Annotated in this window: 103 protein-coding genes, 4 pseudogenes and 1 riboswitch (2 of these 108 only partly in view); of the genes and pseudogenes, 56 read left to right on the forward strand and 51 right to left on the reverse strand. The window is 74.0% G+C overall.

The annotated features are described in order from the left end of the window. The 3 genes from AC230_RS24190 to AC230_RS24200 all read left to right on the forward strand — a co-directional run. Positions 1-202 carry the 3' end of a MarR family winged helix-turn-helix transcriptional regulator gene (locus AC230_RS24190; RefSeq protein WP_049718438.1) on the forward strand. 254 nt of this gene lie to the left of the window's left edge, so 202 of the gene's 456 nt are visible here — the last part of the coding sequence; the start codon falls outside the window, past its left edge; it ends in the stop codon at positions 200-202. Between the two features lie 195 nt (positions 203-397). Further along, a complete protein-coding gene (locus tag AC230_RS24195) occupies positions 398-1,198 on the forward strand; it encodes a carbon-nitrogen hydrolase family protein (protein ID WP_049718439.1) in 801 nt (266 codons plus the stop codon). Positions 1,199-1,267: 69 nt separating this feature from the next. Then, positions 1,268-2,965: a flavin monoamine oxidase family protein gene (locus tag AC230_RS24200; RefSeq protein ID WP_049718440.1), complete on the forward strand. Its 1,698-nt coding sequence runs from the start codon at positions 1,268-1,270 to the stop codon at positions 2,963-2,965. A 68-nt stretch (positions 2,966-3,033) separates the two neighbouring features. Here the strand turns inward: AC230_RS24200 and AC230_RS24205 are convergent, their stop codons facing one another. Together AC230_RS24205 and AC230_RS24210 are read right to left on the reverse strand one after the other, a co-directional pair. Beyond that, a complete protein-coding gene (locus tag AC230_RS24205) occupies positions 3,034-3,726 on the reverse strand; it encodes a DUF5995 family protein (protein ID WP_078871534.1) in 693 nt (230 codons plus the stop codon). 86 nt (positions 3,727-3,812) lie between these two features. After that, positions 3,813-5,237: a uracil-xanthine permease family protein gene (locus tag AC230_RS24210; RefSeq protein ID WP_049718441.1), complete on the reverse strand. Its 1,425-nt coding sequence runs from the start codon at positions 5,235-5,237 to the stop codon at positions 3,813-3,815. Positions 5,238-5,466: 229 nt separating this feature from the next. On the opposite strand from AC230_RS24210, the gene AC230_RS33185 reads away from it, so the two are divergent. Beyond that, positions 5,467-6,162, forward strand: coding sequence for a hypothetical protein (locus tag AC230_RS33185; protein WP_198535598.1), 696 nt, complete (start codon positions 5,467-5,469; stop codon positions 6,160-6,162). Between the two features lie 102 nt (positions 6,163-6,264). Here AC230_RS33185 and AC230_RS24220 read toward each other — a convergent pair whose 3' ends face one another. Continuing rightward, entirely contained in the window at positions 6,265-7,467 is a 1,203-nt protein-coding gene (locus tag AC230_RS24220; RefSeq protein ID WP_049718442.1) for an MFS transporter, read from the reverse strand. A gap of 203 nt (positions 7,468-7,670) precedes the next feature. Then, positions 7,671-7,801: riboswitch (FMN riboswitch) on the forward strand. 154 nt (positions 7,802-7,955) lie between these two features. Between AC230_RS24220 and ribD the strand changes: the two genes are divergently transcribed. The 10 genes from ribD (at position 7,956) to AC230_RS24270 (ending at position 16,622) form a co-directional block, all read left to right on the forward strand. Further along, positions 7,956-9,161, forward strand: a complete 1,206-nt coding sequence (gene ribD / locus AC230_RS24225; protein WP_078871535.1) for a bifunctional diaminohydroxyphosphoribosylaminopyrimidine deaminase/5-amino-6-(5-phosphoribosylamino)uracil reductase RibD — start codon at positions 7,956-7,958, stop codon at positions 9,159-9,161. Between the two features lie 3 nt (positions 9,162-9,164). Beyond that, on the forward strand, positions 9,165-9,776 hold the full coding sequence (locus AC230_RS24230; protein WP_049718443.1) for a riboflavin synthase: 612 nt from the start codon (positions 9,165-9,167) through the stop codon (positions 9,774-9,776). Then, the gene (locus tag AC230_RS24235) at positions 9,773-10,441 is read left to right on the forward strand and encodes a nicotinamide mononucleotide transporter family protein (protein ID WP_049718444.1); all 669 of its coding nucleotides are present in this window, start codon (positions 9,773-9,775) and stop codon (positions 10,439-10,441) included. Before AC230_RS24230 ends, AC230_RS24235 begins: the two co-directional genes overlap by 4 nt. A 41-nt stretch (positions 10,442-10,482) precedes the next feature. Further along, complete coding sequence (locus AC230_RS24240) at positions 10,483-11,763, forward strand: bifunctional 3,4-dihydroxy-2-butanone-4-phosphate synthase/GTP cyclohydrolase II (RefSeq protein ID WP_049718445.1); 1,281 nt, start codon at positions 10,483-10,485, stop codon at positions 11,761-11,763. 31 nt (positions 11,764-11,794) lie between these two features. Then, complete coding sequence (ribH, locus tag AC230_RS24245) at positions 11,795-12,280, forward strand: 6,7-dimethyl-8-ribityllumazine synthase (RefSeq protein ID WP_049718446.1); 486 nt, start codon at positions 11,795-11,797, stop codon at positions 12,278-12,280. Between the two features lie 54 nt (positions 12,281-12,334). Next, on the forward strand, positions 12,335-12,604 hold the full coding sequence (locus tag AC230_RS24250) for a phosphoribosyl-ATP diphosphatase (RefSeq protein ID WP_049718447.1): 270 nt from the start codon (positions 12,335-12,337) through the stop codon (positions 12,602-12,604). A gap of 65 nt (positions 12,605-12,669) precedes the next feature. Beyond that, on the forward strand, positions 12,670-13,518 hold the full coding sequence (gene hisG / locus AC230_RS24255; RefSeq protein WP_049718448.1) for an ATP phosphoribosyltransferase: 849 nt from the start codon (positions 12,670-12,672) through the stop codon (positions 13,516-13,518). A 6-nt stretch (positions 13,519-13,524) separates the two neighbouring features. After that, entirely contained in the window at positions 13,525-13,974 is a 450-nt protein-coding gene (locus AC230_RS24260) for a PH domain-containing protein (RefSeq protein ID WP_049718449.1), read from the forward strand. Positions 13,975-14,175: 201 nt separating this feature from the next. Further along, complete coding sequence (locus AC230_RS24265; protein WP_049718869.1) at positions 14,176-15,510, forward strand: hemolysin family protein; 1,335 nt, start codon at positions 14,176-14,178, stop codon at positions 15,508-15,510. Beyond that, positions 15,507-16,622: a hemolysin family protein gene (locus AC230_RS24270; RefSeq protein WP_049718450.1), complete on the forward strand. Its 1,116-nt coding sequence runs from the start codon at positions 15,507-15,509 to the stop codon at positions 16,620-16,622. The genes AC230_RS24265 and AC230_RS24270 overlap by 4 nt, the downstream gene beginning before the upstream one ends. A 219-nt stretch (positions 16,623-16,841) precedes the next feature. On the opposite strand, the gene AC230_RS24275 is transcribed toward AC230_RS24270, so the two are convergent. Next, on the reverse strand, positions 16,842-18,701 hold the full coding sequence (locus AC230_RS24275) for an AAA family ATPase (protein ID WP_198535599.1): 1,860 nt from the start codon (positions 18,699-18,701) through the stop codon (positions 16,842-16,844). Positions 18,702-19,219: 518 nt separating this feature from the next. After that, on the reverse strand, positions 19,220-19,804 hold the full coding sequence (locus AC230_RS24280; protein ID WP_049718452.1) for a uridine kinase family protein: 585 nt from the start codon (positions 19,802-19,804) through the stop codon (positions 19,220-19,222). Between the two features lie 936 nt (positions 19,805-20,740). Here AC230_RS24280 and AC230_RS24285 point away from each other — a divergent pair. From AC230_RS24285 to AC230_RS24300, 4 genes are all read left to right on the forward strand, one after another. Beyond that, positions 20,741-22,087 (forward strand): peptidase C39 family protein, encoded by a 1,347-nt coding sequence (locus tag AC230_RS24285; protein WP_049718453.1) that lies wholly within the window; start codon positions 20,741-20,743, stop codon positions 22,085-22,087. 53 nt (positions 22,088-22,140) lie between these two features. Continuing rightward, positions 22,141-23,700, forward strand: coding sequence for an amino acid permease (locus tag AC230_RS24290; protein ID WP_422125627.1), 1,560 nt, complete (start codon positions 22,141-22,143; stop codon positions 23,698-23,700). Between the two features lie 504 nt (positions 23,701-24,204). Then, positions 24,205-25,053: an SAM-dependent methyltransferase gene (locus AC230_RS24295; protein WP_049718454.1), complete on the forward strand. Its 849-nt coding sequence runs from the start codon at positions 24,205-24,207 to the stop codon at positions 25,051-25,053. A gap of 44 nt (positions 25,054-25,097) precedes the next feature. Next, positions 25,098-27,272: a putative bifunctional diguanylate cyclase/phosphodiesterase gene (locus AC230_RS24300; RefSeq protein WP_049718871.1), complete on the forward strand. Its 2,175-nt coding sequence runs from the start codon at positions 25,098-25,100 to the stop codon at positions 27,270-27,272. Positions 27,273-27,279: 7 nt separating this feature from the next. Here the strand turns inward: AC230_RS24300 and AC230_RS24305 are convergent, their stop codons facing one another. Next, positions 27,280-27,690, reverse strand: coding sequence for a DUF779 domain-containing protein (locus AC230_RS24305; protein ID WP_049718455.1), 411 nt, complete (start codon positions 27,688-27,690; stop codon positions 27,280-27,282). 319 nt (positions 27,691-28,009) lie between these two features. On the opposite strand from AC230_RS24305, the gene AC230_RS32200 reads away from it, so the two are divergent. From AC230_RS32200 to AC230_RS24320, 3 genes are read left to right on the forward strand one after another with little or no spacing between them, the layout of a single operon-like run. Beyond that, on the forward strand, positions 28,010-28,648 hold the full coding sequence (locus tag AC230_RS32200; protein WP_053161365.1) for a DUF4956 domain-containing protein: 639 nt from the start codon (positions 28,010-28,012) through the stop codon (positions 28,646-28,648). Further along, on the forward strand, positions 28,645-29,481 hold the full coding sequence (locus tag AC230_RS32205; protein ID WP_049718456.1) for a polyphosphate polymerase domain-containing protein: 837 nt from the start codon (positions 28,645-28,647) through the stop codon (positions 29,479-29,481). The genes AC230_RS32200 and AC230_RS32205 overlap by 4 nt, the downstream gene beginning before the upstream one ends. Continuing rightward, positions 29,478-30,335, forward strand: a complete 858-nt coding sequence (locus AC230_RS24320; RefSeq protein ID WP_049718457.1) for a class I SAM-dependent methyltransferase — start codon at positions 29,478-29,480, stop codon at positions 30,333-30,335. Before AC230_RS32205 ends, AC230_RS24320 begins: the two co-directional genes overlap by 4 nt. Here the strand turns inward: AC230_RS24320 and AC230_RS24325 are convergent. The 3 genes from AC230_RS24325 to AC230_RS24335 all read right to left on the reverse strand — a co-directional run bounded on the left by AC230_RS24325 (position 30,330) and on the right by AC230_RS24335 (position 32,769). Beyond that, a complete protein-coding gene (locus AC230_RS24325) occupies positions 30,330-31,220 on the reverse strand; it encodes a class F sortase (protein WP_107082227.1) in 891 nt (296 codons plus the stop codon). The genes AC230_RS24320 and AC230_RS24325 overlap by 6 nt on opposite strands. A gap of 30 nt (positions 31,221-31,250) precedes the next feature. Next, entirely contained in the window at positions 31,251-31,844 is a 594-nt protein-coding gene (locus AC230_RS32745) for a hypothetical protein (RefSeq protein ID WP_049718458.1), read from the reverse strand. Between the two features lie 181 nt (positions 31,845-32,025). Continuing rightward, positions 32,026-32,769: a LysR family transcriptional regulator substrate-binding protein gene (locus AC230_RS24335; protein WP_049718459.1), complete on the reverse strand. Its 744-nt coding sequence runs from the start codon at positions 32,767-32,769 to the stop codon at positions 32,026-32,028. 139 nt (positions 32,770-32,908) lie between these two features. On the opposite strand from AC230_RS24335, the gene AC230_RS24340 reads away from it, so the two are divergent. Then, positions 32,909-33,322 carry a DUF5997 family protein gene (locus tag AC230_RS24340; RefSeq protein WP_049718874.1) on the forward strand — a complete coding sequence of 138 codons (414 nt, stop codon included), beginning with the start codon at positions 32,909-32,911 and terminating at the stop codon, positions 33,320-33,322. Positions 33,323-33,337: 15 nt separating this feature from the next. Here the strand turns inward: AC230_RS24340 and AC230_RS24345 are convergent, their stop codons facing one another. The 3 genes from AC230_RS24345 to asnB all read right to left on the reverse strand — a co-directional run bounded on the left by AC230_RS24345 (position 33,338) and on the right by asnB (position 38,077). Next, on the reverse strand, positions 33,338-34,894 hold the full coding sequence (locus AC230_RS24345; RefSeq protein ID WP_049718460.1) for a right-handed parallel beta-helix repeat-containing protein: 1,557 nt from the start codon (positions 34,892-34,894) through the stop codon (positions 33,338-33,340). Positions 34,895-34,960: 66 nt separating this feature from the next. Next, complete coding sequence (locus AC230_RS24350; RefSeq protein ID WP_049718461.1) at positions 34,961-36,169, reverse strand: cytochrome P450; 1,209 nt, start codon at positions 36,167-36,169, stop codon at positions 34,961-34,963. Between the two features lie 45 nt (positions 36,170-36,214). Continuing rightward, on the reverse strand, positions 36,215-38,077 hold the full coding sequence (gene asnB / locus AC230_RS24355) for an asparagine synthase (glutamine-hydrolyzing) (protein WP_049718462.1): 1,863 nt from the start codon (positions 38,075-38,077) through the stop codon (positions 36,215-36,217). 231 nt (positions 38,078-38,308) lie between these two features. Here asnB and AC230_RS24360 point away from each other — a divergent pair, with 231 nt between their 5' ends. Continuing rightward, entirely contained in the window at positions 38,309-39,418 is a 1,110-nt protein-coding gene (locus tag AC230_RS24360; protein WP_107082228.1) for a methyltransferase, read from the forward strand. 32 nt (positions 39,419-39,450) lie between these two features. Here the strand turns inward: AC230_RS24360 and AC230_RS24365 are convergent, their stop codons facing one another. Beyond that, complete coding sequence (locus AC230_RS24365) at positions 39,451-40,608, reverse strand: nucleotide disphospho-sugar-binding domain-containing protein (RefSeq protein ID WP_049718463.1); 1,158 nt, start codon at positions 40,606-40,608, stop codon at positions 39,451-39,453. A 124-nt stretch (positions 40,609-40,732) separates the two neighbouring features. On the opposite strand from AC230_RS24365, the gene AC230_RS24370 reads away from it, so the two are divergent. From AC230_RS24370 to AC230_RS24420, 11 genes are all read left to right on the forward strand, one after another. After that, entirely contained in the window at positions 40,733-41,413 is a 681-nt protein-coding gene (locus tag AC230_RS24370; protein WP_049718464.1) for an SDR family NAD(P)-dependent oxidoreductase, read from the forward strand. Positions 41,414-41,514: 101 nt separating this feature from the next. Beyond that, positions 41,515-41,850, forward strand: coding sequence for a TcmI family type II polyketide cyclase (locus tag AC230_RS24375; protein ID WP_049718465.1), 336 nt, complete (start codon positions 41,515-41,517; stop codon positions 41,848-41,850). Continuing rightward, on the forward strand, positions 41,847-42,293 hold the full coding sequence (locus AC230_RS24380; protein WP_049718466.1) for a cupin domain-containing protein: 447 nt from the start codon (positions 41,847-41,849) through the stop codon (positions 42,291-42,293). Before AC230_RS24375 ends, AC230_RS24380 begins: the two co-directional genes overlap by 4 nt. Further along, positions 42,290-43,564, forward strand: a complete 1,275-nt coding sequence (locus AC230_RS24385) for a beta-ketoacyl-[acyl-carrier-protein] synthase family protein (RefSeq protein WP_049718467.1) — start codon at positions 42,290-42,292, stop codon at positions 43,562-43,564. The genes AC230_RS24380 and AC230_RS24385 overlap by 4 nt, the downstream gene beginning before the upstream one ends. Next, positions 43,561-44,865 (forward strand): ketosynthase chain-length factor, encoded by a 1,305-nt coding sequence (locus tag AC230_RS24390; RefSeq protein ID WP_078871539.1) that lies wholly within the window; start codon positions 43,561-43,563, stop codon positions 44,863-44,865. The genes AC230_RS24385 and AC230_RS24390 overlap by 4 nt, the downstream gene beginning before the upstream one ends. Further along, positions 44,862-45,122: an acyl carrier protein gene (locus AC230_RS24395; RefSeq protein WP_049718468.1), complete on the forward strand. Its 261-nt coding sequence runs from the start codon at positions 44,862-44,864 to the stop codon at positions 45,120-45,122. The genes AC230_RS24390 and AC230_RS24395 overlap by 4 nt, the downstream gene beginning before the upstream one ends. A 1-nt stretch (position 45,123) precedes the next feature. Next, positions 45,124-45,588, forward strand: a complete 465-nt coding sequence (locus tag AC230_RS24400) for an SRPBCC family protein (RefSeq protein ID WP_049718469.1) — start codon at positions 45,124-45,126, stop codon at positions 45,586-45,588. Next, positions 45,581-46,042: an anthrone oxygenase family protein gene (locus AC230_RS24405; RefSeq protein ID WP_049718470.1), complete on the forward strand. Its 462-nt coding sequence runs from the start codon at positions 45,581-45,583 to the stop codon at positions 46,040-46,042. Before AC230_RS24400 ends, AC230_RS24405 begins: the two co-directional genes overlap by 8 nt. Before the next feature lie 46 nt (positions 46,043-46,088). Then, complete coding sequence (locus AC230_RS24410; protein ID WP_049718471.1) at positions 46,089-46,841, forward strand: SDR family NAD(P)-dependent oxidoreductase; 753 nt, start codon at positions 46,089-46,091, stop codon at positions 46,839-46,841. After that, entirely contained in the window at positions 46,838-47,191 is a 354-nt protein-coding gene (locus tag AC230_RS24415) for an antibiotic biosynthesis monooxygenase family protein (protein ID WP_277816930.1), read from the forward strand. Before AC230_RS24410 ends, AC230_RS24415 begins: the two co-directional genes overlap by 4 nt. Further along, on the forward strand, positions 47,188-47,505 hold the full coding sequence (locus AC230_RS24420) for an antibiotic biosynthesis monooxygenase family protein (protein ID WP_049718878.1): 318 nt from the start codon (positions 47,188-47,190) through the stop codon (positions 47,503-47,505). The genes AC230_RS24415 and AC230_RS24420 overlap by 4 nt, the downstream gene beginning before the upstream one ends. 199 nt (positions 47,506-47,704) lie before the next feature. On the opposite strand, the gene AC230_RS24425 is transcribed toward AC230_RS24420, so the two are convergent. The 4 genes and pseudogenes from AC230_RS24425 to AC230_RS24435 all read right to left on the reverse strand — a co-directional run bounded on the left by AC230_RS24425 (position 47,705) and on the right by AC230_RS24435 (position 52,994). After that, a complete protein-coding gene (locus AC230_RS24425; RefSeq protein ID WP_078871540.1) occupies positions 47,705-49,645 on the reverse strand; it encodes an AfsR/SARP family transcriptional regulator in 1,941 nt (646 codons plus the stop codon). A gap of 305 nt (positions 49,646-49,950) precedes the next feature. After that, positions 49,951-50,457, reverse strand: a complete 507-nt coding sequence (locus AC230_RS34750; protein WP_422125639.1) for an aromatic-ring hydroxylase C-terminal domain-containing protein — start codon at positions 50,455-50,457, stop codon at positions 49,951-49,953. An 18-nt stretch (positions 50,458-50,475) separates the two neighbouring features. Continuing rightward, positions 50,476-51,561, reverse strand: a pseudogene (locus AC230_RS24430) (FAD-dependent oxidoreductase); the annotation flags it as partial. Next, positions 51,558-52,994, reverse strand: a complete 1,437-nt coding sequence (locus AC230_RS24435; protein WP_157868649.1) for an MFS transporter — start codon at positions 52,992-52,994, stop codon at positions 51,558-51,560. The gene AC230_RS24435 and the pseudogene AC230_RS24430, both read right to left, overlap by 4 nt. Positions 52,995-53,134: 140 nt before the next feature. Here AC230_RS24435 and AC230_RS24440 point away from each other — a divergent pair, with 140 nt between their 5' ends. Continuing rightward, on the forward strand, positions 53,135-53,839 hold the full coding sequence (locus AC230_RS24440; RefSeq protein ID WP_078871541.1) for a TetR/AcrR family transcriptional regulator: 705 nt from the start codon (positions 53,135-53,137) through the stop codon (positions 53,837-53,839). A 48-nt stretch (positions 53,840-53,887) separates the two neighbouring features. Here the strand turns inward: AC230_RS24440 and AC230_RS24445 are convergent, their stop codons facing one another. From AC230_RS24445 to AC230_RS24480, 8 genes are all read right to left on the reverse strand, one after another. Further along, positions 53,888-54,334 carry an anthrone oxygenase family protein gene (locus AC230_RS24445; RefSeq protein WP_049718474.1) on the reverse strand — a complete coding sequence of 149 codons (447 nt, stop codon included), beginning with the start codon at positions 54,332-54,334 and terminating at the stop codon, positions 53,888-53,890. Between the two features lie 10 nt (positions 54,335-54,344). After that, entirely contained in the window at positions 54,345-55,223 is an 879-nt protein-coding gene (locus AC230_RS24450; protein ID WP_049718475.1) for an NAD(P)-dependent oxidoreductase, read from the reverse strand. 4 nt (positions 55,224-55,227) lie between these two features. Further along, positions 55,228-55,617: a SchA/CurD-like domain-containing protein gene (locus tag AC230_RS24455; RefSeq protein ID WP_049718476.1), complete on the reverse strand. Its 390-nt coding sequence runs from the start codon at positions 55,615-55,617 to the stop codon at positions 55,228-55,230. A gap of 72 nt (positions 55,618-55,689) precedes the next feature. After that, positions 55,690-57,177: a peptide MFS transporter gene (locus tag AC230_RS24460; protein WP_049718477.1), complete on the reverse strand. Its 1,488-nt coding sequence runs from the start codon at positions 57,175-57,177 to the stop codon at positions 55,690-55,692. Further along, on the reverse strand, positions 57,174-58,796 hold the full coding sequence (locus AC230_RS24465) for an FAD-dependent monooxygenase (RefSeq protein WP_049718478.1): 1,623 nt from the start codon (positions 58,794-58,796) through the stop codon (positions 57,174-57,176). The genes AC230_RS24460 and AC230_RS24465 overlap by 4 nt, the downstream gene beginning before the upstream one ends. Next, positions 58,789-59,667, reverse strand: coding sequence for an LLM class flavin-dependent oxidoreductase (locus tag AC230_RS24470; protein WP_049718479.1), 879 nt, complete (start codon positions 59,665-59,667; stop codon positions 58,789-58,791). The genes AC230_RS24465 and AC230_RS24470 overlap by 8 nt, the downstream gene beginning before the upstream one ends. Beyond that, positions 59,667-60,971 (reverse strand): FAD-dependent oxidoreductase, encoded by a 1,305-nt coding sequence (locus AC230_RS24475; protein WP_198535600.1) that lies wholly within the window; start codon positions 60,969-60,971, stop codon positions 59,667-59,669. Before AC230_RS24475 ends, AC230_RS24470 begins: the two co-directional genes overlap by 1 nt. A gap of 4 nt (positions 60,972-60,975) precedes the next feature. Beyond that, entirely contained in the window at positions 60,976-61,758 is a 783-nt protein-coding gene (locus tag AC230_RS24480; RefSeq protein ID WP_049718480.1) for an SDR family NAD(P)-dependent oxidoreductase, read from the reverse strand. A 245-nt stretch (positions 61,759-62,003) separates the two neighbouring features. Between AC230_RS24480 and AC230_RS24485 the strand changes: the two genes are divergently transcribed. Then, a complete protein-coding gene (locus tag AC230_RS24485; RefSeq protein WP_049718481.1) occupies positions 62,004-63,014 on the forward strand; it encodes a methyltransferase in 1,011 nt (336 codons plus the stop codon). A 73-nt stretch (positions 63,015-63,087) separates the two neighbouring features. On the opposite strand, the gene AC230_RS24490 is transcribed toward AC230_RS24485, so the two are convergent. The 8 genes from AC230_RS24490 to exaC form a co-directional block, all read right to left on the reverse strand. Next, a complete protein-coding gene (locus tag AC230_RS24490) occupies positions 63,088-63,456 on the reverse strand; it encodes a SchA/CurD-like domain-containing protein (RefSeq protein WP_049718482.1) in 369 nt (122 codons plus the stop codon). Between the two features lie 17 nt (positions 63,457-63,473). Further along, positions 63,474-64,523, reverse strand: a complete 1,050-nt coding sequence (locus AC230_RS24495; RefSeq protein WP_049718483.1) for a methyltransferase — start codon at positions 64,521-64,523, stop codon at positions 63,474-63,476. Positions 64,524-64,600: 77 nt separating this feature from the next. Then, entirely contained in the window at positions 64,601-65,800 is a 1,200-nt protein-coding gene (locus tag AC230_RS24500) for a cytochrome P450 (protein WP_049718484.1), read from the reverse strand. Positions 65,801-65,908: 108 nt separating this feature from the next. Next, a complete protein-coding gene (locus tag AC230_RS24505) occupies positions 65,909-66,079 on the reverse strand; it encodes a hypothetical protein (protein WP_157868650.1) in 171 nt (56 codons plus the stop codon). A gap of 237 nt (positions 66,080-66,316) precedes the next feature. Continuing rightward, complete coding sequence (locus AC230_RS24510; protein ID WP_157868651.1) at positions 66,317-66,718, reverse strand: hypothetical protein; 402 nt, start codon at positions 66,716-66,718, stop codon at positions 66,317-66,319. A 450-nt stretch (positions 66,719-67,168) separates the two neighbouring features. Then, positions 67,169-68,437, reverse strand: coding sequence for a protein-glutamine gamma-glutamyltransferase (locus AC230_RS24515; protein ID WP_049718487.1), 1,269 nt, complete (start codon positions 68,435-68,437; stop codon positions 67,169-67,171). A gap of 174 nt (positions 68,438-68,611) precedes the next feature. Then, positions 68,612-69,109 (reverse strand): hypothetical protein, encoded by a 498-nt coding sequence (locus AC230_RS24520; RefSeq protein WP_157868652.1) that lies wholly within the window; start codon positions 69,107-69,109, stop codon positions 68,612-68,614. 467 nt (positions 69,110-69,576) lie between these two features. After that, positions 69,577-71,100: an acetaldehyde dehydrogenase ExaC gene (gene exaC, locus AC230_RS24525; protein ID WP_049718489.1), complete on the reverse strand. Its 1,524-nt coding sequence runs from the start codon at positions 71,098-71,100 to the stop codon at positions 69,577-69,579. 138 nt (positions 71,101-71,238) lie between these two features. On the opposite strand from exaC, the gene AC230_RS24530 reads away from it, so the two are divergent. Then, positions 71,239-71,502 carry a holin gene (locus AC230_RS24530; protein ID WP_049718882.1) on the forward strand — a complete coding sequence of 88 codons (264 nt, stop codon included), beginning with the start codon at positions 71,239-71,241 and terminating at the stop codon, positions 71,500-71,502. Here the strand turns inward: AC230_RS24530 and aceE are convergent. Continuing rightward, a pseudogene (aceE, locus tag AC230_RS24535) lies at positions 71,484-74,140 on the reverse strand (pyruvate dehydrogenase (acetyl-transferring), homodimeric type). The gene AC230_RS24530 and the pseudogene aceE sit on opposite strands and share 19 nt — an antisense overlap. Before the next feature lie 1,069 nt (positions 74,141-75,209). Between aceE and AC230_RS24540 the strand changes: the two are divergent. Further along, on the forward strand, positions 75,210-75,584 hold the full coding sequence (locus tag AC230_RS24540) for a hypothetical protein (protein ID WP_157868653.1): 375 nt from the start codon (positions 75,210-75,212) through the stop codon (positions 75,582-75,584). On the opposite strand, the gene AC230_RS24545 is transcribed toward AC230_RS24540, so the two are convergent. The 5 genes from AC230_RS24545 to AC230_RS24565 form a co-directional block, all read right to left on the reverse strand. Then, positions 75,539-76,228: a hypothetical protein gene (locus AC230_RS24545; protein ID WP_049718491.1), complete on the reverse strand. Its 690-nt coding sequence runs from the start codon at positions 76,226-76,228 to the stop codon at positions 75,539-75,541. The genes AC230_RS24540 and AC230_RS24545 overlap by 46 nt on opposite strands. A gap of 47 nt (positions 76,229-76,275) precedes the next feature. Further along, entirely contained in the window at positions 76,276-76,734 is a 459-nt protein-coding gene (locus AC230_RS24550; RefSeq protein ID WP_049718492.1) for a hypothetical protein, read from the reverse strand. 43 nt (positions 76,735-76,777) lie between these two features. Beyond that, positions 76,778-79,018 (reverse strand): glycoside hydrolase domain-containing protein, encoded by a 2,241-nt coding sequence (locus AC230_RS24555; RefSeq protein ID WP_049718883.1) that lies wholly within the window; start codon positions 79,016-79,018, stop codon positions 76,778-76,780. Positions 79,019-79,098: 80 nt separating this feature from the next. After that, on the reverse strand, positions 79,099-80,070 hold the full coding sequence (locus AC230_RS24560; protein WP_049718493.1) for a hypothetical protein: 972 nt from the start codon (positions 80,068-80,070) through the stop codon (positions 79,099-79,101). 3 nt (positions 80,071-80,073) lie between these two features. Continuing rightward, positions 80,074-80,619 (reverse strand): hypothetical protein, encoded by a 546-nt coding sequence (locus AC230_RS24565; protein ID WP_157868654.1) that lies wholly within the window; start codon positions 80,617-80,619, stop codon positions 80,074-80,076. 1,339 nt (positions 80,620-81,958) lie between these two features. Between AC230_RS24565 and AC230_RS24570 the strand changes: the two genes are divergently transcribed. Further along, complete coding sequence (locus AC230_RS24570) at positions 81,959-83,050, forward strand: hypothetical protein (protein ID WP_049718495.1); 1,092 nt, start codon at positions 81,959-81,961, stop codon at positions 83,048-83,050. Positions 83,051-83,161: 111 nt separating this feature from the next. Here AC230_RS24570 and AC230_RS34755 read toward each other — a convergent pair whose 3' ends face one another. Next, entirely contained in the window at positions 83,162-84,403 is a 1,242-nt protein-coding gene (locus AC230_RS34755) for a hypothetical protein (protein WP_053161369.1), read from the reverse strand. 801 nt (positions 84,404-85,204) lie between these two features. Between AC230_RS34755 and AC230_RS24580 the strand changes: the two genes are divergently transcribed. Further along, the gene (locus AC230_RS24580; RefSeq protein ID WP_107082229.1) at positions 85,205-85,942 is read left to right on the forward strand and encodes a hypothetical protein; all 738 of its coding nucleotides are present in this window, start codon (positions 85,205-85,207) and stop codon (positions 85,940-85,942) included. A 227-nt stretch (positions 85,943-86,169) separates the two neighbouring features. Here AC230_RS24580 and AC230_RS31475 read toward each other — a convergent pair whose 3' ends face one another. After that, positions 86,170-86,319, reverse strand: coding sequence for a zf-HC2 domain-containing protein (locus tag AC230_RS31475; protein WP_241833358.1), 150 nt, complete (start codon positions 86,317-86,319; stop codon positions 86,170-86,172). A gap of 103 nt (positions 86,320-86,422) precedes the next feature. Between AC230_RS31475 and AC230_RS24585 the strand changes: the two genes are divergently transcribed. Further along, the gene (locus AC230_RS24585; RefSeq protein ID WP_107082230.1) at positions 86,423-87,010 is read left to right on the forward strand and encodes a sigma-70 family RNA polymerase sigma factor; all 588 of its coding nucleotides are present in this window, start codon (positions 86,423-86,425) and stop codon (positions 87,008-87,010) included. A gap of 63 nt (positions 87,011-87,073) precedes the next feature. Here the strand turns inward: AC230_RS24585 and AC230_RS24590 are convergent, their stop codons facing one another. Genes AC230_RS24590 through AC230_RS24600 form a run of 3 tightly spaced genes read right to left on the reverse strand, consistent with a single transcriptional unit; the run spans position 87,074 to position 90,104 of the window. Continuing rightward, entirely contained in the window at positions 87,074-87,568 is a 495-nt protein-coding gene (locus AC230_RS24590; RefSeq protein WP_049718498.1) for a copper chaperone PCu(A)C, read from the reverse strand. Beyond that, entirely contained in the window at positions 87,565-89,904 is a 2,340-nt protein-coding gene (locus AC230_RS24595; RefSeq protein WP_049718499.1) for a heavy metal translocating P-type ATPase, read from the reverse strand. Before AC230_RS24595 ends, AC230_RS24590 begins: the two co-directional genes overlap by 4 nt. Then, a complete protein-coding gene (locus AC230_RS24600) occupies positions 89,904-90,104 on the reverse strand; it encodes a hypothetical protein (RefSeq protein ID WP_049718500.1) in 201 nt (66 codons plus the stop codon). Before AC230_RS24600 ends, AC230_RS24595 begins: the two co-directional genes overlap by 1 nt. A gap of 234 nt (positions 90,105-90,338) precedes the next feature. Here AC230_RS24600 and AC230_RS24605 point away from each other — a divergent pair, with 234 nt between their 5' ends. From AC230_RS24605 to AC230_RS34065, 4 genes and pseudogenes are all read left to right on the forward strand, one after another. Further along, entirely contained in the window at positions 90,339-91,604 is a 1,266-nt protein-coding gene (locus tag AC230_RS24605) for a cytochrome P450 family protein (RefSeq protein WP_422125640.1), read from the forward strand. Continuing rightward, on the forward strand, positions 91,601-92,512 hold the full coding sequence (locus AC230_RS24610) for an L-tyrosine/L-tryptophan isonitrile synthase family protein (protein WP_049718885.1): 912 nt from the start codon (positions 91,601-91,603) through the stop codon (positions 92,510-92,512). Before AC230_RS24605 ends, AC230_RS24610 begins: the two co-directional genes overlap by 4 nt. A 159-nt stretch (positions 92,513-92,671) precedes the next feature. Further along, positions 92,672-93,313: pseudogene (gene dhaL, locus AC230_RS34060) on the forward strand (dihydroxyacetone kinase subunit DhaL); the annotation flags it as partial. 6 nt (positions 93,314-93,319) lie between these two features. Further along, the gene (locus tag AC230_RS34065; protein ID WP_277816933.1) at positions 93,320-93,769 is read left to right on the forward strand and encodes a PTS-dependent dihydroxyacetone kinase phosphotransferase subunit DhaM; all 450 of its coding nucleotides are present in this window, start codon (positions 93,320-93,322) and stop codon (positions 93,767-93,769) included. Here AC230_RS34065 and AC230_RS24620 read toward each other — a convergent pair. Further along, positions 93,759-94,493, reverse strand: coding sequence for a PIG-L deacetylase family protein (locus tag AC230_RS24620; protein WP_049718501.1), 735 nt, complete (start codon positions 94,491-94,493; stop codon positions 93,759-93,761). The two genes, AC230_RS34065 and AC230_RS24620, sit on opposite strands and share 11 nt — an antisense overlap. Before the next feature lie 146 nt (positions 94,494-94,639). Here AC230_RS24620 and AC230_RS24625 point away from each other — a divergent pair, with 146 nt between their 5' ends. Genes AC230_RS24625 through AC230_RS24635 form a run of 3 tightly spaced genes read left to right on the forward strand, consistent with a single transcriptional unit; the run spans position 94,640 to position 97,520 of the window. Continuing rightward, positions 94,640-95,695, forward strand: a complete 1,056-nt coding sequence (locus AC230_RS24625) for an ABC transporter substrate-binding protein (protein WP_049718502.1) — start codon at positions 94,640-94,642, stop codon at positions 95,693-95,695. Beyond that, complete coding sequence (locus AC230_RS24630) at positions 95,695-96,750, forward strand: FecCD family ABC transporter permease (protein WP_049718887.1); 1,056 nt, start codon at positions 95,695-95,697, stop codon at positions 96,748-96,750. Before AC230_RS24625 ends, AC230_RS24630 begins: the two co-directional genes overlap by 1 nt. Before the next feature lie 2 nt (positions 96,751-96,752). Continuing rightward, complete coding sequence (locus AC230_RS24635; protein WP_049718503.1) at positions 96,753-97,520, forward strand: ABC transporter ATP-binding protein; 768 nt, start codon at positions 96,753-96,755, stop codon at positions 97,518-97,520. Between the two features lie 11 nt (positions 97,521-97,531). On the opposite strand, the gene AC230_RS24640 is transcribed toward AC230_RS24635, so the two are convergent. Both AC230_RS24640 and AC230_RS24645 read right to left on the reverse strand, forming a co-directional pair. After that, positions 97,532-98,419 (reverse strand): DUF6114 domain-containing protein, encoded by an 888-nt coding sequence (locus AC230_RS24640; RefSeq protein WP_049718504.1) that lies wholly within the window; start codon positions 98,417-98,419, stop codon positions 97,532-97,534. Beyond that, positions 98,410-99,024, reverse strand: a complete 615-nt coding sequence (locus AC230_RS24645) for a DUF6230 family protein (protein ID WP_049718505.1) — start codon at positions 99,022-99,024, stop codon at positions 98,410-98,412. Before AC230_RS24645 ends, AC230_RS24640 begins: the two co-directional genes overlap by 10 nt. A gap of 87 nt (positions 99,025-99,111) precedes the next feature. Between AC230_RS24645 and AC230_RS24650 the strand changes: the two genes are divergently transcribed. Beyond that, entirely contained in the window at positions 99,112-99,741 is a 630-nt protein-coding gene (locus AC230_RS24650) for a TetR/AcrR family transcriptional regulator (RefSeq protein ID WP_049718506.1), read from the forward strand. A gap of 322 nt (positions 99,742-100,063) precedes the next feature. After that, positions 100,064-101,236 (forward strand): acyl-CoA dehydrogenase family protein, encoded by a 1,173-nt coding sequence (locus AC230_RS24655; protein ID WP_049718507.1) that lies wholly within the window; start codon positions 100,064-100,066, stop codon positions 101,234-101,236. Positions 101,237-101,282: 46 nt separating this feature from the next. Here AC230_RS24655 and AC230_RS24660 read toward each other — a convergent pair whose 3' ends face one another. Next, positions 101,283-101,675, reverse strand: coding sequence for a hypothetical protein (locus AC230_RS24660; protein ID WP_049718508.1), 393 nt, complete (start codon positions 101,673-101,675; stop codon positions 101,283-101,285). A 197-nt stretch (positions 101,676-101,872) separates the two neighbouring features. Here AC230_RS24660 and AC230_RS24665 point away from each other — a divergent pair, with 197 nt between their 5' ends. From AC230_RS24665 to fxsA, 5 genes are all read left to right on the forward strand, one after another. After that, the gene (locus tag AC230_RS24665; RefSeq protein WP_030365423.1) at positions 101,873-102,316 is read left to right on the forward strand and encodes an Lrp/AsnC family transcriptional regulator; all 444 of its coding nucleotides are present in this window, start codon (positions 101,873-101,875) and stop codon (positions 102,314-102,316) included. A 616-nt stretch (positions 102,317-102,932) separates the two neighbouring features. Beyond that, a complete protein-coding gene (locus AC230_RS24670; RefSeq protein WP_049718509.1) occupies positions 102,933-104,564 on the forward strand; it encodes an amidohydrolase in 1,632 nt (543 codons plus the stop codon). 495 nt (positions 104,565-105,059) lie between these two features. Then, a complete protein-coding gene (gene lnt / locus AC230_RS24675; protein WP_049718510.1) occupies positions 105,060-106,718 on the forward strand; it encodes an apolipoprotein N-acyltransferase in 1,659 nt (552 codons plus the stop codon). Then, positions 106,715-107,479, forward strand: coding sequence for a polyprenol monophosphomannose synthase (locus AC230_RS24680; RefSeq protein WP_049718511.1), 765 nt, complete (start codon positions 106,715-106,717; stop codon positions 107,477-107,479). Before lnt ends, AC230_RS24680 begins: the two co-directional genes overlap by 4 nt. Positions 107,480-107,564: 85 nt before the next feature. Then, positions 107,565-108,119 carry an FxsA family membrane protein gene (fxsA, locus tag AC230_RS24685; RefSeq protein WP_049718512.1) on the forward strand — a complete coding sequence of 185 codons (555 nt, stop codon included), beginning with the start codon at positions 107,565-107,567 and terminating at the stop codon, positions 108,117-108,119. A gap of 77 nt (positions 108,120-108,196) precedes the next feature. Here the strand turns inward: fxsA and AC230_RS24690 are convergent, their stop codons facing one another. Both AC230_RS24690 and yczE read right to left on the reverse strand, forming a co-directional pair. After that, positions 108,197-108,571: an RNA polymerase-binding protein RbpA gene (locus AC230_RS24690; RefSeq protein ID WP_004948858.1), complete on the reverse strand. Its 375-nt coding sequence runs from the start codon at positions 108,569-108,571 to the stop codon at positions 108,197-108,199. A gap of 234 nt (positions 108,572-108,805) precedes the next feature. Next, on the reverse strand, positions 108,806-109,504 hold the full coding sequence (yczE, locus tag AC230_RS24695; protein WP_078871547.1) for a membrane protein YczE: 699 nt from the start codon (positions 109,502-109,504) through the stop codon (positions 108,806-108,808). A 121-nt stretch (positions 109,505-109,625) separates the two neighbouring features. On the opposite strand from yczE, the gene AC230_RS24700 reads away from it, so the two are divergent. Continuing rightward, positions 109,626-111,140 (forward strand): SCO1417 family PLP biosynthesis transcription factor, encoded by a 1,515-nt coding sequence (locus tag AC230_RS24700; RefSeq protein ID WP_049718513.1) that lies wholly within the window; start codon positions 109,626-109,628, stop codon positions 111,138-111,140. Positions 111,141-111,323: 183 nt separating this feature from the next. Here AC230_RS24700 and AC230_RS34070 read toward each other — a convergent pair. Continuing rightward, a pseudogene (locus tag AC230_RS34070) lies at positions 111,324-112,563 on the reverse strand (hypothetical protein) (its annotated part continues 455 nt past the right edge of the window); the annotation flags it as partial.

Consider the following 112,563-nt stretch of genomic DNA (forward strand, 5'->3'; position numbering starts at 1 on the left):
CCGCGTCACCCCCGCCGGGCGCGGACGGACGGCCGCCCTCCATGTGACCGACGAGGGCCACCGGATGCTGGCCGAGATGCGGCAGGCCCTGGCCGGACTGGAGGAGCCGCTGACCGCCGGGCTCACCGCCGACGAGCGCGCCGTGCTGACCGCCGCCCTGCTGCGCCTGGCGGGCAACGCCAAGGTCGTTTCCGCAGGCTGAGCGGCCCGGACCACGGCGCGCAACGAATCGCCGTTCCGCCGGGAAAAGGCGCAACGAATCCCTCGGAAGCGCGCAACATTCGTCCCTTGTCGCGTGGAGTTACCGGGCCGTACCGTCAAGGCGTTTAACGAAACCTTGTCCGAAAGCTCCTTGAACTTCCCCCACTCCTGCCCCACTCCGACCTCAAGAGGACGCATGAACCCGCTCCGCATCGCCCTGTACCAAGGACCCTGCGGCGTTCCCTCCTCCACGGCGGAGTCCCTCGGCGCGCTGGAGGCGGCGGCCCGGCGGGCCGCGGACGCCGGTGCCCGGCTGCTGCTCACCAATGAGCTGTATCTGACCGGATACGCGCTGGGCCCCTCCGTCGTGGACCTGGCCGAGCCCGCCGACGGCCCCGGCGCCGAGGCCGTGGCCCGGATCGCCGCGGCGCACGGACTGGCCGTCGGCTACGGCTACCCCGAGCGCGACGGCGCCCGGATCTTCAACTCCCTCCAGCTGATGGGCCCGCAGGGCACCCCGCTCGCCCACTACCGCAAGACGCACCTCTTCGGGGAGTACGAGACCACCTCCTTCACGCCGGGCGACGAGGCCGTCGTCCAGGCCGAGTTCGACGGCGTCCGGCTGGGCCTGCTGGTCTGCTACGACGTCGAGTTCCCGGAGACCGTGCGGGCGCACGCCCTCGCCGGCACCGAGCTGCTCCTCGCGCCGACCGCCCTGATGCGCCCCTATGAGATCGTCCCGCAGACGATCGTCCCGGCGCGGGCCTGGGAGAGCCAGCTCTACATCGCCTATGTCAACCGGTGCGGCACCGAAGGGGAGTTCGCCTTCGCCGGGCTGTCGTGCCTCGCCGCCCCGGACGGGACCGTACGGGCCCGGGCCGGCGCGGCGGAGGACCTGCTGGTCACCGAGGCCGACCCCGCCCTGCTCCGGCGCTCGCGCGCCGAGAACACCTATCTCACGGACCGCCGCCCCGAGCTCTACACCCGGCTCGTCTGAGCCCGCACCGCCCTTCTTCTTCTTCACCTTCTTCACCGCCAGCCCCCCGCGACCAGGAGAGTCCCGCCGATGACGTCCACGGTGCCCACCGCCGTCCACGACGAGCAGGTCCCCCAGAACGAGCCGCCGATCACCATGTTCGGCCCGGACTTCCCGTTCGCCTACGACGACTTCCTCGCGCACCCCGCGGGCCTGGGCCAGATACCGGCCACCGAGCACGGCACCGAGGTCGCGGTCATCGGCGGCGGCCTCTCCGGCATCATCGCCGCGTACGAGCTGATGAAGATGGGCCTCAAGCCCGTCGTCTACGAGGCCGACCGGATCGGCGGCCGGCTGCGGACGGTCGGATTCGAGGGCTGCGACGGCGAGTTGACCGCCGAGATGGGCGCGATGCGCTTCCCGCCGTCCTCCACCGCCTTCCAGCACTACATCGACCTGGTGGGCCTGGAGACCAAGCCGTTCCCCAACCCGCTGGCGCCCAGCACCCCGTCCACCGTCGTGGACCTCAAGGGCGAGTCCCACTACGCGGAGACGATCGAGGACCTGCCGCAGGTCTACCGCGACGTCGCCGACGCGTGGAACGCCTGCCTGGAGGAGGGCGCCGACTTCTCCGACATGAACCGCGCCATCCGAGAGCGCGACGTGCCGCGCATCCGCGCGATCTGGGCGAGGCTCGTCGAGAAGCTCGACAACCAGACCTTCTACGGCTTCCTCTGCGAGTCGGAGGCCTTCAAGTCCTTCCGACACCGGGAGATCTTCGGCCAGGTCGGCTTCGGCACCGGCGGCTGGGACACCGACTTCCCCAACTCCATCCTGGAGATCCTGCGCGTCGTCTACACCGAGGCCGACGACCACCACCGCGGCATCGTCGGCGGCAGCCAGCAGCTGCCGCTGCGCCTGTGGGAGCGCGAGCCGGAGAAGCTCGTCCACTGGGCGCCGGGCACCTCGCTGTCCTCCCTGCACGACGGCGCGCCCCGGCCGGCCGTCACCCGGCTGCACCGCACGGCGGGCAACCGGATCACGGTCACCGACGCGAGCGGCGACATCCGCACCTATGCGGCGGCCGTCTTCACGGCGCAGTCGTGGATGCTGCTGTCGAAGATCGAGTGCGACGACGCGCTCTTCCCCATCGACCACTGGACGGCGGTCGAGCGCACCCACTACATGGAGTCGTCCAAGCTCTTCGTCCCGGTGGACCGGCCGTTCTGGCTGGACAAGGACGAGAACGGCCGCGACGTGATGTCGATGACGCTCACCGACCGGATGACGCGCGGGACGTACCTCCTGGACGACGGCCCGGACAAGCCCGCCGTGATCTGCCTCTCCTACACCTGGTGCGACGACAGCCTCAAGTGGCTTCCGCTGTCGGCCAACGAGCGCATGGAGGTCATGCTCAAGTCCCTCGGCGAGATCTACCCGGGCGTCGACATCCGGAAGCACATCATCGGCAACCCGGTGACCGTCTCCTGGGAGAACGAGCCCTACTTCATGGGCGCGTTCAAGGCGAACCTGCCGGGCCACTACCGTTACCAGCGGCGGCTGTTCACCCACTTCATGCAGGACCGTCTGCCCGAGGACAAGCGCGGCATCTTCCTCGCGGGCGACGACATCTCCTGGACGGCGGGCTGGGCCGAGGGCGCCGTGCAGACGGCGCTCAACGCGGTGTGGGGCGTGATGCACCACTTCGGCGGGGCGACCGACCCGTCCAACCCGGGCCCGGGCGACGTCTACGACGAGATCGCCCCCGTCGAGCTGCCGGAGGACTGAGCCCCGGGGGACCGGGCGCGGGCGTGCCGCCCCGCGCCACCGTGCCCGCGCCGGTGTCCCCGTCCGTTTCATCCCAGCGGCGTGAGCAGACATCGCCCCACCATTCCCACGCTCGCGTCGATCCGGTCCTCGAACTCCGCCTCCACGTCCGGCCGTTCGCGCAGGGCCCAGAGGGCGCGGAAGGCGGCCCAGGCGGCGGCGCGGGCCGCCTCCAGCGTCCACGAGCCCAGGAGGTGGGTGAGCGGATCGGCGACGTCCAGCAGGTCCGGGCCGGGCATGAGGGTCTCGCGGATCCGCTCCTCCAGGGAGACGAGCAGCTCACCGATCCGGTGGAAGTCCGCTTCCAGCTCGTGGGGTTCGGCGCCCAGGTCCCGGCAGGTGTCGGCGAGGGCGAGCGGAAGGTCGTGCCCGATGTGGGCGTTGATGCCGGCGAGGGCGAACTGCACGGGGCGGACGGCCGGATGGCCGCGGAGCTGGAACAGCGGCCGCCAGCAGGCCGGCGGTCTTCGCCCGGCCGCCGCCTCGTCCACCGCGGTCAGATAGCGGCCGGCGAACAGTACGTCGAGCGCGGTGGTGGCCGTGCGGTCGCGGAAGGCGCCGGCGGCCACCCGGCGCCCGACCTCCTCGGTGACCGTCAGATACACGCGGTTGAAGACCGCCACCCCGTCCCGCGGCGGAAGGTGGGCCGCCAGACCGCGCATCCGGTCGAGCACCCCGTCGATGCCGGCGGGAGCCGCCGGCCGTACCCCAGTCGTCGTCATGCACGCAGAGTGACACATGAATACGGAGCGTAGGGGGAATCCCGGTCGAGTTAACCGGAACGGGTGACGGAGCGTGACGGCCGCGCTCAGCTCCGGGGCGTCCGGCCCTCCCCGGCCGCCTCGGCGTCCCCTCGCTCCGCCAGGCTGTCGTAGCCGCTCGTCCCCTCGTCCAGCAGCGGTTCCTGCTCCTTCAGATGGGCGGGCGCCAGGAACCGCAGGGCGTGATAGCCGGTCAGGACCACGATCGTGCCCAGGGCGATGCCGTTCAGCTCGAAGTTCTTGCTGATCTTGAGGCTGACGCCGCCGATGCCGATGACGATGCCCGCCGCGACCGGCACCAGGTTGAGCGGATTGCGCAGGTCCACCTTGTTGTGCACCCAGATCTGCGCGCCGAGCAGGCCGATCATCCCGTAGAGGATGACGGTGATGCCGCCCAGCACACCGCCCGGGATGGCCGCGACGACCGCGCCGAACTTGGGGCACACGCCGAAGAGCAGGGCGAAGCAGGCCGCCGCCCAGTACGCGGCGGTGGAGTAGACCCGGGTGGCCGCCATCACGCCGATGTTCTCCGAGTAGGTGGTGTTGGCCGGGCCGCCCACCGCCGTGGAGAGCATGGTCGCCGCGCCGTCGGCGGAGATCGCGGTGCCCAGCCGGTCGTCCAGCGGGTCGCCGGTCATCTCGCCGACCGCCTTGACGTGCCCGGCGTTCTCCGCGATCAGCGCGATGACCACCGGCAGCGCCACGAGCGCGGCCGACCAGCCGAACGACGGGGCGTGCAGCGAGGGCAGGCCGATCCAGTCCGCCTCGCCGACGGCGGAGAAGTCCAGCCGCCAGTGGTCGACCGCCCCGGGCCCGCCGTTCACCGAGTGGATCTTCCCGAAGACCCGGTCGAGGACCCAGGAGAGGGCGTAGCCGAAGACCAGCCCGAGGAAGATGGCCACGCGCGACCAGAAGCCGCGCAGGCAGACCACCGCGAGGCCGGTGAACAGCATGGTCAGCAGCGCCGTCCACTGGTCCTGCGGCCAGTACGTGGACGCCGTCACCGGGGCCAGGTTGAAGCCGATGAGCATGACGACCGCGCCCGTCACCACCGGCGGCATCGCCGCGTGGATGATCCGCGCGCCGAACCGGCGCACCGCCAGCCCGCTGAGGAACAGCGCCCCGCCGACGACGAAGATCGCCCCGGTGACGGCCGCGCTGTCGCCGCCCTGGGCCCGGATGACCGCGGCCACCCCGACGAAGGAGAGGCTGCACCCCAGATAGCTGGGGATCCGGCCGCGGGTGGCCAGCAGGAAGAGGATGGTCGCGACGCCCGACATCATGATCGCGAGATTGGGGTCGAGGCCCATCAGCACCGGCGAGACGAACGACGCGCCGAACATGGCCACCACGTGCTGGGCGCCGAGGCCCGCGGTGCGGGGCCAGGAAAGCCGTTCGTCGGGTCTGACGACCGCCCCGGGTGCGGGGGTGCGCCCGTCGCCGTGCAGGGTCCAGCGCACGCCGAGGCCCATGACTGCTCCAAATGTGCTCGTTGTGGTGATCCGGATGAGATCCGGAACATGGTAAGCGGGCGTGCGGGACGGGCCGTGCGCCGTCCAGGGCCCGGCGTGCTGCGGAACGGCTGCTGCGATCGGCGCAATTAACACCTCGTAAGGCTGTATGACCGGGCACCCCCGCGGATCCCCGGCCGGTGGGAGGTAAGCGTGAGTTGTCCGATTTCCTGCAAACCAGGAGACATACATGCGTAAGCTCGTCGGCCGCTCTGCGGTCGCCGCGGTTCTCGCCGCGGGCGTCATCGTTCCGGCTGCCGGGGCGGCCATGGCCGCGCCCCAGTCCCCGTCCGTGCCCAAGGCGGTGAGCTGGGACGACGACCACGACGGCCGCGACCACGGCCGTGACCGTGACCGGGACCGCGACAGGGACAAGGGCCGTGACAAGGGCCGTGACAGAGACAGGGGCCGCGACCGCGACCGTGACCGGGACTGCGACCGGGGCCGCCACCACCGCGACCGTGACTGCGACCGCGACCGCGGGCGTGACCGGGACTGCGACCACCACTGGCGCGACCGGGACTGCGACCGCTGGCGCGACCGTGGTGACTGCGACCGCGGCGGCTGGGGCCACGGCGGTTGGGGCTGGGGCCACGTGAACATCTGGTCCGGCGGCTGGGGCGGTTGGGGCCACGGTGGCCACCACCGCTGGGGCGGCTGGGGCCACGGTGACGACTGCGACGGTGGCTGGGGCCACGGCGGTGGTCACCACGGCGGCTGGGGCCGCGGTGACGACTGCGACGGCGGCGGCTGGAAGCACCGCGGTCGCGACTGCGACGGCGGCTGGAACGAGGGCTGGGGCCATGGCGGTTGGGGCCACCGTGGTGGCTGGGGTCACGGCGGGCACTGCCGTAACTCCATCAACATCCTGGGCATCAGCCTCTGATTCCGCGCTCGCCCTCTGACGTCCCCCCTTCCACCGCGGGCCGCGCGACCGGAACGTCCGGTCCCGCGGCCCGCGGTGGCGTGTGCGCCCGGCCCCGGCCGCTCAGCCCCGCGCCACCGGGACGGACCGGGACCGGCCGGCGGAAGCGGCCGGTACGCGCAGGGCGCCCGCCGCGGCCGCCAGCACCGCGGCCAGCACGGTCACCAGCCCGAACGACACCGTCAGCGACGTGGCGTCGGCGACCTGCCCGATGGCCGACGGGGCGATCAGCCCGGACGTATAGGTGATCGTCGCGACCCCGGCGATGGCCCGGGCGGGCTCGGGGCCGCTGCGGGCCGCCGCCGCGAAGGCCAGCGGGACGACCACCGCGATCCCCAGCCCCAGCAGCGCGAAGCCGGCGATCGCCAAGGCCGCGTGCGGGGCCGTGACCACCGCCAGACCGCCGCCGGCCGCCAGCACGCCGCCCGCCCGGACCGTCCGCACCGGGCCGAACCGGCGCACCGCCGCGTCCCCGGCGAACCGCGCCACCGCCATCGCGCACGAGAACGCCGTGGTGCAGGCGGCCGCCAGCCCCGCGCCCGAGCCGAGGACGTCCCGCAGGTAGACCGCCGACCACTCCAGGCTCGCGCCCTCGGCGAACACCGCGCAGAACCCGACGGCCCCGATGACCAGCGCGGCGCGCGGCGGCCGGGCGAAGCGCGGCGGCGGGTGCTCCTCCGGCCGGGGACGCAGGTCCAGCACCCCGCCGCAGACGAGGAGGCCCAGGACGGTCAGGACGGCCGCCGCGGCCCCCAGATGCAGCCGCGCGTCGGTGCCGGCGTGCGCCGGGAGCGTGCCCGCCGCCGAGCCGGCCAGCGCCCCGGCGCTCCACATCCCGTGCAGCCCGGACATGATCGGCCGGCCCATCCGCTCCTCGGTCTCCACGCCCAGCGCGTTCATCGCGACGTCCGCCACCCCCGACGCCGCCCCGTACGCCAGCAGCGCCGCGCAGAGCACGGGCAGCCCGGGGGAGAGGGGCGGCAGGGCCAGCGACGCGCACCACAGCGCGAGCAGCAGGCGCAGCGCCGCCCGGGAGCCGAGGCGGTGGGCGACGCGGCCGGCGAGCGGCATGGCCAGCGCGGCGCCGACGGCCGGGAAGGCCAGGGCGAGCCCCAACTCGCCCGCCTCCAGGGAGAGATGGTCCCGGATCCAGGGGATGCGGGTGGCGAAGTTCCCGGTGACCGCGCCGTGCACGGCGAACACCGCGGCGACGGCCCGCCGGGCCCGGCGCGGAGCCGCCTCCGCCGTTCCCCCGGTGCCGCCCATCCCCTCGCCCCCCTGCTCCGCCCCCGCCGTCACGCTCCCCGCAGCACCGTACGCGGCGCCCACGTGACCTGCCACACGCTGTGTCAAGTCCCGTGGACAGCGCGCCGCGCTCCGTCGTACGCTCGGAGCCGTCGAGCTGTGAAGGTTCAACCACTCCAAGGTTCAACCGGTCGCGGCCCGCACCCAGACAAGATCACATCACGCAGCGCACTCCGGGGTCGGTGAAAGTCCGAACCGGCGGTTACAGTCCGCGACCCGGCCGCCTCCAGCGGCCGGTTGACCAGGTGAAATTCCTGGACCGACGGTTAAAGTCCGGATGGGAGGCAGTGCGCGGCGGACAGGCGACGGCGTCCTCGCCGTGGCTGCGCGGAGGTCCCCCGGAGGGGCGGCCCCCGCCGCGGGCAGGAGGATCCGGCGGCCCTCGTCCGCTCTTCGTCGTCCCCTGACGACCGCCCCGGAGTCCACGCCCAAGAGGCAGGAGGACCCCGGTGGCCACCGCGACCGAAGCAGACGCGATGCGACGCGCCGTGGCGCTCGCCGCGCGCGCCCTCGGTTCCACGAGCCCCAACCCCGTCGTCGGCTGTGTCCTGCTGGACGCCGCCGGCCGGGTCGCCGGCGAGGGCTGGCACCGGCGCGCCGGCGCGGCGCACGCCGAGGTCGAGGCGCTCCGCGCGGCCGCCGCCGCCGGCCACGACGTCCGGGGCGGCACCGCCGTCGTCACCCTCGAACCCTGCAACCACACCGGCCGCACCGGCCCGTGCGCCCAGGCCCTCATCGCCGCCGGCATCGCCCGCGTCGTCTACGCGGTCGCCGACCCCGACCCCGTCGCCACCGGCGGCGCGGCCACCCTCGCGGCGGCCGGCGTCGAGACCGAGGGCGGGCTGCTGGCCGACGAGGCCGCGGCCGGCAACGCCGCCTGGCTCACCTCCGTGCTGCGCGGCCGCCCGTTCGTGCAGTGGAAGTACGCCGCCACCCTCGACGGCCGCAGCGCCGCCGCCGACGGCACCAGCCGCTGGATCACCTCCGCCGAGTCCCGCGCCGACGTCCACCGGCTGCGCGCCGAGGCCGACGCCGTCGTGGTGGGCTCCGGCACCCTGCGCGCCGACGACCCGCACCTGGCCGTCCGCGGCCGCGCCGGGGTCACCCAGCCGCTGCGCGTCGTCATGGACACCCGGGCCACCGTCCGGCCGACCGCCCGCGTCCTCGACGACGCGGCCCCCACCCTGATCGCCGTCGGCGAGGACGCCGACACCGGGCACCTGCCCGGCACCGACGTCGTCCGGCTGCCCGCCGGGCCCGCCGGCCTCGACGTCGCCGCCCTGCTCGCCGAGCTGCACCGCCGCGGCGTGCGCTCCGTCCTGCTGGAGGGCGGCCCCAGGCTCGCCGGCGCCTTCCTCGCGGCCGGCGCCGTCGACCGCGTCGTCGGCTACCTCGCCCCCGCCCTGCTCGGCTCCGGGCCGGCCGCCCTCGGCGACGCCGGCGTCGGCACCATCGCGCAGGCGCTGCGCCTGGACGTCACCGACGTCGCCCGGCTCGGCCCCGACCTGCGCGTCACCGCCGTGCCCGTGCGCCCCGCCGCAGGCGCCGCGCCGGAGCGCCGGCCGGCCGCCGCGCCGTCGCGGAGCCGCCCGGGTGACAGCCCCGCGCCCCTCGGGGGCGCCGCCGCCCCCGCCCACGCCCCAGAGGAGAACTGAGAAGTGTTCACCGGAATCGTCGAAGAGCTCGGTGAGGTCGTCGCCGTCGAACGCCGCGGCGACTCGGCCCGGTTGCGGCTGCGCGGGCCCCTGGTCACCGAGGACGCCGGGCACGGCGACTCGATCGCGGTCAACGGAGTGTGCCTGACCGTGGTCACCACCGCCGACGGCGAGTTCACCGCCGACGTCATGGCCGAGACCCTCGACCGCTCCGCCCTCGGCGCCCTCGTCCCCGGCTCCCGCGTCAACCTGGAGCGGCCCATGGCGCTGGGCGGGCGGCTCGGCGGCCACCTCGTCCAGGGGCACGTGGACGGCACCGGCACCATCACCGAACGGGTGCCCGGCCAGCACTGGGAGACCGTACGGATCTCGCTGCCGGACGGCCTCGCCCGCTACGTCGTCGACAAGGGCTCCATCACCGTGGACGGCATCAGCCTCACCGTCGTGGAGGCCGGCGACGACTGGTTCACCGTCAGCCTCATCCCCACCACGCTCGCCCTCACCACCCTGGGCGTCAAGAAGACCGGCGACCCCGTCAACCTCGAGGTCGACGTCCTGGCGAAGTACACCGAGCGGCTGCTGGGCCACCGGGCCCGGACGGAGGAGCCGGCATGAGCGCGCTCTCCTGGCTGGGCGACGAGGCGTTCACCGCCCTCGGCCAGCACGTCATCTGGTCCGACATGATCGGCAACACCATCGGCCTGGGCGCCCTCGCCCTCGGCTGGCGCCGCTCGATCTGGACCTGGCCCGCCCAGTTCCTCGCGGGCCTGGTCCTCGTCACCGCCTACGCCTCGGCCCACCTCAGCGGCGGCGTCGGCAAGCAGCTGCTCGTCATCGGCGTCGCCCTGTGGGGCTGGCGGCAGTGGCAGGCGGGCGGCCGGGACACCGGCGACGGCCACCCCGGCGTCCGCTTCGCCACCTGGCGCGAGCGGGCCGTGCTGCTCGCCGGCACCGCCGCGGGCACCCTCGCCGTCGGCGGCCTCTTCAGCGCCGTGCCCCAACTGTCCTGGAACCCCTGGCCGGACGCGTACATCTTCGTCGGCACCCTCACCGCGATGGTCGCCCAGGCCCGCGGGCTCGTGGAGTTCTGGTTCGCCTGGCTGCTCGTCGACGCCGTCGGCGTCCCGCTCGCCTTCTCCAGCGGCCTGGCCTTCTCCGGCCTGGTCTACGTCGTCTACCTCGTCATCGTCCTGTGGGGCATGCGCGACTGGTGGCTGCGCTCCCGTGCCGCCGACCGCGCCGCCGCGGCCCGCGGGCCGGCCCTCTCCCGGGCCGCCTGAGCCACCGGCACCTTCCCCACCGATCACCAAGGAGTGACAGCATGACCGCCCCCCAGCGCCGGTCCACGACCGAGGACCTCGCCCTCGACCCGGTGGAGCGCGCCATCGCCGACATCGCGGCCGGCCGGCCCGTCGTGGTGGTGGACGACGAGAGCCGGGAGAACGAGGGCGACCTCGTCGTCGCCGCCGAGGCGGCCACCCCCGAGACCGTCGCCTTCATGATGAGCGAGTGCCGCGGCCTGATCTGCATGCCCATGGAGGCGGAGGACATCGACCGCCTCGACCTGCCGCAGATGGTCGAGCACAACACCGAGGCCATGCGCACCGCCTTCACCGTCAGCGTCGACGCGACCTCAGCGCACGGCGTCGGCACCGGCATCTCCGCCGCCGACCGCGCCACCACCATCCGGCTGCTGGCCTCGCCCGACAGCGTGCCCGCCGACTTCACCCGCCCCGGCCACGTCTTCCCGCTGCGCGCCCGCCCCGGCGGCGTCCTCGTCCGCCCCGGGCACACCGAGGCCGGCTGCGACCTGGCACGGCTCGCCGGCTTCCGCCCCGCCGCTGCCATCGTGGAGATCGCCGGCGAGGACGGCCGGATGCTGCGCCTGCCCGAACTCGTCCCCTTCGCCCGCCGCCACGGCCTCACGATCATCTCCATCGAGGACCTCATCAGCCACCTGCGGTCCGCCGAGCCCACCGTCAAGCGCGAGGCCACCACCCGACTGCCCACCGCCGCCGGGGAGTTCACCGCCCACGGCTACCGCTCCGTCCGCGACGGCGTCGAACACGTCGCCCTGGTCGCCGGCGACCTCGGAGAGGGCGAGGACGTCCTGGTGCGCGTCCACTCCGAGTGCCTGACCGGCGACGTCTTCGGCTCGCTGCGCTGCGACTGCGGACCCCAGCTGGAGGCGTCCCTGGAGCGGATCGCCGAGGAGGGCCGCGGCGTGGTCGTCTACCTCCGCGGCCACGAGGGCCGCGGCATCGGGCTGCTGTCCAAGCTGCGGGCCTACGAGCTCCAGGAGGCCGGCCACGACACGCTCGACGCCAACCTCGAACTCGGCCTCCCCGCCGACGCCCGCGACTACGCCGCCGGCGCGCAGATGCTCGCCGACCTCGGCGTCCGCTCGGTGCGGCTGATGACCAACAACCCCGACAAGTCCATCGCCCTGGAACGGCACGGCATCAAGATTTCCGGCCGCGAGCCGATGCCCGTGGCGGCGGGCGAGCACAATCTGCGGTACCTGCGGACCAAGCGGGACCGGATGGGACACGACCTGCCCTGGCTGGACGACGGCCAGGTGTCCCCCTGCGGCAACCAGTGACCCACCAGAGAGACCCCGAGGAGCGAGCGACGTGAGCGGCAAGGGCGCCCCCCAGCTGAGTGTGAAGAACTGTCAGGATCTCCGGGTGGCCGTGGTCGCCGCCCAGTGGCACGAGAAGGTCATGGACGGCCTCGTCGACGGGGCCCTGCGCGCCCTGCACGAGATCGGCATCGACGAGCCGACGCTGCTGCGCGTGCCCGGCAGCTGGGAGCTGCCCGTGGCCGCCAAGGTCCTCGCCGGCCGCGGCTACGACGCCGTCGTCGCCCTCGGCGTGGTCATCCGCGGCGGCACCCCCCACTTCGACTACGTCTGCCAGGGCGTCACCCAGGGCCTGGCCCAGGTGGCCGCCGACACCGGAGTGCCCATCGGCTTCGGCGTGCTCACCTGCGACGACGAGGCACAGGCCCTCGACCGGGCGGGCCTCGACGGCTCCGCCGAGGACAAGGGCCACGAGGCCGTCACCGCGGCCGTCTCCACCGCCGTCGTCCTGCGCTCGCTCTCCGAGCCCTGGCACTGAGCGTCCGAGCCCTGGCACCGAGCGGGGGAGCGGACACCGTAGGGTAGGACCACCATGGACAGGAAGACGTTCGAGGAGCTCTTCGCCGAGCTCCAGCAGAAGGCCACCGGCGACCCCGCCACCTCCCGCACCGCGGAACTGGTGGGCAAGGGGGTCCACGCCATCGGCAAGAAGGTCGTCGAGGAGGCGGCCGAGGTGTGGATGGCCGCCGAGTACGAGGGCGCCGACGCCACGGCCGAGGAGATCTCCCAGCTCCTCTACCACCTTCAGGTGATGATGATCGCCCGCGGCATCTCGCTGGACGACGTCTACTCCCACCTCTGATCCCCCTCCGGTCCGCGCCCTCCCTCCCCACCGCACCATCCCGACGTTCTAAGGAAACCGACCTCATGCTGCGCATCGCCGTCCCCAACAAGGGTTCTCTCTCCGAGCCTGCGTCGGAGATGCTCCATGAGGCCGGCTACCGGCAGCGCAAGGACCGCAGGGAACTCGTCCTCGTCGACTCCGCCAACGAGGTCGAGTTCTTCTTCCTGCGCCCCCGCGACATCGCCGTCTACGTCGGCTCCGGCAAGCTCGACATCGGCATCACCGGCCGCGACCTGCTGCTCGACTCCGGCTCCCGGGCCGAGGAGATCATGCAGCTCGGCTTCGCCGGCTCGACGTTCCGCTACGCCACCCGCCCGGGCACGGCCAAGGACGTCTCGGAGTTCGGCGGCATGACCATCGCCACCTCCTTCGCCGGGCTGGTCACCAAGCACCTCGCCGACCACGGCGTGGACGCGGACGTCGTCCACCTCGACGGCGCCGTCGAGACCGCCATCCAGCTCGGCGTCGCCCAGGTCATCGCCGACGTCGTCGAGACCGGCACCACCCTGCGCAACGCCGGCCTGGAGATCATCGGCGAGCCGATCCTGGAGTCCGAGGCCGTCGTCATCCGCCGCGCCGGCGCCCCCGCCGACGACCCGAAGGTCCAGCAGTTCCTCCGCCGCATGCAGGGCGTCCTGGTCGCCCGCCGCTACGTGATGATGGACTACGACATCCGCGTCGAGCACGTCGAGCGCGCCGTCGCCCTCACCCCCGGCCTGGAGTCGCCCACCGTCTCCCCGCTGCACCACGAGGGCTGGGTCGCCGTCCGCTCCATGGTCCCGGCCAAGGACGCCCAGCGGATCATGGACGAGCTCTACGAGCTCGGCGCCCGCGCCATCCTGACCACCGGCATCCACGCCTGCCGCCTCTGAGGAACCGTGACCGCCACCGTGACCCCCCTCCCCGTCACCTTCCGCCCCACCCTCACCCGGGTGGTGCTGCTGGGCATCGGCTTCGCCCTCGTCGCCGTGCTCACGGTGATGTCGTTCCTGCTGGAGTCCTTCACCGCCGGGGACCGTGCCACCTTCATCGGCACGGGGCTGCTGGGCCTGGGCGTCCTCGCCCTGCTCAGCCGGCCCAAGGTGGTCGCCACGCCCGAGGGCGTCACGGTGGTGAACCTCACCACCGTACGGAGGCTGGCCTGGGCGCAGATCGTCCGGGTCAACCTCCGCCCCGGCGACTCCTGGGTCCACCTCGACCTCGCCGACGGAACGTCCCTGCCCGCCATGGGCATTCAGACCGGCATCGCCAAGGAGAAGGCCATCGCCGACGCGCGCGCCCTGAACGCGCTCGTCGCCGAGCACGGCACCGGCCGGGTGGCGAACTGAGGACGGTCGGCCGCCCCCGAGCCGGATTCCTTGATTACTCTGGTGCCACGGGCACATCCCTGCCCCGCCCCGCACGAGCCGCCGTGCCCACCGCACGGCCCGCGGGACACCTGCGAACCGAGGAGTGATCCCCTCCGGGATGGACGGACCGTCCTGTAGTACCCGCGCCGCTGCCCCCCTGGGCGAGGCGGCGCGATGAGCATCACCGTTTCGCTGCTGCTCCTGGCGGCGGCCCTGCTCCTGATCCTCGCCAACGGCTTCTTCGTCGCCGCCGAGTTCGGCCTGGTGACCGTCGAGAAGCCGGAGGCCGAGCGGGCCGCGGCGAGCGGCGACCACCGCGCCCGGACCGTCGTCGCGGCCCTGCGCGAACTCTCCTTCCAGCTCTCCGGCACCCAACTGGGCATCACCATCACCTCGTTGGTGGTCGGCATGCTCGCCGAACCCGCCCTCGGCCGGCTGCTCAGCGGCCCCCTGGGCGCGGCCGGGCTGCCCCCCGGCGCCGCGGCGGGCGCCGCCGTCGTGACCGGCATGCTGGCGGCCTCCGCCGTGCAGATGGTCATCGGCGAGCTCGTGCCCAAGAACTGGGCGGTCTCGCGGCCGTTGCAGGTCGCGCGCTTCGTCGCCCGCCCGCAGAGCCTCTTCTCCCACTTCTTCCGACCCGTCATCACCCTGCTGAACGCGGTCGCCAACCGGCTCGTACGGGCCCTGGGCGTCGAGCCCGCCGAGGAGCTGGCCTCCGCCCGCACCCCCGGCGAACTCGTCTCGCTCGCCCGGCACTCGGCCCGCGCCGGCGCGCTGGAGCAGGACACCGCGGACCTCTTCGTCCGCACCCTCTCGCTGGGCGACCTCACCGCCCAGCAGGTGATGACCCCGCGCGTGAAGGTCAGCGCCCTCCAGGCCGGCGCCACCGCCGAGGACGTCCTCAACCTCACCCGCGCCACGGGCCTCTCCCGCTTCCCCGTCTACCGGGAGCGGCTGGACGAGGTCGTCGGCATGGTCCACCTCAAGGACGCGCTGGCCGTCCCGGGCGAGGAGCGGCTGCGCACCCCGGTCACCCGGATCGCCGTGGCCCCCATGCTCGTCCCGCAGAGCCTGCCCGTGCAGCCGCTGCTGGAACAGCTGCGCAGCGAGCAGCCGATAGCCGTCGTCGTGGACGAGTACGGCGGCACCGCCGGGGTGGTCACCCTGGAGGACATCGTCGAGGAGCTCGTCGGCGAGGTCCGCGACGAGCACGACCACGCCGACGCCGCCCGCCCCGACCTCGTCCCGCTGCCCTGCGAGGACGGCCGCACGGTCTGGGAGGCGGACGGCGCCTGCCGCGTCGACGCCCTGCGCCGCATAGGACTCGACGCGCCGGACGGTCCCTACGAGACCGTCGCCGGCCTCGTCGCCGACCTGCTGGGACGCATCCCCGTCCCCGGCGACCGGGCCGAACTGCCCGGCGGCTGGCGGCTGTCGGTGCGCCGGGTGGGACACCACCGGGCCGAGCGCGTCCGGTTCTCCCGGACCGGTGCCGTGGCGGGTGAGGCGCGATGAGCGTGCTGCAACTCGTCTTCGCCGTGCTGCTGGTGCTCGCCAACGGGTTCTTCGTGGGCGCCGAGTTCGCGCTCGTCTCCGTGCGGCGCAGCCAGATCGAGCCGCGGGCCGCCGAGGGCTCGGGCCGGGCCCGCACCGTGCTGACCGGGCTGGAGAACCTGCCGCAGATGATGGCGGCCGCCCAGTTCGGCATCACCGTCTGCTCGCTGACGCTCGGCGCGGTCGCCGAACCGACCGTCGCGGAGCTGCTGGAGCCCGTCTTCCACGCGGCCGGGCTGCCCGCCGGGCTCATCCATCCGCTCGGCTACGTCATCGCGCTGGCCCTGGTGGTCTTCCTGCACCTGGTCATCGGCGAGATGGTGCCGAAGAACCTCGCCATGTCCGCCCCCGACCGGGCGGCGCTGTGGCTGGGCCCCGGCCTGGTCGCCTTCGCCCGGCTGTGCCGGCCGGTGACGCGGCTGCTGGGCGCCTGCGCGCACGGGGTGCTGCGGCTCTTCCGGGTCGAGCCCAAGGACGAGGTCGAGGCCGTCTTCACCAGTGAGCAGCTCACCCACCTCGTCGAGGACTCCCGCCAGGCCGGGCTCCTCGAACCGGCCGAGCAGGAGCGGCTGGAGGACGCGCTGGAGCTGGGCAGCCGGCCGGTCACGGACGTGCTGCTCGACCCCTCGTCGCTGGTCACGGTCACGACGTCGGTCACGCCGCGGGAGATCGAGGAGCTGACCGTGCGCACGGGCTACTCCCGGTTCCCGGTCTGCGCGCCCGGCGGCGCCGTCATGGGCTACGTCCACGTCAAGGACGTCCTCGACCTGGAGGAGCGGGAGCGGCCGGTGCCGCAGCACGTCTGGCGCCGGATCGAGACCCTGCGGGCCGAGCTGCCGCTCGACGACGCGCTGACCGTGATGCGGAGGGCCGCCGCGCATCTGGCGGCGGTGGCCGACGCGGGGGGGAAGGTGGTGGGGCTGGTGGCCCTGGAGGACGTGCTGGAGATGTTGGTGGGGGAGGTGCGGGATCCTTCCCACCGGGTGGGGGTCGCGTCGTCGGCGCCCGTGTCCGGCGCCGGCGACGCGGCGGTGGTTCCGGTGCCTCGGGAGCGGGAGGTGGTGTCGGGGTAGGGATTTGCCCCTGGCCCGCCCTTTCACCGTTTCTCACCGCGCTCCGCGCGGGGCAACGCGGCTGCGCCGCGTTCGTCCTCAAACGCCGGACGGGCTGAATCAGCCCGTCCGGCGTTTGAGGACATCGCCCGCAGGGCGATGCGGGTCGAGGGGCGGAGCCCCGGGAGAAATTGGGGGCACCCCCTCTGGGGGAGAAAGGGCGGGTCCGGGGCACATTCCCTACCCGGGCCCCCGCCCGGACAGCACCTCCCCGTACGCCTGCATCAGGTCCGGCAGGCGCAGGGTCGCGAGGTCGTCGCGGGACGGGGTGCCGGGATACCCGGACAGACGCAAGTCCCGGTACGCGCAGCTCTTCTCGTAAAGGGTGCGCAGAAAGCGGCCGTTGCCGAGCTCGTCGATCCAGCCCTGGGCGACGACATGGGCGCTGATCGAGCGGAGCTCGTCCAGGGCCTCCTCGTCCCAGGAATCGCCGTTGTCCCCGGCCAGCACCTCACCGATCGCCGTGAGTTCGGACGGGCGGTAGCTCGGGAAGTCGACGCGGGTCGTGAAGCGGGAGCTCAGGCCGGGGTTGGCGGCCAGGAGGCGGTCCATGCCCTCCGGGTAGCCGGCGAGGATCACGACCAGCCGGTCGCGGTTGTCCTCGGCCCGCTTCAGGAGGACCTGGAGCGCCTCGTCCCCGTACGCGTCGCCCTTGCTGTAGCCGGAGTTGGAGAGGCTGTACGCCTCGTCCACGAAGAGCACCCCGCCCAGCGCCGAGTCGATCAGCTCGTTCGCCTTGACCGCGGTCTGGCCGAGGAACTCGCCGACCAGGTCGGCCCGCTGGGCCTCGACCAGATGGTCACCGCCGAGCAGGCCGAGGGCGTAGAAGACCCGGCCGAGGATGCGGGCCACCGTGGTCTTGCCGGTGCCGGAGGGGCCGGAGAAGACGAAGTGGCGCTTGGGCGGCTGGACGGGCAGGCCCTGGCCCGCCCGCAGCCGGGCCATGCGCAACTGCGCCGACAGCGCCCGCACCTGGCGCTTGACCGGGTCGAGTCCGACCATCCGCTCCAGCTCGGCCAGGGCCTTCGCGAGGAGCGCCGGATCGGACGGGCCGGGCACCGGGGGAGCCGAGGGCTGGGCGGGGACGCGGGACTTCTCCCGCGGCCCGTCGGCCACGGCGGGCGGCGGCGGAACGACCGGGGCCGGGCCCGTACCGGTCAGGACGTCGCCCGTGCGCTCCTCCGGATCGGCCACGGCGTCCGTCGCCTCCCCGGCCTCCGGGCCGCCGCCGGTCAGGGGCAGCGGCCCGGAGGCCGGGTCGGTGTGCTCGTCCAGCCCGTCGCCGGCGGAGATGGCCGTGAGCCGGGCGGAGGTGTCCATGAAGGTGGGATCCACCCGGTGCACGGCGCGGTAGAGGGGGAGCGCGGCGGCGCTGCGGCCGGTGCCCTCGTGCGCCCGGGCCAGCCAGTAGCGCAGCTCCTTGCGCTGCGGCTGCTCGCTGCGGCAGCGCATGAGCGCGGTGGCGAGCAGGGGTTCGGCCTGCCCGTACATCTCCAGGCGCACGCGCGCCATGCCGCCGAACAGTCCGGCCTCGATGCCGAGCAGGGAATCGTCGAGTAAGGGTTCGGTGTGCCGGACGAGTTGCTCCCAGTCCTTGACGAGGTAGGCGCGGCACGCGTGCAGGAAGCGGACCTGCGGGTCCGCGTCGACGGGCGGGCACTCGGCGAGCGCCCGGTCCAGCTCGGGGACGTGGCGGCCGTCGAGCCAGTGGGAGGCGTGCGCGAGCAGCAGGTCGCGGCGGGTCTCCAGGACGGGCTGGACCCACCAGCCCAGCCAGTACCAGGAGTTGAGGGCGCGCCGGTGGCGGGAGCGCTGCTGGCCGAACCGCTCGCGGTGGCGGTACATGCGCAGCAGCGCCGTGGAGGTCTCGGCGCGCAGCGCGTGCAGGCCCAGCCAGGCGTCGGCCATGCCGGGATCGACGCGCACCGCCGTCCGGAACTCCTCCTCGGCCCGGTCGTAGGCGCCCACCGTGCAGGCGTCGACGCCGCGCAGCCAGGCGAGATCTGCCGGGGCGGGCGGGCCCTGTGTGCCGAAGTCCATCGCATCCCCCACGAACCCTGCCCCCGTGCGGTGCCGCCGCCGGGCGGGTACCCGGCCGCTTCATTCGAACCACTGTTCTGTGGGCGGGAGTTGACCAGTGTTGCCGACGCCCGCCGACGACGGGTGCGCCGACTCGCATCGTACCGGCGCGATCGGCGTCGGCCGTAGGGTGCCGTGCCGTCGTTCACGGGGGTGGGGGAGGCTCCGGGCGGCCGGGGCGCGCTCCGCGGTCCCGTCACGGTGGGTGATGCGCGCCGGGGCGGGCGGCGGGGAGGGCAGGGGGCAAAACGCCCGGAACGGGCGTCGGCGGGTAGTACGAAGCCCCCGGTCACGGGGGAACAACCGGGGGCTTCGTGTCCACAAGCGGCCTTGCCGGACCGCTCCTTCAGAACGTAAGTCCTGTACGGCCCCGGGGTCAAGCCGAGTTGGGGGCGGGGGCGGGTATCGGACACACGTCGGCTTCCGGGGTCCGGGAATCCGCCGGGAATCCGGCTACGCAGCGTAGGGGTGACGGGGGTTCAGTCGGTCCCGTGGGGTCCCGGGAGCCACTCGTATCCCATGTCTCCCTGGTGCACCAGGAGTTCGGCGTATGGGCGCGTGGGATCCGCCGCGAAATGCGCGTGCTCCGCCCGCATCCATCCGGCCCAGAATTCGGCCTGGTCCGGACCGTCGCGGAGTTGACCCCTGTCCCAGGAGTCCTCGCGGGGCAACTCCATCCACAGGAGGCACGCGAGGTGGGGGCGCAGGGCGCGGCGGCCCGCGCCCACGCCTTCCATCAGGACGACGGGGGCCGGGGGGAGCGTCCTCGGGGCGCCGAAGCGGCGGGTCTGCCAGTCGTAGGGGCGGTAGCGGGCGGGCTCGCCGCGGGAGAGCGGGTCCAGGACCTGGCGGGTGAGGCGGTCCGTCCATGCGAACAGCTCGTCGTGGGTCGCGAGGTCGTCCAGGTGGAGGACGGGGGTGCCGGGGCCGAGGGCTTGGGCGAGGCGGGCGGCGAAGGTGGTCTTGCCGGAGCCGGCGTGGCCGTCGATGGCGACGAGGCGGGTGGGGCCGAGGGAGGGGGGGTGGGTTTGGAGGTGGTGGGCGAGGGGGGTGAGGTCGTGCACGGCTTCACCCTAGGGGGGTGGTGGGGGGCTCCTCCCCGCCCCGCCCTTTCACCGTTTCCCAGGGGCTGCGCCCCTCCCCCCGCTCGGCACCGCGCTCCGCGCGGTGGGCGGGGCTTCGCCCCTGCACCCCGCCGGGGGCTCCGCCCCCTGGGCCCCGGGACTCCGGGATCGCGCTCCGCGCGGGGGCTTTGTCTCTTGGGTCTCCGGGGCCGCGCTCGGTGCGGTGGGCGGGGCTTCGCCCCTGCACCCCGCCGGGGCTTCGCCCCCTGGGCCCCGGGACTCCGGGGTCGCGCTCCGCGCGGGGGCTCTGTCCCCTGGTCTCCGGGGCTGTGTTCCGCGCGGTGGGCGGGGCTTCGCCCTCGCGCCCCATCGGGGCTCCGTCCCCTGGATCCCGGAACAGCACTCCGCGCGGGGGGCTTCGCCCCCTGGGCCCCGGGACTCCGGGATCGCGCTCCGCGCGAAGGGCCGGGGCTTCGCCCCTCACCCCCTTCGAGCGCGGCCCCGCCGCTCGCCGCCCGCGCCAAGCGCGGTTGTGGGGTCCGGGGCAGGGGCGGAGCCCCCGCCCACGGCCCCGGCCCCGCCGACGGCCCCGGCCCCCGCCCCGCCGACGGCCCCGGCCCCGCCCACGGCCCCCGCCCCGCCGACGGCCCCGGCCTCCGCCCACGGCCCCCGCCCACCGCCCCCGCGCGGAGCGCGGTGCCGGGTCCGGTGCCGGGGGCGATACCGGGGTCCGGTGCCGGGGCGATACCGGGGTTCGGTGCCGGGGGCGGCGGGCAGGGGCCGTGCCGGGGGAGCCGGGGTGGTGTCCCGTCTTGGGGGGTGAGAGGGCGGGGTGGGGCGACACTTGTCGGGGCGCTGGCCGGGGGGTGGGGGGAGCCGGGATAGTGGGCGGGCCGGGTCGTTGTCCGGGCTCGGGTCGTTGTCTCGGGAGCCGCCATGTCCAGCAGACGCACCGTTCTCACCGCCGCCCTCGCCGTCACCGCGGCCGCCGCCTTCGCCGACGGCGGGACGGGGTCCGCCCTCGCCGCCTCCGGGGGAGAGATGGTCGACCACCACGGGTGGAGCGGCACGGCCGGCTGGAGGGCCGGGAGCCGGGACGGGACGGCCGTGCGCGAGGGGCACCGGCCGGGGATCGTGGTCGGGGGGCGCCCGGCCGGGACGCTGGAGTACGCCGACCCGCACGCGGGCGGGGCCACCTCCCGCTGGGAGTACGGGACATGGGTCTCGCCGGCCCGCGAGCTGCCCGCCCCCGCCCGCGAGCTCGTCGTCTCGTGGAACGCCCGCACCCCGGCGGGCACCTGGATCCAGGCCGAGGTGCGCGCCGTCTACACGGACGGCGGCAGCAGCCCGTGGTACGTGATGGGGCGCTGGACGTCCGGCGACGCGAAGGGCGACATCCGGCGGACGTCCGTGGACGGGCAGAAGGACGGCAGGAGTTCGGTGTCGACGGACACCGTCGTCGTCGATCCCGCCGCCGGGGTGCGCATCGCCGCGTACCGCCTGAGGCTGACGCTCTGCCGGCGGCCCGGCACGTCGCTCACCCCCGTCGTGTGGCGCGTGGGCGCGATGGCGTCCGACATCCCGGACCGCTTCACCGTGCCCGCCTCGCGGCCGGGGGAGGGGGCGGGGCACCGGCTGGCCGTGCCGCGCTACTCGCAGGAGATCCACAAGGGGCAGTACCCGGAGTACGACAACGGCGGGGAGGCGTGGTGCAGCCCGACCTCGTCCCAGATGGTGGTCGAGTACTGGGGCCGCCGGCCGGGCCCGGCCGACCTCGCCTGGGTGAACCCCGACTACGCCGACCCGCAGGTCTGCCAGGCGGCCCGGATGACGTACGACCACCAGTACAAGGGGTGCGGCAACTGGCCGTTCAACGCGGCGTACGCGGCCACGTACCGGGACATGCAGGGCGTGGTGACCCGGCTGCGTTCGCTCACCGACGCGGAGCGGCTGATCCGCGCCGGAATCCCGGTGATCACCTCGCAGTCGTTCCTCGCCTCCGAGCTCGACGGCGCCGGTTACGGCACGGCGGGGCACCTGATGTGCGTCGTCGGCTTCACCCGCGCCGGCGACGTGATCGCCAACGACCCCGCGTCCCCGTCCGACGACGCCGTCCAACGCGTCTACAAGCGGCGGCAGTTCGAGAACATCTGGCTGCGGACGAAGCGGCACGACGCGCAGGGGCGGGTCAAGAGCGGTTCCGGCGGCGTGTGTTACCTCTACTTCCCGCTCGCCCTCCGGGCGGAGCAGCGGCAGGCGCTCCGGCGGCTCGGGATCGTGTAGGAGGGGAAGCCAGGGGCAGTTGTCATGCCTCTGGCGAATTTTTGGATGGAGTGGTGCCCGTGCCGCCCGACGCCCCTTCCGGCAAGATCCCTTCCGGCAAGATCCCTTCGGACGAAGAGCGTCTCGCCCAGCTCGGCTACCGGCAGACGCTGGCCCGTGGCCTGAGCGGGTTCGGCAACTTCGCCGTGTCGTTCACCATCGTCTCGGTGCTGTCCGGCTGCATGACCATGTACGGCTACGGGCTCACCACCGGGGGGCCGGTGATGATCTCGTGGGGGTGGGTCGGGGTCGGCCTGATGACCCTGTTCGTGGGGATGGCGATGGCCGAGGTCTGCTCGACCTATCCGACCAGCGGCGGGCTGTACTTCTGGGCGCACCGGATGGCGCCGGAGGGCAGCCGGGCGGCGTGGGCCTGGTTCACCGGCTGGTTCAACGTCCTCGGGCAGATCGGGGTGACCGCCGGGGTGGACTTCGGGGCGGCGTCCTTTCTCAACGCCTACCTCGACCTGGAGTTCGGGCTGGCGGCCACCCCCGGCCACACCATCGCCCTGTTCGGCGCGATCCTGCTGCTGCACGCCGTGCTGAACACCTTCGGGGTGCGGATCGTGGCCGTGCTCAACGGCGTCAGCGTGTGGTGGCACGTCGTCGGCGTGCTGGTCATCGCCGGCGCGCTGGCCCTCGTGCCCGGCCACCACCGCCCGGCGTCGTTCGTCTTCGGACGGTTCGTCAACGAGACGGGCTGGGACTCGGGGCTGTACGTGGGGCTGTTGTCGCTGCTGATGGCCCAGTACACGTTCACCGGGTACGACGCCTCCGCGCACATGACCGAGGAGACGCGGAACGCCGCCGTCGCCGGGCCGCGCGGCATCGTGCGCTCGATCTGGACGTCGTGGATCGCGGGGTTCGTGCTGCTGCTCGCGGTGACGTCCGCCATCGGCAGCTATCCGGGCGCGCTGGCGTCGCCGACGGGCGTGCCGCCGGCGCAGATCCTGCTGGACGCGCTGGGGGCGGGGCTCGGCAAGGCGCTGCTGCTGGTGGTCATCGGGGCGCAGCTGTTCTGCGGGATGGCGTCGGTCACCGCCAACTCCCGCATGATCTACGCCTTCTCGCGGGACGGGGCGCTGCCGTTCTCCCGGGTGTGGCACCGGCTCGACCCGGTCACCCGCACCCCGGCCAACGCGGTGTGGCTCGCGGCCGGGGCGGCGTTCGTGCTGGGGCTGCCGTACCTGGTCAACACCACCGCCTATGCGGCGGTGACCAGCATCGCGACGATCGGGCTGTCGATCGCGTATGTGATCCCGACCTTTCTGCGGCTGCGGCTGGGCGGGCGGTTCGAGCGCGGGCCGTGGCACCTGGGGCGCTGGTCGCGGCCGGTGGGGTGGGTGGCGGTCGGCTGGGTGGCCGTCATCACCGTGCTGTTCATGCTGCCGCAGGTGCACCCGGTGACCCTGGAGACCTTCAACTACGCGCCCGTGGCGGTGGCCGTGGTGCTGGGCTCGGCGGGGCTGTGGTGGGTGGTCTCGGCCCGGCACTGGTTCCTGGACCGGCGCCGCCCGGGGGCGCCGGCCGGCGGGGCGGCACCGGCGCCGGAGCCCGGGGCGCCCGTCGGCTGACGGCCTCCTGACCCGCCGTCGGGGCGGGCAAACCTCCCTTCCGCATCACAGGTGGCGACAGGGGCCGCACTCCCGGCGGCAGACGCCCCGGGCGGTCCCCGCCGCGCGTCCGCGCGCCCTCGTGAACCGGGACGCGCCCCTTGCGCAGGGGGGTGGCGCTCCATGATCATTTGCTGTAGTCGGCAATGATGTGATCAATAATGCGAGACATGGCCCCGTTCGGCTGGGGCCCGGCGGACGGAGGGGTGCGCGCCGACGCGCCGACGCGAGCGGCCGGGGTGCGAGCGCGACAACGACAACACCTGCTACGGCAAACAGAGACGCATCTCACGCGAACGAGTGGTTTTGAACGACGCCGAACCGCAGACCTGCTGGAGTCGAAGGGGAAACGGCGGTCACATGCGGACCGTCCATTTCCGCTTGCTTCTACCATTCGAACGAACGATCAGTAGCCTCTGCTCAGACCCCTCTACACCCCCTGCGATGAGCTGGAGAGACAGAGTGATGGAGCGTCCCGGCTGGGCCCCTCAGGGCATCGACCTGTCCGTGCCGAGCGTGTCCCGCATCTACGACTACTACCTGGGCGGCTCGCACAACTTCGAGGTCGACCGCGAGGCCGGGCGGCGGGCCATCCGGGCGTTCCCGGGCATGCCGAGGATCATGCAGGCCAACCGGGCGTTCATGCGCCGCGCGGTGCGGTACGCGGCCGGCCGCGGCGTGACCCAGTTCCTCGACATCGGCTCCGGCATCCCCACCTTCGGCAGCGTGCACGAGGTCGCCCAGGAGGCCGACCCCGAGTGCCGGGTGGTCTACGTGGACCACGACCCCGTCGCCGTCGCCCACAGCCGGGCCGTGCTGGAGGGCAACGAACGGGCCGGCGTGCTCTCCGCCGACCTGCGCAAGCCGGCGGAGATCCTGCGCAGCGCCGAGGTCGGCGGCCTCCTCGACCTGGAGCGGCCCGTCGCCCTGCTCCTCGTCGCCGTCCTGCACTTCGTGCCGGACGAGGACGACCCCTGGGCGCTCGTGGCCGAGCTGCGCGACGCCCTCGCCCCCGGCAGCCTCCTCGTCCTCACCCACGCAGCGACCGCCGCCGGGCAGGCGAAACCCGAGGAAGGGGAGAAGGTGAAGGAGGTGCAGCACGTGTACCGCACCATCGGATCGCCGCTGTGCACCCGTGACCACGCCGACGTGGCACGGTTCTTCGACGGCTTCACCATGGTCGAGCCGGGTCTGGTGCCCATCCCGCTGTGGCGGCCCGGTCCGGGCGACGCCGCGGGGGAGGGGCCGGCCGCCGACGACCCCGTCCTGGCGGCGGGATTCGCCGGGGTGGCCGGCGTGGGGCGCAGGCCGTGACGGGCACGCGGCACGGCCGCACCCTGCGCGGCCGGGCGGAGCCGCTGCCGTTCGCCGTCCCGCGGAGCGACGACGCGGCGGTCCAGGAGGAGCGGCTGCGGCGCTTCGCGGCGCTGTGGAGCCGCGCGGTGCACCCCGCCACCTCGGCGCCGCTGAGCCGCACCGAGTTCGAGCAGTACCTGCTCCCGCTGGCCGCCCGGCTGCGCGACGCGCTGCACGCCCGGCCCTTCGACCCCGCGCCCGGCGCCGAGGTGGGCGCCGAGCTGGTGCGCGGCCACTGCACCGACCCCGAGGCCCTGCCGCTGATCCTCGGTGCCGTCGACGCCTATCTGGTGCTCTACTGCCCGCCGGACGACGGCGTGCCCGCCGACGAGTCCCGCGCCCGCTGCACCCGCCTCCAGCACTCCCTGGCCGCCGGCTTCGCCCGCGAGCTGCGCGAACGCACCCTCGCCGAGCAGGAGGCCATCTCCCGCGCCGCGCTGGCCGCCCAGGCCGAGACCGAACAGGCCCTGCACACCAGCGAGGCCCGCTTCCGGGCCGTCTTCGAGGGTGCGGCCATCGGCGTGGGCATCGCGGACGTCCAGGGCAACATCACGGACGTCAACGACGCCCTCGTCCGGATGTTCGGCAGTCTGGACGCGCCGGTCGCCGGGCGGAACGTCGGCGAGCTCGTCCACCCCGACGACGCGCCCGAGGTCTGGGGCCTGTACGCCGAGCTCGTCCGCGGCGACCGCGACCACTACCGCGTCGAGAAGCCCTACTACCGCGGCGACGGCAGCGTCCTGTGGACCGACCTCACGGTCTCCCTGCTGCGCGACGCCGCCGGCCGCCCCCAGTACCAGCTCGCGATGATGGAGGACATCACCGAGCGCCGCCTGCTGCACGAGCGGCTGCGCCACCAGGCCACCCACGACGACCTCACCGGCCTGCCCAACCGCACCCTCTTCTTCGAACGCCTCGGCAGCACCCTCGAACCCGGCAGCCCCCACGGCCACTTCGGCCTCTGCTACCTCGACCTCGACGGTTTCAAGGCCGTCAACGACAGCCTCGGCCACGCCGTCGGCGACCAGCTCCTCGTCGCCGTCGCCGAGCGGCTGCGCGGCTGTGCCACCGCCCCGCACGAGCTCGTGGCCCGCCTGGGCGGCGACGAGTTCGTCGCGCTCACCACCGGGCCGCGCGCCCAGCGGGACGTCACCGCGCTCGCCCACCGGATGCTCACCGCCCTCGCCGACCCCGTCCGCCTCGACGGGCGCGACCTGTCCGTCCGGGCCAGCATCGGCATCGTCGCCGGCCGGGCCGGCGAGGCGGACGCCGCCGAGGTGCTGCGCAGCGCCGACATCACCATGTACCGGGCCAAGGCCGCCGGCGGCAACCGCTACGAGGTGGCCGACGCCGACTCCGACGCCCGCGCCATCGCCCGCCACGACCTCACCAACTGCCTGCCCGGCGCCCTGGAGAACGGCGAGTTCTTCATCGAGTACCAGCCGCTGGTCCGCCTCGCCGACGGCACCGTGCGCGGCGCCGAGGCGCTCGTCCGCTGGCTGCACCCGGTCCACGGGGTGCTCGGCCCCGACCAGTTCATCCCGCTCGCCGAGAGCACGGGCCTGATCGTCCCGCTCGGCCGCTGGGTGCTGGAGGAGGCCGCCCGCCAGGCCCGCGCCTGGCGCAGCGACGGCCGCTGCCGGGTGCCGCTGCGCGTCAACGTCAACCTCTCGCCGTCCCAGCTGCGTTACCCCGCGCTGGTCGCCGAGACCGTCGCCGTCCTCGACAACGCCGGGCTCGACCCCTCGGCGCTCTGTCTGGAGGTCACCGAGAGCGCCCTCATCGGCGCCGACGAGGACCAGCTCCGCCCGCTGCGCCAACTCGCCGACCTCGGCGTGGACATCGCCCTCGACGACTTCGGCACCGGCTACTCCAACCTCGCCTATCTGCGCCGCCTGCCGGTCAGCACGCTCAAGCTCGACCGTTCCTTCACCCGCGGCATGCAGTGCGTGCCCGCCGACCCCGTCGACGTGAAGATCGTCGAGGGCATCGTCTCCCTCGCCCACACCCTCGACCTGTCGGTGACGGTGGAGGGCGTGGAGACCGGGACGCAGGCCGACAGGCTGCGGATACTGGGCTGCGAGACCGGCCAGGGCTGGTACTACGCCCGTCCCGGCCCGCCCGAGCGGCTGCACACGCTCTCGCTGGCCGACGCCGCATCCTGCCCGCGCCACTGACGGGGCGTCACCCCGGCACCACGGCGGTCCGCGCCTCCTCGTCCGTCAGCAGCCGGGAACGGATCAGGAAGCGCACGCCCTCGGGCGCCTCCAGGGAGAAGCCGCCGCCACGGCCCGGCACCACATCCACCGTCAGGTGGGTGTGGCGCCAGTAGGCGAACTGGTCCGCCGCCATCCAGAAGCCGACCGGCTCCTCCAGGCCCTCCACGGCCAGCTCCGCCAGGAGCACGTCCGAGGAGCCCGTGCGGAACTCGCCGCGCGGGAAGCACATCGGTGAACTGCCGTCGCAGCAGCCCCCGGACTGGTGGAACATCAGCGGCCCGTGCTCCTCGCCCAGCCGCCGGACCAGCCGGGCCGCCGCCGGGGTCAGCGCCACCCGCGAGGGGGCGCCGCCGGGCCGCGCCCGCGTCGCCGCCATGCCCGCACCCCTCCCTCCGGCCGTCCGTCGCGTCTCCCCTCCAGGCTGCCCCCGCGCGGCCCCCGGCACCAGAGGGTCACCGGACGTCCTGCGACAGGAACCGGACGCCGTGCGCCGCCCGCGGCCGCCCCTCCCCCACGCAGCACACCCGCCGCACCCCGCGCAAGGCCGCCGATCACGACGGACAGCCACGGGATCCGGACAGCTCCTCCACAACTCCGTCAAGGATTCGCATGGTTCGCTCGAATGGGGAGAGCCGTTCACCCACCGTTTCCCCGGTGTCTGTGATCGCCGCAGACGCAGAGGGAGGAATGACACCGTGGAATCCGTGCGACACCTCGCCGCGCACCTGGGGCTCGACCTGCTCGCCGTCGGCCTGCTGACCTTCGCGATCTACCATCCGCGCCACCGCCGGCGCGACCTCGTACCGGCCTATCTCGCCCTGAACGTCGCGCTGTTCGCCGTCGTCGCGGCCCTGGCCGAGGTCGGCACCGGCGGAACCGCCCTGGGATTCGGCCTCTTCGGCGTCCTGTCCATCATCCGCCTCCGCTCCGACGCCGTGCAGCACGAGGAAGTCGCCTACTACTTCAACACCTTGGTCCTCGGCCTGCTGTGCGGACTGCCGGACCTGCGCCTGTGGATCGCCGCCGCGCTCAGCGCCGTCCTGCTGGCCGTCGTCTGGATCGCCGACCACCCCCGGCTCTACCCCCGCTCGCGCCGCACACTCGTCACCCTCGACACCGTGCACGCCGACCCCGCCGCCCTCCGCGCCGACCTCGCCCGCCGCCTCGGCGAACCGCTCAACTGGACCGTCATGGAGATCGATTACGTCCGCGACCTCATGGTCGTCGACGTCCGCTACCGCGAGTTCCCGCCCGGCACCGCCCCCGCGCAGCCGGCCGGCACCGGCGACGCCCTCCGCCACGGCACCGGCACGCACACCTGGGAGACCGTATGAGCACCGCCGCTCCCACGGCCGCCCACCCCCTGGCCCGCACCGTCGCCGCCGCCCCCGCCGTCACCCTCGACGGGCTCAACGCCCGCGCCCGGCTGCTCACCCGCTTCGACCGCAGCTACCTCGTCCCCGCCGCCGTCCTCACCGACCTCGTCGCCCGCCTCACCGACCCGGAAAGACCCGGCGGCCCCTTCCGGGCCCTGGCCATCGACGGACGCCGCGCCTTCGGCTACCACTCCGTCTACTACGACACCCCGCGGCTGCGCTCCTTCCACGAGCACCGGCAGGGCAGACGGCTGCGCTTCAAGATACGCGAACGGGTCTACCGGGACAGCGGCGAGCGGCAGTTCGAGATCAAGCTCAAAGGGCCGCGCGGCGACACCGTCAAACACCGCCGCCCCCTGACCGGCACCGACACCCCGCTCGACCCGCCGTACCGCGCCTACCTCGCCGCCGTCCTGCGCGAGCGTTACGGCATCGAAGCACCCCACGACCTCACCCCCTCCCTGAGCACCGACTACCTCAGGGCCACCCTGGTCGCCGACGGCGAACGCGTCACCTGTGACGCCGCCCTGGCCTGCACCGACCTGCGCACCGGCGCCACCGTCCGCTGCGCCCCCGGCCTCGTCCTCGTCGAGACCAAGAGCGCCGGCCACCTCACCGACGCCGACCGGCTGCTGCACGCCCACGGCATACGGCCCGCCGTCTTCACCAAGTACTGCGGCGCCCTCACCGCCCTGCGCCCCGCGCTGCCCGGCAACCGCTGGCGGCGCGCCGCCGGCACCGCCTTCCCCGTGGTGGACGCGGCGGCCGCGATGGTAGGAAGTCGCCCATGACGCATGAGCACCAAGGAGCCACCACCACCGAAGAGATGCTGCGGGCCAACGAGCGCAACTGGGACGCCCGTACGCCCGTCCACGTCGCCAGCGCCTTCTACGGACTGGACGGCTCGCGGTCCGCCGGAGACTGGTTCGCACCCTTCGAATGGGACGACCTCGGCGACCTCGCCGGCCGCTCCGTCCTGCACCTCCAGTGCCATCTCGGCACCGAGACCCAGGCGTTCGACGAGCGGGGCGCCGCCCGCACCGTCGGCCTCGACTTCTCCTCCGCCGCCGTCACCGAGGCCCGCCGCCTGGCCGCCGAACGCGGCCGTGCCGTGGAGTACGTCCACGCCGACGTGCACCGGGCCGTCGAGGCCCTGGACGGGCGGCGGTTCGACATCGTCTACACCGGCAAGGGCGCCCTGTGCTACCTGCCCGACCTCACCGTGTGGGCCGCCGTCGTCGCCCGGTTGCTGCGCCCCGGCGGCACGCTCTACCTGGCCGAGTTCCACCCGCTGCTCAACGCCCTCGGCCCGGTGCCCGAGCCCGGCGAGGACGAACTGCTGCTGCGCCACGACTACCTGGAGGGGCGGGGCGCGCTGCGCGGCGACAACTCCCGTACGTACACGGACGGTCCGCCGCTCACGGGCGACACGACCTGCTACGAGTGGCGGCACGGACTGGGGGACGTCGTCACCGCCGTCGTCGGGGCCGGCCTGACGGTGGAGCTGCTGCGGGAGACGGATCTGCTGCCGTGGCCGCGCCTCGCGCGGATGGTCCGGGACGGGGAGAGCGGCTGGTGGCGGCTGCCGGAGGCGGAGCCCAAGGTGCCGCACATGTTCGCGCTGCGGGCCCGGCGCCCGTCATGACGCGGCCGGGTCCTCCGCGTTGCCCTCGTCGTTCGCCTCCGGCGCGGGCTGCACGGGCTGCGCCGGCTGCGCGGGCCGTACCGGCCGCACCGGCTGGGCGGGCGCGGGCGCGGGCTTCTTCGCGGGGGGCGTCCCGGGCGGATTCGCACGGGGGCTGGCGGGCGGGTTCGCCGGCGGGTTCGCGGGCGCGGGCGGTGCGGGCGGTGCGGGCGGTGCGGGCGGCGGGGTCCTCCCGGCGCCGGTGAGGTAGGCGGACACCACCACGTTGGCGGTGTACTCGTGCCGCGCGCGGTCGTACTCGCCGCCGCACGTGACCAGCCGCAGTTCGGCCCGCGGGCTGTCCGCGCGGCCGTAGGCGCGGTCGGCGTCGAAGTGGTCCTTGGGGATGACGGCCACGTCGTTGACCGTGAACTCGGCCGTGGTGCCGTCGGACCGGCCCACGGTGATCTTCATCCCCGTGCGGACGGAGCTCAGTTCGTAGAAGACGGCGCGCGAGGTCTTGGTGTCGACGTGCCCCACCATGACCGCGGCGCCGGCCGTGCCGGGCTCGGGGCCGTCCTTGTACCAGGCCACCACCCCCGGCCGGGTGTACGCGGGGGCCTCGACCCCGCCCTGGGGGTCGAGGCCGTGTCCCTCGACGGGGGCCCGCAGTCCCAGGGCCCTGATGGCCAGGGTCTGCGGGGCCGCCCCCGGCAGCGGGGGGAGCGCCGGGGGCAGGCCGTGCGCGGAGGGGCGGCCGGAGGGCTTGACGTCACCGGTGACCGGAGCCGTCGATATCGGCTCCTCGGTGATGCCGTGACCCCATAGCCACAGGGCCAGCAGCAGTGCCAACCAGGCCGCCCCTGTCAGCAGGCGGCCGAGACCGCCTGTGCGCTTCTCCGACATGATTCCGGTCCGATTCCCGTCGGTTCCCCGTCAGCGCTTGACCGTGCGGTCCGCGCGGCGGCGGGACCAGATCAGACCGCCGGCGATACCGGCCGTGGCGCCCGCGAGGATGAGCACCGGGGTGTCCACGAAGGACGACTCCTCGGCCGCCGCCACCTTCGCGGTGGCACCGCCGCCCGCGTGCGACCAGCCGTGCGGGCGGTTGTGGTGGTCGCCCCGGTCGTGGTCGCCGTGGTGCCGGCCGTGGTCACGGCCGTGGTCCTCGTGGTGACCCCGGTCGTGGTCGCGCCCGTGGTCGTCCCGGCCGTGGTCGTCCCGCCCGTGGTCGTCCCGGCCGTGGTCGTCATGGGCCCAGCCGTCGTCACGGTCGTGGTCGCGGCCGTGGTCGTCGTCCCGGCCGTCGTGGTCGCGGCCGTGATCGTCGTCCCGGCCGTCGTGGTCGCGCCCGTGGTCGTCACGGTCCCAGCCGTCGTCCCGGCCGCAGCCGTGGTCGTCACGGTCGCAGTGCTTGACGACCTGGCCGCCGGGCACGGCCGGGGCTTCCAGGGCGAAGGCGGCGGCGGGCGCCGCGCAGACGGCGACTGCCGTCAGAGTGCCGCAGAGAGCGGTACGAATTGACTTCATGGGGTGTACCTCCTTGATCCGAGGTTCACCCCGCACCCCGGGCGGAGCATCCGCAGGGTGGTCGTATTGCTCCATTCGGTAAGGAACATGGGCCGACCGAGTGGGCCGGGACGGGGATTACGGCTGAAATCCCCGGCGCGCGGCCGGAGTCACTTGACCCCCTGTCAGGGCTGCGCGGGTGTCAGCGGCGGCGCGCCCGCCCCCGGCGGCCGCCCACGGGGCGGCCGGCCGTCCCCGCGCGCTTGCGCTCCTCCCTCGCCTTGGCCTTCTCCCGGGCCTTGGGCTTCCTGGCGGCCTGCGCGCCCTCGTCGTCCCGGCGGCCGCGGGTGCTGTTGGCCGTCCGGCCGCGGACGATCCCGATGAAGTCCTCCACCCGGTCGGTGGTGGCCTCCGCCGGCCAGGCCAGCGCGACGCGCGACTGCGGGACGCCGGTCACCGGCCGGTAGGTGAGGTCCTTGCGGTGGTGCAGCCGGGCGAGCGACTGCGGGACGACGAGCAGGCCCACGCCCGCGGCCACCAGCTCGACCGCGTCCGCCGTGGTGGCCGGGCGCTCGACGGCGGGCCGGCCCGGGGGCCGCTCCCAGTCCAGGGTGTCGTCGAGGGGGTGGAAGACGATCTCGTCCGCCAGCTCCTCGGCGGCCACCTCGTCCACCGCCGCCACGACGTGGTCCTTGGGGACCACGACCACCGTCGTCTCCGTGTAGAGGGGGATGGCGCTCAGGTCCGTCCCGCAGGCCGGCAGCCGGACGAACGCCGCGTCCGCCTCGCCGCGCCGCAGCACGCCCGGGGCGTCGGCGGCGGGCACCTGGACGAGCTCCAGCGGGACGCCGGGCAGCCGCTCCCGCCAGATCCGCACCCACTTGGCGGGGATCACGCCCGGGACGTACCCGAGCCGGAACGAGGGAGGTGCTTCCGAGCCTGTCACCCGGCCAGATTACGGGATTCCCGCAGGTTGCCGGTCCGGTGCGGCCCGAGGAGCGGCCGGGCGCCCGGGGGTGTCCCCCGGGGCGGTGCGGCACCGGGCGTGGTCGGGGCCGGCCGGCGCGCCCGATACCCTGGACCCCATGAAGTCGCACCAGAGCACCCAGACCATGAAGCCCGCGACCGCGGCGAAGAAGCTGGGTGTGTACCTCGAGGCCACCCCCAAGGAGTTCCAGGAGGGCACCGTCTCGCGCGACGAACTGAACGCGCTCCAGTCCGACCCGCCGGAGTGGCTCCGCGAGCTGCGCCGCAACGGCCCGCACCCCCGCCCGGTGGTCGCCGCCAAGCTCGGCGTCTCCATCTCCGGCCTCGCCCGCGGCGGCGTCACCGAGGCCCTCACCACCGACCGCATCGAGGCCCTCAAGCAGGAGAACCCCGAGTGGCTCCGCAAGGAGCGGGCCACCCAGGCGGAGGTCCGCAAGGAGGCGGCCCGCGTCAAGGAGAAGCAGCGGGCGAAGGCCGGGCAGCAGGGCGGGGCCGGCGCGCGGCGCCCCTGACCTCCCGCCTCCGGCTCACCCCGCCGTGACCCCTTCCCCCTGGTAGGCCCCCTGGTTCGGGGCGAAGGGGGGCAGGAGGTTGCCGAAGAAGTCGTGCCAGCCGGGGTTCGTCATGGCCGCCCCCGCGTGCAGGGCCGGTGATCCCGCGCGCAGCCGGTAGCCCTGCGCGTCGTCCGGCCCGGTGGCGGTGCCCGGGGCGACGAGCAGCGGATCGCCGGTCACCGGGCGCGGGTCGCCCGCCGGCACGGCGACGACCGAGCGGTAGAGGTTGTTGCGGTAGACGCCGTGGGTGTCCTCGACCGCGGAGCCGCCGGGCCGCCCGACGAAGATGTTGTCGGAGAACTCGACCGACACGGTCCCCGGTGCCGCGACCAGCAGCCGGCTCCCGGGCGCGTAGAAGGTGTTCCCGTACACGGCCACGTCCCGGGCCGGGCCGCACGGCAGGAAGACGACGCCGAACCCGTTCTTGTCCGCGTAGCCGTCGTTCTGGCTGATGTTGAACCGGAAGACGTTGCGATCGGCCTTCTCCCCGGGCGAGTTGCACGCGAACAGCGCCCCGCCGTTGACGTCCCGGCTGAAGTTGTACTGGAACACCGACCCGTTGCTCGCGTGGTCGATGTCGTAGGCGATGCTCGCGAGCGGGCCGTGGGCGTCCGTGACGGTGTTGGACTCGACGACCGAGCCGTCCGCGTTGCCCGACGCGATGCCGGAGCGGTACAGGGCGGTGGCGGCCCCGAAGTTCCGCACGGTGTTGAACGCGACGTGCGCGCCGGACGTGTTGAACGCCAGGATGCCGTCCCCGGAGACGGTGTCGACGGTGTTGCCCAGGATCCGCACCCCGGTCAGCGGGACGTACCGCGTGCCCCTGCCCATGGGGTACTCGGGCCGGTGCTGCCACTCCGACTGGGTGGCGATGCCCTCGGGGCCCACCCGGCGGACGGTGTTGGCGCGGATCAGCACGTCGTCGACGGCGGTCGGCGTCGTGCTCCCCGCCGCCCGCACCGCGATGCCCGCGCTGCTGCCCGGGGTGTGCCGCTCCTGGCAGTCGCACCCCTCGACGTCGTGCACGTCGACGTTCTCGACGACGTAGTGGTGGCCGGTCCCGTGGTCCTCCAGCTCCACGAGGACGCCGTAGCGCAGGGTGCCGGGGCCCGGCGGCGGGCCCGGGTTGGAGACGTCGAGGTCGCGTATCTCCCAGCCCTCGACGTTCCGCAGCAGCACGGCGGCCAGGGAACCGTCCCCGACGATCCCGGGCTTCGCGCCGGAACCGTAGGCGTCCACGGTGACGGGGGCCACGGCCGTGCCCGAGCCCTTCGGGGCGAACGGGCCCGCACAGGTCGTCCCGCGGCGGAAGAGGACGCGGTCGCGGGCCTCGTACGTGACCGACGACGCGCGGGCCGGGGTGCGCCAGGGGTGGCTCTCGTCGGTGCCCGGCGCGGCGTCGTCCCCGTTCGCGCAGTCCACGTAGTACGTCCGGAACGCGGCGGGCGCCGCCCCCGCGGCCGGGATCCCGGCGCACGTCAGGAGCAGCGCCGCGGCGGCGCCGAGCAGCGATCTCAGCAGGACTCTCATCGCATCGGTCCAATCACCCGGTCTGATGGGGGAGTTGCAGGTGCGTGGGGGGTGGCGGCGGAGCGGCTACCAGGTGACCGGAATCGCGCGGGCTCCGTAGATCTGCATGTCGGAACGCATCGGCACCTCCTCGGCCGGGACGGCCAGGCGGAGGCCGGGGAAGCGGCGGACCAGCGCGCCGAACGCGATCCGCAGCTCCATGCGGGCCAGTTGCTGGCCCAGGCACTGGTGGACGCCGTAGGCGAAGGCGACGTGCCGTCCCGGCTGCCGGGTCACGTCGAAGACGTCCGGTGCCTCGAAGCGCTCCGGGTCGCGGTTGGCCGACTCGATCGACAGCACGATCGGGTCACCGGCCCGGATCCGCCGCCCGCCGATCTCGGTGTCCTCCCGCGCGGTGCGCGGCAGCCCGAACGGCGCGACCGACAGATAGCGAAGGATCTCCTCCACACCCCCCTCGACGAGCCCGGGACGGTCGCACAGCCTCTCCCACTCCCCGCGGTGCGTGAGCAGGGCGAGCGCGCCCATGCCGAGCATGCCGGCGGTGGTCGCGTAGCCCGCGATCACCAGCAGGTTGCCGATGGCCACCAACTCGTCGTCCGACAAAGGTACTCCGCCGTCCGGCTCGGCCCGCACCAGACGGCTGATCAGCCGGTCGTCGGGGTTCCGCCGCTTCTCCCGGACGAGGGCGCGCATGCAGTCGGCCATGCCGGTCATCGCCGCCAGCAACTCCTCCTTCGTCCGCTCCAGCCGCTGCATCACGTCCGCGTGCCGCCGGAACCGCTCGACGTCCGCCGCCGGCATGCCGAGCAGCTCGCCGATGACCAGCGACGGCACGGGGGTCGCGAAGTCCCGCACCAGGTCGGCCGGGGGGCCGGCGGCGGCCATCGCGTCCAGCCGCTCGCCGACGATCGCCTCGATGCGCGGGGCGAGGACCTTCAGCCGGCGGACGGTGAACTCCCCGGTCAGCAGGCGCCGGTAGCGGGTGTGCTCGGGCGGGTCCATCCCGATGAACGCGGTGCCGAACCCGGAGGCCGCCCACTCCGCCGGGGTGAGCGTGACCGAGGAGACCGTGGTCTGGAACTGCCGGCGGGCGCTGACCGCCGGGCTGACCAGGGCCTCCGTCACGTCCGCGAAGCGGGTGACCAGCCAGCCGGCGTTCCCGTCCGGCAACCGCAGCCGGCTGACCGGGCATTCGGCGCGCAGGCGGGCGTACTCGGACGGCGGGTCCAGCGGACGCCGCCGGGTCAGCGGCAGGGGCCGCGGGCTGTCGGTCATGGCGGTCCTTCCTCGAAAGGGGCCTGTGCGCGGTCCTGTTCACCGTCACAGGACGAGTTCGACGTCGTAGTGCCGCAGCCACAGGTCGAGCTGGAGGACGAGCTCGATGTTCATGCGGCTGTGCCAGCCGCCGGCCGCGCCGGAGGCGTCGGCCGCCGCGCGGCGGGCCGCGCCGGTGTCCACCAGCGGCAGCACCGGGGAGTCCCGGCGGTCCAGCAGAGCGGCCAGTTCACGGCGCAGCGCCCGCGCGTAGGCGGGGTCCTGGGTCACCGGCCAGGGGCTCTTGGGCCGCAGCAGCACGTGCCGCGGCAGCCGGCCGGCGACCGCGGCCCGCAGCAGGCTCTTCTCCCGGCCGTCGAAGGTCTTCAGCGACCACGGCACGTTGTAGAGGTACTCCACCAGCCGGTGGTCGCAGAACGGGACGCGCGCCTCCAGCCCGGAGGCCATGCTCAGCCGGTCCACGCGGTCCAGCAGCATCGGCAGCCAGCGCGTCAGGTGCAGGTAGCAGAGTTCGCGCATGCGGTGCTCGCGGGCGTCCTCGCCGTCCTGGTGCGGCGCCTCCGCGCACGCGCGCCGGTAGACCTCGGCGTAGTGCCCCGGCATGTCGATCTTCTCCAGCAGCGCGGGCGCCAGCAGGCCGCGCCCCATGCCCGCCGGCCGGCAGCTGTCGTGCAGGTCCTCCATGGCCACCCAGGGAAAGGTCGGGGCCCCGGCGAACTCCGGCCGGTGCAGCCAGAGGTAGCCGCCGAACAGCTCGTCCGCGCCCTCCCCGACGAGCGCCACCGTGGAGTGCTGCTTGACGCGGCGGAAGGTGTGCAGCAGCGAGGCGTCCATGTCCCCGTACGGGGTGGGCATGTCCTGCGCGCGGACCGTCGCGAGCCGGGTGCCCGGGTCCAGCAGCTCCGGGGTGGTCAGCACGATCTCGGTGTGGTCGGTGCCGATCCGGCGCGCCACGTCCGCCGCGTACGGGGCGTCCGGCGCGCCCCGGGTGTCGTCCGGGCGGAAGGCGGCGCTGTAGCCCTCGAAGGTGGTCGTCACCGTCCGCCCCCGGCGCCCGTCCCGCGCGCCCGGAGCCGCGGCCGCCAGGGCGGCGACCGCGCTGGAGTCGAGGCCGCCGGACAGGGCGGTGCACAGCGGGACGTCCGAGACGAGCTGCCGGCGGACGGCGCCCTCCAGCAGACCGCGCACCGCGGCGACCGCCGCGTCCCGCCCGTCGGCGCGGGGCACCGCCCGCAGCGCCCAGTAGCGGGTCTCGCGGACGCCGCCGCGGCCCGCCACCGCCACGTGCCCGGGCGGGAGTTCGCGCATGTCGCGGAAGACCGCCCGGCCCGGCGTCTTGGCCGTGGCCAGCAGCTCGCGCAGCCCGTCCCCGTCCACCCGCGGCCGCACCAGCGGGTTGGCCAGCAGCGCCTTGGGCTCCGAGCCGAACAGGACGCCCTCCGGCAGCCGCGTGTAGAACAGCGGCTTCACGCCGAGCCGGTCGCGCACCAGCGTCAGCTCCTCGCGGCCCGGATCCCACACCCCGAAGGCGAACATGCCCTCCAGCCGCTCCGCGCAGCCCGCCCCCCACTCCAGGAAGGACCGCAGCACCACCTCCGTGTCGCCGGCCGTCCGGAAGCGGTGGCCGGCGCGGCGCAGACGGCCGCGCAGCTCACCGGCGTTGTAGACCTCGCCGCTGTACGTGATGACCGCCCGCGTGCGCCCGCCCTCCCGGACGGCCATCGGCTGGGCGCCGCCGGCCAGGTCGACGACGGCGGTCCGGGTGTGCCCCAGCGCGGCGTGGCGGGCGCACCACGTCCCCTCGGAGTCCGGCCCCCGGGCGCCCAGGGCCCGGGTCATCGCCGTCACGGCCGGGCGCGCGGCCGTCAGGTCCCGTGAGAAGTCCATCCAGCCGGTGACGCCGCACATGACAGCCCTCCAGGTCCAGCCCGTCCGCGGTGGCCGATCAGGGTCAGGATGGTCGGCGCCCCCGCTCGACAGGGGCTCGACGGCCCCTCGACGGTGGGGGACGCGCGGCGCGGGTTGCCCGCGGGCGGCGGCTGCGCCACGATCGGCAGACGCAACTCCCCGTGTGGGAGGGGCGGTTGGGAAGGATCCTGTCGGCTCTTTCGGATCATCGGCACGCGGAAGGCGGTCGCGATGGACGCGCAGGGGACGGACGCGCAGGGGACGAACGCGGGGGGCACGGACGCGGGGGAGAACCCGCGCGGACTGCACGGCGGCGTCGGCTTCTTCGACCCGGACCTGCCCCCGCGGCAGCAGGTCCTCGGCCTCCTGTACGGCAAGTGGGTCCTCGGGGCGCTCCGCGCCCTGGTCGAGCTCCGGGTGCCCGACGTGCTCGCCGCCGGCGCGCGGACCGCCGCCGAGATCGCGGAGGAGACGGCGGCCGACACCGACGCCCTGCACCGGGCGCTGCGGGCGGTCGCGGCGACCGGCGCCCTGGAGCAGCGGGCCGGCGGCCGGTTCGCGCTGACGCCGCTGACCGAGGGGCTGGTCTCCGACGCCCCGAAGGGCGTCCGCGACATGTTCCTGCTCGCCTCCGACCCGCTGTTCTGGCGGCCGTACGAGGACGTGGCGCACACCCTGCGCACGGGCGGGACGGCCCTGTCCCACGTCTTCGGCACCTCCTTCTACGACTACCTGCGGGCGCACCCGGACACCTGGGCGCTGTTCGACCGGGCGATGGAGCAGAACCACTGGCCGGCGTCCGACCGGATCCTCGACGGGTTCGACTTCGGCCGCTTCCGCCGCATCGCGGACATCGGCGGCGGCAAGGGCCAGTTCCTGGCGGAGATCCTGCGCCGGCACCCGTCCTGCACCGGTGTGCTCGCCGACCAGCCGCACACCGTCGCCGGGGCCCGCGAGACGCTGGAGAAGGCCGGCGTCGCCGACCGGGTCACCGTCGTGCCGACCGACTTCTTCGCCGGGGTGCCCGCCGGCTGCGACGCCTACTTCGTCAAGCACACCCTCCACAACTGGGACGACGACAAGGCCGGACTCATCCTGCGCGGGATCCGGCGGGCCGTCGGGGACGACGCCGGCGCCCGCCTGCTGATCGTCGACCTGCTGCTGCGGGGCCCGGGGGAGTGGGACGTGGGCAAGCTGATGGACGTGGAGGCGCTCGCCGTCATCGGCGGCCGGGAACGCGACCGCGGGGAGTGGGACCGCCTCGCCGCGGCCGCCGGTTTCCGGCCCGCCAACGACCCGGAGCCGGGCAGCCTGGCGCTCCTCGAATACCGCCCCGTCTGACGGGACTCACGTACCGCCCCCTCCGGCGGGACTCACGCGGCGCAGGACTCCAGGGCCGCGGCCACGTCCGCCGGGGACGGCCGCCCGCGCATCTCCTCCGCGACCGCGCGGGCGGCCGCCCGCTCCGCGGCGCCGCCCCCGGTCAGCCGGGCGACCGCCTCCCGCAGGGCCGCGGCCCCCGCCGCGCCCCCGGCGAGCACGCCCGCGTCCAGCACCACGCCCGCGCCGCGCGCGGCCACCCGCGCCGCGTGCCCGGCGTGGTCCGGCAACTGGGGCACCAGCAGCAGCGGGACGCCGGCCCGCAGCGCGGTGAGGACGCTCGCCGCACCGCCGTGCCCGGCCAGCAGGTCGCACCCGGCCAGGACCTGGTCGAGGGGCGCGTCGACCAGGACCCGCACGCCGTCCGGCAGCGGACCGAGCAGCGGCCGCTGCGCCGCCGACACCGCCACGACGACGTCCGCGCCCGCCCCGGCCGCGGCGGCGGCCACCCGGCCGACGGGGAAGCGCTCCGGCGCGACCCGGGCGATGGTGTGCCCCCAGCTCACACAGACCCGCGGGCGGCCACGGGCCGGGGGAGGGACGTCCGGCCGCGGCGCGGGGGCGCCGAACGGCACGTACCGCAGCGGCAGCCGGCGGTGGGGCCCGGCCACCTGCACACCGGCCGGCACGGGATCGACGGTGGCCGCCCCGTACGGGTCGAAGGCCTCTGCGCCGAGGCGGCGGGCCAGGGGCGCGAGCGCCTCGGCCAGGAGCGGGCCCGCGTCCGCCAGCAGGTCCGCCCCGTACAGGTGGCGCACGGCAGGCACCCCGGCCGCCGCGGCAGCCGGCGGGCCCGCCAGCGCCGTCGCGTCGTGGACCAGCAGGTCGGCCCGCCGGCCGCGGAGCAGGCGGGCCAGGTCACCGGCCATCGCCTCGGCGTGCGCGAGCAGCATGCGGACGGCGCGCGGCGGACCGCCGGGACGGGGGCCGCCGCCCGGTCCGGCCGGCAGCAGGTACTCCCGCACCATGGCCACGGAGTCGACGTCCGTGCCGACGGCCGCGGCCGGCAGCCCCGCGGCCACGACGTCGCCGACCAGCGCGGGCTGGCCGGCGAACACCACCTCGTGCCCCGCCGCCCGGCACGCCAGGGCGAGCGGCGCGAGCGCGTGCAGATGAGTCCGCCACGCCCACGCCGTGAACACCATCCGCATCTCCGGTGGCCTCCTTCGCCGTTCCGCCCCCGCTCACGGCGACGGTGACAAGCCGCTCTCGAACCCGGCTCGACTCCGCGCGAAGACCATGGCCGGCCGACGCAGCCGACGCGAGGGAGACGCCATGACACCGCGCACCGCACTGATCACCGGAGCCGGCCGGGGACTCGGGCTCGCCGTCGCCGCCGAACTCGCCCGCCGCGGCCTGCGGGTGGTCGTGACCGCCCGCGACGCCGCGTCCGCCGCCCGCGCCGCCGCCCGCACCGGCCCCGGCGTCCTCGCGCACCCCCTGGACGTGACCGACCCGGACGCCGCGCGCGGGGCCGCGGAGCGACTGCCCGCCGTGGACGTCCTGGTGTGCAACGCCGGGGTCCTGCTCGACGCCGGCCACGACCCGCTGACCGTGCCCGACGGCCTCGTCGAGCGCACGGTCGCCGTCAACCTGCTCGGCGGGTGGCGGGTGGCCCGGGCGTTCGTCCCCGGGATGGTGCGCCGCGGCTGGGGGCGCGTCGTGTTCGTCTCCAGCGCCACCGGATCGTTCCACCTCGGGCTGTGGTCCGGCGCGCCGGCGTACGCGCTGTCCAAGACCGCCGTCAACGGCCTGACCACCCTGCTCGCCGAACGGACCAGGGGCACCGGGGTGCTGGTCAACGCCGTCAACCCGGGCCGGGTGCGGACGCGGATGGCGCCCGCCGCCGAACGCACCGCCGAGGAGGCCGCGGTGGACGTCGCCGACGCGGCGACCCTCCCCGACGACGGCCCCACCGGGGCGTTCCTCGCCCGCGGCCGGCGCATCCCCTGGTGACCGCCGCCACCAGCGGCCGTGGAGGCGGGGTCGAGCCGGCCTCCACCGCCGGCCCCCAGCATGGGCGGGCCCGTTCGATCCCACGCGCCGAAGGAGAGACCGTGCACCGAACCCTGATCGTCGCGAAGCTCAGGACCGGGGACCCCGGGCGGATCGCGGAGGTCTTCGCCGAGTCCGACGCCACCGACCTGCCGCACATGGTCGGCGTCTCCCGGCGGACGCTGTTCACCTTCCACGACCTGTACTTCCACCTCGTCGAGGCGGACCAGGACATCGCCCCCGACCTCTACCGGGCCCGCAGCCACCCCCTCTACCGGGACATCAACACCAAGCTCGCGGACCTCGTGCTGCCCTACGACCCCGACTGGCGGGAGCCCAAGGACGCGATGGCGTCGCCCTTCTACACCTGGACGGCCGAGGAGGGCCGGGTGCGATGACCTCCGCCACCGGGGAAGGAGCGCGCGCGCCGAAGGTCAACGTCGCCGACGCGGCGCCCAACCGCCGCCGGGGCGGCGACATCAGGGTCACGCTGAGCCCCCGCACCGTCGGGGCCGCCTCCGGCTTCGGGGGCTTCCTGTACCTGGAGCCCGGCGAGGCCGTGACCGAGCACTACCACCCCTACTCCGAGGAGTTCGTCCACGTCGTCGCCGGCGAGCTGGAGATGACGGTGGACGGCGAGCCGGTCCCGCTCGGGCCGGGCGACTCGCTGCTCGTCCCCACCGGCCTGCGCCACCGGCTGGTGAACACCGGCACCACGCGGGCCCGGGCCGTCTTCCACCTCTCCCCGCTGGCGCCCCGCCCCGAGCTCGGCCACGTCGACACCGAGCCGCCGCCCCGGCCCGGCCTGCCGGGCCCGGCCGTCGGAGGGGGCAGCCCATGAGCAGGACGGCCGCCATCACCGGCATCGGCGTCGTGGCCCCCGGCGGCCTCGGCCGCGAGGCCTTCTGGGAGCTGCTCACCGAGGGCAGGACGGCCACCCGCCGCATCACCCTCTTCGACCCCGCCGCCTTCCGCTCGCGGATCGCGGCCGAGGTCGACTTCGACCCCCGGGCGGCCGGCCTCACCGCCCCGCAGATCCGGCGGATGGACCGGGCCGCCCAGTTCGCCGTGGTCGCCGCCCGCGAGGCGGTGGCCGACAGCGGCCTCGATCTCGCCGGCGCCGACCCGGAACGCCTCGCCGTGAGCATCGGCAGCGCCGTCGGCTGCACCACGGGCCTGGAGCAGGAGTACGCGGTGCTCGCCGACGAGGGCCGCCGCTGGCTCGTCGACCACACCCTGGGCGTGCCCCACCTGTACGGCTACATGGTGCCCAGCACCCTCGCCGTCGAGGTCGCCCGCGAGGTGGCCGCCGAGGGCCCGGTGGCGCTGGTCTCCACCGGGTGCACCTCCGGGCTGGACGCGGTCGGCCACGGCGCCGCGCTCATCGAGGAGGGCTCCGCCGACATCGTGATCGCCGGGGCGACGGAGGCCCCGCTGTCACCGATCACCTCGGCCTGCTTCGACGCGATCCGCGCGACCTCGCCCAACAACGACGACGCGGAACACGCCTCCCGGCCCTTCGACGCCCGCCGCGACGGCTTCGTCCTCGGCGAGGGCGCCGCCGTCCTCGTCCTGGAGGAGACCGCGGCCGCCCGGCGGCGCGGCGCGCCCGGCTACGCGCACATCGTCGGCTTCGCCGGCCGCAGCAACGCCTTCCACATGACCGGACTCAAGCCCGACGGGCGGGAGATGGCCGAGGCCGTCCGCGTGGCGCTGGACCGGGCCCGGCTCGGCCCGGACGACGTGGACTACGTCAACGCCCACGGCTCCGGCACCAAGCAGAACGACCGGCACGAGACGGCCGCGTTCAAACGCGCCCTGGGACGGCGCGCCCACGAGATCCCGGTCAGCTCCATCAAGTCGATGATCGGCCACTCGCTGGGCGCCATCGGCTCGTTGGAGACCGCCGCCTGCGCGCTCGCCCTCGAACGGCAGGTCGTGCCGCCGACGGCGAACCTGCGCCACGCCGACCCCGAGTGCGACCTCGACTACGTCCCGCGCACCGCCCGCGAGCACGCCATGGACGTCGTGCTCACCGTGGGCAGCGGCTTCGGCGGCTTCCAGACGGCGATGCTGCTCGCCCGGCCCGGGGCGCGCGGAGGACGCGGATGACCGCGCGAGAGGCGGCCGCCGGTCCCGTCGTGACCGGCATCGGCGTGTGCGCGCCCACGGGGATCGGCACGGAGGCGCACTGGCAGGCGGTGCTGGCGGGCAAGTCCGGGATCCGCCGGATCGACCGCTTCGACCCGACGCCGTACCCCGTCCGGTACGCCGGACAGGTGCCCGGCTTCTCGGCGAAGGAGCACCTGCCCGCCCGGCTGATCCCGCAGACCGACCACTGGACCCACCTCGGCCTGGCCGCCGCCGCGTCGGCCCTCGCCGACGCCGGCGTGGACCCGGCGGAGCTCCCCGAGTACGAGATGGCGGTGGTCACCGCCGGCTCCTCGGGCGGGACGGAGTTCGGGCAGCACGAGATGACGCGGCTCTACCGCAACGGCCCGTCCTGGGTGGGGGCCTACCAGTCGATCGCGTGGTTCTACGCCGCCACCACCGGCCAGATCTCCATCCGGCACGGCATGCGCGGACCGTGCGGCGTGCTGTGCTGCGAGCAGGCGGGCGGGCTCGACGTGCTCGGACAGGCCCGCAGGCTCGTCCGGCTCGGGGCCCGGCTGGTCGTCAGCGGCGGCACGGACGCCTCGCTGTGCCCCTACGGACTGGCCGCCCAGCTCACCGCCGGCGGGCTGTCCACCGTCGACGACCCGGCCCGCGCCTACCTGCCGTTCGACGCCGCGGCCTCCGGCCACCTGCCCGGCGAGGGCGGGGCCCTGCTGATCGTCGAGAGCGCCGCGGCCGCCCGCGACCGCGGCGCCGGGGAGGGCTACGGGACCGTCGCCGGCTACGCCGCCGGCTTCGACCCGCCGCCCGGCTCCCCCCGCCCGCCGGCGCTGCGCCGCACGATCGAACGGGCCCTGGCCGACGCCGGTCTCCAACCGGCCGACGTGGACGTGGTGTTCGCCGACGCCGCCGGACTGCCCGCGCGGGACCTGGCCGAGGCGCGGGCGCTCGCCGCCGTCTTCGGCCCCCGGGCGGTGCCCGTCACCGCGCCGAAGACGCTGACGGGCCGGCTCTACGGCGGCGGCGCGGCGCTCGACGTGGCGACCGCGCTGCTGGCCCTGCGGGACGGCGTCATCCCGCACACCGCCGGCCCCGAACGGCCGGCGCCGGGCTGCGAGATCGACCTGGTGACCGCCCGGCCCCGCGACGCCGACCTGCGGACGGCGCTCGTCGTGGCCCGGGGACACGGGGGGTTCAACGCGGCGCTCGTCCTGCGACGGCCCCGCTGGCACCGCGCGCCGGCCGGCAGCGTGCATCAGCACCGCGCACCAAGCGGAACACGAGGAGGAAGCGGATGAACGAGTTCACCCTGTCCGACCTGGAGGAGATCCTCTCGGCCGCCTCCGGCACCGACGAGCCGGTCGAGCTGGGCGGCGAGCGCGCCGACGCGCCGTTCGCCGAGCTGGGCCTCGACTCGCTGGCGATCCTGGAGCTCTGCGGCCGGCTGGAGCGGCGCTACGGGGTGTCCGTCGCCGACGACGCCGTCGCGGAGATGCCGACGCCGGCCGCGGCGGTCGCCTACGTCAACGCCCTGCTCGCGAAGGCGAGGGCCTGAGATGGCGGGCCACACGGACAACGCGATCGTCATCGACGCCCCGTACGAGCTGGTCTGGTCGATGACCAACGACATCCCGTCCTGGCCGCGGCTGTTCAGCGAGTACTCCGAGGCGACCGTCCTGTCCGAGAAGGACGGCACCGTCGTCTTCCGGCTCGCGCTGCACCCGGACGAGAAGGGCACCGTGTGGAGCTGGGTCTCCGCGCGGACCCCGGACGAGGCCACCGGCACGGTGCGGTCCCAGCGCGTGGAGACCGGGCCGTTCAAATACATGTGGATCTTCTGGGAGTACCTCCCCACCGAACGGGGCGTCCGGATGCGGTGGGTGCAGGACTTCGAGATGAAGCCGGAGGCACCGGTCGACGACGCGGCGATGCGGCAGCGGCTCGACCGCAACACCGCCGTGCAGATGCGCCTGATCAAGGAGAAGGTCGAGGCGGCGGCCCGGAGCGGGCGCCGTGCGTGAGGTGCTCGTCCCGCTCGTGGTGCTGGCCAACGGCCTCGCCGCCGGCGTCCTGGCCGGCACCCAGCTCGGCGGCTGGCCCCTGCTGCGCGGCCTGCCGCCCGACCGGTACGTCCACGCGCACGCGTTCTTCGCCACCCGCTACGACCCGTTCATGCCGGTGTGCCTGCTGGTGACGCTGCTGGGGGACGCGGTGCTCGGGGCGACCGGCCACGGACCCGCCGTCCGCGCGCTGTTCCTCGCCGCGGCGCTGCTGGCCCTCTGCACGGTCGCCGTCTCGCTCACGAAGAACGTCCCGGTCAACAAGTGGGTGCGCTCGCTCGACCCGGACCACCTGCCCGGCGACTTCGCCGAGCGCGACCCCCGCCGGCACTGGGGCCGGTGGAACCGCGTCAGGACGCTGCTGTCCGCGCACGCCCTGGTCGCCAACTGCGTCGCCGTCGGGCTGTCGTTGTGAGCGGGACGCACAGGAAACCGTCCGTTACGAAGAGAGGAAACCGCGGATGAACCTCGACCTGGAAGGCAGGAAGGCACTGGTGACCGGCGGCACGCGGGGCGTCGGCCGGGGCATCGTCCTCGCCCTCGCCCGCCACGGCGTCGACGTCGTCACCTGCTACCGGCAGGACACCGAGGCCGCCGCCTCGCTCGAACGCGAACTCAAGGACACCGGCGGCCACCACCACGTCCTGCGCGCCGACCTGGCCGACCCGGGGCAGATCACCGGCCTCCTCGACGAGTGCCGCACACGCCTCGGCCGGCTCGACCTGATCGTCAACAACGCCGCCGTCATCAGCCACGTACCGTACGGCGAACTGCCGCCGGAGGACTGGCAGCGCACGCTCGCCACCAACCTCACCGCCGCCCACCTGGTCGTCCAGGGAGCGCTTCCGCTGCTGGGCGAGGGCGCTTCGGTGGTGAGCGTCAGCTCGAAGTCCGTCGAGGTCGGCATACCGCTGCGCGCGCACTACACCGCCACCAAGGCCGCCCTGCACGGGCTGAACCGCACGCTGGCCCGGGAGTTCGGCGGCCGGGGCGTCCGCTTCAACGTGCTCTCCCTCGGCATGATCCACACCGAGGCGGTCGACGCGCTCCCGGACGACCAGCGGCGCGCCATGGTCGAACGCTACGCCGGCAAGACGTCGCTGGGCCGGCTCGGCACCCCCGAGGAGGTCGCCGGCGCCGTGCTGTGGCTGGCCAGCGACCTGTCCCGCTACGTGACCGGCGCGGTCCTCCCCGTCGACGGGGGGATCTCGTGAGCGGCGCGGCGGGCCCGTTCCGGGTCGTGCTCAGGATGCGGATCAAGGCGGGTCTGGAGGGCGAGTTCGAGCGCGTGTGGCGGGAGATCGGGGACGCGGTCACCTCGCACCCGGCCAACCTCGGCCAGTGGCTGGCGCACGGCGAGGACGGCGACTACTACATCGTCAGCGACTGGACGGACGAGACCGGCTTCCGCCGCTTCGAGACCAGCCGGCGTCACCTGAAACACCGTCAGGCGCTGCACCCGTACCGCTCGGCGGGCTCCATGACCACCATGCGCGTGGTCGCCCACCTGCCGGGCGCCGCCGGGGCCGGCCGTACGCACGAGCAGTGGGAGGCGGCGGGGTGAGCGGCGGACTGCGGGTGATGCTCCACCACGTCACGGACGACGTCCCCGGCATCGAGTCGGCCTACCACGAGGCGAGTTCACGCCTCGCCGGCGTCCCCGGGCTGCTCGGCAACGAACTGCTGCGCTCGGTGCACGACCCCCGCGGATTCGTCGTGGTCAGCTCCTGGCGGGACGTCGCCGCCTTCCGCGCGTGGGAGCGGGGCGCCGCGCACCGGGACCAGACGGCACCGCTGCGCCCGTACCGGGACCTGTCCCTGGAGCGGCCGTTCGGCGTGTACCGCGTGACGGCCGCGTACCCGGCGGCCCGGGGGTAGGGGATGTGCGCGCCGCGGACACCGGCGGGACGCCACCACGGCGGGCGGAGCCGTGCGTGGTGGCGGTCCGCCGCGCGGACGGTGCTGGTCGCGCTGGCCGCCGTCGGGACGAACCTGTCCGCCTGCCTGCCGCTCCCGCCGGAGGCGGCGGGCGGCGTCGGCCCCTGGTGGGACGGCCGTACGACCGGCCCGGACGGCCTCAGCCGGTGTTCTCCACCCACTCCAGACGGTCGTCCGCGGCGGCGAGGGCCGGCTGCAGCAGGTCGCCGGCGCCGTCCCCGTCGTGCCCGGCGAGCATCCTGACCAGCCGCTCACGGGCGTAGACCCGGGTCAGCCCGGGGAAGGTGTAGTGCACCGTCTCGTTCTCCGCCGGGACGATCCCGATCAGATGCCGGTCCACGTAGCGCTGGAGGAACCGCTCCACCGTCCTGCTGTCGCTGCCCAGGAGCTCCACCACCTCCTCGGTGGCGAACTCCTTGTGGGGGAGCAGGCTCAGCAGCCGGAAGACGCTCCGCTCCACCCGGTTGAGCCGGTCGTAGCTGGAGTCGTACAGGGACCGCACGTCGAGCTCGCCGAGCCGGAGCTCGTCCAGCAGCCGGCTGGACCGGATCAACTGCTCGACCAGCGTCGTCAGGGACAGCCCCGGGCTCCTGCCGAGCCGCCCGCCGATGCAGCGCACGGCCAGCGGCAGCGCGCCGACCACTTCCACCAGCCGGGTGGCGGCGGCGGGTTCCCGGCCGACCCGCGCCGCGCCGACGATGCGGGCGAGGAGCTCCCGGCCCTCGGCGGGCTCCATGGCGTCGAGGCTGATGTGCCAGGCGCCGCCGGGCCCGTAGAGCCGGCGGCGGCTGGTGAGGATGACCGCGCACCGCGGGCCCCCGGGGAGCAGGAGCCGGGCGTCCGCCAGGGACGCCGCATCGTCCAGCACCACCAGCAGCTTGCGGCCGACCGTCGTCGAGCGGAAGAGCTTGCAGCGCTCCTCCAGGTCCTCGGGCACCTGCGACTCGGCCAGGCCGAGGGCGCGCAGGAAGCCGTGCAGGACGTCCGCCGGGTCCCGGCCGGCCCCGGTGGAACCGCGCAGGTCCGCGTACAGCTGCCCGTCCTCGAAGTGCGGGCGGACCGTGTGTGCCATGTGCACCGCCAGCGCGGTCTTGCCCACCCCCGGCATGCCCGTGATCACGGCCACCGGGGTCGCGGTCGGACAGGACGGGCCCGCGCCCCGCGGGGCCAGCGCGAGCGGGGCCCGGCCGACGAGCGCCGCGCGCCCCGTGAAGTCGCAGAGGTCCGGGGGGAGTTGGGCGGGCACCGGGATGCGGGCCGACACGGTGCGGGGCGGCGCCGCCTCCCTGCCGTCGGCGGCCGCCACGACGGTCTGCTGCCGCTCGTACGGCGGGCCCACCGGCTCCTCCGACAGCAGCGCCTGGTGGAGCGCCTTCAGCCGCTGGCCCGGTTCGAGGCCCAGATTGTCGATCATGCTGCGCCGCAGCTCCTGGTAGACCTCCAGCGCCTCGTGGCGCCGGCCGGAGCGGTGCAGCGCGATCATCAGCGAGGCGTGGACGTGTTCGTGCAGCGGCCGGCTGAGGACGAGCGACTTGAGTTCGCTGACGAGCTCCTGGTGGCGGCCCAGTTGCAGATCCGCCTCGATGCGCAGATCGAGGGTGCGCCCGCGGAATTCCTCGAGTCTGGTGATGTAGGAGGAGAGGAGTGCGCCGGACACGACGTCCACCAGTGCGGAGCCGCGCCACCGGTCCAGCGCGCGGCGCAGCGTGTCGGCCGCCCGCAGGGGATCCTTGTTCTCCAGGAGGGCCTTTCCCTTCAGCGCCTCGTCCTCGAATGCGTGGAGATCGACCCGGGAGTCCGGCACGGTGAGCACATAGCCCCCCGGCCGGGTGCGTATACACGCCTCGGTGCCGTGCGCCACGAGGATTTTCCGGAGTTTGTAGATGTAGGTCTGGAGGGTGGTCATGGCGCTGGCGGGAGGGTTTTCCTCCCATAACTCGTCGATGAGTTCGGACGTCTGCACCAGAGAGTTTCTCCGCATGAGCAGAAGGGCTATCACCTGACGGGGCTTGGGTGCGGTCGGCGCGATGTTGTGCGTACCATCGAGGATTTCCAATGGCCCGAGAACTCGGAATTCCATGCAACATCCCCCATACTCAACGGTGTTGCAGAGCTGCCCAAGATTATCCCTCGACCCCGGGACTTTCAAGGCTCGCTGAATCGTCCTGCCGGTTGCTCCGGAATTATCAATTTATTTGAAAAAGGCGGAGAAAGTGGAATGCGGCACCGGGAATTCCCCGGTGCCGGCACCGACGTCAGTATGGGAGCGGGGCCTCGAGGACAGGTCGATTCCGCCTCGCACACGCGCCCCACGCGAAAAGCGGGCCTCCACTGCCGCACGACGGTGCGGGGCAGCGGGGGCCCGCTCGCGGGGCCGGAAGCCCGTCAGGGACGGGCGAGGATCCGGGCCAGCGCCCGCTCCAGCTCCCGCCCGGGCTCCGGGGAGCGGTCCTCGGCGCGCCAGGCGACGAAGCCGTCGGGCCGGACGAGGACGGCGCCCGCGGCGCCGATGCCGTAGGCGGCGGCGAACGCGTCGTCGTGGTCCTGGAGTTCGCCGCCGACGCGGTGGGCGGTCACCTTGACGCCGAGGGACGTCGCCGCCGCGGCCGCCTCCGTCCACTCGGTGCCGTCCCGGCCGGCGAGCAGGGTGAAGCCGTCGGTGAACAGGTCGAGGGTGGACAGCCGGGTGCCGGACCGGTCCAGCCAGACGTGCGGGGCGCGCAGCCCGGGGCGCCCCCCGGCCGTGCGGGGGTCCACCACCGGGGTGTCCGTGGCGGGGGCCCCGCCGAGGACGGCCGCCGACGCGTACCGGTAGCCGAAGATCATGGCGATGTCGTCGATGCTCTCCAGGTCCTCGGCGGTTCCCTGGTGCCGGTTCTCCAGCAGCCGCATCGTGTGGTCCAGGGTGACCCGGGCGACCGGGCGGCGTTCCTCGTGGTAGGTGTCGAGAAGTGCCTCACCCGCCTGGCCGTTGACCACGGCCGCGAGCTTCCAGGCCAGGTTGTGGGCGTCGGCGATGCAGGTGTTGGCGCCGTACGAGCCCGAGGGCGGGACGACGTGGGCCGCGTCGCCGGCGAAGAACACCCGCCCGGAGCGGTACCGCCGGGCGACCCAGCCGCCCACGGCGCTGTGGGAGATCTTCCGGCTCCAGCCGGTGACGGGCGGCACGAGGGTGAGCTCCAGGTCGTCGATCCCCGTGGCCTGGCGGGCCAGTTCGGCGCAGCGCTCCTCGGTGAAGTCCTCGGGGCTCTCCCCGCGGTCCGGGCGGAAGGGCACCCCCAGCATCCACCGGCCGAACTCCCGCAGCGGCACCAGGGCCGTGCCCTGCACGGGCCGGTCGACGTAGGCGAGCAGGAACCTGCGGTCGCGCAGCACGGACTTGAGGTCGGCCTCGAAGATGAAGTAGACGCTGTGGAAGAGCACTCCGGGCCCGTCCGTGCCGATGCCGAGCCGGTGGCGGACGCCCGCGCGGTGGCCGTCCGCGGCGACCAGCCAGTCCGCGCGGATCCGCGCCTCGCCGCCGGGACCGCGCACGGTGGCGGTGACGCCGTCCGCGTCCGTGCCGAAATCGACCAGTTCGGTGCCGAACCGTACGTCGGCGCCGGAGTGTTCGGCCTCGGCGCGTACGACGCGCTCCAGTTCGTCCTGGTCGATCATCGCCCAGTCGGTGGGGCTGAGGCTCCCGGGGGGCCGGCCGTGGGCGAGCAGGTCGATGCGGAAGCGCTCCTCGCCCGCGAGGGTGTCCGCGCCGATCATCTCCGGGAACGCGGCGAGCATGGAGGTGTGGTTGCGGATCTCCTCCTCCATGCGCAGCGAGCGGTAGATCTCCAGCGAGCGCGGGTTGAACGCCCGGGCCTGCGGCAGCATCGCGATCGACGGGTGCCGTTCCACCACGGTCGCCCGGACTCCCTGCCGGGCGAGGAACAGGGCGGTGGACAGCCCGGTGATGCCTCCCCCCACGACGAGGACGGAGGTGGTGCGGTCGTTCTCGGTCATCGTTCAGACACTCCTGTCATGGTTCCGTTTTCCCTGACCGACGAGTCGTCCGCGGGCCGGGCCCGCGGCAACGCGGCCGTCAGCGCGAGCGCCACGGCCAGAACCCCCGTGCTCACCGCGGTCGTCTGCGCGGTGGCCGCCGGGAAGCCGCTGTCCAGCCGGCTGAAGAAGACCGTGCCGAACAGGGCGATCCCGGTCGCGGTGGCGAGCTGGACGGTCGTGGTCACCACGCCCGACGCGGCGCCCGCGTGCCGCGGCCCGACCTCCGACAGCGACAGCGTCATCAGCGAGTTGAGCGAGGCCCCGTTCCCGAGGCCGAAGCCCAGCGCGGGCGCCAGCAGGGCCCACGGGGTCAGCGCGTTGCCGCGCCACGCGATCAACGCCGCCATCGCCCCCAGGCTCGCCACCAGCGTCACGATCGCGGCGACGGTCAGCGGCCGCTTGGCGCGCGGCGCCGCCCGCAGCGCCACCGCGTTGCCCACCACGATGCCCAGCGTCGTGGGGAGGAACGTCAGGGCGGCCCGCAACGGCGACCAGCCGAGCCCCAGTTGCATGTGCAGGGAGATGACGAAGAACACCCCGACCGCCGTGTTGACGGCGAAGGTGACGGCCTGGCCCGCCACCAGGCCGCGGCAGCGCAGGAGTTCCGGGGGGATCAGCGGCTCGCCGCCGCGCCGCGCGTGGGCGCGCTGCTGGCGGGCGAAGAGCGCGGCCAGCGGGACGGCCGCCGCCATCAGGGCGGCCGACCACCACGGCCAGCCCAGCTCGCGCCCCTGCACCAGGGGGTAGAAGAGGGCGAACAGCGCGGCGGTCAGCAGGACGAGCCCGCCCGGGTCGACCCGCCGGGCCGGGCCGGGCGGCCGCGCCGGCAGGGTCAGCAGGGCGCCGGCCGCCGCCGCCACCCCGACGGGCAGATTGACGAGGAAGATGGCCCGCCAGCCGGAGCCCAGCACGTCGGCCTGGGTGAGCAGGCCGCCCAGCAGCGGGCCGGCCAGCCCCCCGAGGGGGAAGGCGGCCGCGTAGCAGGCCATCGCCCTCGGCCGTTCGTCCTCGTCGAACTCGGCCTGGACGAACGAGAGGACCTGCGGGACCATCAGCCCGGAGCCGACCCCCTGCGCCACCCGCGCCGCGATCAGGACGCCCACGCCGGGGGCGAGCCCGGCCACCAGGGACGCGGCCGTGAAGCCCGCCATGCCCCACAGGAACAGCCGCTTGCGGCCGTAGCGGTCGCCGAGCCGGCCGCCGGTGATCAGGGTGACCCCGAACCCCAGCGCGTACCCGGCGGAGATCCACTGGAGCGACGCCTCGCCGGCCCCGAGCCGGTGCCTGATGGTCGGCAGCGCCACCGTGACGATCTGGTTGTCGACCATGTCCATGAGGACGGCCACGACCATCACCGCGAGCGCCCACCACCTGAGCGGGCTTCTCTCCACGACGCCCCTTTCCCGGCCCTGTCCGCCCCCCGCGCTCTCCGACGACGCAATAATCAAGCGCAACGACCGCACTGTCAACCAAATACTTGATTGAGGCAGGCGAACACTTGGAACGGCGGATCGTTGTGTATAGTCACAGCGTGTCCCCGTCGAAGCCCCGCAGGTCTCCCAAGCCGCAGGAGCGGCAGCGTGATCCGGAGCGCACACGCAGGCTCATCCTCGACGCCGCCGCGACCGAGTTCGCCGCCTACGGCTACGCGGGGGCCCGCATCGCCGCGATCGCGGCCCGGGCGGGGGTCAACCAGCAGCTGATCTCGTACTACTTCGACGGCAAAGAGGGCCTCTACCAGGCCATGTCGGAGCGCTGGCGCGAGCGGCAGCGCGAACTCATGACGCCCGGCACGCCGTTGCCCGAGCAGATCCGCCGCTACGCGCTGGAGGCGCTCAACAACCCCGACGGCGTACGCCTGTTGGCGTGGAGCGGCCTGGAGTACGCCGGCCCCGAGACCGACCCCGACCGCGCCCCCCGCTCGGAGCGGATCCAGGGCGACATCGACGGCATCCGGGCCCTCCAGGACGCCGGCCGCCTGCCGGCCGAGGTGGACCCCGCCTGCCTGACGATCATGCTGATGGCGGCGGCGATGGCCACGACGACGCTGCCGCACGTCATCGAGGGCGTCTGCGGCACCGACCCCCGCTCGCCCGAGTTCCTCCACTACTACGCCGACCAGATCGCCGTCCTCACCCGGCTGCTCCAGCGCGAACCCGACGAGCACGGGGCCGGGCCCGACGGCGCCGGTGACACCGCCGTGCCCGGCCCGGACCGGCCCGCCGGGCACGGCTGAGCGGCCGCCGGCCGTACCGGCCGCGGACGGCCGGGGCCGGTACGGCCGTCACACGACGACGGCGACCGCGTTGACGGTGACCGCGAGGAGCGCCAGCACGGTGCGCAGCAGGTGCCAGCGCCGCCACAGCGGCCGCGGATCGTGCCAGCCGGCCGGAATCCGCTCCGGGTCCAGCGACTTGACGACCCGGTTGATCGGCACGTTGCAGAAGTGGGAGACCACCGACACCGCCGCCAGCAGCCCCGCGGCGGCGGCGAACAGCGCGGCGCCGGAACCGCCGTGCACGGCCAGGGCGACGTCGGCCGCGGCCGTCGTCAGCACCAGGACCGGCATGGTGGGGTCCCACCGGCGGCCGATCAACCGGTGCGCGTACACGTACCGTTCGGCCGGCATCGCGAACAGCGCGGGCAGCACGCTCAGCGCGACCGCGAACAGGACCCCCGCCACGACCCCGCTGCCGACGAGCACGCCGACCGAGAGCACAGCACCGACCATGGCGGCGGGCTCACCCCCCCGACGCCGGGCGGGGCAGCTCGACGACCGCGGCCGCGTCGTCGTCGCCGCGCCCGCCGTCCACGACGGCCGCGAACCGGTCCGCGGCGCGGCCGGTCACCGGCAGCCCGACGCCCCGCTCCCCGGCCTCCCGCCCGGCCAGCGCGAGGTCCTTGTGCATCAGGGACGCGCGGAACGCGGCGGGCCGGTACGCGCGGCGGCGCATGAAGCCCGCCCGGAAGGCGAGCACCGGCGACCGCCAGCCGCTGTCCTCGAACGCGTCCAGCAGCCGCTCGCGGTCCATGCCCATCGCCTCCACGAAGGCGACCGCCTCGGCGAGACCGGCCGTCTGCACCCCCAGCAGCAGATTGAGCGCCAGCTTCAGCACGGCCGCGTCCCCCGGCCCGCCGACGAACCGCACGTCGCGGCCGAGCGCGTCCAGCACGTCGGACACCGCGTCCGCCCCGGCCCGTTCGCCGGCCGCCAGGACGCGCAGCTCGCCGGCCGCGGCCATCGCCGGGTTGCCGATGACGCACGCCTCCACCCGGCGCGCGCCGAGGGCGGCGAGCCGCGCGGTGACGGCCCGGGCGAAGGACGGCGACACGGTCGAGGTGTCCACCACGGTCAGGCCCCTGCCCGGCCGCCCGCCCAGCCCCTCCGCGACGACGCGTTCCACGGCGGCCTCGTCGGCGAGGCTGAACACGGCGGCCTCGGCGTCCGCCAGCGCCTCGGCCGGGGAGGCCGCGAGGGCCGCGCCCTCGCGCGCCAGGGGCGCGGCGCGCTCCGCGGTCCGGTTCCAGACCGTCACGGCGAATCCCGCGGCCAGCAGGGCGCGCGCCATGCCGGCGCCCATCGCGCCCGCGCCGAGCACCGCGATCGGTGAAGTCCGCATGGGGTCACCCCCTCGCCGGCCGGGCCGGGTGGGAGTCCACGGACAGCTGGGAGACGCAGCGCATGGTGGCGTCGCGGAAGTACGCCGCGAACCCCTCGGCGCTGCTCGTGTCGCGCCGCCGCGCCAGGTAGGGCGCGAGGCGCTCCTCGACGAGGTGCACGCCGCGCTGCGCCGCCATGTGCCGGGCGATGGCCGCGAAGTCGCCCTCGTAGTGGATGACCCGCACCATGACGTCGTCCTTGACGAACACCGCGGTGCCGAGCAGCCGTCCGGCCGGCTCGCCGTCCTCGCCGCGGAAGGTGGGGGTGTCCACCCGCTGGAAGCCGGCGAAGATCTCGGCGATCTCGTCGTCGTGGCCGGGTGTGACGCGGTAGGTGATGGCCGCGTAGGGCATGGCAGTCGTCCTTTCGATCGCCGGACCGCGTTTGTCCGACGCTCCGTCGGTGGATGTGCCGTTCCGTTCTGATCAGTCGGGGGCGAGCGCGCCGGCCAGCCGCCGGCGGCCCAGCAGGAAGGCCAGGCCCGCGGCGGACGCCACGCCGCCGAGGCACAGGTAGTAGACGGGCTCGCCGAGCACCCCGCTCAGCCGCACCAGCGCGCTGCCCAGGCCGCCGCCGAGCGCGGCGAACAGCCACAGCAGGCCGACGACCCGGCCCATGAACCGCTCCCCGAGCACCTCGGCCGCCGAGGAGACGACCACGGCCGGGACGACCAGTTCGCCGCAGGCGTGCAGCACGTAGACGACGACGAGCCACAGGGGCGAGACCCGCGCCCCGTGCGCGGCGGCCGTGGCGGCGGCGCACATCACCAGGAAGCCGCACCCCACCGCCAGCAGCCCGCCCGCCAGCTTCACCGCGACGCCGTGCCGCCCGCCCACCGCCGGCAGGACGGCGGCCACGACCGGCGCGAGCACCAGCACGCACGCGGGCGTCGCGGCCTGCAGCCAGCTCGGCGGCACGGCGAGGCCGGCGACCCGCAGGTCGGTGTGGTCCCGGGCGAACAGGGTCAGCAGCGACGCCGCGTGCGCGACGACGATCCAGAACAGGGTCGCGCCGAGGCACACCCCCAAGTACCCGCGCAGCCGCCGCCGTTGGCCCGCACCCAGCGCCGGGTCCCGGTACAGCGCCCGGTATCCGGCCACCGGCACCGTCACGGTCAGCACCGTGGACAGCAGGATCAGGGCGGCCGCGTCCAGCAGACCGGCCGCCCCCAGCCCCGCCACCACGGCCCCGAGCCCGCCCGCCACGAGCCCCGTGCCGCGCAGCACCGCCCGGCGCTCCGCCCGGCCGAGCGGACGCCGCGGACCGCCGTCGGCCCCCGCGAACCGCCCCGCCGAACGGGCCAGCAGCACGGCGGTCGCCCCCAGCGGCAGCGCGGCGACGGCGAACCCCGCGTGCCAGCCGGCCCGTTCCCCGAGGTACCCGGTCACCAGCGGCGCGGTCAGGGCGGACACCTGCACCCCGACGTACATCAGGGAGATGCCGGACTCGCGGCCCCTCCGGCCCGTGAACATCAGGTTGATCAGCGCCTGGTGGTTGGGCTTGAACAGCCCGCCGCCGGCCGCCAGGACGAGCAGTCCCGCCGCGGTCGTCCAGCCCGACGGCAGGGCCAGGGCCAGGTACCCCGCCGCGCTCAGCAGACAACCGGTCAGCAGGGCGCGCCGCCGTCCCAGCAGACGGTCGCCCACCCAGCCGCCCGGCAGCGAGAGCAGGAACATGACGCCGATCCACACCCCGAACAGGGCGGCGGCCTGGTCCGCCGGCAGGCCCAGCCCGCCGCGGGCCGCCGGCGCCGCGGCGTAGAGGACGAGGATGGCCTGCATGCCGTAGAAGCCGAACCGTTCGAGGGCGTCGGTGACGAACAGCGTCGCGTACCAGCGCGGCATGCGGCGCAGCGACACCGGGCCGTCGGGCCCGCGGGGCGCCCGGGCCGCGAGCCGTGGCGGCGCGCTCACGTCCGCCCCTCCCCGGACCGTCCGCAGGCGCGTGCCAGCACGCCGGCGAGGACGCCCTCGGGGTCGGCCGCGGGGCCGGGGGACCGCCAGGCCACGAACGCGTCCGGGCGCACCAGCACCGCCCCCTCCCCGCCGACCCCGTAGGCCCGGGCCCAGTCGCGGTCCACCGGGACGAGCCCGCCCTCCCCGACGACATGGGCGCGCAGCGGGACGCTCAGCCGCTTGGCGACGCGTTCGGCGGCCTCCGCCCAGCCGGCGCGGCGCGAGGGGGTGAGGAGCACGAACGCGTCCCGGAACAGGTCGATGGCCGACAGCCGTTCCCCGTCCCGGTCGAGCCAGACGTGCGGCGCCCGCGTGCCCGGTTCGCCGGTCAGGTCGAGCGGGGCGGCGAGCACCGGGGCGCCGGGCCGCCCGCCGGTGATCGCCTCCGAGCGGTAGCGGTAGCCGAGGGTGACGACGAGGTCGTCCACCAGCGGGGCGGCCGCCCGCGGGGCGGTGCGGCCGTGCCGGACGCGGTGCCGGGCCATCGCCTGCTCGGCCATCGCGGCGCCCACGCCCCGCCGTTCGGCGTCGTACGTGTCCAGCAGGGCGTCCCCGGCCCACCCGTCGAGCACGGCGGCCAGCTTCCACGCCAGGTTGTGCGCGTCGTGGATCCCGGTGTTGGCGCCGAAGCCGCCGGCCGGCGGGTGCACGTGGGCCGCGTCCCCGGCCAGGAAGACCCGGCCGCTGCGGAACGTCCCGGCGACCAGCTGGGCGCCCTGCCACGGCACCTTGGCGACGACCTCCACCCGCATGCCGGGCCTGCCCGCCGCCGTGCGCAGGATCTCGGCGCAGCGTTCGTCGGGGTAGTCGGCGGGCGTCTCGCCCCGCTCGGGGTGGTAGAGGGGGGCCGCGAGCCACGGGTCGCAGCCGTGCAGCCGGGACAGGCCCATCAGCGTCCCCGGCGCGGCGGTGGCGTAACAGAGGATGAACTTGCGGTCCTTGAGCAGGGCCGTCAGCTCCGGCGCCCGGAAGTAGACGCTCAGGGCGTTGAAGACCGTGCCGATGCCGGCGCGCCGTACGCCCAGCGCCCTGCGGACGCGGCTGCCCGCGCCGTCGGCCGCGACCAGGTACGCGGCCCGCACCGTGCCGCGCCGGCCCGAGGCGCGGTCCTCCACGACGGCGGTGACGCCGTCGTCGTCCTGGGCGAAGGACACCAGGCGGGTCGCGAACCGCACGTCGGCGCCCGCCGCGGCCGCCAGCCCGGCCAGTACCCGTTCGTAGCGGTCCTGGCCGCAGCCCATCGCCCGCTCCGGGCTGATCGCCGGGCCGTCCAGGGACGGCGACTCCAGCGTCACGGCGTCGTCGATCTCGGCGAACGTGCGGACCCGGATGATGCCGCCCTCGAAGTGCGGGTGCGAGTCGCCGACTTCGAGGGCGCGGATCTCCCGGTGCACGCCCGCCGACCGGAACAGCTCCATGGTCCGTGCCTGGAGGCCGGGCGCGCGGGGCAGCGTCGACGTGCCGTCCCGCTGCTCCACCAGCAGCGTCCGGACGCCCAGCCGGCCGAGGAACAGCGCGGTGGAGATGCCGACGGGGCCGGCGCCCACCACCAGCACCGGCACGGTGGGTTCAGTCATGGGCCCGCTCCTGTGGCCGGAGGCAGACCTCTGCCAGCCGGTCGAGCTGTTCCACGTCGGCCGTGCACGGGAAGAGCAGCAACTCGTCGCAGCCGGCGGCGGCGTAGGCGTCCAGGGTCTCCCGCAGCCGCGCCTCGTCCGAGATCACCCCGTCCGCCAGGGCCCGCGCCTTCGGGCCCATGTAGGCGTAGTAGTCGAGCAGGTAGTCGCCGCCCCGCCGCTTCCGCCCGGCGCCGAGCGCGACGTAGGTCAGCGCGCCCAGCCGCGGCGAGCCGGACCGGCCGGCCTCCGCCCACGCGGCGCGCACCTGGTCCGCCTGTCCGGCGTAGCGGGCGACCGGGCCGCCGCCGGAGATCCAGCCGATGCCGTACCGGGCCGAACGGCGCGGCGCGGCGGGGGAGTTGCCGCCGACCCACAGGGGGATCGTGCCGTCGGCCGGTCTGGGGCCGATGCCGGGCACCCGGCCGCGGCCCGACCACACCCGCCGCATCTCCTCCACCACCTCGTCCAGCCACCGGCCCCGCCGGCGGTAGTCGGCGCCGGTGGCCCGGAAGTCGTCCTCCCGGGCGCCGGCCGCCACGCCCACGACCAGCCGGCCGCCGGAGAGCCGGTCGACACTGGCGAGTTGCTTGGCCAGCAGCGCGGGGCTCGGCCAGCAGCCGGCGAGCAGGATCGTCGGCGCCAGCGTGACGCGCTCGGTCACCGCCGCGGCCGCGGCCAGGGTCGTCACGGCGTCGTAGCCGTCGTGGACGAGCCGGTCGAGCACGGCGAGCGTGCTGAAGCCCAGGGCCTCGGCGCGCGCGGCGAAGGCGACCAGCTCCCGGCCGTCGGCGCCCGGCACGGTGTTCGGCAGTCCCACTCCCACGTCCATCAGCGATCCTCCCGTCGATCCGCCGTCTTCATCCCGCCGTCCTCGCGCCGCGGCCCTCGGCCCGCCGTCGTCAGCGCCGAGTCGTCGAAGTCGATGTCGCGCAGCGACCACTTGGCCACCCGCAGGGACGCCGCGACGGCCTCCGTCGCCCAGCCGGCCATCCCGGCCTGGTAGCGCCCGGCCGCCTCGGCCACCGAACACTCGCCGCGGTCCGCCGCGAGCAGCGCCCGCACCAGCGCGGCGGCGTCGCGCACGGCCGTGTTCGCGCCGACCCCGCCGGACGGCGGCATCGCGTGCACCGCGTCCCCCAGCGGGATCACGGGCCCCGGCTCCCACGGTTCGACCGGCACGGTGGCCCGCACGGCCACGGCGAAGGTCTCGTCCACGTCCGCGGACCGCAGGGCGGCCCGCAGCGCCGGGTGCCAGCCCTCGGTCCGCTCCCGGACGAAGCGCCACAGGGCCGCGCCGTCCAGGGCGAAGAGCTCACCGTCCGCCATCCCCGTCCTCGAACGGTGCATGGAGAACACCGACATGAAGTAGTCTCCGGTGTCCTCCAGGCCCAGCCCCGGCCACAGCCGCGCCGCCGCCTCGGCCGGGGCGGTGCGGAAGACCATCGGCATCAGGCCCAGCTTGTACCCGTCCGAACCGATCACCCACGTGAACCTGTCCTGGAGCGTGCCGGGCAGCTCGCGCCGCAGCGCCTCCGTCATGGGGATGCGGCCGAAGACCGTGCGCACCCCCAGGTCGCGGGGCTCGGCGTGCGCCCCGTGCCACCGCCGGACGGCCGACCGGACGCCGTCCGCGGCCACCAGCACGTCGCCCGCGGCCGTGCCGCCGTCCGCGAACCGGGCCAGCACGCCGCCACCGGGCGTCCGTTCACAGCCGACGAACCGGCTGCCGAACCGCACGACGCCGTCGAGGCCGGCGAGCAGCACCCGGCGCAGCGTCACCCGGTCCACCGCGTCCACCTTGTCCGGGTCCGCGGCGCGCGGGTCGTCCAGCACGGGCCCCGGCAGGCTCGCCAGATGCTCGTCGTACACCGCGAGGCCGTAGCCGTAGCGGCTGTTGGCGGTGGCCGTCAGCAACTCCTGCACCCGCGCGGGCAGACACGCCCGCAGGGCCCGCTCGCCCTGCGGGCTGATGTGCAGCCGGTACCCCTGGTGGCGGCCGCGCACCGAGGTGTCGCGCTCGTGGACGCTGACCTCGATGCCGGCCTTCCGCAGGCCCTGCGCCAGGCACAGCCCGCCGACCCCGCCCCCGATCACCACGACCCGCAGGCCGCGGCGCGGCGTTCCGCCGGCCACCGGATCACACACCCCCGTCGACGTTGAGCGTGACCCCGCTGACGAAGCGGGAGGTGTCGCCGGCGAGGAACAGCACGGCCCCGGCGACGTCCTCCGGCCGGCAGAGGCGGCCCAGCGCCGTCATGCCGACGATCCGCCCGAGCACGTGCGGGGGCGGCCCGGCGCCCGGCTCCGTCTCGGTCAGCCCCGGCGCCACCGTGTTCACCCGGATCCCCCGCGGGCCGAGTTCCTTGCACAGCCCCCGGGTGAAGCCGATCAGGGCCGCCTTCGTCGCCGTGTAGTGCGTGCCGCCGGCCCGCCCGCGCAGCGCCGCCGCCGAGCCGACGTTCACCACCGACGCGCCGTCCGCCAGCAGACCCAGCACGGCCTGGGTGACCAGGTAGGGCGCGGTGAGGTTGTGGTCGACCAGCCGGTGCCACTCGGCGTCGGTGATCTCCGCGAACGGCGCGCCGCCGTCCACGCCCACGTTGTTGACCAGGACGTCGAGCCCGCCCGCCGCCGCCCGCACGACGTCCGCCAGCCGCTCGACGTCGGCGCGGACCGTCACGTCGGCCCGCACCACCCGGTGCCCCCCGCCGAGGCCCTCGGGCCCGCGTCCCTCCGGGCCGCGTCCCCTCGCCTCGCGTTCCTTCAGCTCGCGGGGCAGGCTCGCCGCCGCCTCGTCGTCCGCCCGGTGGCACACCACCACCCGGGCCCCCGCGTCGGCGAACGCCAGGGCGGTGACCCGCCCGATGCCCTTGGTGCCACCGGTCACCAGCACCCGTTTCCCGCGCAGTCCCTGATCCACCGGAGCTACCCCTCTCGGCCGCCTGCCGTCCGAATGACGTGCGTATGACGTGCGGCGCCGATGCTGGCAGGGGGCGCTGAACCCCCGCTCGAAACCGGATGGAGGCCGTCCTCCGGCCCCTCCCCCCGCCACGGGCCCCCGCTTCCAACGGCCCTCAAGCCCCCCTCCACCCCGCGCTGGCACCGTCGTCCGGTAATCCGGCAGGGCACGCGGCCGCCGGTGGACCGATCCAGGGAGGCCAGCACATGACGAGCACCGCTCCGGATGTCAGCACCCCGGCACGCATCCTCAGGCTCTGCAACTCCTTCTGCGACGCCAAGGCACTGCTCACCGCGGTGGAACTCGACCTGTTCACCGTCCTGCACGCCGGACCCCTGACCGAGGAGCAGATCCGGCACCGGCTGGAGCTGCACGGCCGCGGCCTGCGGGACTTCCTGCACCTGCTGGCGGCCCTCGGGCTGCTGGAGAAGACCGGCGACCGCTACCGCAACGCACCCGCGGCCGACGAGTACCTCGTCCGCGACCGCCCGTCCTACGTCGGGGGGTTCATCCACCGCGCCAACAACAACCTCTACCCCGCCTGGGGCCGGCTCACCGACGCGCTGCGCACCGGCAAGCCGCAGGCCGACGGCGGCTTCGCGCGGGTCCTCGAAGACCCCGCACTGCTCGGCCAGTTCATCCGCATGATGGACGCGCTGACCCAGGTCCTCGCCGCGCCGCTCACCGCCGCGTTCCCGTGGTCGCGGTACCGGTCGGTGCTGGACGTCGGCGGCTGCCGGGGCAACATGGCCGGCCGGATCGTCCAGTCGTCCCCCGGGCTGACCGGCCACGTCTTCGACCTGCCGCAGATGGAGCCGTTCTTCGCCGAGCACATGGACCGCCTCGGCCTCACCGGCCGGCTGGAGTTCCACGGCGGCGACTTCTTCCACGACCCGCTGCCGTCCGCCGACGTGGTGATCCTCGGCCACGTCCTGCACGACTACGACCGCGAACGCCGCGCGTTCCTCGTACGGGAGGCCGGCCGCGCGGTCGCCCCCGGCGGCGCGCTGCTGGTCTACGACCGCATGCTGGACGACGAGCCCCGGCACGTCGAGAACCTCGTCATCAGCCTGGACATGCTGCTGGTCACCGACGGCGGTTCCGAGTACCCGGCCGGCGAGGTCCACGAGCACGCCCGCGCCGCCGGCTTCACCTCCTTCGAGGACGTGCCCCTCGGCGAGGACGACACGCTCGTGATCTGCCGGCGGGACGGCTGAACCGCAGCACGTACGGACCGCGGGAAGTGCCGGGGCCCCGACCGGGCCCCGGCACTTCCCGCCGCGCCCGCCCTCAGGAGCGCGGCACGGACAGCTGGCTCACGCACCGCAACAGACTGTCCTGGAACGTGCGGACGAACCCCTCCACGGTCGCCGTGTCCCTCGGCGTGTTCGTGTACGGCGCGAGCCGGCGCTCCACCTCGCGCACGCCCGGCTGGCGGGCCATGAACCGCGCCACCGCCGTCAGATCGCCCTCGTACTCGATGAACCGCACGAGCGTGCTGTCCCGGACGAACACCGCGGTGGCCAGGATCCGCCCGGCCGGTGCGCCGTCCTCGCCCGGCACGACGCTGGAGTCCGGCCGCCGGAACGAGCCGAAGATCTCGGCGACTTCGTCCTCGTACCCGCTCTTGATGTCGTAGGTGATGGCCGCGTACGGCATGCTCCGCCTCCTGTCCGTCAGAGTGCCGGTTTCCTGGCCACGAGCGCGGTCTCCAGGCCGTCGAACAGCGGCAGTTGCGCCACCGGGACGAAGCCGGCCCCGCTCACGTACCGCCGGCAGTCCGCCATGGTGTACTCCGACCCGCCCGGCGTCACCAGCAGCAGGTTCAGGCAGCCGAGCAGGCCGACGGCGTTCGTCCGGCGCTCGTCGTCGATCATCCGGTCGTAGATCACCACGAGGCCGCCGGGGTTCACCGCCCCGTACGCCCGCTCCACGAGCGCCGCCCGCTGCCCGTCGTCCCAGTCGTGCAGGATGTGCCCGAAGACGAGCACGTCGGCGGAGGGCAGGGGGTCGGTGAAGAAGTCCCCGACGTTGAAACGCACCTGACCGCCCGTGCCCTTGCGGCGCATGTGCGCGTCGAAGAGCCCGGCGACCTCGGGCCGGTCGAAGACCGTTCCCCGCAGGTGCGGGTGGGCCCTGACGAGCGTCGCGGGCAGATTGCCGCGGGCCCCGCCGACGTCCACGAACGTCCGGTACGCGCCCCAGTCGAGGCCGGTGGCCAGCTCGCCGGCGATGTGCGTCGTCCACGCGTCCATCGCCGCGATGAAGCCGTCGCGCTCCTCCGGGTCCTCGTAGAGGCGCTCGAAGTAGTCCTGGCTGTCCCAGCCGATGTACGGCTTCCCGGTGCGCAGGCTCTCCGTGAGGCCGCCCCACGCCCCGAACAGGTGCTTGCCGGCCTGCCGCATCCACCCGCCCAGGTAGGTCTCCCGGCCCTCGTCCAGGAAACGCCCGGTCGCGGGCGTGTTGCGGTACCGCCCGTCCTCCCGCTCCAGCATGCCGAGCGCCACCAGGGCGTCCAGGAAGTCCCGCGCGGCGCGGGGGTGCAGGCGCAGCCGGGCGCGCAGCCGCTCCTCGTCCGCCGGTCCCCGGCCGAGCTCGGTGAACAGCCCGATCTCGACGGCGCTCAGGAGCGTCCTCGCCGCCCAGAAGGCGGTCCCCAGCTCGATGACGGGCCGTGCGGAGGGGGCTGCGCCCGTCGTGCTCCTGGGGCTGCCGGAGGTGGTCATGGTCGCGGTCCTTTCCGGTCGTGGTCCTGGTCCTGGTCCGGGGTGAGGGCGGTGCGGGCGGCGGCCGGGGTCCCGGCTCACCACCGCAGCGGCAGGGTGTCCGGTCGGGTGAACACGCCCTCGCGCCGCCACACGAGGTCCTCGGGCGGGACGGCGAGGCGGAAGACGCCGAGGCGGTCGAGCAACCGGTCGAGCGCCGCGGTGAGTTCGATGCGGCCGAGGCCCGCCCCGAGGCAGCGGTGGATGCCGTGCCCGAAGGCGACGTGCGGGTTCGGCTCCCTGGCCAGGTCGAGCGCGTCGGCGTCGGGGAAGACGCCCTCGTCGCGGTTGGCGGAGTTGATGCACGGCAGGACGGCCTCGCCCGCCCTGACCGTGACCCCGCCGACCTCCACGTCCTCCAGGGCGATCCTGATGGGGCCGACGCCGCCGCCGGCCTGCGAGAACCTCAGCAGTTCCTCGACCGCCGCGGGGAGTCCGTCCCGGTCCGCCGCCAGCCGGCGCAGGTCGTCCGGCCGTTCGACGAGGGCCAGGACGCCGTGCACGATCTCCGACGTGGTCGCGTGGTAGCCGGCCATCAGTAGGGTCTCGGCGAACGCCAGCAACTCCTCGTCGCTCAGCGCACCGTCCTCGTCGCGCGCGCCGATCAGCACCGTGAGCAGGTCGTCGGCCGGGGCGCGGCGCTTCTCCTCGATCAGCCCCGTCAGATAGCCGCGCAGCCGGGCCGCGGCGCCGTCCACCTCGGGCGAGGGGTGCGGGCCGACGCTCAGCATCGCGTCCGTCCACGCCGAGAACAGCTCCTGGTCCGGGCGCGGGACGCCGAGCATGTCGCAGATCACCGTCAGGGGGAGGGGCTGGGCCAGGTGCGCGACGAGGTCGGCCGGCGGTCCCTGCCCGGCCATGCGCGCCACCAGTTCGTCCGCCAGCCGCACGACCGCCGGACGCAGGCGCTCCATCCGCCGGCCGGTGAACGCCATCCCCACCAGCCTGCGCAGCCGGGTGTGCGCGGGCGGGTCCATCACGAAGATGGATTTGGAGCCCGCGGCGACCGGCAGCAGCCTCGGCGCGTCCGGCCGTGTGATCGCCTCCCGGCTCAGGCGCGGGTCGGCCAGCACCTTGCGGACGTCCGCGTGCCGGGTGACCAGCCAGACGGCGTGTCCGTTCGCCAACCGCGCCCGCACGACCGGCCGTTCGCGGCGCAGCCGGGCGAATTCGTCGGGCGGCAGGAGCGGATGCCGTGCGGCGAACGGGAATTGCAGTGCGTCCTGAGCGCGCGTCATGGTTCGAACCTCCGCTTCCCGGCGCATGCCGCTAGCCGTTCCGGCACCGCACGGTGGCACGTCCGGCTCGGCTCCGGCTCGACCCCGGGTCGAGGTGCCGGGCGGGCGTCAACGGGACTGCCCCGAGGCCCTCTTCCCGCCCAGGTCGAGAATCGCCGCCAGCAGGGAGGCCAACGGCACGAGCCCTCGATCGAGCAGCTCCCGCCGGTCGCCCGGCGATCCCTCGGAGGGCACGAGCACGTCGACGGCGGAACCGCCGGCCCGCTTCACTCTCTTCACCCGCTTCACCCACTTCCCTTGCCGTAGGTCTTGCCGTGGCTCTTGCCGTGGCTTGTCGTGGCTTGTCGTGGCGAACCTCATCCGAACGCCGTGGGCCGGCCCGGAGGGGGGGAGTGGATCCGATGATGACGCCCGCGCTTGGACATCGACTGGAGCCGCACTGGAGTCCGGGGGCACGGGGGCACGCGAAAGCCCCTCCCCCCGCCGGCAGGGCCGGCGGGGGGAGGGGCCGTGAGGTCACTTCTTGCGGCGCTTGCGCGGCGCGGGCAGGGCCGGCGCCTCGGTCTCGCGCGCGGCGGCGAAGAAGGGGGCCATGACCTCCTCGTAGCGCTTCAGGGATTCCGGACCCAGGTCGATCTCAAGCCACTTGGGAACCTGGATTTCCTTGATTTCCATCACCGGGGAACCGTTCTCGTCCACCTCCCCGGTGAGGTCCTCCATTTCCTCGGTCACCGTCACGGCGAACTTGACCGTGGTCAGATTTTCGGTCACCTCGGGCGTCAGATCGTCGAAGTCGACCCGCTGCACGAAAATCGGCGTCGTGACCGTCTGGCCCCCGACCTCGATCGTCTTCACCCCTTCTTCCACACCGGGCAGGCCCTTGTGGGATTCGTCTACCTCAATGAATTTGGTGCCCATGGATGGCGCCCCTCCTCGTTGCTGGAACGGGTGAAAGTCTAGTGGAGCAAGGGGTGTTGACGCCAATTCAGGTGAGTGCAGTTCGCCCGGGGAGTGCCGCGGTATATCGGAAGCAGAATTACCCGCCTTCCCCGCCTTCCCCGCCTTCCCCGCCTTCCGGGCGAAACAGCGCGCCGGACGCTATTCGGGTGTTCGGGGGCTTGTGGACCGACCGGCCGGGTTCGATGACGACGGCCGGCCGGGCAATTCGTCCGGCGCGGCGAGGGGTCGTCGCGGTGCGCCGGGGGAGGGGGAGGAGGGGAGAGAGACCGGAAGGCCGATGACGCACCTCCACGCGCGTCATCGGCCCTCTCCTCCACCACGGACCCGGCTTCCTGCGGCGGGAGCACCGGGCGGCCGACCGTCCGCAGCGTGACGGTCACCCGCGACCCGGGCCGGGCCCCGGTTCCGTCACGGCCAGCCTTGCTTGACCTCGGCGGGGGCGGTGTTCCAGCTCTTGGGGATGAACGTGATCATGTAGGCCCCGCGGTCGAAGTCCGCGTACCCTGCGGACCAGTTCCGGAACTTGCTCTCGTAGACGTGCATGGGGCCCAGCTCGCCATGGGGCGCGTGATAGTGGTCCCCATGGGTCCAGACGGTCTTGTCGGCGTCCGCCACCGTCTGCGCCCCGAACCAGCCGTAGTCGAAATTGACCCAGGCTTCACCAGGACCGGCGGGACTGCGCGGAATGTTCCTGTCCCTCGACATGTCGACCAGGCCGGTACCCCGGTCGGGGCGGAAGGCGTCCGGATCGCCGTACTTCCTCGTGTCGGAGGAGCCCCACCCGTCCTGTCCGCTCCAGAAGTGCTTCGAGTAGATCACCGCCTTCATCCTGGACGGGTCGTGGTTGCCGCCGTCCCTCTCCTTGAAGGACGGCGTGTTCCGCAGCGCCGAGAAGAAGTTGGAGCGGCTGTCCTCGTGGAGCAGGGCGTCGTCCCTGGCGCTGAGCTCCCTCTTGAGGTTGTCGATGTACGTTCCCTCGTCGTGGGCGTCCTCCAGGGCCTTGTTCATGAGGGACGCCACCTCGCGCGCCCGCTGGAAACCCTTCTCCTCGTCGAAGCTCTCCTTGGCGGCGCGGCCCTCGAACTCCGCCCGCGTTTCACCGGGCTGGGGTCCGGTGTTCTTGAGGGTGTTCCTGTACTTGTTCTCGTCGAAGTACGCGAACGCCAGTCTGTTCGTCGGATACGGACCGGAGTTGGCCCACGTGATGCCGACGCAGCCGTAGGACAGCTTCTCCCGCTGCTCCTCGGTCATCTGCTGTCTCTTGCCGTCGCGCTGGCTGTAGACCTGCTGCCACTTGCGTATGTAGTTGTTGACGACCGTGGTGGCCCGGCCTCCGTAGGCCCGGTAGGGGGCGGGCATCTTGTCGAGCGGCTCGGCGGGAGGCGTTTCCCTGTCGTCGACGGACCTGGGAGCCCGGAAGGACGGCCCGGCACTCGGAGCCGCCCCCACCGGAGGCTTTCCGGACCGTCCGAGAGTCAGAGCCCTTTCGTTCAGCGCGTTGATGCTGCTGACATCGTCCGTCGTCAGGCCGTGCGTTGCCGCGTACGACCGCTTCTCCTCCTCACCGCCGCTGCCACCGCTACCGCCCGCGGCCTGGCTGACCGACGGTATGAACCCGGCGGTGCATATGACCGCGCCGACGGTGGCGAGGGCGAGGAATCTCGGGCGTAAATGCATGGACAACTCCCTTGTCGGTGAAGCGTGGTGGAATGGGGCCGCGCGGCAGCACAAGGCACAAGGCACATCGCATGTCACATGTCACATGTCGCAGAAGTGGAGGATGTGCGCGGGCTGCTGCTGCTCAGCGCGGAGCAGGCGGAGACGCCGGGGCCGAGCGGGCCCGGCGGCCCGCTACATCAGCGTCGTGGCCGAGGCGACGACACGGGCCCGCGCCGGGTGGCCGGGGTCGCCGTAGCGGACCTCGACGCGCGGGTGGGAGCGCATGAACTCGCTGTCGACGATCCGGACCTGACCGGGCCGTCCGACCGTGCGCACGGCGACGTCCGTGTCGAGGAAGAAACCGAACTCACCGGTGGCCGGGGCGTAGACGAAGAACTTGCCGCCCTCGAACTTCTGCCGCGCGACGTCCTCCGTCAGGACGAGGGACCAGAATCCCACGCAGTGTCCCGCGGGACACATGAACCGGAAGTCGGCCCGCAGGCCGTCCAGTTCCATCCAGCGGAAGGGGTTGTCGTCGTCCGCGTTGACCGCGGCGCCGGTGGCGGTGACGGGGGCCACCGGGGTTGTCACGCCCGGGGTGGCCGCCTGAGCCCCTTGAGCGACGGGCAGGGCGAGGGCCGCGGTCGCGGCGACGGTGACGATGGTGCGGAGCACGGTTCTGCGTATCACTTCTCGACTCCCGGTTGAGTGATCAGGCCGATACGAGCAGTGATCATGTCCTCACCCCGACTTCCCGGCAACCTCATGGCTTCAAAACAGGCCAAGCAGCCACATGGGGCGCTATCCAGCCATGCGTCCACCCCCGCTCCACCCGGAGCCGGCGGGCGGGGCGGTACCGTCGAGCCCTCGGTCCCACGCCGAGGGCTCGACGTCGTTCAGGAGCAGGTCACCGCACCGCTGCCAGGAAGTGCGGTCCCCGCGCGTGCGGGGGTGGTCCCCGACGGGCCGGCCGTACTGGCCGGTCCGCGCCGCGCACGTCGACCTTCAACGGAAGCGTGCCTGCCGGCTTGGCCCGGGCGGCGGCCGGACTTGGCCCACGCCCACCGGCAGGTTGGGCGGCCACGGCCCCGAGACCGCCCGGAGGGCCGAAGCCGCGCGTCCGCGCAGGGCATCGGCCCTCCCGATTCCCAACGGGCCTAGAAGAAGCCGAGCTTCTTCGGCGAGTAGGAGACCAGCCAGTTCTTCGTCTGCTGGTAGTGCTCCAGCACCATCTTGTGCCCCTCGCGGCCGATGCCCGATTGTTTGTAGCCGCCGAAGGCGGCGTGGGCGGGGTATTGGTGGTAGCAGTTGGTCCAGACGCGGCCGGCCTGGATGGCGCGGGCGGTGCGGTAGGCGGTGGTGGTGTCGCGGGTCCAGACGCCGGCGCCGAGGCCGTAGAGGGTGTCGTTGGCGAGGGCGACGGCGTGGTCGAGGTCGGTGAAGGAGGTGACGGCGGCGACGGGGCCGAAGATCTCCTCCTGGAAGATGCGCATGCTGTTGGTGCCCTCGAAGATGGTGGGCTCGACGTAGTAGCCGCCCTTGAGCTCGCCGCCGGGGTCGGCGCGGTGGCCGCCGGTGAGGAGGCGGGCGCCCTCGGCGCGGCCGATGTCGAGGTAGGAGAGGATCTTCTCCAGCTGGTCGTTGGAGGCCTGGGCGCCGATCATCGTGTCGGTGTCGAGGGGATGGCCGGGGACGATCGCCTCGGTGCGGGCCACGGCGGCGGCGAGGAAGTCGGCGTAGTGGCCGCGCTGGACGAGTGCACGGGAGGGACAGGTGCAGACCTCGCCCTGGTTGAGGGCGAACATGGTGAAGCCCTCGAGGGCCTTGTCGCGGAAGTCGTCGTCCGACGCCCAGACGTCGTCGAAGAAGATGTTGGGGCTCTTGCCGCCGAGTTCGAGGGTGACCGGACGCAGGTTCTCGGAGGCGTACTGCATGATCAGGCGGCCGGTGGTCGTCTCGCCGGTGAAGGCGATCTTCGCCACCCGGGGGGAGGAGGCGAGAGGCCTGCCGGCTTCCACGCCGAAGCCGTTGACCACGTTGACCACGCCCGGGGGCAGCAGGTCGGAGACCAGGTCCAGCCAGACGTGGACGGACGCGGGGGTCTGTTCCGCCGGCTTGAGGACGACCGTGTTGCCCGCCGCCAGCGCGGGGGCCAGTTTCCACGCGGTCATCAGGAGCGGGAAGTTCCAGGGGATGATCTGGGCGACGACGCCCAGCGGTTCGTGGAAGTGGTAGGCGACGGTGTCCTCGTCGAGCTCGGAGAGGCTGCCCTCCTGGGCGCGTAACGCGCCCGCGAAGTAGCGGAAGTGGTCGACGGCCAGCGGGATGTCGGCGGCCAGGGACTCGCGTATCGGCTTGCCGTTCTCCCAGGACTCGGCGACGGCGAGCGCCTCGAGGTGTTCCTCCATGCGGTCGGCGATGCGCAGGAGGACGGCGGAGCGGTCCGCGGGGGACGTCCGGGCCCAGCCGGGGGCCGCGGCGTGGGCGGCGTCCAGGGCGCGTTCGACGTCCTCGGCCGTGCCCCGGGCGACCTCGGTGAAGGGTTCGCCGTTGACCGGGGTCGGGTTCTCGAAGTAGCGGCCGCGGGCGGGGGGTACGTACTCACCACCGATCCAGTGGTCGTAGCGCGGGCGGTACGCGACGACGGCGTCGGGGGATCCGGGGGACGCGTAGCGGGTCATGGCGGGCCTCCTCGGGCACGGCCGCCCGCTCCGTCGCGGGCGGCGACGGCTGGACGCTACCCCGGGAAACCTTGCCGTAGACCCCATCAATGTGGTGTACACATGAGTACACGCCGAATGCACGAAGCGGGGGAACCCATGAACAAGAAAGTGCTCGTCGACATCGCCGAGCGGACCGTCGCCGCCTATCTGACCACGTTCATCGGCCTGTTGCTGGCCGACGGCTTCGACCTGACGAGCGTCTCGGCCCTCAAGGCCGCCGCCATCGCCGCGCTGCCCGCCGCCCTCTCGGTGATCAAGGGCGCCCTCGGCCGGTACGTCGGGGACAAGGACAGCGCGGCGTGGATCCCCCGCCGGCGCGGGACGGCCCGCGCCAAGGCGGCTCAGCGGTCCAGGGCGTAACGGGCCGCCGCCTCGCGGACCGTCTCCCGCTTCACCTCGCCCCGGCGGGCCAGCGCCGCCAGCGCGGCCACCGTCACCGACTCGGCGTCGACGCCGAAGTGGCGGCGGACGGCCTCGCGGGAGTCGGAGAGGCCGAAGCCGTCCGTGCCCAGGGACGTCCAGTCCTGTTCGACCCAGGGCGCGATCTGATCGGGCACCGCCCGCATCCAGTCGCTGACCGCCACGACGGGACCGGGCGCGCCGTGCAGGGCGCGCGTCACGTACGGGACGCGGTCCTCGCCGCGCAGCCGCGCCGCGTCGCAGGCCAGCGCGTCGCGGCGCAGCTCGGTCCAGGACGGGGCGGACCAGACGTCGGCGGCCACGCCCCAGTCCTCGGCGAGCAGCCGCTGGGCGTCCAGGGCCCAGTGAACGGCCGTGCCGGAGGAGAGGAGTTGCAGGCGCGGCGCGCCGGGCGGCAGTCCGCCGGCGGCCTCGCGGTAGCGGTAGAGGCCCTTGAGGACGCCCTCCTCGACGCCGGGCGGCATGGCGGGCTGGACCTTGGGCTCGTTGTAGACGGTCAGGTAGTAGAAGACGTCCTCGGCCTCCGGGCCGTACATCCGCCGCAGGCCCTCGCGGACGATCACCGCGACCTCGTACGCGAAGGCCGGGTCGTAGCTGATCGCCGCCGGGTTGGTGGAGGCGATCAGATGCGAGTGGCCGTCGGCGTGCTGGAGGCCCTCGCCGGTCATGGTCGTACGGCCGGCGGTCGCGCCGATGACGAATCCGCGCCCCAACTGGTCGGCGAGCGCCCAGAACTGGTCTGCCGTGCGCTGCCAGCCGAACATCGAATAGAAGATGTAGAACGGGATCATCGGCTCGCCGTGCGTGGCGTACGAGGTCGCCGCCGCCGTGAACGAGGCCAGTGAACCCGCCTCGGTGATCCCCTCGTTGAGGATCTGGCCGTCCTTCGCCTCCTTGTAGTAGAGGAGCTGGTCGCGGTCGACCGGATCGTAGGTCTGCCCGGCGGGGAGTAGAGGCCGGCGCTGGGGAAGAGGGACTCCATGCCGAAGGTGCGGGCCTCGTCGGGGACGACCGGGACCCAGCGCCGCCCGGTCCCCTCGTCCTTGAGCAGGTCCTTGACCAGCCGGACGAAGGCCATGGTGGTGGCGATCTCCTGGCTGCCGGAGCCCTTGTGGAGCGCCGCGAAGGGCTTCTCCGGCGGCAGCGGGAGCGGCTTGGGGACGACCCTGCGGGCGGGCGCGGGGCCGCCGAGGGCCGCGCGGCGCTCGCGCAGGTAGCGCACCTCGGGGGAGTCCTCGCCGGGGTGCGCGTACGGGACGAGGCCGTCGTCCAGCGCCCGGTCGGGGATGGGCAGCTCCAGCAGGTCGCGCAGCGCGCGGAACTCCTTGCCGGTGAGCTTCTTCATCTGGTGGTTGGCGTTGCGGGACTCGAAGCCGGGGCCGAGGGTGTGCCCCTTGACGGTCTGCACCAGGACGACGGTCGGCGCACCCCGGTGCTCGACGGCCGCCCGGTAGGCCGCGTACACCTTGCGGGGCTCATGGCCGGCGCGCGAGGTGCGGAAGAGCTCCGGCAGTTCGGCGTCGCCGAGCCCGGCGCCGAGGGCGCGCAGGGCGGGGTCGGTGCCGAAGAAGTGGTCGCGGACGTACGCGGCGTCGCGCGTGGCGTACGTCTGGAACTGCGCGTCGGGCACCTCGCCCAGGCGGCGCACCAGCGCGCCGTCGGTGTCGCGGGCGAGGACCGCGTCCCAGGCGGAGCCCCACAGGGACTTCACGACGTTCCAGCCCGCGGCGCGGAACCGGGCCTCCAGCTCCTGCACGATCTTGAAGTTGGGGCGGACGGGACCGTCGAGGCGCTGGAGGTTGCAGTTGATGACGAAGGTGAGGTTGTCCAGCTTCTCGCGGGCGGCGAGCGCGAGGGCGGCGGTCGACTCGGGCTCGTCCATCTCGCCGTCGCCGAGGAAGGCCCACACACGGGAGCGCGAGGTGTCCTTGATGCCGCGGTGCTCCAGGTAGCGGTTGAAGCGCGCCTGGTAGATCGCGGAGAGCGGGCCGAGGCCCATGGAGACGGTGGGGAACTCCCACAGCCAGGGCAGCCGGCGCGGGTGCGGATAGGACGGCAGGCCGTCGCCGCCCGCCTCCTGCCGGAAGCGGTCCAGCCGCGCCTCGTCGATCCGGCCCTCCAGGAAGGCGCGGGCGTAGACGCCGGGGGAGGCGTGGCCCTGGAGGTAGAGCTGGTCGCCGCTGCCGTCGGCTTCCTTGCCGCGGAAGAAGTGCTGGAAGCCCGTCTCGTAGAGCCAGGCGGCGGAGGCGTAGGTGGCGATGTGGCCGCCGAGGCCGCCGCGCTGGTTGCCGCGGGTGACCATGACGGCCGCGTTCCAGCGGTTCCAGGCGGTGATGCGGCGGTCGAGCTCCTCGTCGCCCGGGTAGGCGGGTTCCTCGGAGGTGGGGATCGTGTTGACGTACGGGGTCTCCAGGAGCCGGGGGAGGTCCGCCCCGAGGCGCCCGGCGTGGTCGGCCATCCGCCGCAGCAGGTGGGCGGCGCGGTGCGGGCCGCCCACCCGGGCGGCGGAGTCCAGGGACTCCAGCCATTCGGCGGTCTCCGCCGGGTCCGGGTCGGGCAGCTGGTCGAGTTGGGACACCGTTATCCCCTTTCGCGTCGCCCGGTGCGGATGGCCGGGCCGTGCCTGCGTTCCGTCACATGGAACGAAACTTCCGTATCTACGACGCTAGGTGCGGCTGATTGCCCCGGTCAACGGTTACTGGTGAGTAATGATCGATGATCGATCAGATTGGCACCGAGTGCCACCCGCCCCCGCCGCCCCCCCCGCCCGCGAAGCGGAATGCCTCCCTTCACACGGGGTGTGGTCCGCGCGCCCGCGCCCGCGCCCCGCACACGCTTCCCCCCGCCCCGCCGCCCCGGAAGACTGAGCCCCGCGAGTCCCATTGGCGCGACGGGACCGGGCTCCCGGTCTTCCCCCCGAGCCGGAGGCCCGCCGCTCTGCGCCGCCGGGCGGACGGCGCAGAGCGGGTTACCACCTTGCGGGTCAGGGTGGGTGCTGCGACGCCCATCGGGCACAGCCCGGGCACATGGGCGTCGTAGCCGCGCGTCCATTGCGCCCTTCTCGTCGTTCCGGTGTCGCTCGGACAAAATCAACTATTGGCGATCGTGTGGCCATATGTCGGGTGTTGTGCACCGCGCCTGTTTCACGCGGGCGTTGACAGCCCCTGGTTCACTGTCCGTAGGCCGGCACCGCTCCTCTCGGAGATCCGGTGCGCGTAGTACCGGCGAATCCTCTCGACGGCGTCCCCCATCAGGCCGCCACCGTCGCCGGGGGGGGCACTCACAGCGAGGTGCACCGAAGCGAACGAGCCGTGAAGGACTGGTCCGTGTCGCAGCCCTCGCGACCGTGCCATGCCTTCCTGCGCGTGCCGTCCGGCATGTGTCGTCCGGCATCTGTCGTCCGGCTTGTACAGCGTTGATGACCCAGCCTCCTCCAGCGGGGCCTCCAGAGGTACCGGATCGCTTGTTGGGCTGCACGGACATACGGCGTTGCGGGCCGGGGAAGATGGCGACGACATGGTGCGTGCACACCGGCCACGCGGCCCGCGCCGCGATGCCGGGCCGTACTGGACCCGGCCCCTCGCCCACGCGGGGACGTCCCCGACGGTGGTGGCGCCGCAGCCGGCACAGGCCTTCGCCACCACCCGGTGCCCGGTCACGTGCGGGCGCGGCGGCGGGGCGGGCGCGCCGTTCTGCTTCCCGGCCTCCTGCCGGAGGACGTCCGCGAGGACCGCTTCGGCGCGGGCTTGGCGAACGGCGCATCCGGCGACGGCGGCCTGGAGGAGTTCGAGGAGTCCCGGTCCCGCTGCCGCTCCAACTCCTCCACCCGCGCCGCCAACCGCTCGCAGCGGGAGCCCAACTGCTCGACCAGGTCGGTCATTTGGGCGATCGCGGCGTCCTTCGCCGCCAGGAGGAGCTTCGGCTCCTCGTACGACGGCTCGGTCGCGGACTCCACAAGCCACGAACTCGGCGGTGGTCAAGCGCCCCCGGAGGGCACGCCGGCGCCCCTGCTCGGCTCGTAGTGTTCGTCAAACACCTTGCCGGCCTCCTTCTTCAGTTGCCCGTCGCCCGGAGGGAGGGCGATGTAGAAGAGGGACTCGTCGGCGTGGTGATCGTCTCCACCCCACCTCACCACCCCGTTCAGATCCTTGACGATACGGTGCACTGCGGCCCGTTGCAGGGGGAAGAGCCCACCGCTCATGCCGCTCGGGTAGGAACCGGACCGGATCTGCACTGCTGTCCCTGACGCCAGGTTCGACTCGGCCAGGTGCTTGCGGACTGCTGCTGGTGCACGCCAGCCCGTCACGTCGCCGTCGCGAAGTTCGTCCACTTCGTAGTTGTACCTGCGGATGACATGCACGAGCAGCCATTCAATCTCGCCCATACGCACCTGAATACCGTGTACGGCTGTGCCAGGCACGGGGCGGGTGTAGATGCTGCCGTGGTCGTCCGCCAGGTTCTCCATCTCCCAGCCGTTTGCCGATCGTTGTCCCGACTGGACCCGTCTTTGGTGTGCGAGGGCCCGCTTGGCCTCTTCGCTCAGGTTTGGGGCGGGTGGCTTCGGCTTGGCGTTGGCCTGCGTGGTGAGCAGCGTGTGTGAGAGCAGGATGCCGGATGCGACGCCCAACGTGCGCCCGAGTATCGCGCGTCGTGACACGTTCCTCATGTGCGTCACCTTTCTGGAGAGTGTCCGGAGAACTGGGCCGAGGTCCGCTATAGCGGCACGTAGCGTTCTTCCGGGCGCGTACGAGGCAGATAAAGAGAAGCAGTTGCTGACCCCAGGGTGAGGACGGAGAGACCCAGCAGTGCCGGGTTCACGTACTCAGGCACCGCTATCGAGTAGCTGGGTCCCTCTTCCCTCTGGCACTCGACGCGCAGCGGAAGGTAGGTGATGCTGTATCCGGTGACGTTCTCGACTTCGTGACGATGTCCCGGCCGGCACGGACGTGGGGGAGTCGAGTCTGTTCCTCCGTCGGCGGAATCCATTTTCACGCCCAGGACGTTGATGAGCCCCCAGGCGTATACGCCGAGGAGAGCCGCACCGAGGAGAAGCGCCATACCTTTGGCAATGCCGGCCGGGCCTTTGTCCTTCCGGCCGAGGAGGATGATCCCGCGCCCGAGGAGCGGGAACAGGGCGATCAGGCACGCCAGGATGGCCAGCATCACGATCACGAGGATGTCCTCTCCGACGTTTCCAGCGCGCTGTACTTCCCCATCACAGGGCCAAGTTGCGAACTATGCCGTTATATTTCTCGAACACCTGGTACAGGCCCATGCGCTTTGATGCGTGCTCTTCCGCCTCTTTGCCCCAGCCTTGGTATCGACGCAGGACCTGGAAGATTTCCCATTCTGTGTAGTCCAGGCGCATGGGACGCAGAACGGTCTCACCTCCGGGTGGATTGTTGCCGTTTGGCTTGCTTTCCGCATCCCAGAGGTGAATCAGTGCAACGGTCTGAATGCTAAAAGCGTTGTCCTTGTTGACCTTTTGCCACATGGTCCAGATGTCTGGGTCCTTCTCCGGGTTGAGGGTTGTGCCGGATACGTACCCCTTGCTGATGCAGTGGTTCCACGCTCGTATGCCTACATCTCCACTGATCTGGGCGATCCCTGTTGAGGAGTCGCGTTTTGGTGTCATGCCCCCGCCGACACCAGTGTGGTAGTAGACCACGGCCGCGTCCACGGCTTGATCGACAATGTCGTAATGGCGCATCTCCCAGTAGGCAGATGTCTGGATGAGGGCCTTGCGCATGCTGTACCGGTTGGACAGGGCTGTCACGAGGTCGTCTTGGGCGAGGATGGTTTCGAAGCATTGTGTGTGAGTGAAGATCTTGTTGCCGCCGTCGTTCGGAAATCCGATCGACTGCATGTATGTGCCGATGTCGTCGTGAAGTGCGTTCAGGAACCGTCCGTCGAACCGCACGTCCGGGAGAAGTTTTCTGGGCCTGTTGAACGAGTTCTGTCCGGTGTCGCGTCCGGAGGCGATGTTGTTGTCGATCTCGATTTTTCCGTCGCCTGAGCCGATGGTGCGGGTGACGATCTGGTCGTAGGCCCAGTTCGGTGGCAGCGGGTAGCCGTAGTTGCCGGAGAAGCCCGAGGACATGTCGGAGACGAAGCTGGCGGTGGCGTGGCCTGCTTCCGAGACGCGGATGCAGACGTTGCGCGGCCCGTACACGCCTATCTGGAACTGGTTGCCGTCGGCGGATATGGCGTCCTGAATTCCTTTGAAGTGCGGCAGGACGCTGTCGGTTACCTCGTAGTCGTAGGCGTCGAAGTCCACGGCGAAGAAGATCCGGGTTCCGGCTTTGAAGCCGTGATCGACGGCCGCGTTGACCGCGGCCTGGCCGGCCGCGCGCCCCTGGTGGTAGTTGAAGCCCGATGCGTCGCGGCCGTAGGTCTGGTAGATAGGGAAGCAGCGCAGGCCGGCGTCGGCGATGGTCTGGAGTTCTCCGGGCTGAATGGCCTTCTCCGGCAGCGAAGTTGTGCTGGGGTTGGTGAGGTAGCGGCCGACGTAGGTGATGCCCGCTGCCTTCAGGGCGGCAGCACGTGCCGGGGTGATCTTGGTGACGCCGTCGCAGGCTTCGCCCTTACGGGACTGATCGCCGTAGGACACAAGGAGACTGGCCCAGGTGGAGAAGTCGCCCTTACCGGTCACGGGGAGTTTGGTGAATGCCTGGAAGTTGCGGACCTCGGGCGTGAGGCTGGCACCAAAGTAGTGTTGGAGGACGGCGGGACGCTGGTTGAGGACCATGGCGGAGGAGAAGAGAGCCACCCAGCGTCCTGAGTCTCCTTCGCCGACGGCATGCTGCCGTAGGGCGGTCTGGGTGCCGGGTCCGAACACCCCGTTGGCTACGCCGTCCGCCATGCCGGCCTCATACTGCACAGCGAGGATCATGGCTTTGGCGACGTTGCGGGAGTGGTGACCGTCGCACGGGATGATGTAGAAATCCTTGCGGTTGACGTATGTGCCGTTGAGGTACTGCTGAACGGTGCGGATTTCGGCGCTTCCGTTGTTCACCAGAACGTAAGGGTCCATGGTGAGCAGGCTTTTGAACATCTTCGGATAGAGGCTTGACGAGTCAGGGAAGGCTCCCCCGACGCCCATATCCACGGCCATCTTTTCGATGGATGCGGTGACACGGCCGCTCCACATGGTGTCGAGGCCGCCGCCGTCGTAGCCTTTGCAGTACAGCGCGGACTGAATGATGCCGACAAAGTCGGGGATCAACGGGGTACTCGCGTTGATTCTGGGGTACTTTGTCTCCAGCGCCGACAAGGTCGTCGGGCCGAACGTGTCAGAGAGCGTCGTGATGCCCAGCTCGTACTGAAGAGCCCGCGTGAGCGCGAACATCACGGCCCACGACGTCTCTCCGTCTTCCTTCAGAGGATCGATGCCGAGCTTGCCGTGATAGGTCGTGTTGATGAAGTTCTGTGCCCGGCGCACCATCTCATCGGCCACCGTCATACTCCCTTCCGAACCAGGACGGGGGCTGAGCAGGAAGTGCTCAACCCCCGAATCTCTGCCACTGGTGAGGATGATCAGCCGGCCTGTCGGGCCTGGGCCAAGACGGTCTCGGCCTTCTTCACGATCGCCTGGTTACGGGCCTTCTCCTCGTCAAGTACCTTGCACTGCTCCCCAATCAGCTTGTTCTGCATCGAGGTCTCGATCGCAAACCACTTCTGCGCCAGCCCCACGGTGCCGGCGCACTGAGCCTCTGTCACGGCCTGGTCCTTCGACCTCTGAACGCCAGGCTGCTCCGCGGGCACGCCCTTGCCCTTGAGACACGCGTCACGCTCGGCCTTCAGAGCGACGACGGACGGGTCCTTCTGTGAGGCCACGAACGTCTTGCCGGCGATATTGTCGGCGGCCTCCGCTCGCAGATCACCACCGAGCTCATTCATCGCCTGCGTCCGGCATCCGCCCTTCGGAGTCGGCTTGCCCCGCAACTCCCCGGTGAACGGCTTGCCATCCGTGCCGGTCGTCCTCAGCAGCAGCATCTGCTCATCCGAAAGCTCAAGCCGCTTTTCCGACTCCGCGAACCGTTCAACGCCGCCGCGCTTGGCCTCCTCCACATCGACGATGCCGTAGCGCCGCTCAATGTTCGCATCGTTCGCACTGGTCTTCGCCGGCGCCGAGTCCACGGGGTTCTGCTCCGGCGTGTAGGCCACGCCGTAGTCAGCCATGCACTTGATGATCAGCAACTCTTCGGCCTGCCGTGCCTTCGCGCCATCGACCGAGCCGACCAGGTACTTCTCGATCGGCAGCTCCTTGCCCTTCAACGGGCCGGACTGTGGAGACTGCGGCGCGGCACCTTCAACGCTGCGGGCGGCGAAAGCCTTGACCTGCGACTGGGCGGCACGCTGCACCTTGAGGATCTGCTGCTTGTCCTGACCGGACGCCGACTTCGCGGCATCGTTGCCCGAGGCAGAGGCCGCGGCGAACGCCCCGGCTCCGGCAAGGACGACTGCGGTGCCGGCACCTATGGCCAGGCGTGTACGTGAGAGCTTCATCCGTCAGCCTCTCAGGCTCGAAGCGTTGTTGTTCTTCAGCTCAGCGATGATGTTGTAGCCACGGCCCGAGTTGATCGTCTGCCGTTGGCCGCCGTAGCCGCTGTTGTAGTAGATCGTGTGGGGCACCGTGTCCTGGTTCACCGCGGACGCGGCGTTGTTCTTCAACGGATCGCCCGCCCCTGCCCCGTTGGGAAGGCACTTGGCGAATGCCACACCCCCACTGACGCGGTCGAAGACGATCAACGGGCCACCGTTGTAGCCCTGGTTACGGAACTGGTAGCGGACCTGGATCGTGCCGCCGTTCTCATACCGCCCCCAGTGGTCAGGGACACTGCGGTTCGCCAGGAAACACGCAGAGTCGATGACAAGGCTGCCCGGGACGCTGCTGTAGAAGATGCCGAAGCACGACCCGTTGCCCGAGTTGCACAGGTCCCACTCGTACGCGGTTCCCGCCGATGCGCTGCTGCTGGTGGCCACGACCGTGCCCGACGCCAACGCGAGCACTGCTACAGCGCTGGCCACTTTGTCCTTCCACCTGTTGCTGATCACTGTTCTCCCGTTCGGTTGCAATGATCCGTGCTGTGGTGGTGCGACGTGCCCGCGGCAGCCTAGCGGGCTTGGTCCATACCGCAGGCGTGATGTCCGGCCATGAATCATGCGTTTCGCATCACAGCGAGGATTTGAGGGGTAACCACCTTCGAGACGAGGAAGGAAATGCGGCTCGTCTCAAGGCGGTGTCCCAGTTGGCGTGGGCGCGGTCACTTGGCCGGCCAGGCCTGTGCCACCCTGACCAACGCAGAACCCGACCGGCCTGGAACGGTGACACTGACTTTTGGTCAACGGCTTCTCGACGTAGGTCAGATGGCGACGATATGTCTGCGTAGTGCGCTGTTCTGACCGCTGTGCACCGTCCCGCGGACCTTGGTGGACACCCCGCGCCGGGGCCGCGGGCCCGGCGGTGCGGGAGTGTCCGACCGCACTGAGGATTTCAGTGCGGGACAGACCTAAGTCGCAGTCAGGGCTGGGTGGCGGTCCCGGCGCCCGGCCCGAGCACGCTGTCGGGCTGGGCGCCGGTACCGCCGCGACCGGCGGCGCCCGGTCCTCCAGCGGCCGGCCCGCACCGACCTCAGTTCGCATGCGCCGCCATCCCCGGGAAGGCCGGCGGCCAACCCCACGGTTCGGCCGTTCAGCAACGCAACGACGCTGTGGGCGGCGGGCCGGCTGGGGTCCACATCAGCTCTCCTGGCCCGGCTCTCCCAGGCCACGGAAACACCTGGCCTTGAGCAAGACGCCCGCGGCCGGCAGGGGTTCGAGCATGGGCGCGGTGGGCACCCGGCCGAGCGACTCCGGCCGGTACGGTCGACACCGGCCCGAACCACCGCACCCATGGTGGGACGCTGCCGATCTCCGGCGAAGCGAAGCTGCGGACGAAGTTCCCGGATGGGACCCCGTGGCCCGCGCAGTGTCCGACTACAGCGGGCTATGGACTGCGACTCCTCCACAACACCGGCAACCCACTGGAGGGTTCATAAGGGCAGCAAACATGCCCCCGGCGGGCCCCACTGGTTCGCGGGCCGGTCGGCGGTCGCGGCGCAGCCGCGGCAGAGCGTCTGCAGGCCGACGAACCCACGCATGCCGATCGCCTGTGAGCGGATAAGGAGGAGGCACGCCGACGCTTTCTCCTGTGACGCTTCCCGGATCGCCGCAGTTGCCGACTCCCCACGCTCTCCGCTTCGCCCGAGTAATGGAAACCCCTGTCGTGTCGCCGCTCTCCCTCACCTTCCCGCCGCGCTTCGGAATCCAAGAACATGATGGGGTGGTCCCGCCCGTGTGGGGGTGTGATGACCGTCCCTGAGAAGGGGACGGGGAGGGAAGCGAGGAAGAGATCGTGGGCAAGAGTGGAGCGTCCATACCGGACGAGGAGTGGGAGCGCTTCCTGCGGGAGGCGGAGGCGGGGACTCGCGGGGCGCCGAAGGAGCCGTCGGCGCGGGCCAGGATGGTGACGGAGCGGCTGCGCGGGGAGGGCGGCCGGCCCCAGGGGTGGCGGACATACCCGCCGGCCCGGCGGCGCAGGCGCACACTGTGGGGTGTGGTCGGGGTGCTGGTCGTGCTCGGACTGCTGGTCGCGGCGGTGGCCCCGGAGCGGGTGGTGGGCTGGTTCGGCGGCGGAAGCGACGACAGTATGCCGCTCGCCGCCGAGTCGGACCGCCCCAGTGGGCCGCCCGCGCAGGGGTCCGGCCAACTTCCCACCCTGGCAGAGCCGTTCAGAGGATCCCCCGCAGCGCAGTGGGCCAACGGGATGAAGGGGGTGAACCTGCCCGCGGCGCGGGCGACCGGCTGGATGAGCCAGGGCCAGGTGGCCCAGGCGCTCGCCCGGACACAGGACTTCCTCAGCGCGTCCAATCTGGATCCCGGTGTGCTGCGTGGGGAGCGGCCCGAGAAGGCGATCGCGTTGATCAATCCGCACCAACGTGATGTCCAGGACTACCTGGCGGCCGCGTTCCGTGCGCCCGGCCGGGACAGTGAGCCGTTGCGGCTGTTCAGCCGTTTCGCCCCGGCGAAGGCGCGGCTGGTCGGAAATGTCGTCAAGACCCGGGGCCGGATCACCTACCGGGAGGGCCGGCGCGGTGCGCTCGAGGTGACGGCCGATGTCACCTATGTGTATCCGGTCGTCCGCGCCACGGCGGGCAGCGACGACGTCGCGCGGACCATCGTGCGCCGCGAGACCGTGATGAGCTGGGACAATCCGGAGAAGGTGGTCACCGAGCCAGGAACGTTCTCCCTCGTCTCCTACAAGTCGGACACGACCAACGGCGGCTGTGACAACACCACCGGCTACTTCATCCCCACCTTCAGATCCGAGCACGCCGCAGGACGGGGAAGCGGCCGACAGGTCGACCCGTACGACCGGAGCAAGCCGATGGACACACGGATGAAGGAGGGCGGCGACAGGGAATGCGGGACCGCCACGCGAACATGAGCCCCTGCGGATTCACTTGGCCGTCTTACTCGAAGTGAGGGGCCGGTGTAGCTCGCACCGGCAGGCGGCCGCTGTGGACGCGTGCCCTGGTCGGCGAGCTGACCCGGAAAGTCAAGTCGACCCGGCCCCGGGCACGGAGACCTGCCTGCGGTTCCGCATAACCCAGCGCGCCAACAGCTCGGCTGGTGGGGCCAGGATCCCGCGCGAGCACCAGCGCCTCGTGGACGGCGACCCTTCCGGATCGAGTTCACCGCCTGAACCAGGCATCACGAGCTTGGGCTCTTTGCCGTGCCGTGCCCGAACCGTATCGGTTCGGGTGGTCTCAGATCGAGGGCGGTCGCGGCTTTCGTGGGTCGCAGGCCGGGTCCGACCGGAGCCGGGTCGCCGGATCAGTCTTTCGGTCCGGGCGTGGGCGTTCGCCGTGCCGGAGCGGGGAACTCGGTAGGAGCGGCGTCCGGTGCGCCACCACAGGGCGGCCATGGCCAGGGCCACCAGCAGGGCGACGGGGGCGTAGTTGAAGCTCTCGGCGGTGACCGGGCTGGACTGCGGCAGCAGGAACAGCACCGAGGCCCCGGCCGCCCAGAGCACGGCCACCCAGCCGATCGGCCGGCTCCAGCGGCCCAGGTCGGTCGGGGAGGCGGCCGCCGGGTCGCAGCGGCCGAACCAGTCCTCGAAAGCCTTGGAGATGGCCGGCGTGATGGATTCATTGACCCACCACAGGCTCAGCATGGAGTCACCTCTGCTCCGCCGGGCCCGGTACTCCTCCACGTGCGCGTAGAGGGGCAGGAGAAGCAGCGGCGAGCCGATCGGCGCCTTGGAGGCCGACCAGCGGGCGAAATCCATCGCGACCGCCCGCCGGCTGAGATACTCCGACCCCGGACCGACCTGGAGCACCCGGAGCATGCGCTGCCACGCCTCGCGGCTGTACGCATCCCGCCGGTGCGCGGCTTCCAGCAGTCCCCACGGTCCGTGGGGAAGCAGGAAATCCGGCGGGGGCGGAGCCACTCGATGCTCCGGAAAGCGTCCGGCCGTATCCGTTTCGGCCAGGGCCAGCAAACAGATCGGGGCCACCGGATCCCCGGGGTTCAGCTCGCCCGCCACGCGGCATGCCTGCCGGGCCCTGTCCGCCAGCTCGTCCAGTTGCCGCATCCTCCGTGGATCTTCCGCGGAGGCTCTGCTGCGATGGGCATCCAGTGCCCGCTCGGTGGTCACCCTGGCATACATCACCCGAGCGGCGACACTCTGCGGCTCTTCTCGCAACCACAACTCGACCACGTTGCACCGGGCAGCCGCCACGCCCAGTACCTGCGTGCGAGCGGTCCACTCCTGCCAAGTCCCCGTCTGGGCCAGCACCTACCGCATTTGCATCCAATGCCCGTCCTTCACGTCCTGCACCGCCGCGTAGAGAGCGGTGTCACGGCCGGCCGGGTGGTAGCTCACCGTCAACGGAGGCCCCCGTCGGCAGCGGAACCGGCCGGCCGGCACGCACCGGCCGCGGCATGGGGTGATCGGCCGGCCGCAGGGGCGTTGTTGGATTGGGGAGCGGCCATCCTGCTGTGCCCGCCGCTCGGCTGTCGCGCCGGGCTGTGCTGCCGCGAGGTGTGGTTCAGATGGCATCGCCGGGCGGGGCGGGAAGCGGAACGGATCGACGGTTCTCCCGTCCCCACCCGGCGCCGCACTGGAAATGCCGACCGGCGGAACTGCTCCGGCAAGCGCCGCCGCCGCGGCCCGCACTTCCCTGTCCCGACCGATGAGAGAGGGCGCACGGCCCAGTCGCACACACGGCATCACGGCCGCCCACCACGACCACCTCGCAGCCCACCCGCGCGCCACCGGTCTCGGCCTGCTGGTCGCCGAAGCCTTGCACCCGGCCGATCGCATCATTGATCATGGCCGGCGCCATGGGGTCGGCGTCGCCGCCGTCGCCGTTCTTGGTCGGGGATACGGGGCGAGCCGAGGTCAGGAGCAGTCCAGGCCCGGCGCACCGTGCCCACCGCCTTGGCGGGGACCTGGAAGGTGGTGAGGTGCCGCCGGGCGGACGGCGCAGAGCGGAGCCGCGCGCGGGCGGGGCCCGTGGCGCGGACGGGGCCGTACGGGGGATGACCCGCACCCCGCCGTCGCGTCCTGCGGGGCGGGTGCAACGATGTGCACGTCATGAGTGCAGGACAGCAGGCGGGGCAGGTACCGCGGACGATGCGAGCCGCCGTGTTCGCGGCCGTCTGCGTGCTGCTCGCGGCCCTGGGGCACGCGCTCATGTCCGGGACGCACGTCCCCTGGTGGGCGGTGGCCGCCGCGCTGCTCGGCACGGGTGGCTGCGCGTGGTTCCTCGCGGGCCGCGAACGCGGTCCGCTGCTGGTGACGCTCGCCACCGTCGGCGCCCAGACGGGGCTGCACTTCTTCTTCACCGTGGCGCAGAACGTGTCCCTCGCGGGTGCCGCCGCCTCCTCCGGGGGCCCGGCGCCGGTCGCGCCGCTCGCCGGGATGCTCTGCGGGGCGCACGCGACGGCCGGCCACGCGGACATGACCGGCGGCACGGCGGGCGCGGCGGGTATGCCCGGGATGCCCGGCATGCCCGCGCCGGACGGCATGCCGATGGACATGATGGGCATGCACGGCAGCCACGGCGCCGTCGGCATGTGGTCCGCCCACCTGCTGGCCGCACTCGTCCTGGGCATCTGGCTCTCCGGCGGCGAACAGGCAGTCTTCCGCATCGGCCGGGCCGCGTGCGCCCGGCTCGTCGCCCCCCTCCTCGTCCTGCTCGACGGGCCGCGGCCCGCCGCCGGGCCGCCGCGCGTCCGCGCCGGCCTGTCCCGCGCCGCGCACCGCCTGCGGCAGCTGCTCTACGCGTACGTCCTGGTCACCCGGGGGCCGCCGGCCGCGTACGCCGTCTGACGCCGCGCCCGCCGCGCCGCGACCGGTCCGCAGCAGCGGACCGGCGGCCCGGCGTGCCCCGGCGCCGACGGCGACCGGAAAGGCTCACGACGTTCACCGGGGGCCCCGCCGCCGTGTGCGGCCGCGCTCCCGGATTCCAGGAAGGACACCGGGCGATGACCCCTGCCCGCACTTCTCCCGTGCCGCGACGGCACGTCCCCCCGTCCCCGTCCCCGGACTCGTCCCCCTCAGCCGAGGTCGAGCCCCGCGGCCAGCGCCTTCAGCCGGCGGGCGCGTTCGCCCCACCGGCCGCACTCGGCGCAGCCCCGCAGGTGCGCCTCGACCGCCGCCGGGGGGACGCCCGGCGGCGGCTCCTCGCCGTCGATGCGGGCGGACACGGCGCTTCGTACGTCACGGCAATGCACCCCGCCATCGTCCCCGGCGCCGGTGCGCCCGGGTGCACCGGCCCCCGTGCCGGGGGTTTCCGCGCGGGAGGCCGTCGTGCGTGACGACGAGACCGTGACCGCCTGGGCGCTGGCCGCGCGCGGCGGCGACGCCGACGCCGTCGAGCGCTTCATCCGCGCCACCCAGAGCGACGTCCGCCGGTACGTGGCCCGGCTGAGCGGCGATCCGCAGGGCGCCGACGACCTCCTCCAGGAGACGTACCTGCGGGCCCTGCGCTCCCTGCCCCGCTTCGAGGGGCGCTCCTCCGCCCGGACGTGGCTGCTGTCCATCGCCCGTCGCACGGTCGTGGACCGGCTGCGGTTCCTCGCGGCCCGGCCGCGGCTGTCGGACACGGACGACTGGCAGTCGGCCGCCGAGCGCACCCAGCGCGCCGAACTGCCCGGCTTCGACGAGGGCGTCGCCCTGTCGCAGCTGCTGGACCGGCTGCCCTGCGAGCGCCGCGAGGCGTTCGTGCTCACCCAGATGCTGGGCCTGCCCTACGCGGAGGCCGCGCTGGTGGCGGGCTGCCCGGTCGGGACGGTGCGGTCGCGCGTGGCGCGGGCCCGCGAGGCGCTGATCGGCCAGCTGGAGACGGCCGAGCGGGAGGCGGCGGCGCGGGTGCGGGAACCGGCCCTCGCCGGCTGAGCCCGCGCACGGCGGAGGGGCCGCGGGGGAACGATCCCTCGCGGCCCCTCCGCACGCCCGGCGCTACGTCGCGGACGACGCCGCGCTGCCCGCCGGGACGGCCACCGCCTCCGTCCGCACGGTGCCGCTCTCGCGGAACCGCAGGACGAGCGGGAGGCGCTCGCCCGCCCGCAGCCTCGGCGGGGCGGAGATCATGATGTCGGTCCCGTGCGGCGACATCTCCACCGTGCCGTGGGCGGGCACCGGCACCGACGGGAGCATCCGCATCGTGCCGGCGCCCGCCCTCACCACCGTCCTGCTGAGCATGGCGCGGCCCGCCGACGGGGCCTCGACGGACAGCAGTTCGTCGTCCCCGTCGCCGTCGTTGCGGATCCGTACGAACGCGGCCGTGTCGTCGGTGCCGAACGGGACGAGGACGCGCGCGTCCTCCACCGACACCTCGGCCGGGCGCCCCGCGGCGCCTGAGGCGGTCCAGGCGCCGAGCCCGCCGAGGGTCACGGCGCAGGCGGCCACGGGGACGAGCGCCGCCTTCGCGGTCCGCAGCAGGGTGTCCTTCATCGGGCTGCCTTTCCGGGAGCGGTGGTCCGGGGAGCGGTCGTCCCGGGACGCGGGCCGGCCGCCGGGCGGCCCGGCCGGCGGGCGGGGGCCGGCTGCCAGCCGCGCAGGCGCAGGCTGTTGCCGACGACGAGGAGGGAGCTGGCGGACATCGCCGCCGCCGCGACCATGGGGCTGAGCAGCCCCACGGCGGCCAGCGGCACGGTGACCAGGTTGTAGCCGAAGGCCCAGGCGAGGTTGGCGCGGACGGTCACCGCGGTGCGGCGGGCCAGCCGCACCGCGTCGGCCAGGGCGCCCATGTCCTCGCGCACCAGCGTCACGTCGGCGGCGCCGATGGCGGCGTCGGTGCCGCCGCCCATGGCGATGCCGAGGTCGGCACCGGCCAGCGCGGCGGTGTCGTTGACCCCGTCGCCGATGACCGCGACCCGGTGGCCCTTCGCCCGCAGCTCCCGGACGAGCGCGGCCTTGCCCTCGGGGGTCATCCGGGCGTGCACCTCCGCGATGCCCAGCTCCGCCGCGACGGACCGGGCGGCGGCCTCGCTGTCGCCGGTGGCCAGGACGGGCCGCAGCCCGAGCCGTTTGAGGTGGTCACAGGCCCGGTAACTGCCGGACCGCACGGTGTCCCCGAGCGCGATCACGGCCTCCGCCGTCCCGTCCACCCGGACGAGCACGGCCGTCCGCCCGTGCCGCCCGGCCTCCTCGACGGCCCCGGCCAGGGCGGGGACGGCGCCGGCGTCCGGCCCGGTCGCGCGGTCCCGCGCCGTCGGCCCGTCCGCCCGTACGACCTCCACCACCCGGCCGTCCACCCGCGCCCGGACGCCCACCCCCGGCGTGGCCGTGAACTCCTCGGCGCGCGGCAGCGGTTGGGGGGCGTGGGCGTGGACCGCCCGGCCCACCGGGTGCTCCGAGCCCGCCTCCGCGGCCGCCGCGAGGCGCAGGGCCGCCTCCGCGCCGAGGCCGCCGGGGCGGGCCGTGACGGCCGCGACCGTCATCGAACCGGTCGTCAGCGTGCCGGTCTTGTCGAGGACGACGGTGTCCACGCGGCGCAGGCCCTCCAGGGCCCGGGGGCCGCGGACGAGGATGCCGAGGCCCGCGCCGCGGCCCGTCGCGGCCAGCAGGGCGGTCGGCGTCGCCAGGCCGAGGGCGCACGGGCAGGCGACGACGAGGACCGCGACCGCCGAGGTGACCGCGGCCTGGGGGGCGGCGCCCGCGCCGAGCCAGAAGCCCAGGACCGTCACGGCCACGGAGAGGACGGCGGGGACGAAGACGCCCGCGATGGCGTCGGCGACCCGTTGCACACGGGCCTTGCCCGCCTGCGCGTCCTCCACGAGCCGTGCGATGCGGGCCAGTTGGGTGTCCGCGCCGACCGCGTCGGCCCGTACCTCCAGCAGGCCGCCGGAGTTGACCGCGCCGCCGACGACGGCCGTGCCCGGCCCGGCCTCGACGGGCGCGCTCTCGCCCGTGACGAGCGACAGGTCCAGCGCCGAACTGCCCGAGACCACCGTGCCGTCGGTGGCGACGCGCTCGCCGGGCCGGACGACGAAGCGGTCGCCGACGCGCAGCCCGGCGATGGGGATCCGGCGCTCGGAGCCGTCGGCGGCCCGCACGACGACGTCCTTGGCGGCGAGCGACGCGAGCGCCCGCAGCGCCGAGCCCGTCCCGCGCCGCGCCCGGGACTCCAGCAGCCGGCCGGTCAGGACGAACAGCGGGACGGCCACGACCGCTTCGAGATAGACGTCGGCGGTGCCGGGCATGGCCGAGGGCCAGAGGCTGAACGGCATGCGCATGTCCGGGTTCCCGGCGCCGCCGAGGAACAGGGCGTACACCGACCAGGAGTAGGAGGCGAGGACGCCGAGCGAGACGAGGGTGTCCATCGTCGCCGCCGCGTGCCGCAGCCCGCGCAGCGCCCGGGAGTGGAACGGCCAGGCGCCCCAGGCCGCGACGGGCGTGGCGAGGGCGAAGCACAGCCACTGCCAGTTGCGGAACTGCAGGGCCGGGACCATGGACAGCACCAGCACCGGCACCGACAGCAGCGCGGTGATCAGCACCCGGGTGAGCGGCGATCCGTCCCCGGCGTCCGAGGGGTCCACCGGTCCGGCGGGCTCCGGCAGGGCCGCCGTGTAGCCGGCGCCCTCCACCACCTTCATCAACTCCTCGGCGGAGACGGCCGGCGGGTGGCTGATCCGCGCCCGTCCCGTGGCGAGGTTGACGCTCGCGGTCACCCCCTCCAGCCGGCCGAGCTTCTTCTCGACCCGCGCCACGCAGGCGGCGCAGGTCATGCCGCCGACGAGGAGCTCGGTCTCGGCCGCGGCGGACGTGTCCGCGGGAGGCGCGCCCATCAGTGGCCCATCCCGGGCATGTCGCCCATGCCGTCGCCGGAGCCCCCGTCGGACGCGGGGCCGCCGCCGCTGCGGTGCATGCCGGGGGAGACGGGGCCGGCCGCCGACCCGACGGCGTACGCGACGCCGAACAGGGCGGCCAGCAGCAGGACGAAGCCGCAGAGCGCGGCACGGGGGACGAGGGATCGACGTGCGGTCATCGTCGCATCGTGGCACGCCGTGGGCGCCCGCCGAGGCCGCGGGCCGCCCGCCCGGCGCGTGAGGATTGTCCCTTCCGGAGCCGGGAACCGGGCGGTGCCGCCGCCCGACTACCTGAGGATCCGCTCCGGGGAGGCGGGAGGGCCGGCGAACCGTCCGGAATCCGGACGCGACGGCCGGGAACCCGCCCGCCCCACCGTACGACTTCCTGGGGGTCCACGACTCCCGAGGAGATCATCGCCGTGTCCCTGCCCGACCCCGTACCCCTCAGCGGCCCCGCCTACAAGAGGGACCCCTATCCGCTCTACGCGCGGATGCGCGAGGCCGGCCCCGTGCACCGGGTGCTCTTCCCCAGCGGGGTCACCGCCTGGCTGGTGACCGGGTACGCCGCCGCGCAGCGCACCCTCGCCGACCCGCGCCTGGGCAAGAACCACGCGCTGGGCAACGACCGCTGGCGCGCCCGGGCCTCGATCATGCCCGAACCCCAGCACTCCCGGCTCCAGGTGCACCTCCTGCACCAGGACGCCCCCCGGCACACCGTGATGCGCCGGCTGATCACCGACGCCTTCGCCCCGCGCCGCGTCGAGGCGCTGCGGCCGCGCCTCCAGGAGCTGGCGGACGCGCTCGTGGACGCCCTGCCCGCCGGCGGCGAACCGGTCGACCTCGTCGAGCACTTCGCCGCCCGCTTCCCCTTCCGGGCCCTCGCCGAGGTCATCGGCCTTCCCCCGCACCTCGCCGGGCGCTTCCGCCGCGAGTGGGGCAAGGTCGTCGCCCCCGTCGGGCCCGACGACCCCGGGCGCCCGGCCTACGAGGCGCTGCTGCGCGGCCTGGAGGAGTACATCGCCGAGGTCGTCGCGGACCGGCGCGGCGGCGGCGACGGGCTGCTCGCCCGGCTGGTCGCCGCCCACGACACCGGCGAACTGACCCGCGCGGAACTGGACTCCATGATCTTCCAGCTCCTGGTCGCCGGGCAGGAACCCGTCACCAACCAGATCACCACCGCCCTCGTCGCCCTCTTCCGCCACCCCGAGGCACTGGAGCGGCTGCGCGCCGAGCCGCGGCTGATGCCCTCGGCCGTCGAGGAACTGCTGCGCTACGACAGCGCCTTCGAGCTCACCACCTGGCGCTTCCTCGCCGAGGACGCCGAACTCCACGGCACCCGCGTCCCGGCCGGCGACTCGGTGATCGTCTCGCTGTGCGCCGCCAACCGCGACCCCGAGCGCTTCCCCGACCCCGACACCCTCGACCTCGACCGGGACCGCGGCTCCCACCTCGCCTTCGGCCACGGCGTCCACTACTGCCCGGGCGCCGCCCTGGCCCGCGCCGAACTCCGGATCGCCCTCGGGACGTTGCTCACCCGGCTGCCCGGCCTGCGCCTCGCCGCGCCGGACGCCGGCCTGCCCTGGATCCCGGCCGTCCTCGGCCGCGGCACGTCCGCGCTCCCCGTCCGCCACGACGGGTGCCCGTACGCGCGGCCGTCCTCGCCGGGGGAGGGCCGATGACGGCCGCCGCCGACGTCCTGCGGCTGCTCCTGCCGTACCACCGCACCAGCGGACCCGGTTCCGCGGACCCCGCCGACCACCCCGAACAGCTCGCCCGGATACGGGAGTTCACCGACACCGGCGAACCCGTGCTGCTCACCCTCCCCGGCTTCCCCTGCAAGTCCCCCAACCCCGCCAAGGTGCTCGGCCACCTCCCCGACGAGGGCGAACGGCTCTCGCTGGAGTTCCTCAACGGGCTCTGCGCGCGGATCGCCGAGGTGCACGCCCCCGGGGCGCGCCTCGTCATCTGCTCCGACGGCCACATCTTCGGCGACGTCATCGGCGTCCCCGACGCGCACATCGACGCGTACGCGGACGGCCTGCGCACCCTGATACGCGACGCGGGCCTGTCCCACCTCGACACCTTCGACCTCCGGGCCGTGCACGGCGACCTGGACCACGACGCCAAGCGCCGCCTCGTCACCGCCGCCTACGCGCCCTCCCGCGACGCCCTGCGCCACCAGGTGCGTTCCGACGAGGAGACCGCCCGCCTCTACCGCGGCATCACCCGCTTCCTCGTCGAGGACACCGCCGGCTTCGCCGGCACCCGCTCGGCCCTGCAACGGGAGTGCCGCGCCCGCGCCTACGACGTGATCGCCCGCAGCCGCGCCTGGGGCGACCTGATCGCCGACCACTTCCCGCGCTCGGTGCGCCTGTCGATCCATCCGCAGGCGGTCGGCTCGCCCAAGTTCGGCATCCGGCTGCTGGAGGCGGGGGACGCGTGGGCGACGCCGTGGCACGCGGTGGTGCTGAAGTCGGCCGACGGCCGGGCCCGGTTGGTGCGGCGGGACGAGGCGGAGGGGCGGGGGCGGCTGGTGCGGCGGGGCGGACGGCCGAGTCACTTCGAGGAGGCCCCCGGATCCCCCTGAACGCCCTCCGGTAGGCCCGGCGGCGTCCCCACGGCGTTCCCACCGCGGCCTCGCGGCGGAGGCGCCGGCGAGGTGGGGCCGGGCGGCGGGCGACGCGTCCAGCCGCCCGGCCCGAGGGGCAGCGGGGCGCGCGTCCTCCCCGCGCCTACCCTGAGCCCCATGACGATCACCAGCATCCCCCTCGATCTGTCCTTCTTCCGGCGCTTCCTCGACCGCGCCACCACCGTCCTCGTCGCCCACGCCGCGTACCTGACGGACCTCGACGCCGCCATCGGGGACGCCGACCACGGCAGCAACCTCAAGCGCGGCTTCGGCTCGGCGGCGCAGGCCGTCGCCGACGCCGGGCCCGCCACGCCCGGGGCCCTGCTCACGACCGTCGGGGTGCACCTGACCAACACCGTGGGCGGGGCCTCGGGCCCGCTGTACGGGACGGTGTTCCGGCGGATGGGCAAGATGCTGGGCGAGGACGCCGAGGTGGCGCCCGAGACGCTGGGACGGGCGCTCGCCGCGGCCGTGGCGAGCGTGCGGCGGCTGGGCGACTCGGCGCCCGGCGACGCGACGATGGTGGACGCCCTCCAGCCGGCCACCGACGCGTACATCGCGACCCTGGGCGAACGGCAGGACACCGCCGCCGCGTTGAAGGCCGCGGCCGAGGCCGCCCGCGCCGGCGCGGAGGCGACCATTCCGCTCCAGGCGCGCCGGGGCAGGGCCAGTTACCTGGGCGAGCGCAGCATCGGGCACCAGGACCCGGGCGCCACCTCGACGGCCCTGCTGATCACCGCCCTGTACGAGGCCACCGACCCGGCGCTGTGCGCGGTCGCGCCCGAACCGCCCGTCCGGGAGGAGCCGGCGGCGGAGGAGCGCGCGCCCGGCAGGGTCGGCGTCGTCCTCGTCTCGCACAGCCGCGAACTGGCCGAGGCCGCGGCCGCGCTGGCCCGTGCGCTGTACGGGGCGGGCGGGCCGGCGCCGGTCGTGCCCGCCGGCGGCCTGCCGGAGGGCGGCGTCGGCACGAGTCCCGAGCTGGTGCGCCGGGCGGTCGAGGAGGCGGACGAGGGCGCGGGCGTGGTGCTCGTCTGCGACATGGGCAGCGCGGTGCTCACCGCCAGGACGCTGACCGGGGAGACCGTGCGGATCGCCGACACGCCGTTCGTCGAGGGCGCGGTGGCCGCCGTCGTGACGGCGTCGGCCGGCGGCGACCTCGCGGCCGTACTGGCGGCGGCCGAGGACGCCCGCACCTACCGCAAGGTCACCGGGTGAACAGCTCGAACGCGACGCACGGCCGGCCGCCGAACCGCCCGGCGGCCGCCGCCACGGCGCCCTCCAGGAACCCGCGGCAGTAGCGCTCCGGCTCCTCGTCGGTGAGGGCCTCGATGTACGTGCGGTGGCACAGCAGGGAGGCCACCGCGCGGTCGAGGCCCGGGCGGGCGTCCACCGCGTGCGTGGGCCGCGGGGAGGCGGCGACGGCCACGTACCGCACCCCGTCCCACGGTTCCAGGCCCTCCTCGGCGAGCTCGGGGAAGATCCAGCGGTTGCCCGCGTCGGCCACCGCGTCGAGCGCGGCCCGGCCGACGGCCCGGTGGTCGGGGGTGTTCAGGGCGGTGCCGCCCCAGGTGTCGCGGTGGTTGAGGGTCAGGAGCAGCTCCGGCCGGTGGCGGCGGACCGCGGCCGCGATGTCGCGGCGCAGCGCGGTGCCGTACGCGACGACGCCGTCCCGGTGCCCCAGGAACTCCACCGTCCGCACGCCGACCGCCGCCGCGCTCTCCCGCTGCTCGCGCTCGCGCAGCGGCCCGGCCTCGGCCGGGGGCAGGGTGCCGATGCCCGCCTCGCCGCGGGTGGCCAGCACGTACACGCACGCGCGGCCGCCGTCGAGCCAGGTGGCGACGGCGGCCGAGGCACCGTACTCCAGGTCGTCGGGGTGGGCGACGACCGCGAGGGCGCGCCGCCAGTCGGTGGGCATCTCCTGGAGCTGCGGGCCGGGCATCGGCTCTCCTCGGGTCGCGTGCGCCGAACGTCCGCAGCGTACGAGGGAGAAGTTCGCGGTTCCCGGGAACTCGGCCGGTATGTCCGCCGACTACTGGTCCGGGCCCGCAGCGGCGGGCCCGAGCGGAACGATTCCTGGAGTGTTTGATGCGCCCTCGTGCGTGGTGCGGCGTGCTGGCCGCGGTGGCCCTGTCGGCGACGGCCTGTGGCGGTGGCGGCCCGGAAGCCGGGGAGGCCGGCGCGGCCGCCAAGGGCTCGGGCTTCCCCGTGACCGTCTCGGACTGCATGGGCGCGAGGACCACCTTCGACGCGGCGCCGAAGAAGATCGTGACCAGCAACGCGGCGGCCCTGGAGCTGCTGATGTGGCTGGGGGCCGGTGACAAGGTCGTCGGCACGGGCTTCCCGCCCGGGAAGGGCGCGGTGCCGGGGCAGTTCGCCGACCGCGCGGGGAAGGTGCCGGTCCTGGGGAAGACCGTCATCCCCAAGGAGAAGCTGCTCGCCTCCGGCGCCGAGGTCTACATCGACTCCTTCTCCTCGATGAAGAACATGGGCGGCATGGGCGACGCCCCCAAGCCCGAGGAGTTCAAGGCCGCGGGCATCAAGCACGTCTTCCTGAAGTCGACCGCGTGCGCGGCCATGAACAAGGCCCCGCGCACCGACCTGTCGGCCGTGACGGCCGACATCGAGGAGCTCGGCCGGATCACCGGCACCTCCGCCCGCGCCGCCGAACTCGTCCGCGCCATGCGGAAGAAGACCGACGGCGTCCGCGACGCGCTCAAGGACGTGCCGGAGGACAAGCGCCCGTCCTACTTCCTCTTCGACTACGACGCCGGCACCAAGCAGCCCATGGCCGTCTGCAACCGGCAGGTGGCCAACGCGGTGATCACCATGGCCGGCGGCCGCAACGTCTTCGCCGGCTGCGACGGCGACTTCAAGCCCGTCGGCTGGGAGGACGTCGTGGCGAAGAACCCCGACTGGATCCAGCTCGCCGTCCGCAACCGGGGCAGCGAGGAGGCCGAGCGCAAGGCGTTCGACGAGGCGGCCGACTTCCTGAGGACCTTCTCCGCGACCAAGGACCTCAAGGCCGTCAAGGAGGGCCGCTTCCTGCGCATCGGCTCCGAGCGCACCACCATCGGCGGGGTGCGCAGCGCCGACACCGTACGGGAGATCGCCCACACCCTGCACCCCGACCGGGTCAAGTGATGGCCGCGGTCGCCGACGAGGCGCGGGCCGCGCGCGAGCCGCGCCCGGTGCCGGTCGCCGTCGCGCTGTCCGTGGCGCTCCTCGCGGCCCTGGTCGCGTCGGTGTGCCTGGGCTCGTCGCGCGTCCCGCCCGGCGACGTGTGGTCGGCCGTGGTGCGCGGGGTGACGGGCGAGGCGCCGGTGCCCGGCACCCACGACCTGATCGTGTGGCGGCTGCGCGTGCCGCGCGCCCTGCTGGCGGCCGTGGTCGGCGCGGGCCTGGGGCTGGTCGGCACCGCCGCCCAGGCACTCGTCCGCAATCCGCTCGCCGACCCCTATCTGCTGGGCATCTCCAGCGGCGCGTCGCTCGGCGCGGTCGCCGCGATCGTCCTGGGCGCGGGCACCGGCGGGCTGTTCGGCCTGGGGCTCCCGGCGGCGGCGTTCGCCGGGGCGCTGGCCTCGTTCGCCCTGGTGTGGACGCTGGCCCGGCGCGGCGGGGGCTTCTCGCCGCTGCGGCTGGTGCTGGCCGGGGTGGGCATCGGGCAGTTCCTGTCCGGCTTCACCCACTACCTCGTCCTCCAGGCCGGGGACGACCAGCAGACGCGCGGCGTGCTGTTCTGGCTGATGGGCTCCCTCGGCGGGGCCGAGTGGTCCGCCCTCGCGGTGCCCGCCGCCGCCGTCGCCCTCGGCCTCGCCGCCCTCCTGGCGCGGGCCCGGGCGCTCGACGCGATGCTGATGGGCGACGAGACGGCGGCCGGCCTCGGCGTGGACGTGCCCCGGCTGCGCCGCGAGATGTTCGTGGTGACGAGCGTGCTGACGGGGGTGCTGGTGTCGGTGTCCGGGGCGATCGGCTTCGTCGGGCTGATGGTCCCGCACGTCTGCCGGCTCGTCGTCGGCGGCGCCCACCGCCGGCTGCTGCCGGTGGCCGCGCTCTTCGGCGCCGTCCTGCTGGTGGTGGTCGACCTGGTGGCGCGGACGGCGCTGCCCGACCAGGAGCTGCCCGTCGGCGTCGTCACCGCCCTCGTCGGCGCCCCGACCCTGCTCTACCTGCTCGACCGCCGCCTGGAAAGGGACTAGCCGTGCGCATCGCCATCGAGGACCTGGAGGTCGTCCTCTCCGGCCGGTCCGTCGTCTCCGGCGTCCGACTCATCGCGGAGGACGGCGAGATCGCCGGCCTGGTCGGGCCCAACGGCAGCGGCAAGTCGACCGTCCTGCGCACCGTCTACCGCTACCTGCGGCCGCATGCCGGCCGGGTGCTCGTCGGCGGTACGGACCTCCGCGCCCTGCCGGCCGCCGAGTCCGCCCGCCGGGTCGCCGCCCTCCCCCAGGAGCGCGGCTCCGACTTCGAACTGTCGGTCCGGGCGGTGGTGGCCATGGGCCGCACACCCTACAAGCGCGCCTTCGCGGGCGACGACGCGGCCGACGCGGAGATCGTGGCGGCGGCCCTGGCGTCCGTCGGCCTCTCCGGCGCCGGCCGCCGCCGCTTCTCCGCCCTCTCCGGTGGCGAACGCCAGCGCGTCCTGCTCGCCCGCGCCCTCGCCCAGGACCCCAAGGTCCTCGTCCTGGACGAACCGACGAACCACCTGGACGTCCGCCACCAGGTCGAGCTCCTGTCCCTGCTGCGCGCCCAGCGCCGCACGACGCTCCTCTCCCTCCACGACCTGAACGCGGCGGCGTCGCTCTGCGACCGGCTGCACGTGCTGCACGAGGGCGCTGTCGTGGCGTCGGGGAAGCCGCGGGACGTGCTGACGCCGGAACTGCTGGCCGAGGTCTTCGGCGTGCGGGCCGCCGTCGTCGAACACCCGCTGACCGGCGACCCGTTGATCGCCTTCGACCACCGGGGGTGAGCCCGTCGCCCTCACACCCCCGGCAGCGCCCGCAGCCGCAGCCCGTCCGCCCGGATCACGTCCGCCGTCACCAGCGCCTGTTCGGCGCGGACGTCCGTCATGAAGACGAAGGGCGGCACGACCGGCGGCACCGGCAGGGTGTCGGGGGAGAAGGTCAGGCACAGGATCCCCTCCAGGCAGCCGCGGAAGCGGGTGAGGTAGAGGGTCACGTCGCCGCGCAGCTCCAGGGAGCGGGCGGCCAGGGCGAGTTGGGTGCCCGCCGTGCCGTCGCGGGTCGTCAGGCGGTAGTCGCTCAGCGACGCCGCCCGCATGCGGAGGACCAGGACCCGCAACGGGCCCCGGGCGGTGGGGACTTCGCCGACGCCCGCGAGTGTGAAGCCGCGCGGGGCGAACCGCGACGCCGTGACCGCCGGCGGGGCGGCGGCGGCCGGGACGGCGGACGAGGCCGCCGCCCGGCCGGCCGCCCCCGGGGACAGCGTCGCGGCGGTGACGAGCAGCGCCGGCAGGACGACGGCCAGCGCCCGGTCGGCCGGCCGCCTCCCCGGCGCCCTCCCCGGCGTCTCCCTCGGGGTCCAGCCGAACCCCATCGCGCTCCCCGCGATCCCCAGCCCGGTCCCGAGCAGGAACCCGCCCAGGTTCGTCGCCGCGAACGACAGCACCGACAGGATCAGCGCGTTGACGCTCACGTAGTGCCGCGCCGAGGGCAGGAACCACAGGAAGAGCCCCGCCGCGATCAGCGCCAGGCCGATGCCCAGCGCCGCCAGCCCGCCCAGTCCCAGGCTGACCAGCACCGTCACCGGCGACAGCGGGACGACGAGCAGTTCCGCCCCGGACAGGACCAGCAGGGCGCCGGCCCAGAAGGGCCGTGTCCGGCGCCAGGCGCGGAACCTCAGAAGCACGGGTCGCCGTCCAGGGCGACGTTGAGCTTGAGGCCCTTGAGCCGGAAGTTCCCCCCGGTCGCCGACCAGGCGTGCGACCGCACCCCCGCGACCGTCACCCGCCCGGCCTGGAGCCCGAACTTCCCGGCCCTGCCCTTGACTCCGGACACGGCGTCCAGCGTCGACGCGTCGCGCCCGATCTGCGCCGAGCCGAACTCCGCGTCGCCGACCAGGTCCTCGCCGTCGATCACCAGATCGCTCGCGGTCACCTCGCCCGCGTCGCCGCCCGCCGTCAGCTTGAAGACGACCTTGCCGACCGGGGTGCTGACCGCCGCCGCCTGGCAGATGTCGCTCAGCCGGGCGTTGCCGATGCCGAGCAGGGCCACGGGGTGCCCCTTGCCGTCCACGGAGCGGTCGGTCTGCACGAACGAGGCGAGCCCCTCGCTCGTCAAACGGCGCGACGCCACCTGGAAGTTCGTGCCGGAGACGGCGAACGAGGCGGCCAGCGCCCCCTGGGCCATGCCCACCGCCATCGCGCCGACCGCGAGCACGGCGGGCACGGCGACGAGCGCCGACCTCTTCCAGGCGGTCCTGCCCTCCGGCAGATTTCGGTCCGATCCCCTCATTGCGTCCTCCCATGACCGAGGGAAGTACGAGGTGTGATACTGCCGATGTCCATGTGCAGCTCGCGGAGTTGGAGACTAGGGCCGGATTTGAACGACAGTCAACAGCGCGGTACCGGACGCGGCAGGAACCGGCGGGCCGAACTCCTCGCCGTCGGGCGGAAGTTGTTCGCCGACACCTCCTACGACGCCCTGTCGATGGACGACATCGCCCGGCAGGCCGGTGTCGCCAAGGGCCTGGTCTACTACTACTTCGGCAGCAAACGCGGCTACTACCTGGCGATCATCGAGGAGTCGGCCGCCGAGCTCCTCCAGCGCGCCGGCGCCACCCACGACCTCCCGCCCGCCGGGCGCGTCCGCCACACCGTGGACGGCTACCTCCGCTACGCCCGGCGCCACCAGGCCGCCTACCGCGCGATCGTCACCGGCGGCGTCGGCTTCGACGTCGAGGTGCTCGCGATCCGCGACCGCGTCCGCGAGGAGCTGCTGACCACCATGGCCCGCGCCGCCTGGGGGCGGGGCGACCTCCCGCCCGTGGCGCGCACGGCCCTGGTCGGCTGGCTGTCCGCCGTCGAGGGCGTCACCCTGGACTGGCTGCGCCGCGCGGAGCCGTCGCGCGACGTGGTCTGCTCCCTGCTGGTCCGCGCCCTGGGGGACGCGCTGCGGGCGATCGAGGACCACGTGCCGGAGTGCCCGGCCCCGACGCGTGCGGAGCTGTGAGCCCCCTGCCCCTGCGGAGCCGCGAGCCCCGGCCCGTGCGGAGCCGTGCCCGAGCAAGCCGGGACCCGTGGGGCGAATCGGCCGAATTGTGCGGCCAGTTGGCGGCCGGTGCGCGCGTGGGGGTTTCCCCCGGTATGCAGCCGGGACAAGATCTGTCAACCGGTGACGCACGCCCGCCGATCGGGCATACTCCAAGCGCCACAGCCGCAGGTCACCCGGTTTCCGCGACCCGGCAGGGGACCATCGGCTGGGCAGTGACCGGTGGCGGGCCGACACCCTCGGGCGCCGCCGCCCCAGCGCCCGACAAGGGAGGAGAGCCGCGATGACCGACCACGGCCCGCAGCCGGTGGAGCGCCGGCTGCCGACGGAGGAGGCCCGCGACCTGCTCGCGCTCGTGCGCGAACTGGTGCGGCGGGAGATCGCGCCGCACGCGGCCGAAGAGGAGGAGGCCGGGCGCTTCCCCCGGGAGCTGTTCCGGCTGCTGTCCTCCTCGGGACTGCTCGGCCTGCCGTACGCCGGGGAGTTCGGCGGCGGCGACCAGCCGTACGAGGTCTACCTCCAGATCCTGGAGGAGCTCGCGGCCGCGCGGCTGACCGTCGGCCTCGGGGTCAGCGTGCACTCCCTCGCCTGCCACGCGCTCGCCGGCTACGGCACCAAGGAGCAGCGCGCGGAGCACCTGCCCGCGATGCTCGGCGGCGGGCTGCTCGGCGCGTACTGCCTCTCCGAGCCGCAGTCCGGCTCCGACGCCGCCTCCCTGCGCACCCGGGCCGTCCGCGACGGCGGCGACTGGGTGCTGGACGGCACCAAGGCGTGGATCACGCACGGCGGGATCGCCGACTTCTACACGGTGCTGGCCCGCACGGGCGGCGAGGGGGCGCGCGGGATCACGGCCTTCCTCGTGCCCGGCGACGCGCCCGGCCTCTCGGCCGCCCCGCCCGAGCGCAAGATGGGCATGAAGGGCTCGCCCACCGCCCAGGTGCACCTCGACGGGGTGCGGGTGCCCGACGCCCGCCGCGTCGGCGACGAGGGACAGGGCTTCTCCATCGCCCTGTCGGCCCTCGACTCCGGCCGGCTGGGCATCGCCGCCTGCGCCGTCGGCCTCGCCCAGGCGGCGCTCGACGAGGCGCTGGCCTTCGTCTCCCAACGGCGCCAGTTCGGGCGGCCGTTGACCGACTTCCAGGGCCTGCGCTTCATGCTGGCCGACATGGCCACCCAGATCGAGGCGGGCCGCTCCCTCTGCCTCGCCGCGGCCCGGCTGCGCGACGAGGGCCTGCCCTTCGCCCGGCAGGCCGCCATGGCCAAGCTCTTCGCCACGGACGCGGCGATGCGGGTGACCACCGACGCCGTGCAGCTGATGGGCGGTTACGGCTACACGGCCGACTTCCCGGCGGAGCGGTACATGCGCGAGGCCAAGATGCTGCAGATCGTGGAGGGCACGAACCAGATCCAGCGCATGGTGATCGCGCGTCATCTGGCCGGGCCCGAGGGCCACTAGCGGGCGAGGGCGGGGCCGCCGGCCCCGCCCTCCGTGCGCCCGCCCGTCAGCGCCCGCGCGCCTCCGGCACCCGCAGCGGCCGCGAGCCCGGCCCGCCGATGTGCGAGAACGGCTGCCGCCGCCAGTCCAGGCTCTCCGGCAGCGTCAGCAGCAGCGCCGTGTCCAGCTCCTGCGCGCCCCCCGACGCGTCGGCCGGCTCCGCGTCCTCCACCGACCGCCCGGAGCCCGGGCACACCGTCAGCCCGAACGGGTTCCACGGGGACGGGCACAGGGCGTGCTCGGGAAGCTCCTCCTCGTCCGCCAGCAGCGCGATAGGGCGCGCGCAGTCCGGGCAGGTCACCCGGAACATCGACGTCAGGTCCGTCGGGTCCGTCAGGTCGTCCGTGCCGCCGTACGCGGCGCCGTCGCCGTCGTTCTCCAGGCGTTCCAGGCCGGTCATCGTCTTTCTCCCCCTCGGCTGGGACCGGCCGGGGCGTCTCGGCCCCGGCCACAGCAAGCACTTCCCTCGGGCGGAGCGGGGTAATCTCCCAGGCCGGGGGGACACGGGCGCGGACCTGTGGCGTTCGTCACGCGTCGCGTGCGCCTGCGGTGGCGCCGACTGTGCCCGGCGCGTCCGGACCCAGTAGGTTGACGGGCGTGGAGGAGCTGGACAGAGAGATCGTGGAACTGCTCGTCAAGGACGGGCGGATGAGCTATACCGACCTGGGCAAGGCGACCGGCCTGTCCACCTCGGCGGTGCACCAGCGGGTGCGCCGGCTCGAACAGCGCGGTGTCATCCGCGGGTACGCGGCCGTGGTCGACCCCGAGGCGGTCGGCCTGCCCCTGACCGCCTTCATCTCGGTGAAACCCTTCGATCCCAGTGCCCCCGACGACATCGCCGACCGGCTGGCCGAGATCCCCGAGATCGAGGCGTGCCACAGTGTGGCGGGCGACGAGAACTACATCCTCAAGGTGCGGGTGGCGACGCCGCTGGAGCTCGAGCACCTGCTCGCGCGGATCCGGTCGTTGGCCGGGGTGTCGACGCGGACGACGATCGTCCTGTCGACCCCGTACGAGGCGAGGCCGCCCCGGGTCGGCTGAATCCGCCCCGGCCCCGCCCCAACCCATTTCCACAGGGGCTGCGCCCCTGCGCGACCCGGCTGCGCCGCGCGGCGCAGCCGGGTCGCGCGGTGGAGCGGGGGCTCTGCCCCCTGCACCCCGAGCGGGGCTCCGCCCCCGCACCCCACCGGGGGTTGCGCCCCCTGGACCCCGCTTCGGGGCTCCGCCCCGAACCCCGCAACCGCGCTCCGCGCGGTTGTCCCCGTGCGCCGCGCTGGCGGGCTCCATCGCCGCTCCGCGGCTCGTCCTCAGCTTGCCCCGATGGGGACGCTGCCGGGCGGGCTGAATCAGCCCGTCGAATCAGCCTGTCCGGCGCTTGAGGACGAGCGGCGAAGCCGCGACCCGGGGGTCCAGGGGGCGCAGCCCCCGGTGGGGTGCGGGGGCGGAGCCCCGCAAGGGGTGCGGCGGGGGCGCAGCCCCTGCCCCGCCCCGCGCGGAGCGCGGTGCCAGGTCGGGCGCCCGCCCGGGCTGCGGGGGCGCAGCCCCGTCCCGCCCCGCGCGGTCCGGGGGAAGGGCCGGGCCCCTGGGAAATGGTGAAAGGGCGGGGCCGGGGCACCCTCCCGGTGGGGGTGGGGAGGGCGGAGGCCACACTGGTGGCATGAAAGAGCGCCCGAACCCGACCACCGTCCTGCTGCGCAACGGCGACGTGCACAGCCCCGCAGACCCCTTCGCGACCGCGATGGTCGTGGAGCGAGGCCACATCGCCTGGGTCGGCTCCGAAGGCGCCGCGGACTCCTTCGCGGACGGCGTCGACGAGGTGGTCGACCTGGACGGCGCCCTCGTCACCCCCGCGTTCACCGACGCACATGTGCACACCACCGCGACCGGCCTCGCACTGACCGGCCTCGACCTCACCGGTACGGCGACGCTCGCCGAGGCGCTCGGCCGGGTGCGGGCGCACGCCGCGGCGCGCCCGGCGGACCGGATCCTGATCGGGCACGGCTGGGACGCCGACCGCTGGCCCGAGCGGCGGCCGCCGTCCCGGGCCGAGCTCGACGAGGCCGCGGGCGGCCGGCCGCTGTACCTGACGCGGGCCGACGTGCACTCCGCGGTGGTCACCACGGCCCTCCTGGACCTCGTCCCCAACCTCCGCGAGCTGAGCGGGTTCTCGGCGGACGGCCCGCTGACGGACGCCGCGCACCACGCCGTGCGCACCGCGGCGCACGCCGCCGTGACGCCCGCCCAGCGCACGGAGGCGCAGCGCGCCGCGCTCGCCCGGGCGGCGTCGCTCGGCATCGGCTCGGTCCACGAGTGCGCCGGCCCGCGGATCTCGGGCGAGGAGGACCTGACCGGCCTGCTGCGGCTGGCGGCCGAGGAGCCCGGCCCGCGGGTCGTCGGCTACTGGGCGGAGGCCGTCGCGTCCGCGAAGGACGCCGCCCGGATCCGGGAGCTGGGCGCCGTCGGCGCGGCGGGCGACCTGTTCGTCGACGGCTCGCTCGGCTCGCACACGGCCTGCCTGCACGAGCCGTACGCCGACGCCCCGCACACCACCGGCACCGCCCACCTCGACGCGGCCGGCGTCGCCGCCCACGTCGCCGCCTGCACCGAGGCGGGCCTCCAGGCCGGCTTCCACGCCATCGGCGACGCCGCGCTGACCGCCGTCGTGGAGGGCGTCCGGGCGGCGTCCGCGAAGGTCGGCCAGGACCGGGTCCGCGCGGCCCGGCACCGGATCGAGCACGCCGAGATGCTCACGCCCGAACACATCGCCGCCTTCGCGGAGTTCGCGCTGACCGCCTCCGTGCAGCCGGCCTTCGACGCCGCCTGGGGCGGCGAGGACGGCATGTACGCGGCGCGCCTGGGCCGCGAGCGGGCCCGCACCCTCAACCCGTACGCGGCGCTGCTGCGCGCCGGCGTGCCACTGGCGCTGGGGTCCGACAGCCCGGTGACGCCCCTCGACCCGTGGGGCACGGTGCGGGCCGCCGCGTTCCACCGCACGCCGGAGCACCGTGTCTCGGTGCGCGCCGCCTTCACCGCGCACACCCGCGGCGGCTGGCGGGCGATCGGCCGCGACGACGCGGGCGTCCTGGTGCCGGGCGCGCCGGCGGACTACGCGGTGTGGGAGGCGGGGGAGCTGGTCGTGCAGGTGCCGGACACCCGCGTCGCCAACTGGTCCACCGACCCCCGCTCGGGCACGCCGGGCCTGCCGGACCTGACGCCGGGCGGTCAACTGCCCGTCTGCGTCCGGACGGTGGTGGGCGGGCGGACCGTCCACGAGCGGCCGAACGAGTGACGCTCCCGCGCCGCGTACCGCCGAACGACGTGCCGTCGGCCTGTCGCCCTGTGTGACGCCCTCGGTACTGACCTGGTGATTTGGCGCAACGCCGCAGGTCAAACCGGTGTTGACAGGGTGCGGGCGGGGGCCGGTAGGTTCGGCCGGGTCCACCACAGGACGTCCGACCGGAGAACTCCACGCAGTCGTCGAACGCCGCTGGGCCATGGGGCGGGGCGCCACCGTGCACCGCCACTGGGAGCCAGGTCCAGCGCACGGGGGCGGGGGACGTTCCGCCGGGTCGGCAGGTGTGACCCGGGTGGGGCCCGGAGGTTCAGTAGACAACGGTTCCAGGGGAACCCGCAGCCAGCGGTTCCCCGGCCGGCCCGAAGGACCCCGCGCCCCACCCGCCGTCCCCGCCCCGTTCCCCGCCCTGTCCCGCACCCTGGGAGCAGGCCGTCCCGTGACCGAGGTACGGTCTCGTGACCCCTGTACGACTTCCAGGAAGGCGCGACCGTGCCCCCGGGTTCCGACACCTCCGCCGCAGCCGTCGGCGCATCCGCCGCGCCGGCGGCGCCGCCGCGCCCCGGCCGGGCCGCCCGGCTGGCGGCCCTGGCCCGCCGCGAGGCGGCGCGCACCGGCCTGGCCGCCGCGACCGGCACCGGGCTGGCCTTCGCCTTCCCGCCGTACGACCTGTGGCCGCTGTCGGTGCTCGCGGTCGCGGCGCTGGCCCTGCTGACGCACGGGCGGACCGCCCGCCAGGGCGCCTGGACCGGCTTCGTCCTCGCCCTGCCGTTCTTCTTCCTGCTGCTGCGCTGGCTGAACGTGGTCGGCTACGACGTGGTGTTCGGCCTGTCGGCCGCCGAGGCGCTGTTCGTCGGCGCGCTGGGCGCCGGGCTCGCGGTGACCTCGCGGCTGCGCGGGTGGCCGGTGTGGGGGGCCTGCCTGTGGGTGGCCGAGGAGTGGGCGCGCGACCGGGTGCCGTTCGGCGGCTTCCCGTGGGGGCGGCTGGCGTTCGCCAACACCCACTCGCCGTTCACCCCGCTCGCGGCCCTCGGCGGCGCCCCGCTGGTGTCCTTCGCGGTGGCCCTGGCGGGCGGCCTGCTGGCCTTCGCCGGGCTCGCGGCCTGGCGGCTGCGGGGGAGCGGCGCGCCGCGCGGCCCCCGCCCGCTGCTGCCGCCGGTGGAGGCGGCGGCGGTGGCCGTCGCGGTGACCGTGGCCGGGTACGCCGTCCCCGTGCCGACGAAGGCGGACGACACGGTGAACATCGCCGTCGTCCAGGGCGACGTCCAGAAGCCGGGCATGGACTTCCTGGGCCGCCCGATGATGATCCTCAACAACCATGTCGACGCGACCCTGGACCTGGCGCGGGACGTGCGGGCGGGCCGGGTGAAGCGGCCGGACCTGGTCATCTGGCCGGAGAACTCCTCCGACCTCGACCCGTTCCAGGACAAGGTGGCCTACGCCCGCATCGACCAGGCGGTCAGGGCGATCGGGGTGCCCGTCCTCGTCGGCGCGCTCGTCGACCACCCCACCAAGGCGGGCTACGTCTACAACGAGGGCATCGTCTGGGACCCGAAGACGGGGCCCGGCGCCTCGTACACCAAGCAGCACCCGGTGCCGTTCGGCGAGTACGTGCCCTTCCGCGAGGAGCTCAGCAAGGTCGTCTCGCGGCTGCAGCGGGTGCCGCGCGACTTCTACCCCGGCGACCACACGGGCGTCATGAAGGTGGGGCCGGCGCGGCTCGGTGACGTGATCTGCTTCGAGGTGGCGTACGACGAGATCGTCCGCGAGACCGTGAACGCGGGGGCCCGGGCGCTGGTGGTGCAGACGAACAACGCGACCTTCGGCCGCACCGACCAGCCCGAGCAGCAGCTCGCCATGTCCCGGCTGCGGGCCGTCGAGCACGGCCGGGCCGTGGTGACGGCGGCCACCAGCGGCATCAGCGCGGTGGTGGGGCCGGACGGCGAAGTCCGGGAGCGCGCGCCCGAGTTCACCCGCCAGGTCATCAGTGCCTCGATCCCGCTGCGGGACGGCACCACCGTGGCGGACCGTGCCGGTGCGGCGCCCGAATGGGCGCTCGCTATCGTGGGGCTGCTCTCCTGCGCGGCCGCACTCCTGACCGGCCGTCGGAAACGACCGGACCAGACGATGGACAAGAAGGGCCAGCAGTGACAGACGGCGGTCAGCGGACATTCGGTCCGCTCGGTACGACCTTGGTGATCATTCCGACCTACAACGAGGCGGAGAACATCGAGCCCATCGTCGGCCGGGTGCGGGCCGCCGTCCCGGAGGCGCACGTGCTCGTCGCCGACGACAACAGCCCCGACGGCACCGGCAAGATCGCCGACGAGCTGGCCCAGGACGACGACCAGGTCCACGTGCTGCACCGCAAGGGCAAGGAGGGCCTGGGCGCCGCCTACCTGGCGGGCTTCCGCTGGGGTCTGGACCGGGGGTACGGCGTGCTCGTCGAGATGGACGCGGACGGCTCCCACCAGCCCGAGGAGCTGCCCCGGCTGCTGACCGCGCTCAAGGGCGCGGACCTGGTGCTCGGATCCCGCTGGGTGCCCGGCGGGCGGGTCGTGAACTGGCCCCGGCACCGCGAGTTCCTCTCCCGCGGCGGCTCGACCTACTCCCGGCTGATGCTGGACGTCCCGCTGCGGGACGTCACCGGCGGCTACCGCGCCTTCCGCCGCGAGACGCTGGAGGGGCTGGGCATGGACGAGGTGGCCTCCCAGGGCTACTGCTTCCAGGTCGACCTCGCCCGGCGCGCGGTCAAGGCGGGCTTCCGCGTGGTCGAGGTGCCGATCACGTTCGTCGACCGTGAGCTGGGCGACAGCAAGATGAGCCGGGACATCGTCGCGGAGGCGCTGTGGCGGGTCACGTCGTGGGGCGTCGAGGCGCGGGTGTCGAAGGCGCTGGGCCGGCGCGGCTAGGGGCCCGCCCCCTCTCCGGAGCAGGGTCCGGGGCCCCTCCGGGGGAGGGTCCGGGGCACCCTCCCCGCCCAGGCACACTTGAGGCATGACGTTCGGAACGCCGCAGCAGCCCGCCACCAGCCGCCGGCCCCTCCGCGGAGGCCCCCGCAAGCTGATCCCGCTCGCGATCGCCGTCTGGGCCGTCCTGGAGATCTGGCTCCTGATCCTCGTCGGTGACGCGGCCGGCGGCTGGGCCGTCTTCGCGCTGCTGGTCGCCGGCGTGGTCGCCGGCTCGTACGTGATCAAGCGGGCCGGGCGGCGCGCCTGGCGGCGGCTGAGCGAGTCGCTCCAGGGCCCCGGCGCGCCGGCCGCCCCGGCCGCCGAGGAGGGCGGCGGCAACGCGCTGACGATGCTGGGCGGGCTCCTGCTGATGGTGCCCGGACTGCTCTCGGACGCGGCCGGGCTGCTGTGCCTGTTCCCGCCGACCCGCTCGGCGATCCGCAGGGCCGTGGGGCGCCGCCTGGAGCGCTCCGCGGGCGCCCGGGCGTTCGCGCAGGCGCGCATGCGCACCGCCGACGGCAAGGTCGTCCAGGGCGAGGTGATCCGGGACGACGAGCGCCCCTCGCCCCCGCGCGCCGACGACCCGCAGCTGCCGCGCTAGTCCCTGGCTCCTTCGGACGCGAAAGGGCCCGGCCACCGCCGAAGCGGTGGCCGGGCCCTCGTCGTCGCGCGCGGCCGTCAGGCCGACTTGCGGGTGTCGCGCGGGTGCACGGCGATGTTCATGGCGCCGGAGCGCAGGACCGCCAGCCGCTCGGCCAGCACCTCCTCCAGCTCCTCGCGGGTGCGCCGCTCCATGAGCATGTCCCAGTGCGTACGCGCGGGCTTGCCCTTCTTCTCCTCGGGACCGTCGCCGTCCACCAGGAGTGCCACGGCGCCGCACGCCTTGCACTCCCACTCCGGCGGAATCTCCGCCTCCACAGAGAACGGCATCTCAAAGCGATGGCCGTTCGGGCATGCGTACTCCACCGCCTGGCGCGGGGCCAGATCGATGCCGCGGTCGGTCTCGTAGCTGGTCACCACAAGTCGCGTGCCGCGGAGAGCTCGCTCACTCATGAATTCGTGCCTCCCGGGCTTGTCGCCCACAGGACAGGTGTCGCTGTCGTCGTCATCCGGTCAACGTCCGGTCGGCGGTGAAGATTCCCCGTTGAGGGACATGCGTCGCCCGTCGTGCCGCCCCTTGTTGTACCCACCGGCGCCCGGTTTGTCACATCTGACAACAGATGTCACCCAGCGTTTCTGGCACTTCAGCGCGCAGTAACGGTTCATCCGGTGGGTCAGAGGCGTACACTACCGGCTCGCCGTTCCGGGGCGTGCGGCGGGGGTCTCCACGGGCACCGGCGCGACGGCCGCGACCGCCGTGTTCCCGGCCACCGTCCTGCTCCCCGAGGGGCCGAACAGGCGCAGGGAGAACTGGGCCAGCGGCCCGATCGCCACCGCGAAGAACACCGTCCCCACGCCCACCGAGCCGCCCAGCGCGAAGCCGGTCGCCAGCACCGCCAGCTCGATGCAGGTCCGCACCAGCCGCACCGAGCGCCCGGTCCTGCGGTGCAGCCCCGTCATCAGCCCGTCGCGCGGCCCCGCGCCGAAGCGGGCGGAGATGTACAGGCCGGTCGCCAGCCCGCACAGCGCCGTGGCCAGGACCAGCAGCGGGACCCGCGCCCACAGCGAGGACGGCGCGGGCACCAGCGCGAGCGTGGCGTCCAGCGACAGCCCGATCAGCAGGACGTTGGAGACCGTGCCGAGGCCGGGCCGCTGGCGCAGCGGGATCCACAGCAGCAGCACCAGGGCCCCGATCAGGATCGACGCCGTCCCGATCGACAGCCCCGCGTGCCGGGCCACCCCCTGGTTGAGCACGTCCCAGGGCGGCAGCCCGAGCCCCGCCCGCAGCTGGAGCCCCGCGCTCGTCCCGTACAGCGCGAGTCCGGCGTACAGCCTGACCAGCCGCCCGGCGGTCTCCTCCAGACCGGCCCGTGTCGGTGTCGGCACAACCCCTCCCCGATGTCGTCGGCCGACCCCGACGGTGGTGCGGGTGGCCTGTTCCGTGGCAGTCTGTGGACCGGAAGCACCCGAGATCCATGGCCAATTCCAAGAAGGTGGACTGCACACGATGAGTCAGTGGACCGCCTCCGTAGGAGCCCAGCAGCTCGCCCGGCTCCTCGACGCCCAGACCGGGACCGAGGCCACGGGCACGGTGACGTCCCTCAACGGCCGCCGTGTGCCCGCCTACCGCTCCCTCGCCGACCGCGTCCGGCTCCTCGTCCTGGAGGGCCGCGTCCCGGTCGCCGCCCGGCTGCCCGCCGAGCGCGAGCTCGCCGCCGCGCTCTCCATGAGCCGCACCACCGTCGCCGCCGCCTACGAGGCGCTGCGCGGCGAGGGCTTCCTCGAATCCCGGCGCGGCGCCGGGAGCTGGACCGCCGTGCCCGCGGGCAGCCCGCTGCCCACCCGCGCCCTGGACCCGCTCCCGCCCGAGGCCACCGGCTCGATGATCGACCTCGGCTGCGCCGCCCTGACCGCCCCCGAGCCCTGGCTCACCCACGCCTTCCGGGGCGCGCTGGACCAACTGCCGCCCTACGCGCACACCCACGGCGACTACCCCGCCGGCCTCCCCGCCCTCCGCCGGGCGCTCGCCGACCGCTACACCGCGCGCGGCGTCCCCACCATGCCCGAGCAGATCATGGTCACCACCGGGGCGATGGGCGCCGTCGGCGCCATCTGCCGGCTGCTGGCCGGGCGCGGCGAGCGGGTCGCCGTCGAGTCACCGTCGTACGCCAACGTGCTTCAGCTCCTGCGCGAGGCCGGCACCCGGCTCGTCCCCGTCGGCATGGCCGACCGGCTCGGCGGCTGGGATCTGCCCGCCTGGCGCCAGGTCCTGCGCGACGCCGCCCCGCGGCTCGCCTACGTGATCGCCGACTTCCACAACCCCACCGGCTCCCTCGCCCCCGAGGAGCAGCGCCGCGAACTCGTCGAGGCGGCCCGCTCCGCCGGCACCGTCCTCGTCGCCGACGAGACCATGGCCGACCTCGTCCTGGAACCCGGGCTCGCCGTGCCCCGCCCCGTCTGCGCCTTCGACCCCGCCGGCAGCACCGTCGTCACCGTCGGCTCCGCCAGCAAGTCCTTCTGGGCGGGGCTGCGCATCGGCTGGGTGCGCGCCGCCCCCGAGGTGATCCGCAGCCTCGTGGCCGCCCGCCCCTACGCCGACCTCGGCACGCCCGTCCTCGAACAGCTCGCCGTCTCCTGGCTGTTGGAGGGCGGCGGCTGGGACGCCGCCGTCGCCGTGCGCCGCGACGAGGTGCGCGCCAGCCGGGACGCGGTCGTGGACGCGCTCCGACGGCGGCTCCCCGACTGGGAGTTCGGCGTCCCGCGCGGCGGGCTCACCCTGTGGGTGCGCACCGGCGGGCTCTCCGGCTCCCGCATCGCCCAGGTCGGCGAGCGGCTGGGGGTACGCGTGCCGTCCGGACCGCGGTTCGGGGTCGACGGGGCCTTCGAGGGGTACGTGCGCCTGCCCTTCACCGTCGCCGCCCCTGTCGCCGACGAGGCGGTGACCCGCCTCGCCGAGGCCGCCCACCTCGTCGCCACCGGCGCCCCGGTCGCCGCCGACGCGCCCCGCACGTTCGTCGCCTGAGCCGGCGCCCTGGCCGTTGGCGGGGTCCGCGACCGGGCCGACGGCCGGGACGGCGCCTGAGCCGCCGGCGGCGACGGCGGCCGCCTCGGCGCCCGGACCGGCGCCCGGATCGGCGCCCGGGACGGCGGCCGAAGCACCGCCCGTCCCGGCAGGCCACCCGGCGCCCGCCCCGGCGGCAGCGACAACGGCCGCACCGGGCGCACAGGCAGCCGCACCGGCGGGCGCACAGGCGGCCGCAGCGGCGGGCGCACAGGCGGCCGCAGCGGCGGGCTCACCAGCGGGCGCGCCCCCGCCGGGAGCGAGCGCCGCTTCGGCCGGCGCGGCCGGGCACGGCGCGTCGGCGCAGGGCGGCCACTCCGGCAGGAGCGCCAGCACCGCGCGGCGGGGTGCGTCCGGGGCGTTCTCGTCGTACGGGTCGGGGGTGTCCGGGACCTGGAGGCGGTGGACGGGGCCGGTGCCGAGCCGGGCGTAGCCGCGGCCGGGCGGCGGGTCGTCGGGCGGGGTGGTGCCGGGCGGGGCGCCGAGCACGGCGTGCACCCGCTCGGCGGGGACGGGGCCGAGCACCACCCGGGCCCGGGTGTGCGCGAAGACCGCCTCGGACAACAGCCGGGCGTTCTCCAGCTGTTCGCCGACGACGACCGTCACGTTCGCGGCCCGGCCGTGCCGCAGCGGGACCTGGAGCAGCTCCCCGGGGTCCGGCAGGCCCTGGCGGACGGCGAGTTCGGCCAGCGCGGCGGGCCGGTCCACCACGACCCACAGCGCCCGGCGGACGTCCTCGGGGGCCGGACGGCCCTGCCGGCGCGCCGCGTTGATGGCCACCAGCCGCCGCTGGGTCTCCCGCGCGGCCCACTCCAGCGCCGCCGCGCAGCCGGCCGGAGAGGACTCCGCGGCCGGCACGCCCTCCCGGCCGGCCAGGAAGGCGTACTCGCCGGTGCCGCCGCCGTCCACCACGACCGCGTCCGCGTGCGGCAGCGCCTGGAGCAGCACCGACCGCAGCAGGGTCGTGACGCCCGCCGCGGGCGTCCCGAGGGCCAGCAGGTGCGGCTCGGTGGACTGGCGGCCGGTGCGCCAGACGACGGGCGGGACGTCGAGGGTGCGCTCCCCGTCGGTCACCGGCAGGGTGCGCCGGACGCCGGCCGGGTCCGTGAACCCGAGGACGGTCTCGCCCGGGGCCGTCACGAAGCGCTGGGCCCCGATGCCGGACGGCAGCGCGGGCAGGGCGGTGACGTCGAGGGTGCCCTCCTCCTCGTTCCAGACGAAGCGGTACTCGCGGTCCCGGCCCGCCCTTATCCGCAGCAGGTGCTCGACCCGGGCGCGGGCGTCGCCCTCGCCGTCCGTGAAGTACGCGGGGTAGCGCAGCCGCAGGGCGACGAGCCGGCCGTCCCGGTCGAAGCCGTGGTCGTCGAAGACCTCCCGCCAGGAG

It is taken from the genome of Streptomyces caatingaensis (assembly GCF_001187435.1).
In the GTDB taxonomy this organism is placed as follows: Bacteria; Actinomycetota; Actinomycetes; order Streptomycetales; family Streptomycetaceae; genus Streptomyces; species Streptomyces caatingaensis.

What these genes read in the sequence shown, in the direction of transcription:
- AC230_RS24195 (WP_049718439.1), top strand. Translation starts at nt 398, where the DNA reads ATGAACCCGCTCCGCATCGCCCTGTACCAAGGACCCTGCGGCGTTCCC.
- AC230_RS24200 (WP_049718440.1), top strand. Translation starts at nt 1,268, where the DNA reads ATGACGTCCACGGTGCCCACCGCCGTCCACGACGAGCAGGTCCCCCAG.
- AC230_RS24205 (WP_078871534.1), bottom strand. Translation starts at nt 3,726, where the DNA reads ATGACGACGACTGGGGTACGGCCGGCGGCTCCCGCCGGCATCGACGGG.
- AC230_RS24210 (WP_049718441.1), bottom strand. Translation starts at nt 5,237, where the DNA reads ATGGGCCTCGGCGTGCGCTGGACCCTGCACGGCGACGGGCGCACCCCC.
- AC230_RS33185 (WP_198535598.1), top strand. Translation starts at nt 5,467, where the DNA reads ATGCGTAAGCTCGTCGGCCGCTCTGCGGTCGCCGCGGTTCTCGCCGCG.
- AC230_RS24220 (WP_049718442.1), bottom strand. Translation starts at nt 7,467, where the DNA reads ATGGGCGGCACCGGGGGAACGGCGGAGGCGGCTCCGCGCCGGGCCCGG.
- AC230_RS24235 (WP_049718444.1), top strand. Translation starts at nt 9,773, where the DNA reads ATGAGCGCGCTCTCCTGGCTGGGCGACGAGGCGTTCACCGCCCTCGGC.
- AC230_RS24240 (WP_049718445.1), top strand. Translation starts at nt 10,483, where the DNA reads ATGACCGCCCCCCAGCGCCGGTCCACGACCGAGGACCTCGCCCTCGAC.
- AC230_RS24250 (WP_049718447.1), top strand. Translation starts at nt 12,335, where the DNA reads ATGGACAGGAAGACGTTCGAGGAGCTCTTCGCCGAGCTCCAGCAGAAG.
- hisG (WP_049718448.1), top strand. Translation starts at nt 12,670, where the DNA reads ATGCTGCGCATCGCCGTCCCCAACAAGGGTTCTCTCTCCGAGCCTGCG.
- AC230_RS24270 (WP_049718450.1), top strand. Translation starts at nt 15,507, where the DNA reads ATGAGCGTGCTGCAACTCGTCTTCGCCGTGCTGCTGGTGCTCGCCAAC.
- AC230_RS24275 (WP_198535599.1), bottom strand. Translation starts at nt 18,701, where the DNA reads ATGGACTTCGGCACACAGGGCCCGCCCGCCCCGGCAGATCTCGCCTGG.
- AC230_RS24285 (WP_049718453.1), top strand. Translation starts at nt 20,741, where the DNA reads ATGTCCAGCAGACGCACCGTTCTCACCGCCGCCCTCGCCGTCACCGCG.
- AC230_RS24295 (WP_049718454.1), top strand. Translation starts at nt 24,205, where the DNA reads ATGGAGCGTCCCGGCTGGGCCCCTCAGGGCATCGACCTGTCCGTGCCG.
- AC230_RS24305 (WP_049718455.1), bottom strand. Translation starts at nt 27,690, where the DNA reads ATGGCGGCGACGCGGGCGCGGCCCGGCGGCGCCCCCTCGCGGGTGGCG.
- AC230_RS32205 (WP_049718456.1), top strand. Translation starts at nt 28,645, where the DNA reads ATGAGCACCGCCGCTCCCACGGCCGCCCACCCCCTGGCCCGCACCGTC.
- AC230_RS24320 (WP_049718457.1), top strand. Translation starts at nt 29,478, where the DNA reads ATGACGCATGAGCACCAAGGAGCCACCACCACCGAAGAGATGCTGCGG.
- AC230_RS24325 (WP_107082227.1), bottom strand. Translation starts at nt 31,220, where the DNA reads ATGTCGGAGAAGCGCACAGGCGGTCTCGGCCGCCTGCTGACAGGGGCG.
- AC230_RS32745 (WP_049718458.1), bottom strand. Translation starts at nt 31,844, where the DNA reads ATGAAGTCAATTCGTACCGCTCTCTGCGGCACTCTGACGGCAGTCGCC.
- AC230_RS24340 (WP_049718874.1), top strand. Translation starts at nt 32,909, where the DNA reads ATGAAGTCGCACCAGAGCACCCAGACCATGAAGCCCGCGACCGCGGCG.
- AC230_RS24345 (WP_049718460.1), bottom strand. Translation starts at nt 34,894, where the DNA reads ATGAGAGTCCTGCTGAGATCGCTGCTCGGCGCCGCCGCGGCGCTGCTC.
- AC230_RS24350 (WP_049718461.1), bottom strand. Translation starts at nt 36,169, where the DNA reads ATGACCGACAGCCCGCGGCCCCTGCCGCTGACCCGGCGGCGTCCGCTG.
- asnB (WP_049718462.1), bottom strand. Translation starts at nt 38,077, where the DNA reads ATGTGCGGCGTCACCGGCTGGATGGACTTCTCACGGGACCTGACGGCC.
- AC230_RS24360 (WP_107082228.1), top strand. Translation starts at nt 38,309, where the DNA reads ATGGACGCGCAGGGGACGGACGCGCAGGGGACGAACGCGGGGGGCACG.
- AC230_RS24365 (WP_049718463.1), bottom strand. Translation starts at nt 40,608, where the DNA reads ATGCGGATGGTGTTCACGGCGTGGGCGTGGCGGACTCATCTGCACGCG.
- AC230_RS24370 (WP_049718464.1), top strand. Translation starts at nt 40,733, where the DNA reads ATGACACCGCGCACCGCACTGATCACCGGAGCCGGCCGGGGACTCGGG.
- AC230_RS24380 (WP_049718466.1), top strand. Translation starts at nt 41,847, where the DNA reads ATGACCTCCGCCACCGGGGAAGGAGCGCGCGCGCCGAAGGTCAACGTC.
- AC230_RS24385 (WP_049718467.1), top strand. Translation starts at nt 42,290, where the DNA reads ATGAGCAGGACGGCCGCCATCACCGGCATCGGCGTCGTGGCCCCCGGC.
- AC230_RS24390 (WP_078871539.1), top strand. Translation starts at nt 43,561, where the DNA reads ATGACCGCGCGAGAGGCGGCCGCCGGTCCCGTCGTGACCGGCATCGGC.
- AC230_RS24395 (WP_049718468.1), top strand. Translation starts at nt 44,862, where the DNA reads ATGAACGAGTTCACCCTGTCCGACCTGGAGGAGATCCTCTCGGCCGCC.
- AC230_RS24400 (WP_049718469.1), top strand. Translation starts at nt 45,124, where the DNA reads ATGGCGGGCCACACGGACAACGCGATCGTCATCGACGCCCCGTACGAG.
- AC230_RS24410 (WP_049718471.1), top strand. Translation starts at nt 46,089, where the DNA reads ATGAACCTCGACCTGGAAGGCAGGAAGGCACTGGTGACCGGCGGCACG.
- AC230_RS24425 (WP_078871540.1), bottom strand. Translation starts at nt 49,645, where the DNA reads ATGGAATTCCGAGTTCTCGGGCCATTGGAAATCCTCGATGGTACGCAC.
- AC230_RS34750 (WP_422125639.1), bottom strand. Translation starts at nt 50,457, where the DNA reads ATGCGGCTGCTGGAGAACCGGCACCAGGGAACCGCCGAGGACCTGGAG.
- AC230_RS24445 (WP_049718474.1), bottom strand. Translation starts at nt 54,334, where the DNA reads ATGGTCGGTGCTGTGCTCTCGGTCGGCGTGCTCGTCGGCAGCGGGGTC.
- AC230_RS24450 (WP_049718475.1), bottom strand. Translation starts at nt 55,223, where the DNA reads ATGCGGACTTCACCGATCGCGGTGCTCGGCGCGGGCGCGATGGGCGCC.
- AC230_RS24455 (WP_049718476.1), bottom strand. Translation starts at nt 55,617, where the DNA reads ATGCCCTACGCGGCCATCACCTACCGCGTCACACCCGGCCACGACGAC.
- AC230_RS24465 (WP_049718478.1), bottom strand. Translation starts at nt 58,796, where the DNA reads ATGACTGAACCCACCGTGCCGGTGCTGGTGGTGGGCGCCGGCCCCGTC.
- AC230_RS24470 (WP_049718479.1), bottom strand. Translation starts at nt 59,667, where the DNA reads ATGGACGTGGGAGTGGGACTGCCGAACACCGTGCCGGGCGCCGACGGC.
- AC230_RS24485 (WP_049718481.1), top strand. Translation starts at nt 62,004, where the DNA reads ATGACGAGCACCGCTCCGGATGTCAGCACCCCGGCACGCATCCTCAGG.
- AC230_RS24490 (WP_049718482.1), bottom strand. Translation starts at nt 63,456, where the DNA reads ATGCCGTACGCGGCCATCACCTACGACATCAAGAGCGGGTACGAGGAC.
- AC230_RS24495 (WP_049718483.1), bottom strand. Translation starts at nt 64,523, where the DNA reads ATGACCACCTCCGGCAGCCCCAGGAGCACGACGGGCGCAGCCCCCTCC.
- AC230_RS24500 (WP_049718484.1), bottom strand. Translation starts at nt 65,800, where the DNA reads ATGACGCGCGCTCAGGACGCACTGCAATTCCCGTTCGCCGCACGGCAT.
- AC230_RS24510 (WP_157868651.1), bottom strand. Translation starts at nt 66,718, where the DNA reads ATGGGCACCAAATTCATTGAGGTAGACGAATCCCACAAGGGCCTGCCC.
- AC230_RS24515 (WP_049718487.1), bottom strand. Translation starts at nt 68,437, where the DNA reads ATGCATTTACGCCCGAGATTCCTCGCCCTCGCCACCGTCGGCGCGGTC.
- exaC (WP_049718489.1), bottom strand. Translation starts at nt 71,100, where the DNA reads ATGACCCGCTACGCGTCCCCCGGATCCCCCGACGCCGTCGTCGCGTAC.
- AC230_RS24530 (WP_049718882.1), top strand. Translation starts at nt 71,239, where the DNA reads ATGAACAAGAAAGTGCTCGTCGACATCGCCGAGCGGACCGTCGCCGCC.
- AC230_RS24545 (WP_049718491.1), bottom strand. Translation starts at nt 76,228, where the DNA reads ATGAGGAACGTGTCACGACGCGCGATACTCGGGCGCACGTTGGGCGTC.
- AC230_RS24560 (WP_049718493.1), bottom strand. Translation starts at nt 80,070, where the DNA reads ATGAAGCTCTCACGTACACGCCTGGCCATAGGTGCCGGCACCGCAGTC.
- AC230_RS24580 (WP_107082229.1), top strand. Translation starts at nt 85,205, where the DNA reads ATGAGTGCAGGACAGCAGGCGGGGCAGGTACCGCGGACGATGCGAGCC.
- AC230_RS24590 (WP_049718498.1), bottom strand. Translation starts at nt 87,568, where the DNA reads ATGAAGGACACCCTGCTGCGGACCGCGAAGGCGGCGCTCGTCCCCGTG.
- AC230_RS24595 (WP_049718499.1), bottom strand. Translation starts at nt 89,904, where the DNA reads ATGGGCGCGCCTCCCGCGGACACGTCCGCCGCGGCCGAGACCGAGCTC.
- AC230_RS24600 (WP_049718500.1), bottom strand. Translation starts at nt 90,104, where the DNA reads ATGACCGCACGTCGATCCCTCGTCCCCCGTGCCGCGCTCTGCGGCTTC.
- AC230_RS24610 (WP_049718885.1), top strand. Translation starts at nt 91,601, where the DNA reads ATGACGGCCGCCGCCGACGTCCTGCGGCTGCTCCTGCCGTACCACCGC.
- AC230_RS24620 (WP_049718501.1), bottom strand. Translation starts at nt 94,493, where the DNA reads ATGCCCGGCCCGCAGCTCCAGGAGATGCCCACCGACTGGCGGCGCGCC.
- AC230_RS24625 (WP_049718502.1), top strand. Translation starts at nt 94,640, where the DNA reads ATGCGCCCTCGTGCGTGGTGCGGCGTGCTGGCCGCGGTGGCCCTGTCG.
- AC230_RS24630 (WP_049718887.1), top strand. Translation starts at nt 95,695, where the DNA reads ATGGCCGCGGTCGCCGACGAGGCGCGGGCCGCGCGCGAGCCGCGCCCG.
- AC230_RS24645 (WP_049718505.1), bottom strand. Translation starts at nt 99,024, where the DNA reads ATGAGGGGATCGGACCGAAATCTGCCGGAGGGCAGGACCGCCTGGAAG.
- AC230_RS24655 (WP_049718507.1), top strand. Translation starts at nt 100,064, where the DNA reads ATGACCGACCACGGCCCGCAGCCGGTGGAGCGCCGGCTGCCGACGGAG.
- AC230_RS24660 (WP_049718508.1), bottom strand. Translation starts at nt 101,675, where the DNA reads ATGACCGGCCTGGAACGCCTGGAGAACGACGGCGACGGCGCCGCGTAC.
- AC230_RS24670 (WP_049718509.1), top strand. Translation starts at nt 102,933, where the DNA reads ATGAAAGAGCGCCCGAACCCGACCACCGTCCTGCTGCGCAACGGCGAC.
- fxsA (WP_049718512.1), top strand. Translation starts at nt 107,565, where the DNA reads ATGACGTTCGGAACGCCGCAGCAGCCCGCCACCAGCCGCCGGCCCCTC.
- AC230_RS24690 (WP_004948858.1), bottom strand. Translation starts at nt 108,571, where the DNA reads ATGAGTGAGCGAGCTCTCCGCGGCACGCGACTTGTGGTGACCAGCTAC.
- AC230_RS24700 (WP_049718513.1), top strand. Translation starts at nt 109,626, where the DNA reads ATGAGTCAGTGGACCGCCTCCGTAGGAGCCCAGCAGCTCGCCCGGCTC.